This is a genomic window from Microcoleus sp. S13_C5 (assembly GCF_036700845.1).
Lineage (GTDB): Bacteria > Cyanobacteriota > Cyanobacteriia > Cyanobacteriales > Microcoleaceae > Microcoleus.
Genome location: NZ_JAUBPR010000013.1, coordinates 1 through 90,561, shown reverse-complemented (window position 1 = coordinate 90,561; position 90,561 = coordinate 1). Strand labels below are relative to the sequence as shown.

78 protein-coding genes are annotated in these 90,561 nt (G+C 44.9%); 41 read left to right on the top strand and 37 right to left on the bottom strand.

Annotated elements, in window-relative coordinates:
• Positions 1 to 371 precede the first annotated feature (371 nt).
• A complete protein-coding gene (locus QUA04_RS06085; protein WP_333254782.1) occupies positions 372 to 494 on the bottom strand; it encodes a hypothetical protein in 123 nt (40 codons plus the stop codon).
• Here QUA04_RS06085 and QUA04_RS06080 point away from each other — a divergent pair.
• From QUA04_RS06080 to QUA04_RS06045, 8 genes are all read left to right on the top strand, one after another.
• On the top strand, positions 478 to 1,218 hold the full coding sequence (locus tag QUA04_RS06080; protein WP_333254780.1) for a glutathione S-transferase family protein: 741 nt from the start codon (positions 478 to 480) through the stop codon (positions 1,216 to 1,218). The genes QUA04_RS06085 and QUA04_RS06080 overlap by 17 nt on opposite strands.
• A 141-nt stretch (positions 1,219 to 1,359) precedes the next feature.
• The gene (locus tag QUA04_RS06075) at positions 1,360 to 2,259 is read left to right on the top strand and encodes an AraC family transcriptional regulator (protein ID WP_333254778.1); all 900 of its coding nucleotides are present in this window, start codon (positions 1,360 to 1,362) and stop codon (positions 2,257 to 2,259) included.
• Between the two features lie 430 nt (positions 2,260 to 2,689).
• Positions 2,690 to 4,249 carry a GMC family oxidoreductase N-terminal domain-containing protein gene (locus QUA04_RS06070; protein ID WP_333254776.1) on the top strand — a complete coding sequence of 520 codons (1,560 nt, stop codon included), beginning with the start codon at positions 2,690 to 2,692 and terminating at the stop codon, positions 4,247 to 4,249.
• Positions 4,250 to 4,260: 11 nt separating this feature from the next.
• On the top strand, positions 4,261 to 5,820 hold the full coding sequence (locus QUA04_RS06065) for a GMC family oxidoreductase N-terminal domain-containing protein (RefSeq protein WP_333254773.1): 1,560 nt from the start codon (positions 4,261 to 4,263) through the stop codon (positions 5,818 to 5,820).
• A gap of 66 nt (positions 5,821 to 5,886) precedes the next feature.
• Positions 5,887 to 6,381 (top strand): hypothetical protein, encoded by a 495-nt coding sequence (locus tag QUA04_RS06060; RefSeq protein WP_333254771.1) that lies wholly within the window; start codon positions 5,887 to 5,889, stop codon positions 6,379 to 6,381.
• 48 nt (positions 6,382 to 6,429) lie between these two features.
• On the top strand, positions 6,430 to 6,705 hold the full coding sequence (locus QUA04_RS06055; RefSeq protein WP_333254786.1) for a DUF433 domain-containing protein: 276 nt from the start codon (positions 6,430 to 6,432) through the stop codon (positions 6,703 to 6,705).
• On the top strand, positions 6,692 to 6,841 hold the full coding sequence (locus tag QUA04_RS06050) for a hypothetical protein (RefSeq protein ID WP_333254769.1): 150 nt from the start codon (positions 6,692 to 6,694) through the stop codon (positions 6,839 to 6,841). The genes QUA04_RS06055 and QUA04_RS06050 overlap by 14 nt, the downstream gene beginning before the upstream one ends.
• Positions 6,835 to 7,011: a DUF5615 family PIN-like protein gene (locus QUA04_RS06045; protein ID WP_333254767.1), complete on the top strand. Its 177-nt coding sequence runs from the start codon at positions 6,835 to 6,837 to the stop codon at positions 7,009 to 7,011. Before QUA04_RS06050 ends, QUA04_RS06045 begins: the two co-directional genes overlap by 7 nt.
• A 154-nt stretch (positions 7,012 to 7,165) precedes the next feature.
• Here the strand turns inward: QUA04_RS06045 and QUA04_RS06040 are convergent, their stop codons facing one another.
• Positions 7,166 to 7,414, bottom strand: a complete 249-nt coding sequence (locus QUA04_RS06040) for a hypothetical protein (RefSeq protein ID WP_333254765.1) — start codon at positions 7,412 to 7,414, stop codon at positions 7,166 to 7,168.
• A gap of 542 nt (positions 7,415 to 7,956) precedes the next feature.
• Between QUA04_RS06040 and QUA04_RS06035 the strand changes: the two genes are divergently transcribed.
• Entirely contained in the window at positions 7,957 to 8,328 is a 372-nt protein-coding gene (locus QUA04_RS06035; RefSeq protein ID WP_333254763.1) for a hypothetical protein, read from the top strand.
• Between the two features lie 183 nt (positions 8,329 to 8,511).
• A complete protein-coding gene (locus QUA04_RS06030; protein ID WP_333254761.1) occupies positions 8,512 to 9,060 on the top strand; it encodes a hypothetical protein in 549 nt (182 codons plus the stop codon).
• A 357-nt stretch (positions 9,061 to 9,417) separates the two neighbouring features.
• Here QUA04_RS06030 and QUA04_RS06025 read toward each other — a convergent pair whose 3' ends face one another.
• On the bottom strand, positions 9,418 to 11,259 hold the full coding sequence (locus tag QUA04_RS06025) for an AAA family ATPase (RefSeq protein WP_333254759.1): 1,842 nt from the start codon (positions 11,257 to 11,259) through the stop codon (positions 9,418 to 9,420).
• 277 nt (positions 11,260 to 11,536) lie between these two features.
• Positions 11,537 to 14,263 carry a type I DNA topoisomerase gene (gene topA, locus QUA04_RS06020; RefSeq protein ID WP_333254757.1) on the bottom strand — a complete coding sequence of 909 codons (2,727 nt, stop codon included), beginning with the start codon at positions 14,261 to 14,263 and terminating at the stop codon, positions 11,537 to 11,539.
• Between the two features lie 571 nt (positions 14,264 to 14,834).
• Here topA and QUA04_RS06015 point away from each other — a divergent pair.
• The 4 genes from QUA04_RS06015 (at position 14,835) to QUA04_RS06000 (ending at position 25,069) form a co-directional block, all read left to right on the top strand.
• Positions 14,835 to 15,506, top strand: coding sequence for a VOC family protein (locus QUA04_RS06015; RefSeq protein ID WP_333254755.1), 672 nt, complete (start codon positions 14,835 to 14,837; stop codon positions 15,504 to 15,506).
• A gap of 170 nt (positions 15,507 to 15,676) precedes the next feature.
• Entirely contained in the window at positions 15,677 to 22,462 is a 6,786-nt protein-coding gene (locus QUA04_RS06010) for an AAA family ATPase (RefSeq protein WP_333254753.1), read from the top strand.
• Positions 22,459 to 23,844, top strand: a complete 1,386-nt coding sequence (locus QUA04_RS06005) for a response regulator (protein ID WP_333254751.1) — start codon at positions 22,459 to 22,461, stop codon at positions 23,842 to 23,844. Before QUA04_RS06010 ends, QUA04_RS06005 begins: the two co-directional genes overlap by 4 nt.
• 211 nt (positions 23,845 to 24,055) lie before the next feature.
• Positions 24,056 to 25,069 carry a poly(ethylene terephthalate) hydrolase family protein gene (locus tag QUA04_RS06000; RefSeq protein ID WP_333254749.1) on the top strand — a complete coding sequence of 338 codons (1,014 nt, stop codon included), beginning with the start codon at positions 24,056 to 24,058 and terminating at the stop codon, positions 25,067 to 25,069.
• A gap of 381 nt (positions 25,070 to 25,450) precedes the next feature.
• Here QUA04_RS06000 and QUA04_RS05995 read toward each other — a convergent pair whose 3' ends face one another.
• Genes QUA04_RS05995 through QUA04_RS05970 form a run of 6 tightly spaced genes read right to left on the bottom strand, consistent with a single transcriptional unit; the run spans position 25,451 to position 30,513 of the window.
• On the bottom strand, positions 25,451 to 25,942 hold the full coding sequence (locus tag QUA04_RS05995; protein WP_333254747.1) for a helix-turn-helix domain-containing protein: 492 nt from the start codon (positions 25,940 to 25,942) through the stop codon (positions 25,451 to 25,453).
• A 24-nt stretch (positions 25,943 to 25,966) separates the two neighbouring features.
• Entirely contained in the window at positions 25,967 to 28,063 is a 2,097-nt protein-coding gene (locus QUA04_RS05990) for a SpoIIE family protein phosphatase (protein WP_333254745.1), read from the bottom strand.
• Positions 28,060 to 29,049, bottom strand: coding sequence for an ABC transporter substrate-binding protein (locus tag QUA04_RS05985; protein WP_333254743.1), 990 nt, complete (start codon positions 29,047 to 29,049; stop codon positions 28,060 to 28,062). Before QUA04_RS05985 ends, QUA04_RS05990 begins: the two co-directional genes overlap by 4 nt.
• Positions 29,046 to 30,038, bottom strand: a complete 993-nt coding sequence (locus QUA04_RS05980) for an ABC transporter substrate-binding protein (protein ID WP_333254740.1) — start codon at positions 30,036 to 30,038, stop codon at positions 29,046 to 29,048. The genes QUA04_RS05985 and QUA04_RS05980 overlap by 4 nt, the downstream gene beginning before the upstream one ends.
• Before the next feature lie 35 nt (positions 30,039 to 30,073).
• Complete coding sequence (locus QUA04_RS05975) at positions 30,074 to 30,289, bottom strand: hypothetical protein (RefSeq protein WP_333254739.1); 216 nt, start codon at positions 30,287 to 30,289, stop codon at positions 30,074 to 30,076.
• Between the two features lie 14 nt (positions 30,290 to 30,303).
• The gene (locus tag QUA04_RS05970) at positions 30,304 to 30,513 is read right to left on the bottom strand and encodes a hypothetical protein (RefSeq protein WP_333254736.1); all 210 of its coding nucleotides are present in this window, start codon (positions 30,511 to 30,513) and stop codon (positions 30,304 to 30,306) included.
• Between the two features lie 41 nt (positions 30,514 to 30,554).
• Between QUA04_RS05970 and QUA04_RS05965 the strand changes: the two genes are divergently transcribed.
• From QUA04_RS05965 to QUA04_RS05950, 4 genes are all read left to right on the top strand, one after another.
• A complete protein-coding gene (locus tag QUA04_RS05965; RefSeq protein ID WP_333254734.1) occupies positions 30,555 to 32,126 on the top strand; it encodes an NAD(P)H-quinone oxidoreductase subunit N in 1,572 nt (523 codons plus the stop codon).
• 256 nt (positions 32,127 to 32,382) lie between these two features.
• Positions 32,383 to 33,435 carry a Uma2 family endonuclease gene (locus QUA04_RS05960; protein WP_333254731.1) on the top strand — a complete coding sequence of 351 codons (1,053 nt, stop codon included), beginning with the start codon at positions 32,383 to 32,385 and terminating at the stop codon, positions 33,433 to 33,435.
• 136 nt (positions 33,436 to 33,571) lie between these two features.
• The gene (locus QUA04_RS05955; RefSeq protein WP_333254728.1) at positions 33,572 to 35,191 is read left to right on the top strand and encodes a cyclic peptide export ABC transporter; all 1,620 of its coding nucleotides are present in this window, start codon (positions 33,572 to 33,574) and stop codon (positions 35,189 to 35,191) included.
• Positions 35,172 to 35,600, top strand: coding sequence for a GNAT family N-acetyltransferase (locus QUA04_RS05950; protein WP_333254726.1), 429 nt, complete (start codon positions 35,172 to 35,174; stop codon positions 35,598 to 35,600). The genes QUA04_RS05955 and QUA04_RS05950 overlap by 20 nt, the downstream gene beginning before the upstream one ends.
• 2 nt (positions 35,601 to 35,602) lie before the next feature.
• Here QUA04_RS05950 and QUA04_RS05945 read toward each other — a convergent pair whose 3' ends face one another.
• Positions 35,603 to 35,962, bottom strand: coding sequence for a Spx/MgsR family RNA polymerase-binding regulatory protein (locus QUA04_RS05945; protein WP_333254724.1), 360 nt, complete (start codon positions 35,960 to 35,962; stop codon positions 35,603 to 35,605).
• A gap of 92 nt (positions 35,963 to 36,054) precedes the next feature.
• Positions 36,055 to 36,498, bottom strand: a complete 444-nt coding sequence (locus tag QUA04_RS05940) for a DUF4332 domain-containing protein (protein ID WP_333254722.1) — start codon at positions 36,496 to 36,498, stop codon at positions 36,055 to 36,057.
• Between the two features lie 395 nt (positions 36,499 to 36,893).
• Between QUA04_RS05940 and QUA04_RS05935 the strand changes: the two genes are divergently transcribed.
• The 6 genes from QUA04_RS05935 (at position 36,894) to QUA04_RS05910 (ending at position 44,188) form a co-directional block, all read left to right on the top strand.
• Positions 36,894 to 38,282: an aminopeptidase P family protein gene (locus QUA04_RS05935; RefSeq protein ID WP_333254720.1), complete on the top strand. Its 1,389-nt coding sequence runs from the start codon at positions 36,894 to 36,896 to the stop codon at positions 38,280 to 38,282.
• Between the two features lie 180 nt (positions 38,283 to 38,462).
• Positions 38,463 to 40,025 (top strand): adenylate/guanylate cyclase domain-containing protein, encoded by a 1,563-nt coding sequence (locus QUA04_RS05930; RefSeq protein ID WP_333254718.1) that lies wholly within the window; start codon positions 38,463 to 38,465, stop codon positions 40,023 to 40,025.
• Positions 40,026 to 40,234: 209 nt separating this feature from the next.
• Complete coding sequence (locus tag QUA04_RS05925; protein ID WP_333254716.1) at positions 40,235 to 41,218, top strand: GntR family transcriptional regulator; 984 nt, start codon at positions 40,235 to 40,237, stop codon at positions 41,216 to 41,218.
• Positions 41,215 to 41,475 carry a hypothetical protein gene (locus tag QUA04_RS05920; RefSeq protein ID WP_333254713.1) on the top strand — a complete coding sequence of 87 codons (261 nt, stop codon included), beginning with the start codon at positions 41,215 to 41,217 and terminating at the stop codon, positions 41,473 to 41,475. The genes QUA04_RS05925 and QUA04_RS05920 overlap by 4 nt, the downstream gene beginning before the upstream one ends.
• Entirely contained in the window at positions 41,465 to 42,139 is a 675-nt protein-coding gene (locus QUA04_RS05915; RefSeq protein ID WP_333254709.1) for a nitroreductase family protein, read from the top strand. Before QUA04_RS05920 ends, QUA04_RS05915 begins: the two co-directional genes overlap by 11 nt.
• A 159-nt stretch (positions 42,140 to 42,298) precedes the next feature.
• A complete protein-coding gene (locus QUA04_RS05910) occupies positions 42,299 to 44,188 on the top strand; it encodes a hypothetical protein (protein WP_333254707.1) in 1,890 nt (629 codons plus the stop codon).
• Between the two features lie 53 nt (positions 44,189 to 44,241).
• On the opposite strand, the gene QUA04_RS05905 is transcribed toward QUA04_RS05910, so the two are convergent.
• Positions 44,242 to 44,880: a Uma2 family endonuclease gene (locus QUA04_RS05905; RefSeq protein ID WP_333254704.1), complete on the bottom strand. Its 639-nt coding sequence runs from the start codon at positions 44,878 to 44,880 to the stop codon at positions 44,242 to 44,244.
• A gap of 159 nt (positions 44,881 to 45,039) precedes the next feature.
• Positions 45,040 to 45,819: an ABC transporter permease gene (locus QUA04_RS05900; protein ID WP_333104365.1), complete on the bottom strand. Its 780-nt coding sequence runs from the start codon at positions 45,817 to 45,819 to the stop codon at positions 45,040 to 45,042.
• A gap of 127 nt (positions 45,820 to 45,946) precedes the next feature.
• Here QUA04_RS05900 and QUA04_RS05895 point away from each other — a divergent pair, with 127 nt between their 5' ends.
• The 4 genes from QUA04_RS05895 (at position 45,947) to QUA04_RS05880 (ending at position 50,892) form a co-directional block, all read left to right on the top strand.
• Positions 45,947 to 47,104, top strand: coding sequence for a DegT/DnrJ/EryC1/StrS family aminotransferase (locus QUA04_RS05895; protein WP_333254702.1), 1,158 nt, complete (start codon positions 45,947 to 45,949; stop codon positions 47,102 to 47,104).
• Between the two features lie 424 nt (positions 47,105 to 47,528).
• Positions 47,529 to 49,205 carry an AarF/ABC1/UbiB kinase family protein gene (locus QUA04_RS05890; RefSeq protein ID WP_333254700.1) on the top strand — a complete coding sequence of 559 codons (1,677 nt, stop codon included), beginning with the start codon at positions 47,529 to 47,531 and terminating at the stop codon, positions 49,203 to 49,205.
• Positions 49,206 to 49,389: 184 nt separating this feature from the next.
• On the top strand, positions 49,390 to 49,764 hold the full coding sequence (locus QUA04_RS05885; RefSeq protein WP_333047934.1) for a hypothetical protein: 375 nt from the start codon (positions 49,390 to 49,392) through the stop codon (positions 49,762 to 49,764).
• Between the two features lie 177 nt (positions 49,765 to 49,941).
• Positions 49,942 to 50,892, top strand: coding sequence for an NAD-dependent epimerase/dehydratase family protein (locus tag QUA04_RS05880; protein WP_333254697.1), 951 nt, complete (start codon positions 49,942 to 49,944; stop codon positions 50,890 to 50,892).
• 113 nt (positions 50,893 to 51,005) lie between these two features.
• Here the strand turns inward: QUA04_RS05880 and QUA04_RS05875 are convergent, their stop codons facing one another.
• From QUA04_RS05875 to QUA04_RS05815, 13 genes are all read right to left on the bottom strand, one after another.
• A complete protein-coding gene (locus QUA04_RS05875; RefSeq protein WP_333254695.1) occupies positions 51,006 to 52,904 on the bottom strand; it encodes a glycosyltransferase family A protein in 1,899 nt (632 codons plus the stop codon).
• 226 nt (positions 52,905 to 53,130) lie between these two features.
• Positions 53,131 to 54,003 carry an Npun_R2821/Npun_R2822 family protein gene (locus QUA04_RS05870; protein ID WP_333254692.1) on the bottom strand — a complete coding sequence of 291 codons (873 nt, stop codon included), beginning with the start codon at positions 54,001 to 54,003 and terminating at the stop codon, positions 53,131 to 53,133.
• The gene (locus tag QUA04_RS05865) at positions 54,000 to 54,974 is read right to left on the bottom strand and encodes an Npun_R2821/Npun_R2822 family protein (RefSeq protein WP_333254690.1); all 975 of its coding nucleotides are present in this window, start codon (positions 54,972 to 54,974) and stop codon (positions 54,000 to 54,002) included. Before QUA04_RS05865 ends, QUA04_RS05870 begins: the two co-directional genes overlap by 4 nt.
• Positions 54,975 to 55,190: 216 nt before the next feature.
• Positions 55,191 to 56,225, bottom strand: a complete 1,035-nt coding sequence (locus tag QUA04_RS05860) for a DUF2278 family protein (protein ID WP_333254686.1) — start codon at positions 56,223 to 56,225, stop codon at positions 55,191 to 55,193.
• Between the two features lie 130 nt (positions 56,226 to 56,355).
• Complete coding sequence (locus QUA04_RS05855) at positions 56,356 to 57,330, bottom strand: glycosyltransferase family 10 domain-containing protein (RefSeq protein ID WP_333254683.1); 975 nt, start codon at positions 57,328 to 57,330, stop codon at positions 56,356 to 56,358.
• Positions 57,331 to 57,446: 116 nt separating this feature from the next.
• Entirely contained in the window at positions 57,447 to 58,646 is a 1,200-nt protein-coding gene (locus QUA04_RS05850; protein WP_333254680.1) for a glycosyltransferase family 4 protein, read from the bottom strand.
• 63 nt (positions 58,647 to 58,709) lie between these two features.
• Positions 58,710 to 60,713: an ABC transporter ATP-binding protein gene (locus tag QUA04_RS05845; RefSeq protein WP_333254678.1), complete on the bottom strand. Its 2,004-nt coding sequence runs from the start codon at positions 60,711 to 60,713 to the stop codon at positions 58,710 to 58,712.
• Positions 60,714 to 60,805: 92 nt separating this feature from the next.
• The gene (locus QUA04_RS05840; RefSeq protein ID WP_333254676.1) at positions 60,806 to 61,957 is read right to left on the bottom strand and encodes a glycosyltransferase family 4 protein; all 1,152 of its coding nucleotides are present in this window, start codon (positions 61,955 to 61,957) and stop codon (positions 60,806 to 60,808) included.
• Positions 61,954 to 62,769 carry a class I SAM-dependent methyltransferase gene (locus tag QUA04_RS05835; protein ID WP_333254674.1) on the bottom strand — a complete coding sequence of 272 codons (816 nt, stop codon included), beginning with the start codon at positions 62,767 to 62,769 and terminating at the stop codon, positions 61,954 to 61,956. Before QUA04_RS05835 ends, QUA04_RS05840 begins: the two co-directional genes overlap by 4 nt.
• A 38-nt stretch (positions 62,770 to 62,807) precedes the next feature.
• The gene (locus QUA04_RS05830; protein WP_333254672.1) at positions 62,808 to 63,644 is read right to left on the bottom strand and encodes a hypothetical protein; all 837 of its coding nucleotides are present in this window, start codon (positions 63,642 to 63,644) and stop codon (positions 62,808 to 62,810) included.
• Between the two features lie 17 nt (positions 63,645 to 63,661).
• On the bottom strand, positions 63,662 to 64,585 hold the full coding sequence (locus QUA04_RS05825) for a hypothetical protein (protein ID WP_333254670.1): 924 nt from the start codon (positions 64,583 to 64,585) through the stop codon (positions 63,662 to 63,664).
• A gap of 101 nt (positions 64,586 to 64,686) precedes the next feature.
• The gene (galE, locus tag QUA04_RS05820; RefSeq protein ID WP_333254668.1) at positions 64,687 to 65,688 is read right to left on the bottom strand and encodes a UDP-glucose 4-epimerase GalE; all 1,002 of its coding nucleotides are present in this window, start codon (positions 65,686 to 65,688) and stop codon (positions 64,687 to 64,689) included.
• 200 nt (positions 65,689 to 65,888) lie between these two features.
• Entirely contained in the window at positions 65,889 to 66,092 is a 204-nt protein-coding gene (locus QUA04_RS05815; protein ID WP_333254666.1) for a hypothetical protein, read from the bottom strand.
• Positions 66,093 to 66,316: 224 nt separating this feature from the next.
• Between QUA04_RS05815 and gloB the strand changes: the two genes are divergently transcribed.
• A complete protein-coding gene (gene gloB, locus QUA04_RS05810) occupies positions 66,317 to 67,090 on the top strand; it encodes a hydroxyacylglutathione hydrolase (RefSeq protein ID WP_333254664.1) in 774 nt (257 codons plus the stop codon).
• 93 nt (positions 67,091 to 67,183) lie between these two features.
• Here the strand turns inward: gloB and QUA04_RS05805 are convergent, their stop codons facing one another.
• Entirely contained in the window at positions 67,184 to 68,023 is an 840-nt protein-coding gene (locus tag QUA04_RS05805) for a glycosyltransferase (RefSeq protein WP_333254661.1), read from the bottom strand.
• Positions 68,024 to 68,642: 619 nt separating this feature from the next.
• Here QUA04_RS05805 and QUA04_RS05800 point away from each other — a divergent pair.
• The 3 genes from QUA04_RS05800 (at position 68,643) to QUA04_RS05790 (ending at position 76,136) form a co-directional block, all read left to right on the top strand.
• Positions 68,643 to 72,626: a PAS domain-containing protein gene (locus tag QUA04_RS05800; protein WP_333254659.1), complete on the top strand. Its 3,984-nt coding sequence runs from the start codon at positions 68,643 to 68,645 to the stop codon at positions 72,624 to 72,626.
• A 272-nt stretch (positions 72,627 to 72,898) separates the two neighbouring features.
• Positions 72,899 to 73,357 (top strand): 50S ribosomal protein L9, encoded by a 459-nt coding sequence (gene rplI / locus QUA04_RS05795; RefSeq protein WP_333254656.1) that lies wholly within the window; start codon positions 72,899 to 72,901, stop codon positions 73,355 to 73,357.
• 166 nt (positions 73,358 to 73,523) lie between these two features.
• A complete protein-coding gene (locus tag QUA04_RS05790) occupies positions 73,524 to 76,136 on the top strand; it encodes a replicative DNA helicase (protein ID WP_333254653.1) in 2,613 nt (870 codons plus the stop codon).
• A 92-nt stretch (positions 76,137 to 76,228) separates the two neighbouring features.
• On the opposite strand, the gene QUA04_RS05785 is transcribed toward QUA04_RS05790, so the two are convergent.
• Both QUA04_RS05785 and QUA04_RS05780 read right to left on the bottom strand, forming a co-directional pair.
• Complete coding sequence (locus tag QUA04_RS05785; protein WP_333254650.1) at positions 76,229 to 76,816, bottom strand: FKBP-type peptidyl-prolyl cis-trans isomerase; 588 nt, start codon at positions 76,814 to 76,816, stop codon at positions 76,229 to 76,231.
• A gap of 278 nt (positions 76,817 to 77,094) precedes the next feature.
• The gene (locus tag QUA04_RS05780; RefSeq protein WP_006634797.1) at positions 77,095 to 77,421 is read right to left on the bottom strand and encodes a phasin family protein; all 327 of its coding nucleotides are present in this window, start codon (positions 77,419 to 77,421) and stop codon (positions 77,095 to 77,097) included.
• Positions 77,422 to 77,636: 215 nt separating this feature from the next.
• Here QUA04_RS05780 and QUA04_RS05775 point away from each other — a divergent pair, with 215 nt between their 5' ends.
• The 4 genes from QUA04_RS05775 (at position 77,637) to QUA04_RS05760 (ending at position 80,474) form a co-directional block, all read left to right on the top strand.
• On the top strand, positions 77,637 to 77,993 hold the full coding sequence (locus tag QUA04_RS05775) for a zinc ribbon domain-containing protein (protein ID WP_333254648.1): 357 nt from the start codon (positions 77,637 to 77,639) through the stop codon (positions 77,991 to 77,993).
• Between the two features lie 72 nt (positions 77,994 to 78,065).
• Positions 78,066 to 79,031, top strand: a complete 966-nt coding sequence (locus tag QUA04_RS05770; protein WP_333254646.1) for a BadF/BadG/BcrA/BcrD ATPase family protein — start codon at positions 78,066 to 78,068, stop codon at positions 79,029 to 79,031.
• 281 nt (positions 79,032 to 79,312) lie between these two features.
• Positions 79,313 to 79,969 (top strand): hypothetical protein, encoded by a 657-nt coding sequence (locus QUA04_RS05765; RefSeq protein ID WP_333254644.1) that lies wholly within the window; start codon positions 79,313 to 79,315, stop codon positions 79,967 to 79,969.
• Between the two features lie 103 nt (positions 79,970 to 80,072).
• Positions 80,073 to 80,474, top strand: a complete 402-nt coding sequence (locus QUA04_RS05760; RefSeq protein WP_333254642.1) for an MgtC/SapB family protein — start codon at positions 80,073 to 80,075, stop codon at positions 80,472 to 80,474.
• 851 nt (positions 80,475 to 81,325) lie between these two features.
• On the opposite strand, the gene QUA04_RS05755 is transcribed toward QUA04_RS05760, so the two are convergent.
• Both QUA04_RS05755 and QUA04_RS05750 read right to left on the bottom strand, forming a co-directional pair.
• Positions 81,326 to 81,538, bottom strand: coding sequence for a hypothetical protein (locus QUA04_RS05755; RefSeq protein ID WP_333254640.1), 213 nt, complete (start codon positions 81,536 to 81,538; stop codon positions 81,326 to 81,328).
• 50 nt (positions 81,539 to 81,588) lie between these two features.
• Positions 81,589 to 81,819, bottom strand: coding sequence for a hypothetical protein (locus tag QUA04_RS05750; RefSeq protein WP_333254638.1), 231 nt, complete (start codon positions 81,817 to 81,819; stop codon positions 81,589 to 81,591).
• Between the two features lie 126 nt (positions 81,820 to 81,945).
• Here QUA04_RS05750 and QUA04_RS05745 point away from each other — a divergent pair, with 126 nt between their 5' ends.
• The gene (locus tag QUA04_RS05745) at positions 81,946 to 82,113 is read left to right on the top strand and encodes a hypothetical protein (protein ID WP_333254636.1); all 168 of its coding nucleotides are present in this window, start codon (positions 81,946 to 81,948) and stop codon (positions 82,111 to 82,113) included.
• An 80-nt stretch (positions 82,114 to 82,193) separates the two neighbouring features.
• A complete protein-coding gene (locus QUA04_RS05740; protein ID WP_333254634.1) occupies positions 82,194 to 83,945 on the top strand; it encodes a hypothetical protein in 1,752 nt (583 codons plus the stop codon).
• Between the two features lie 334 nt (positions 83,946 to 84,279).
• On the opposite strand, the gene QUA04_RS05735 is transcribed toward QUA04_RS05740, so the two are convergent.
• A complete protein-coding gene (locus QUA04_RS05735; protein ID WP_333254631.1) occupies positions 84,280 to 84,579 on the bottom strand; it encodes a hypothetical protein in 300 nt (99 codons plus the stop codon).
• A 169-nt stretch (positions 84,580 to 84,748) separates the two neighbouring features.
• On the bottom strand, positions 84,749 to 85,546 hold the full coding sequence (cobS, locus tag QUA04_RS05730) for an adenosylcobinamide-GDP ribazoletransferase (protein WP_333254628.1): 798 nt from the start codon (positions 85,544 to 85,546) through the stop codon (positions 84,749 to 84,751).
• Positions 85,547 to 85,805: 259 nt separating this feature from the next.
• On the opposite strand from cobS, the gene QUA04_RS05725 reads away from it, so the two are divergent.
• The 3 genes from QUA04_RS05725 (at position 85,806) to QUA04_RS05715 (ending at position 87,810) form a co-directional block, all read left to right on the top strand.
• Entirely contained in the window at positions 85,806 to 86,255 is a 450-nt protein-coding gene (locus QUA04_RS05725) for a hypothetical protein (RefSeq protein WP_333254626.1), read from the top strand.
• Positions 86,256 to 86,481: 226 nt separating this feature from the next.
• On the top strand, positions 86,482 to 87,612 hold the full coding sequence (gene tgt, locus QUA04_RS05720; RefSeq protein WP_333254624.1) for a tRNA guanosine(34) transglycosylase Tgt: 1,131 nt from the start codon (positions 86,482 to 86,484) through the stop codon (positions 87,610 to 87,612).
• Between the two features lie 60 nt (positions 87,613 to 87,672).
• On the top strand, positions 87,673 to 87,810 hold the full coding sequence (locus QUA04_RS05715) for a photosystem II reaction center protein K (protein ID WP_006634808.1): 138 nt from the start codon (positions 87,673 to 87,675) through the stop codon (positions 87,808 to 87,810).
• An 84-nt stretch (positions 87,811 to 87,894) separates the two neighbouring features.
• On the opposite strand, the gene QUA04_RS05710 is transcribed toward QUA04_RS05715, so the two are convergent.
• From QUA04_RS05710 to QUA04_RS05700, 3 genes are all read right to left on the bottom strand, one after another.
• Entirely contained in the window at positions 87,895 to 88,449 is a 555-nt protein-coding gene (locus tag QUA04_RS05710; protein ID WP_333254622.1) for a glutathione S-transferase family protein, read from the bottom strand.
• Positions 88,450 to 88,583: 134 nt separating this feature from the next.
• The gene (locus tag QUA04_RS05705; protein WP_333254620.1) at positions 88,584 to 89,165 is read right to left on the bottom strand and encodes a manganese efflux pump MntP family protein; all 582 of its coding nucleotides are present in this window, start codon (positions 89,163 to 89,165) and stop codon (positions 88,584 to 88,586) included.
• A gap of 238 nt (positions 89,166 to 89,403) precedes the next feature.
• Positions 89,404 to 90,456 carry an ATP-binding protein gene (locus QUA04_RS05700; RefSeq protein WP_333254784.1) on the bottom strand — a complete coding sequence of 351 codons (1,053 nt, stop codon included), beginning with the start codon at positions 90,454 to 90,456 and terminating at the stop codon, positions 89,404 to 89,406.
• Positions 90,457 to 90,561: the final 105 nt, after the last annotated feature.

Below are 90,561 nucleotides of genomic sequence, written 5' to 3'. Positions count from 1 at the left end.
TTTAGTATTGTCGAGCGCGATCGGACGATCTTCCCAGCGCGCTCGACTATTATAATTTACTTGGGGACAATTAATCCACCCTGAGAAAAGCTGGGTTGTGGGGGGTGAAAGCCTTGGGGGTGTAGAAAAGATACTTCTCACGGTAGAGGTAAGAATTATTTATATGTGAAATTATTTTTTCGGGCTGCTTGCTGATGAGCTGTTAACTCCTTTCCTGCTAAAGTTTTGTATATTCGCTTAAGCTCTAAAACTGAGAATCATCCGTCAGTTGTTGAGCACAGATATATTTTGATTAAAGGCAGAAGGTTGTATTCCAGAGCGACAGGGCAAAGCGATTAGCGCCGATCGCAACTCCCCAGGAACCACATTGATTAGGGCGATCGATCATCATTAATTGAAGCAGCACCGCGACTAGCAAAAGCATCTTTATTGGGTTGAAGCGACAAATCATCTAACAGCACCAGCGAGGTCTTGACAATGATTACCTTATACACTGCACCATCTTTTGAGGAACTACCTAGCATCAGCCCACCCTGTCTAGAGCTTGAAACTTGGCTACGTATGGCAAAGCTGCCCTACAACAAAGTCATAGTGATAGCACAAAGTTTTGAGCTTGCCCCCAAGGGTAAAATTCCCTTTATCGACTATCAAGGTAAAATTGTCGGTGATGCTTTCTTAATCATGGAAATGTTCAAGCAAACAGAAGGGATTGATCTTGATGCTGGTTTGACCCCTGTTGAGCGATCGATCTCTCTAGCGTTCCGCCGCATGATCAAAGAGAACACTTACTGGGGCGCAGCCGAGACTCGCTTCGGTATAGAAGAAAACTGGCAACGCTTTCGAGCAGTGGTAGCCCGTGCGCTCTTCCCTGAGACGCCATTAGAGGTATCAGAACCTTTTGCCCAAGAGTTTGGTAAAACAATGCGATCGCAGATGCAGGCTCATGGAATCGGTCGTCACAGTCATGAGGAAATTGCCCAGATCATCTGTGCTGATTTCCAAGCCCTCTCAGACTTTCTGGCAGAAAAACCGTTTTTTATGGGAGACAAACCCACCACATTAGATGCGACTGCCTATGGCTACATTGGTAACTTCCTGCAGCCGCGCTTTGAAACCCCAATCGTTGATTATCTACTTGGGCGATCGAATTTATGCCAGCATTATGAGCGAATGACTCAGCATTTTTTTGCCGATAGCGAAGCCCAAATAGTTCATTAAAACAATCACTCACTGTTTAGTTTCTGTCCAACTTCATGAGCTAATCTCGTTTTTTTACAGATCGACCAATTAATAACGTTACTCTAATGATTCATCACCTTTCTATTTCGGTCCAAAATCCCCAGAGTTAGAGGAAGGACTATGCCAGAAGTGCAACCTATAAGCGTTGACGTTACTCAACAAGACTTGCTCTTGCAGACACAGATTTTTCCTCGCCCGTCCCTCCTCTCAAGTGAAACATTAGGGTGGGAAAGTATTCACGTCCAACATCACCGACAACCGAGTTGGGAAGTCCCTAAGCATTACAATCAGCAGCATGTGATCTGTATAAAACATATTCAGAACGCATACAGAACCGAGCATACGCTTGATGGACGTAGGGAGAGTCACCGGGTTGGAGATGGAAGTATTTTGCTGATCCCAGCGCAGATAGAGCATGGAGGAAACTGGGACAAGGAAATTAACTTTACCTTGCTGATGCTGGAACCGACGCATATTGTTCAGATAGCCCACGAGTTTGTCGATACTGATCGTGTCAATTTGGTACCGCTGTTTAACGAACCCGATGCGTTGATTCACCAGATTGGACTAGCATTATTATCAGAACTAAAGTCAGAGGGAGTAGGAACTCGTCTTTACGCTGATTCGATGGCAACTGCACTCTGGGTACATCTACTCAAAAAGTATTCTACACAGCCGCTGCGCGAGTCCACTCATAGTGTTGGCAACAATCAACTAAGACCTGCGATCGAATTTATTAACGAAAATTTAGATAAAGATTTAAAGCTGGCTGAGATTGCCGCCGTTGTGAACATGAGTCAATTCTACTTTGCGCGAATGTTCAAGCAATTTATGGGCATTTCTCCGCATCAGTATGTGGTGCAGCGGCGGATAGAGCGATCGCAGCAGTTGCTCGCAAAAACCCAACTTTCCGTTGCCCAAATTGCTTGTCAAGTGGGCTTTTCCAACCAAAGTCACTTCACGGCTCAGTTCCGCAAAGCGACGGGGATCACGCCTAAAGGCTATCGCAACAGTCTTTGATCCTGGGTGGCCAGTTAAGGTTGTAAGCCTGTTGTCAAGGCGCCCGATTCAACTTAAGGCTCAGTTATGCAAAGCGACACCCAAAGACGATCGCGATACAGCGTATAGCGCTTTGAAGCTCCCATAAGTTGGCTCATGGCACAAGTATGAGAACCCTTTATTGTGTTGCAGCACCGTTACTGTGAGCTGACCATGCTACGACGAGAGCAAGATTTCGACAAAACTGAGCAAGAATCGGTCGTGACTCCAGCTTTTATGTTTCTTAAGCTTTAGATTGTTGATTATGTTCTCCAGCGACCAAATCTCTGGCAGCAGTATGAACGATGACTGAATAGTTTTTTGGCGATCGCTCTTTAAACCAATCAATTTTCGTTCATTCGTAACTCAGAGTAATCAACGACACACCGCAGAAGTACAGAAGAAGAACGTCATGACTCAATACGATTATGTGGTAATTGGTGCAGGCTCGGCAGGCTGTGTCGTCGCCAATCGCCTTACCGAAGACAGTAAAACCACCGTGTTATTGCTGGAAGCCGGCGAGCCAGCAACTAAACCAGAAATCCAAAATCCTGTGGATTGGACAAAACTCCTGGGCACCGAAATAGACTGGGCATATTTTACGGAAGAAGAACCCCAACTCAACGGGCGTAAAGTTTTTTGTGCACGGGGAAAAGGCTTGGGTGGCACCAGTTCGATCAATGCCATGATCTACATTCGAGGCAACCGTCACGATTTCGATCGCTGGCAAGCATTGGGCAATCCAGGTTGGAGTTATCAAGACGTTTTGCCCTACTTCAAGAAATCGGAACATCAGCAGCGAGGAGCATCCGGATTCCACGGTGTTGAGGGATTGCTGAATGTAAGCGATCCGATTGCTCCTGCTGTAACTTCGCAGCGATTTATAGAAGCTGCTGTTGCCCTAGGATACGATCGCAATCCCGATTTCAATGGTGCACAACAAGAAGGTGCGGGACTGTATCAGTTGACGATTAAAGATGGGAAGCGGCACAGTGTAGCGGCTGCATTTCTGGTGCCAATTCTCGATCGCTCTAATCTAACAACTCAAACCGGCGCATTAGTGACGCGGTTATTGTTTGAGGGAACCCGCGCCGTTGGGGTGGAGTATCTGCACAAGGGTGCTATCCACCAAGTTCGGGTACATCGGGAAGTGATTCTCTCTGCTGGTGCGTTCGATTCGCCTAAACTGCTGATGTTGTCTGGAATTGGCAATGCAGAAGAATTGCGATCGCTAAATATTCCTGTAGTTGTTGATTTACCAGGAGTCGGTCAAAATCTCCAAGATCACCTGAATGTTCCCGTGGCACACCAGTCAACTCACGATCTGCAACCTGCCCCGACTAGCAATATCGCAGAAGCTGGATTGTTCTTACATACTGAAGGTCGTTTAGATACGGCACCAGATTTGCAGTTTTTCTGTGGCCCTATTTTGTGGGTTCCTCCTGCCTATGCCCGCGAAGGCCCAGGCTTCGCTGTTACAGCCTGTGTGACTAATCCTGAGAGTCGCGGCAGTCTCAACCTGCGTTCTGCTTCTCCTCTAGACCCACCCTTAATTCGGATGAACTATCTCCACAGTGCATCCGATCTGCAAAAACTGGTTGCCGGGATTAAAATTAGTCGCCAGTTGTTCCACTCAGATGCTTTTGATGAGTTCCGAGGCGAAGAAGTTGCTCCCGGTGCTGATGTTTCTAGCGATCAAGCACTCCAAGCTTACATCCGGGAAGCGTGCGACACTGTATGGCATCCTGTCGGCACCTGCAAGATGGGCACCGATCCAATGGCAGTGGTAGACCCCGAACTGCGGGTATATGGGGTTGATGGATTGCGCGTTGTTGATGCCTCAATTATGCCAACTCTCACGACGGGAAATACGAATGCGCCTACAATTATGATTGGCGAAAAGGCAGCCGATTTGATTAAAGCCACAGGGCGTGTTTTAGAGCAAGCAATCTTAACAACTGCGATCGCTTGAAGGAGAATGTAATGACTCATTACGATTATGTGGTAATTGGTGCAGGCTCGGCAGGTTGTGTGGTAGCGAATCGTCTCACGGAAGACCCTGAAACCACCGTGTTGTTGCTCGAAGCTGGTGGACCCGATACCAAACCGGAAATCCACGTCCCTGTAGAGTTCCCAAACCTATTTGGCAGTGAAGTGGACTGGGCATATTTCACCGAAGAAGAACCGCACCTCAATGGTCGCAAAATCTTTTGTCCGCGAGGTAAAGTCCTGGGTGGCAGTAGTTCGATCAATGTCATGATCTATATCAGAGGTAACCACCACGATTACGATCGCTGGCAAGAGTTCGGTAATCGGGGTTGGAGTTACCAAGATGTGTTACCATTCTTCCAGAAATCTGAAAACCAACAGCGGGGAGCATCTCAATTCCACGGAGTCGGTGGTCTTCTGAGTGTAACCGACCCAATTGCTCCTAGCCCAGTATCACAATCTTTTATTGAAGCAGCCGTAGCAATGGGCTATGAGCGCAATCCTGACTTCAATGGCGCACAACAGGAAGGTGCGGGACTTTATCAGTTGACGGTTAAAGATGGTAAGCGGCACAGTGCGGCGGCAGCTTTCCTGTTGCCAATTCTAAATCGCCCCAATTTGACGATCGCTACAGAGGCGTTGGTCACCCAGTTGCTGTTTGAGGGGACACGCACGGTTGGGGTGGAGTATCTGCACAATGGTACGATGCACCAATCGTTTGTCAACCAAGAAGTAATTCTCTCTGCTGGCGCGTTCGATTCCCCCAAAGTGCTGATGCTCTCGGGGATTGGCCCAGCAGAACATCTGCGGGAATTAGGCATTCCTGCGATAGTTGATTTACCCGGTGTAGGACAAAACCTCCAAGATCACCAGTATGTCCAAGTGGGTTATCAAGCTACTCAGGATCTGCAACCTGCCGCAACCAGTAACGTTGCAGAAGCTGGCTTGTTCGTGCATACCGAAGCTAGTCGAGATGTTACACCTGATTTACAGCTTTCTTGCGGGCCGGTCTTGTGGATGCAACTTGAGTCTCTTCGCGCTAATTGGGGATTCACCTTTGCACCAGTAGCGACACATTGTTACAGCCGTGGCAGTATCAGCTTGCGATTGCCTTCCCCCAAAGATCGACCGTTGATCCGAATGAACTATCTCCAGAATGAAAAAGATATGCAAGTGCTGGTGGAAGGAATTAAAATTTCCCGTCAGATCGCATATTCTGGTGCGTTTGATAAATTACTAGGGGAGGAAGTGGCTCCTGGTGGCAGCGTAACAAGCGACGAAGCAATTCGAGCTTACATCCGCAAAGCGTGCGAGACTGCACATCATCCTGTGGGGACGTGCAAAATGGGCGTTGATGAAAGCGCAGTTGTAGACCCGGAACTGCGAGTACATGGGGTTGATGGGTTGCGTGTCGTTGATGCATCAATTATGCCAACTCTCACAACGGGAAACACGAACGCGCCCACAATTATGATTGGCGAAAAGGCAGCCGATTTGATTAAAGCCGCAGGGCGTACTCCACAGCAAGAATTAGAGTTCACGAAACTGTCATGATGTGTAAGCTCATTTTTGAAATCTTTTGATCTCCTGTCAATTTTAGTTTTTCAAAGGAGTTATTTAATGATTCATCACCTTTCTATTTCTGCTCAAAACCCCCAGCACGTTGCACAAGTTCTGGCTGAAATTTTGGATGGGCAACCAACACCTCATCCTTTTAGCCCAGACGGCTATATCGTTTTCCCTTTTGATGAATATGGTACAGAAATTGAAGTTTATCCCTTGGGGACTGAGATAACATCCGGTAACAATGAGGAACTACGAGCTTATCTACAAAATCCCACGGCTTCTAAGTTCACAGCAACTCATGCCATGCTATCTGTCCCTGCCAGCCTCGAACAAATTGAGCAAATTGCAGCCCGTGAAGATTGGCTTTTGCAACGCGCTAGCTTTGGCTTTGATTTCATGATGCTTTGGGTGGAAAATAGATTGTTGCTAGAGTTCCTAACGCCAGAGATGAAGGCTCAATACCTAGCATTTACACAACGAGAAAATCTGAGAAAATATTTTGTTTTCCCTGATAGCGATCCAACCTCTGCCAGCACTACGAACGAATGACGTAGGAGTTTTTTTTGCGATTGATAGTTAAGAAATCAACTCTCGTTCATTCCTGACTACATCAATTTATTAACCCAAAACTTAGCTAAGATATGGCAAGAAATTAATAAAACTCCCGGTGTCTGTGGCGGTGATGCTTGTATCAGAAATACTCGTTTTCCTGTTTGGGTGCTGGAGAGTTTTCGTCGCTTGGGTATGAACGAGTCTCGACTATTAGATAACTATCCCACACTAACGGCTACTGATTTAGCAAATGCCTGGGCTTATGGGGCAGCTTTTTCAAATGAAATTGAAATAGCTATCGGCGAGAATGACGATGATTAAGATGATGGCACGTGTTTATACTGACGAACAATTTCCCCGAGTGGTTGTAGAATTGCTGCGCCCTATGATTCACAATATTATGACAGTGCAAGAAGCCGGAAAGGATAACCAAAAATTCCTGACCAAGAAGTGTTAGCTTTTGCAGTAAGTGAAAATCGAGATATTTTAACTCTAAATCGCCGTTATTTTATCAGACTGCACAGGTTCCAGCCTGACGATGCTGGAATTATTGTCTGTAGGGGAGAGGATGATGTAACAAGAAGGGCTGGTAACATTAATCAGGCTATTTCCTCACTTGAAACATGAACAAGTCAAATGATTCGAGTCGATCGCACTCTCGGCGCAATCTATATCTTAAGCGATCGCCACAAAGTAAACTCAAGCAATCTCAATCCGAAAATCACTGCATCGGTTTGATTGCTGGCTAGATGCCATCGCCGAGATTTCCCGCTGAAAAAACCTAGGAGGCGACTAAAACAGGGCACTCTGAAATCCGGCAAACATTGGACACAGTTGGCTGCTGGGAAACGACTCGCAGTTCGTGAGGATAGCGGGGACGCGGGTCATTTTCTAACCAGATGGGCGGTACCATCATCACTTCATAGTAAGCGATCGTATGCAAAACCCCTGGCTGCGACTTCAACTCCACTGTTAAGCCCGCTCGGTACTCAAATGCTTCTTCCCAGTCTAAGTTTTCATTGATACCCATAGCGATCGCGCCTCTTATATCTTGTTTCTTTTGTCCATTGTAGAGCGGTACATAAAAGATTGGGTACTTTCTGTCGCTTATGATACAATTTTTAACCTTATATGTTCGAGCCCTGACAATTGAGCAGAGAGGAGCAATTGTCAATAAGTAAATAGGATGATTTTGCTGACGGGTGAAAAGCAAGCTGCAAAGGTAGGCTTGACAAGAGTTTGAGTTGATATGTCTCAAAAAAAATAAGGGCGATCGAACCGCGCAGACGTTTATGACACAAAGGAAGAGAACAGAAGAGAATTTTAAGGACGGAAGTACAAACCTATTTTTGCCAGCTTGTCTAGTATTTTATAAATAAAGAAACTCGTTTTTTTTAATAAACCGGGTTTTTGGATGAGTGAAAACTCAACTAATTTCACTGGGTTTTCTTCTTTGTCGCTGTCGCCGTATTTTTAGCAAGGGAGATCCTTCTTCATTTCTTTTGGGCAGATGTCTAATACTCAAAGTAAAATATGGCATAATATAAATATTAGTTTCATAGCTTTGCACCTATGACCGCCCAAATCACCCTAAATCTGCCAGATGAAGTCTATCACCAAGCAGAATTACTAGCGCTGCAACGCCACCGCACCGTGAGTGAGATTCTAGTAGAAACTCTGGAAAATTTTCTCTTACCAACCGCTAAACCAGTATCAGCACTGTCTGATTCAGAAGTAATCACTCAGACTCAACTCCGGCTGCAACCAGTCCAAGAACAACGATTGAGTGAATTGCTAGACCGCCAACAATCCGGTACGATCGCATCTGTAGAACAGGCTGAATTGCAGGCCTTAATCCACATATATGAAACTCGACTATTGCGACAAGCTCAAGCCTTAAATGAAGCTGTGCGGCGCGGCTTGCTCGAACCATTAAAAGGATAAGCAAAATGGCGATTTCCGAACAAGTGCGAGCCAGAGTTAGCGCACAAGCTCAAAATCGATTTTTTGTGTCGAGTCAAGTTCTACTCAAGAAAATCATCAAAATTTCACACATCGCTCGTTGGCACTACTATAATAGCAAATATATACCTAATTCATAAATCGCATAAATTCTATTTTATAAGCATGAAGTTCAAGACTGTAAAAGAAGTTATATCCTGGAAAATTTTTATACTAGATGGTGAAATATATGATTTATCACATCTTAATGCTGGCTGGGTTGAATATCTCGACAAAAGAGACGAAAAAAATATAATCACGTACAACTTTATAGTAACTTATGGTTTACATTGTTTTACTAAAGATTCTGATGATCTTTCTAGCGAAGAATCACAGTTATTAATGTACAAGGGGCCGAGAGAGTCCAGACCATTTAATTTTGAGAGATACCAACTCTCAAAGCAATTACCGAGTATTGTCAAGTCATTGGGAGAGAAGGAAACGTTAGTTTGTCACGCTGGGTATGGAAAATTTGCCATCGTTAAAGTTTTGGATTCAAACGGTATAGAGGTTGAGTATTGCGTTGCTTTTGCCGCATTTAGAGAAAGTAAAAGGCTGAGATTACACATACACAGTGCTTATCCTATATACGAAGGCATAGGTAAAGTAAAGAAAGTGGGCTTTTTCGTCATAGCCAAAAATTTATTGCAGAATAAGGAATTACCGAAGCCCTAAAATAACAAAGGCTCCTTAAGGAGCCTTCGCCAAAATATAAATTTTGGTATTCAGAACGTCTTTACCGGAATTCCTCGACCCTCGTGGGTAACGGGATGTCATGATTAGATCATGTCTGCTGCATCCATAGGTCTAATATAATTCATGGTTTGGATTTGTGTCAAGTTTTACTTAAGAAAAGTATTAAAATTTTCCAGTGTGGGCGATTTGCGGTATAGTACGCTTTCTAGTTCTGGATTGCCACAGTTTTGTCGTGAAAGTCGATCGCACATATGGCCTTTCTGGCGGCCCAAGAGATTTTAGACCAGCGCGAGGTGAGGGAGATGGGGTTTGGGCGATCCGTCACGCAAACGCGCATCAAGTCGTTTCATCCGCGCACTCAACGGAAAGAAACTCCCGAATGATTGGTACTAGCAGTTTTTCAAACTGAATAAAATCTTCTTTTTCTGTTCGTTGACATACCCATTCACAGAAGATTTTCTTCTTCAACGTCTTCGTAATACTTTCCCCACCATCTCCTGTGTCTTTAGTGTTTACGTTGTAAAAATCGTCTTTAAACAATTCAACTGGCAAAAGATTTTCAATACCTTTTTTGGCTTTGGTATTTGTGGTATTCTGAGGTATGCAACGAATTGAGAGAGAGCCAACATTGTCAGCCTGTTTATTTGTATCACAGTCGTAAAGCAATAATACTCGTCGGGGAAAGCGGTTTTGGTTATTCTCTAGAAATTTTCGTGCAGTGTCCAAGTTAGTAGACCCGCTACCTTCTGCACCTTTTTTTCCGGTCTTGCCAACCTCATCGATTTCTAATTGCTCTAGAATATCTGTATGCCCTAACAATTCCAAGGCTTTTTTGATGTAAGCAACATCTGTCTGTCCCTCGGTTAATACTAAAGGTTTAGATGTTGCTAAAACTTGTTCTTCAACTGCATTCTCGAAGATTTGCGTCTGACGGTAGAACTCGAATGATTTTAAAAACTCCTCAAATCTTTCCGTACTAATTTGCTTACCTGTAGGCATTTCCAAAATCTGAATACCTTCAGCACCAAACTCATGCTCCATGCCAAGCAGAAAAAGTGGTGCGTGTGAGGTAATAATAAATTGTACTTTTGGAAATAACTTAACTAGCTTAGGAAGAACCTTGTACTGCAAATCTGTATGTAGATGAGCATCTATTTCATCAATTAAGACAATTCCATTAATTTCAGTTAGGTTAATACTCTTTTCAGCGTCTGCCCTATCTGCATAGCGGATGATTGTAGCAAAAAGATTAAAGAGTATAGCCTGTCCTGCTGAGAGGTGCCTAAATGACGGAACTATAACCCCATTTCCACAATGGATTTCAACTCGTCCATGTATTGCGTTTCGGTATTTCAGAATCATTTGAGCGTTTTCGTCTTCAAGAACTGCACGAAGCAATTGCTCAACGTTCTTTCGCCCAGCTTGAAGCCAATACTTGTCTGAAAGAGATGACAGATCTGGTTGAAAGTAGATTGGTGCATTCTGCCCAAAAGTAGGTATTCCTACGACAAACTCTCCATCTACAAGTGAGTCGAGTAAAACATCCATTAACCATTGCTGATTGTCTTCGGCAGCCCGTTCAACAATCAATGGTTTCCCAAGCACTCCTGACATCCTTTGATTATTGCTAAACAGAGGTTTATCCTCTACTGCACTAACATTCAACCAATGGGGACGCTCATTGCGAGAGGATGGAAAAAAACAGACTGATCCTGTTTGGAAAAAAGTTTCAATCTGTTTATCATCTCCTGTAGCTACCTTATAAAATAATTCATTTTCTGGCCATGATTGTACTGTTTCAAATCGGTCTTTTAGCTTTATGGCGTAGCTCTGTGGATCGATTTTACCAACTTTTTCTACATAACAGAATTTACTGCCTGTATCTGAAAATTCTAGTAGACAAAGGCTGCTTCCAGATAAAGAGCGGGTATCTCCACCGCTAGTTAGCTTGAAAAACGGACTATGGCCAATCTGTTGTCCTATCGCTATATCACTAAACTTCTTCTTCGCTAATTCTGCTAGCGCATCAAGAACATAGGCTAAAAAAATGGTTTTTCCTGTTCCATTCTTACCTACCAGAATCACCGGTTTGGGATTTCCAAAAGTATTTAAATCCAACTCAACATCGAACTCAGGAATCGGTCCAACATTTTCAATAAAACATTTGCGGAGATACATCTTAGATATTTAAGTTTTAAGCAATTTGGGACGAATTAATATTATATCTGTCTTTGCATAAACTTGTACTTGTATTTAAGCAATTATTCTGATACCTTGTAACTGTATGAGATGTAGATTCGATCGCTCTACTACATTCAAACCCACTTTGAAGGACTGAAGTCTTTACTACAAACCTCAGCTTGTCAAATAGTTTACCAACAAAGAAACCCGATCGCACTTGGAGCCCTCTCCCCGTGCACACCGGGTTTCTCGATCAGTGAAAACTAAACTAAACTCACGTTGTCTTCTTCTTAGTCGCAGTCGCAGTCGCAGCCTTCTTAGTCGTGGTTTTCTTCGCCGCAGTCGCTGTCTTCTTAGCAGTAGTTTTCTTCGCCGCAGTCTTCTCAGTTGGAGTCTCCGATTTCGCCGCCGCAGTCTTGCTTGACTTCTTCGACTTGCTGCTAGATTTTCCGCCGCCCGCTGCTTCCTTGGTTGCTAACAATTCCAGTGCTCTTTGTAAGGTGAAATTCTCCACAGATTCATCCTTAGACAAAGAAGCATTGATATCGCCATGTTTCACATAGGGGCCGTAGCGGCCATCGTAAACATTGATCAATTCTCCCGACTCTGGATGCGCGCCCAATTCCTTCAAAGGTGTGGCTGATTTGCTGCGGCCGCGGGCGGCTTTCGGCTGCGATAATAACTCTAATGCCCGATCGAGCTCGATCGTCAAAACATCATCCGGCGGTTTGATCGATCGATAATCTTTCCCCACCTTACCCTGGTCATGCACCACATAAGGCCCATACATCCCCAAATTAGCTTGCACCTTCGCCCCCGTCTCCGGGTGAGTGCCCAACAACCGGGGTAAAGTCAACAAACTCACCGCCATATCCAGCGTCACGCTATCCTTATCCGTCCCCTTCGGTAAAGAAGCCCGCTTCGGTTTCTTGTTCGTTTCCGAAATATCCCCTAACTGAACGTATGGCCCATAACTGCCAATCAGCACATAAATCGGTTCCCCAGTTTCCGGGTGAAGACCCAATTTTTCGGGGCCTTCCGTTTTTTGCTTTAACAGAAACTCGACTTGTTCCGGGTCCAAATCTGCCGGCGTCAAATCTTGGGGAATCGATGCTTTTACCAAGCCTTCTTCGCTTTCAGATTCTAGGTATGCGCCGAATTTGCCGATGCAGACTTTAGCAGAAATATTCTCCAGTACCACAGTTCGGGCAACTTTCGCGTCAATCTGACTTTCCTGTTCTTTAACTTGGGTTGCGAGTCCGGTTTCCCCTGTATAAAACTTTTGCAAATACGGCAGCCATTTAGCTTCGCCGGTGGCAATTTCATCGAGGGTTTGTTCCATGCGGGAAGTAAAACCGGTGTCTACTAAATCAGGAAAATGTGTTTCCAATAAAGTCGTGACGGCGAAAGCGGTGAATGTGGGAATTAGGGCGTTAGCTATTAATTTCGCATATCCCCGATCGACAATTGTACCGATAATACTCGCGTAGGTACTCGGACGGCCCACACCTTCGCTTTCAAGCATTTTGACCAGAGAAGCTTCCGTGTAGCGGGCGGGAGGTTGAGTTTCATGCCCGATCGCCCCTAAATCCTTACAATTAGGTTTATCCCCCACCTTCAGCGCCGGCAAAATTACCTCTTGGTCTTCCAACGCCGCATCTGGATCGTCGGAACCTTCCACGTAGGCCCGCAAAAAGCCTGGAAAATCAATGCGTTTGCCGCTGGAACGGAAACCCGCATCTTCTACCTGAGTTTGTACCGTAACGTGAGTTTGGCGGGAATCGGCCATTTGAGAAGCCACTGTCCGCTTCCAAATCAAATCATAGAGGCGGAAATCAATGCCATCCAATCCAGTTTGCTGCGGAGTCCGAAAAGTGCTGCCAGCGGGACGGATAGCTTCGTGGGCTTCCTGGGCGCCTTTGCTTTTCGTAGTGTATTTGCGCGGTTCGGGGCTGAGGTATTCGCTGCCGTAAAGTTCTTGCACACAACTGCGCGCCGCTGCGATCGCCTGTTCGGACAAATGCACCGAATCCGTCCGCATATAGGTGATAAAACCGCGTTCGTAGAGACTTTGGGCAATTCGCATGGTTTCCCGCGCACCCAGCCGCAGCTTGCGGTTAGCTTCCTGCTGCAAAGTCGAGGTCGTAAACGGCGGCGAAGGTTTGCGGGTGACTGGCCGTTCTTCGAGATTGGTGACAGTCCAAGGTTTGTTTTGAATGCGTGAGAGTAAAGCCCGCGCCTGTTCTTCGTTCAGCAAAAGTACGCGGCGGCCGGAGATAATTTGCCCGGTATTTTCATCAAAATCGCTGCCGTTTGCAACTTTGACATTGCCGACTGTCACGAGTTTGGCATCAAAAGAAATCTTGCCCTTTTCCAAAAGGGCTTTTAAATCCCAGTAGCTACCTTGGCGGAAAGCGCGGCGTTCCCGTTCCCGGCGCACCAAGAGGCGTACAGCGACTGACTGCACTCTACCGGCGGACAAACCCCAAGCGATTTTTTTCCACAGTAGCGGAGAGAGTGTGTAACCGACGAGTCGATCGAGAATCCGGCGAGTTTCTTGGGCTTGTACGACTCGATTGTCGATATCCCGGCAGTGAGTTAAGGCGTCGCGGATAGCTTCGCGGGTGATTTCGTGAAACACCATCCGCTTGATGGGCACTTTGGGTTTGAGGATTTGCAGCAAATGCCAGGAAATGCTTTCGCCTTCCCGGTCTTCGTCAGTGGCTAGAATCAGTTCTGTGGCGTCTTTGAGGGCGTCTTTGAGTTCTTTAACAATTTTCTTTTTATCTTTCGGGATGACGTAGAGGGGTTCAAAGTCTGCTTCCACGTTTACGCCCAGTTGCGCCCATTTTTCTCCTTTAACGGCTTCTGGTATTTCTTCGGCGGAGGATGGTAGGTCGCGGACATGGCCCATCGATGCCTCTACACGGTAGGTGGAGGGCAGGAAGTTGCGGATGGTGCGGGCTTTGGTCGGAGATTCGACGATGACTAAGGTTGACATGGCATCTTTTAAATATGGATGGCAGCGCAGCTAGAGGGTCTAAGTTAGAGAGTGTAGGTTAGATGTCAAGACTTCTTTCAATTTTGGGCGATTATTTTCAAACTACCTTAATTTTTAAGTTATTGCCGATCGGGTGGCAGGTGACAATGTGATGGGATTTTACTGCTTTGGGGGCAGAGGCTGCGAATCGCCTCTCTACAAGATGCACTGGATGATGACCTGACTCTAGCAGAATTGTCGGTAACTGGATGTTGAGACTGCTGGATGCGGGCGGATGGTTCCTCAATCTAGTTGTAACTTGAAGCTTGGGGAAGGTTGGGGCGATCGATTGCGCGATTTTAGATTTTAGATTTTAGATTTTAGATTGGGAAAGATTGACTGAGTAGAGGTTTGGGACTATCGATTGCGCGATTTTAGATTTTAGATTTTAGATTTTAGATTGGGAAAGATTGACTGAGTAGAGGTTTGAGACTTTGGTACAGTACGCAGTGCAGCATAAGCGTGGCGATCGCAAAAAAAGCAATCACAGAGGATTAAAATTAATTGAGCGATTGATTCTCTGAACAATGCTATGACATTTGAATTCGACCATCTTTTCATACTTACTGATATTGGTGCTTCCGAAGCTAATCGTTTATCCTCCTTCGGTTTAGTGGAGGGTGGATCTCGCATTCATCACGGACAAGGTACAGCCAATCGCTGTTTCTTTTTCCATAACGCAATGTTGGAATTGTTATGGATTCACGATCCAGAAGAGGCGAAGTCTGAGCCAATTCATCAGACTCGTCTTTGGGAGCGATCGACAAATCGGAATAATGGTGCGTGTCCGTTTGGCATCTGTTTGCGTCCAGCCAAAGGTTCTGAGGACACAGTTGCATTTTCTAGTTGGGCATATCGTGCGCCTTACTTACCTGAAACGATGAGTATCGCGGTAGGAACAAATAGTGATGTGTTGACAGAACCGATGCTTTTCCAAATTCCCTTTGGTAAACGTCCAGATCAATACTCTACTGATAAGTCACAGCCTTTGGAGCATGGTGTTGGTTTACGCGAAATTACTCGTGTAGAATTAGTCAGTCCTGCTGCCAATAATCCGTCACCTGAACTTCAAGCAGTGCTTGAGACAAATCAGGTCAACTTACGGATAGGAACCGAGTATTTTGTGGAGCTTGGTTTTGATGGAGAAGTGCAGGGAGAACAGGTAGATTTCCGACCTGGCTTGCCGCTTATTATCAGTTGGTAATCTAAAGCCGTAAAACAATTAATAATATGGCTTCAGTATCGAACGAGCTGCGATCGTTCGTACAGAACGCGGACTGACAAGTTCAGGAACATTAGAGGCCATTGAGAATTTTCCAAGTTTGCTGAGTAAACTAGATATATAGTAACCCCCAATTTATTGAGGACTGAAAAATGGAGACAATTACTGACCTGCCTGGGTATCGCATAACAGAACAACTCTATGCAGGCTCTCGCACTCTAGTCTATCGGGGTGTTCGGGAGAGCGATCGGACTCCAGTCGTCATCAAACTGCTGCGAAACGAATATCCCAGCTTCAGCGAACTGCTGCAATTCCGCAACCAATATACCATTGCCAAAAATCTGAACCTCCCCAGTATTGTTAAGCCACTCGATTTAGCGCCTTACAAAAACGCCTATGCTTTGATAATGGAGGACTGTGGAGGAGTTTCCCTCTGTAGTTATCTCAAGGCAGCAAATGATCAAAACCAACCCTGTAAATCTTTATCTTTAGAAAACTGTCTAGACATAGCCTTGCAGCTAGCAGATATTCTCCACTCTCTCTACCAAAACCAAGTTATTCATAAAGATATCAAACCCCCCAATATCCTGATTAACCCCGATAGCAAACAAATTAAACTCATTGACTTCAGTATTGCTTCCCTGCTGCCGAGAGAAACCCAAGAAATCCATAATCCCAACGTTTTAGAAGGAACCTTAGCTTATCTCTCCCCAGAACAGACAGGAAGAATGAATCGAGGTATTGACTATCGGAGTGACTTTTATTCCCTCGGTGTGACCTTCTATGAATTGTTGACAAGACAGTTACCCTTCGAGTCAGACGACCCTATGGAGTTAGTACATTGTCATCTAGCCAAAGAGCCGATTCCGGTGTACGAAATGGCTCCAGCCGTTCCCCTAATTTTATCCCAAATAGTCAGTAAATTGATGGCGAAGAATGCAGAAAATCGCTATCAGACTGCATTAGGACTCAAGCACGATTTAGAGATTTGTCTTGCTCAATTACAAAAAACAGGTAACATTGAGACCTTTGCATTGGGAACGCGGGATGTTACAGACCGTTTCCTCATCCCCGAAAAGCTCTACGGCAGAGAAATTGAAGTGGATAATTTATTAGCTGCTTTTGAAAGAGTCAGTAGGGGCAGCACGGAAATGATGCTGGTGGCAGGTTTTTCGGGCATTGGTAAAACGGCAGTCGTGAATGAAGTTCATAAACCGATAGTTCGTCAGCGCGGTTATTTTATTAAAGGCAAATACGACCAATTTCAGCGCAACATTCCTTTCAGTGCTTTTGTGCAATCATTTCGAGATTTGATGGGGCAATTATTGAGCGAGTCCGATGCTAAAATTGAACACTGGAAGACTAAAATCCTGGTAGCATTGGGCGACAACGGACAAGTTATTATTGAAGTCATTCCCGAATTAGAACGGATTATCGGACAACAACCCCCTGCCCCCGAATTATCAGGGATAGCTGCTCAAAATCTGTTCAATTTACTATTGCAAAAATTTATATCTGTCTTTACCACAAAAGAGCATCCCTTAGTGATGTTTCTGGATGACTTACAATGGGCAGATTCGGCATCTTTAAAGTTGATGAAGTTCCTCATAGGTGAATCCCAGTCCAGTCACCTGCTACTAATTGGAGCCTATCGAGACAATGAAGTTTCCGCTGCCCATCCCTTGATGTTGACCCTAGATGAAGTCACTAAAACAGGGGCAACGGTCAATACCATCACACTTGCACCTCTGGCTCGCACCAGTTTGAATCAATTAGTAGCAGATACGCTGACTTGTTCTCCTAAATTAGCAGAACCGCTGACGGAATTGGTGTATCAGAAGACAAAAGGCAACCCATTTTTTGCGACGCAGTTTCTCAAGGCCTTGCATCAAGATGAATTGATTATTTTCGATATCAAAGCAGGCTATTGGCAGTGCGATATCAGCAAAATTACAGAAGCAGCCCTCACGGATGATGTGGTTGAATTCATGGCGCAGCAGTTACAGAAATTACCCGTGGAAACTCAGGAGGTTTTAAAATTAGCCGCTTGCATTGGCAATCAGTTCGATCTGACAACATTAGCAATTGTTTGCCAAATATCGGAGACTGAAACGGCAACGGCTTTATGGAAAACTTTACAGGAAGGTTTGGTTTTACCTCAGAGTGAGATTTATAAATTTTATGTAGGGGAAGAAGACAATATCGATCGAGCTACTACTCAAACGGTTGCCTATCGTTTTTTGCACGATCGCGTCCAGCAAGCTGCTTATTCTTTAATTGCCACAGACCAAAAACAGGCAACTCACCTGAAAATCGGGCAATTGTTGCTCCAAAATACTCCGATTCAAGAACGGGAAGAGCAGATTTTTGCCATTGTCAACCAATTAAATATAGGATTGGAGTTAATTTCTCAACCAGCGGAACTCGAAGAACTGGCGCAGTTGAACTTAACAGCAGGACGGAAAGCCAAAGCATCCACAGCCTATGCAGCAGCCGTGAAATACCTGAGTACGGCGATGGATTTGCTCTCAGGCGAGAGCTGGCAAACTCAGTACGATTTGACTTTAGAAATCGTTGTCGAAGCGGCAGAGGCAGAATATCTCAACACCAATTTTGCTACCGCCAATAGTTTAGTTGAAATGGTGTTACAGCACGGGAAAACACTGCTCGATCGCATCCCCGCTTATGAAATTAAGATCCTACTTCACATGGCGCAACACCAATTGAACGATGCCATTGATACGGGTTTGCACGCATTGGAACTACTGGGCTACCCAGTTAACCTGACCGAGCAGGAATTTTTAGTGGAATTGCCCGCTGTAGAATGCCTGGAAGACTATCCCATTATGACTGACCCCGCCCAACTAGCAGCCATGCGAATTATTAAAGTCTGTCTGCCTCCTGTTCTAACAGGTAGAGCGCAAATTGTGCTGTCAGTAGTCCTCAGACAAGTGAAGCTTTGTCTTGAAGGCGGTCACTCTCCTTTGGCATCAGAAACCTATGCTTGGTATGGAATGCTCTTATGTGGCGCGCTCAACAACATTAATGCCGGATATCAAGCAGGGCTGCTAGGAATGCAACTGCTCAAACAGTTTGAAATCAAGGCACATAAAGTTGTTACTTATAATATGTTTTATGCTTTCACTCACCATTGGAAGGAGTCTTTAAGAGAAAGCATAGCCCCTCTGGCCGAAGGCGTGCAGATCGGGCTAGAAAGTGGAAATTACGAATATACAGGTTACTGCATTACCAACTATTGTTACTACCTATTTCTGGCGGGGGAAAATCTGAAAAATGTTGAAAGCGAACTGGATAAGTATCACAATTTGTTGTTAACTTTGAAATTGAAACATTCCATTTTCCTTTCCCAGGCTTTGTATCAGTTAGTGTTGAATTTGTTGGGAAAAGCCGTCAATCCGCTCCAGTTAATTGGTGAGAAATTTGACGAATCTACTATGTTGTCTGAACTCCAAGAGCAGAACGATAACTTTGCTCTGTTCAATGCCTTTTTAGCCAAGACAATTCTGTTCTATCTGCTCGAAGAGTTCGAGCCCGCAGTGGAGAGTGCAGCTAAGGCAGCTAGTTATCTTATGGTTGGGTTGGAAAACGTAGTCACTTTGCACTTCTACCAATCCCTAGCATTGCTGGCGAACTACCCCAACGTCAGTTTGGAAGAGCGCTCGTATTACCTAAGTCAGGTTGCTGCCAATCAGGAAAAAATGCAGCGTTGGATGCAGCACGCTCCGATGAATTACGAGCATAAATACCATCTGGTAAAAGCCCAAAAACATCGCGTTTTCAATCAAAAAACAGAAGCCATAGAATTCTATGATATGGCAATTAAAGGAGCCAAAGAAAACGGTTATATCCAAGAAGAAGCGATCGCCAACGAACTAGCTGCCAAGTTCTACCTTGACTGGGGCAAAGAAAAAGTTGCCGCCAGCTATATGCAGGAAGCATATTACTGTTATGCCCGTTGGGGATCTAAAGCCAAGGTTCGACACTTAGAAGAAAGATACCCGCAGTTACTTCAAAGCATTGCGAAGCGAGAGACCGTATCAATAAATAGCACCCAGCCGATCACTTCAACCACAATGACCGATACAAATATACTAGATTTGGCGACAGTGATGAAAGCCTCGCAAGTGCTGGCTGGGGAAATTGTTCTCGACAAATTACTAGCAAAATTACTAAAAATAGTCTTAGAAAATGCAGGCGCAAGTTCGGGCTTTCTCATCTTAGATAGAGGAAGTGATCTGTGGATAGAAGCAGCGGGGACACTTGAGTCAGACCAAGTATTTGTGCCTCAACCTGTGTTCGTTCAAAATAGCTTATTAGTCCCACTTTCCCTCATTAATTATGTCGCCAGAACTCAACAAGATGTCGTTCTGGATGACGCGCGTATATCTGAAAATTTTCTCAAGGATTCTTACATTAAATTGCATCAACCTCAGTCCGTTTTGTGTGCTACTATTCAAGGGCAAGGTCAACTCATCGGTCTTGTTTACTTAGAAAATAATTTAACTACAAGCGCGTTTACTCCCAACCGCTTGTCAGTCGTCAGAATGTTGTGTTCCCTAGCGGCAATTTCTATTAAAAATGCCCAACTCTATGACCAATTAGGGGAATACTCGCGAACGCTGGAACGTAAGGTTATAGAAAGAACCCAAGAATTGCAACAGGAAATCACTGTTAGAATGCAGACCGAAGTAGCCTTGGGCCAGTCTGAGGAAAAGTTTTCTAAAGCCTTTCGTTCCAGTCCTAACCCGATCGCGATCGCGCGGTTCGCAGATGGACGCTACATCGAAGTGAACGACAGTTTCCTCAGCACTTTTAGTTACTCTCGCGAAGAGGTAATTGGTTTTACAGCGATTGAGTTGAATCTTTGGGTTAATTTAGAAGAATGTGACAGATACAGACAGCTATTGCAAGAATCAGGAGTGTTTCGCAATCAGGAATTCGATTGTCGTACTTCCGCCGGCGAGGTGAGGAAGATGCTGGTATCAGCAGATATTATTGAGTTGGGTGGAGAAGCCTGTATTCTCTTAGTCACGAACGACATTACCGATCGTCAAAGGGTAGAAGAAGCGCTCAAAGAAAGCGAGGGTAAATATCGCGACTTAGTTGAAACATCGCAGGATATGATTTGGTCACTTGATACCGAAGGGCATTATACCTTCGTCAACGCTGCCGTCAAACAGATTTTTGGCTACTCGCCTGAAGAAATGATAGGGCGAAAATTCAGTGATTTCAAGACACCTGAACAACTTCTCAAAGATAACGAGATATTCCAATCTCTCCTGAACGGAGAGTCCGTTTTTCATTATGAAACTATACAATTAGCTACAGACAGCAGACCTATCAATCTCCGGGCAAATGCAATTGTAGTGCGGGATTCCGAGGGAAATATTCTAGGAATAACTGGCACAACAAGCGATATTACCGAAAGCAAAAAAGCAGAGGCAGCCTTACAACAAGCCAAAGAAGTAGCAGATGCGGCTAACAAGGCTAAAAGCGAATTTTTATCAAAAATGAGTCACGAATTGCGAACTCCCCTCAATGCAATTCTCGGCTTTACGCAAGTGCTGGGCCGCGACTCATCTCTTTCTCACATACAGCAAGAACATATCGGCATCATTAGTCGCTCTGGCGAGCATTTGCTGACCCTGATTAATGACGTGCTGGAAATGTCCAAAATCGAGGCTGGTCAGATTACCTTAAATCCTACTAGCTTTGACCTGTATTATTTGCTCACTTCTCTCGAAGAAATGCTCAAACTAAAAGCAGATTCAAAAGGTTTAGCACTTAGTTTACACATCAATCCTAATATTCCTCAGTATGTAAAAACTGACGAAAGTAAATTGCGTCAAGTCTTGATTAATCTGCTAGGAAATGCGATAAAATTTACGACGAAGGGAAGTGTGACACTTCGGGTTGCAGCAATTAGTGCGACACAAAAGTCGGCAACAGACAACGAACTGCGGACTATTACATTTGAAGTGGAAGACACGGGCCACGGCATTGCTCCTACTGAGGTAGATTCTCTATTTGAGGCTTTTGTACAAACTGACGCGGGTCGGAAATCTCAAGAAGGAACCGGCTTGGGTTTACCCATCAGCCGACAATTCGTACAACTGATGGGAGGAGACATTACCGTCAGCAGTACCTTGAATCGAGGAACGATTTTTAGTTTTAATATCCAAATTAGCTCGCCTGACATGGCTGAAATTCAACCTCGACAATCAACAAAACGGGTAATTGGTTTAGAACCCAACCAAACCCCATATCGCATCTTGGTAGTTGATGATAAATGGGAAAGTCGTTTGCTATTGGTTAATCTTCTCGAACCGCTTGGCTTGGAGGTGCGCGAAGCAGTAAATGGTGAAGAAGCTATTAGAATCTGGGAAACTTGGAAGCCTCACCTAATTTGGATGGATATGCAAATGCCTGTGATAGACGGGTATGAAGCTACCAGACAAATTAAAGCCAAGATTCAAGAGGAGGCTACCCCGATTGTTGCGTTGACCGCTAGCGCTTTTGAGGAAGAGCGAGCCATTGTTTTAGCATCAGGCTGTGACGATTTTGTGAGCAAGCCTTTCCGAGAAGAAGTTATTTTTGCGAAAATGGCTGAACATTTAGGGGTACAGTATATTTATGAAGATTTACCGAACTTTACATTATCTCAGCTTGAGGGTCAAGACTTGAGTGTAAAAGCAGGGGAAACAACTGAAAATTTAAGGACAACTTTGGCGACACTGCCTGCGGAGTGGGTGACACAGTTACATCAAGCAGCTATCGATGCTGATGCAGAGCTAATTTTAAATTTGGTTGCCGCAATTCCTGAATCTAATACTTCTTTTGCGGAGGCTATCGCCGATTGGGCTAACAACTTTCGTTTTGATAAAATTACTAACTTAACTGAAGAAAATATTCCATGAACAGCCAGCAATTAGAATCTCATGTTGCCAATCTTTTAGTAGTTGACGATACCCCAGACAACCTGCGTCTTTTATCCACTATGTTGAGCAACAAAGGGTATAAAGTTCGGGGCGTAATAAACGGCGAGATGGCCTTAAAAGCAGCACGTTCTACCCCACCGGATTTGATTTTGCTCGACATTACGATGCCCCAGATGAACGGCTACGAAGTTTGCCAACACCTAAAAGCGGATGGCCGAACTTCGGGTATTCCAGTTATTTTCTTGAGCGCTCTAGATCAAGTGTTAGATAAAGTCACAGCCTTTGCTGTTGGAGGAGTAGATTACATCACCAAGCCATTTCATTTAGAAGAAGTTTTAGCTCGTGTCGAAAATCAACTAACTCTTCAGCGTTTGCAAAAAAAATTGCACGAGCAAAATGCGCGATTGCAGGAGTCCGAGGCTAAGGAGCGAGAGAAATCCCAACAACTAGAGCAGGCTCTACAACAGTTACAAAATGCACAAACTCAACTCATCCAAAGTGAGAAAATGTCAAGTTTGGGGAATGTCGTAGCGGGGGTAGCTCATGAAATTAACAATCCGATTAGCTTCATTAAAGGGAACCTCTCTCCGGTAACGGAGTACACTCAAGATTTGCTGAAGCTGGTGCAACTCTACGCAGAAGATTTCCCCAATCCCACAGCAGCTATCCAGGAACAACTGGAGGCGATGGATCTCACTTTTCTCAGGAATGACTTGCCGAAGTTAATTGCTTCTATGAGAATAGGAGCTGACCGAATCGGAGAAATAGTGCAATCGCTGCGGAATTTTTCCCGACTTGATGAATCTGACTTGAAAGCGGTGGATATCCATGAAGGACTTGAGAGTACGCTGATGATTTTGCAGCATCGGCTGCAAGATGAAGCAGATCAAACGATAATTAAAGTGGTAAAAGAGTATGAGGATCTGCCAAAGATAGAATGCTTCGCTGGGCGAATGAATCAGGTTTTTATGAACATCCTGACTAATGCGATTGAGGCGTTGCAATCCCCAAAAAGTTGGGCAAATGATTTAGATAATAGCAGCCCAATCCCTACTATTAGTATTTGCACGAAGTTACTCTCCGACTTTCAAGTAGGTATTTATATTACTGATAATGGGCCGGGCATAACCGAAGAGGTTAAATCACGCATATTTGAGCCCTTTTTTACAACGAAGGAAGTGGGCAAAGGAAAGGGTTTGGGCTTATCGATTAGCTATACTATTGTAGTAGGCGAGCATGGCGGGCAACTCCGTTGTTTTTCGGTACCGACTCAAGGGGCGACTTTAGCCATCGAAATTCCGATTCACCCTCTAAAAAACGTTTTTCTAAAGAAGATTGGGTCGGGTTATAAGCCACACTAAAATAAAAGTAGTCAAAAAGGGTTTAAAATTACGAATCGTGTTTATTTATGAGTCAGTTTATTTGCAATTGTTACACAAGTTTCTATTAATCAAAATTTAATACTCTTAGTCACAGAGTCGGCAAGCTATTCCGGCAACGCTCCTTAAATTACCAACCGTCGCAGACTGGTTTTTTTCCGTACCTTATGCACGCACTCTCAAACCCCAAATAATGATAAATTTCAACCCTCATTTTTTGTCGCCAAAAACCCTAGTAATTATTTGTGCAATTGCTACGCTTGTTGTCCTTGCTAGGAAAGTCTTTGCCACAACAATCGATTATGCACGGCCATTTAAAGAAACTAGCTTTTACAGTACGATGATATCTGCTAATAACGATTTAGCTGACATTTATTATCCTAAACCATCCGATCTTAATTCCGGTAATTACTCTTTCCCCATTGTACTTTTATTGCAAGGTGCGCTTGTAGATAAATCATTTTATTCAGATTACGCTAGCCACGTGGCGCGGTACGGTTTTGTGGTAGTCGTTCCGAACCATTTGCGCCCTTCGCCCTTCAATCCCAGTTCACCCCCTAATTTGGCGCCGGAAACTTCGCAAATGGCGGCGGTTTTGTCGCAAATGGCGATCGAAAACACCAACCCCACATCTCCGATCGCGTCTGTTATCGATACGCAGCGCCTTGGTTTATTGGGTCATTCTTTTGGTGGTGCAGTGGGGTTATCAGTGATTGCTAACAAATGTCTCCCAGAATTGTATTTGTGTCAAGAGCCATTTACGCGCCCGAAAGAACTATTAGCAGGTGCATTTTTTGGAGCTAACTTGCGGAATCCCATTGCTAATGAATTTGTGCCCATCGCTAATGATGGCATTGCAGTGGCGTTGATTCAAGGCGATATCGATGGTGTCGCCCTGCCCGATCGAGCTCAAAGCACCTTTGACCAAATTCAAACACCACCCAAAGCTTTGATTACTGTTATGGGTGCCAATCACTTCGGCATTACCAATGTTAATAACCCCGCTGGTGCGATGCCCGATCGCAATACTGCTACCTTAGAGCGAGCCGTGGGTATTGAAACGATCGCCCGTTGGAGCGCGCTATTTTTGCGGGCAAATATGCTTAAAGATCGATCGGCATTTGATTATATTTACTCTCAAGGTGACGCCCTCGATCCGAATGTCCGTGTTACCACCGTTGCAGTTTCCCAACCATCTTCTAAGTAGCTCCACATCAAAAAACGTAAGATAGATTAAGGCTAATAGATAGTGTGCCTACATTTTTATTATTGGGCATCACTTCACTGGGGAACGGAGACAACGATTGGCTAACCAACATTTAACCACATTTACGCTCTGCCTTATCAGCTTGGAGAACAGCTATATCTTATATATTTGGGTACTGGCTGCCAGCCAACAGTGACGTATTTGCTGCAAATAAAGCCGAAACAGGCTTTATTTGGGCTTAAAACTTGTGTAAGCCCCATTAATAGTTTTGAACTCACCCTGGTTAATTCGACTGTCAAGGTTAATCTTTTTGGATTTACTTAGAAGTTTTACTCGAAAAGCTGTAATTTTATTCCTTTGAATCGTTTTTGAGCAAGTCTTTTAATGTTTTTTGAACTCAATGGCTGCCTCCTGAGCTTTTTCGTTACTCACAGGCTTTGCTTCCTTTAAGTTGGCTTTCATGCGATAGTGTACTTGCTTGTGTAATGTTTGATATTTGACTGAGACTTGATAGTTCTCTTCTACCCATTGACCAATTTCTTTATAAGTCTTAAAATCACAGGACTCTTCACTTAACTTTTCGGATATTCCGGCTATTACCGCTGAAGGAATTACTCGGGGTCTACCAGTTGCTTGCCGTATTTCTAACAGTTCTGACAGACCGCCAGCACTATATTGTTTTAACCATCTATGTACAGTAATTCTATGTACACCTAAACGTTCAGCTACATCTGTAAGGCTTAGACTCGCTCCTGTTTTTAACCAATAAAGTGCCTGAATTTTTTGTTTATTAGGTAGAGTTCGCTGCTCCGACAGAATTTTTTTTAACTCGTCTGCTGTTAAATCAATTCTTTCTTGGTAGTTTACTTTCATAAAGTATTTCTCAAAGTTTATTCTTCATTGTAGCAGTTCTTTTTCGGAAATGATATTATTAACTAAAGTTCCCTTGGCAATAACGTCAGCCTGCCGCTTAAAGACTAGCAACGTAATATCATCAAACACTTTCTGCTTACCGATATGTTGCCGTACATCTACAATCACCGCATCCTTAACTTCTGCCGCAGACTTGTGCCAATTTTGACTAATTACTTCACACAGTTGCTTAAGTCCATACTGCTTTTTGCGGATGTTATAGGCTTCTGGAATGCCATCAGTATATAGCACCACGCCATCTCCAGGTTCTAGCTCAATCAGGATGTGACTGATGAAGTCTGCGATATCATCATCTAAAGCGATCGGGAAGCCTAACTCCATCGTGTCGATGCGCTCAACATCTCCATTTTTTCGCACAACAAGCGTTTCTTCATGCTGACCGCTGATGCTAATCAGTCCTTCGGAGTAGCTCAAAATCGCCAGCGTCAGACTTTTCTCGGAATTCATGCGCTGTACGTTTTTGTAGAGGGTACGGTTGAGTACATCGAGGAATCGAACGGGGTCTAGTTCACGAATCTCTTGCAGGGTGCGAACAGAGGTTTGCGCCATCAGCATCAGAATGCCGCTTTCCAGGCCATGTCCGGTGACATCGCCGATCGCCAGTGTGACAACACCATCGATCTGTAGCACGTCGTAGTAGTCACCTCCTACTTCATCAGCGGGTTCCATGTATCCGGCGATATCTAGTCCGTCAATTTCCAGTTCTTCAGGGTTAGGCAAAATCATTTGCTGGATGTGACGCGCCACATTTAATTCTGCACCTAAGCGGAGGTTGTCTACTTTGAGTTTTTCGTTGAGGGTAATGATTTCCTGATTAGCATTAGCAAGTTCTGCTGTTCGTTCTTTAACTTTGTCTTCGAGGGTTTCAAAGGATTCTTGGATTTGCCTCGCCATGCTGTTGAAGGATCGTGCCAGCAGACCGATTTCGTCTCGCGATCGCATCTTCACACGCATATCTAAGTTACCCGCCGTAAACTGGGCAACCGCTTGGGTGAGGTAAATCACAGGCTTTGTTAATAGTTGTGCGATCGCAAAAGCGATGATAGTTACAATTGTGGCGATGATTGCTAATAAAAGAAGTGCATCACGTATTTGTTTTTCTACAGGTGCTAGGGCAACGGCAATGGGCTGTGCAAAAAGGACTGACCAAGGTTTATATTTCAGGTGGGCGATCGCTAAGAGGCTCAACTCATTATTATCCGTAGCTGCCAATCGTGTGGTTAGATAAGGCTGTTTAGTGTCTAATGCTTGCTTGAGGTCGGGCAAATTGATTGCAAGTTCTTTCGTTAGAGTCTTAGGCAAACGCCCTTCGCGTTGCAGTTGTGCTACAACATTGGGTGACAAAGGCACAATAGATTTGAAAAGGAGTTCAGGTCTAGTGCTATGTGCCAGATGAATATAGTGCTCATCTAAAAGAACTGCTAACGATTTCGCACGTGCGTGTTCAGTTTCCCGAGTCACCAATTGCTGGACAGATGTGGCATTGTATGTCACCCGCAATACACCCAATATATTTCCCTTCGCATCGCGAACAGGACTGCTAAAGAAGAGCGTAACGAGGTTGGGAATTGTCGGGGATTGCCTAATACTAGAAACAAAAGATAGTTGAGTTTTGAGCGGTTCTTGGAAGTAATCTTGACCGGATTCATCTCGTCCGACATCCGGTGTATTCGTATCGAGTACATTCCGTCCCTTTAAGTTGAGCAAGGCATAGGAGATAATATTAAGCATATCTTTGCGACTGAGCCTGGTTAAGGTTTCAGTCGCTAACATCTCTTGGGGACTACCATTTCGCCGTTCTGGAGGTAGGCCCAGATAGGCAGCCAAACCTGGTAAAATCGCTTCTACCCGCACCGCATTGAGATTCGCATCGATAAACCCATCTATTCTGTTAGCGGTTTCGTTAGCCTCTGCAGCTAGGGCTTGTCGTGCGTTGTCGGTCAAGGCATTTTCAGTTGTATTTTTGTCGATAAAGGCTAACAGCAGCAATGGAATTAGAGCAACGACAAGAAACGAGACGATTAACTTTGTACGAATGCTGTTGAAAAACGAGCGCTTCATGGTTTCAAGCTAGGAGGGGGGCTTAAGAAAGAAGAATTGAACAAGGTTTTTACATTTGGAAGGCGCGTCACATTACCAGCGCGAATAAAAAATTCCGCATATTTATTGGCGGTTTTGTAGATATAATTAGGACTGTCTGATTGAAAGAACTTTTGATTTTCTGCAAAGTCAGTGAGGTCTATTCCCTCGAAAGAGATTGTATTGCTGGGAATATTCAACGCTTTGCTCACAATCTCGTTTCCTTCGGGAATATTTGCTTCCCAATAGGACACGCCTTGAAGCCAGCCTCGCACAAAGGCGCGAATATCTTCGGGGCGATCGCGTATCGCCTCACCCCGAAACGCGATCAAATCCACAATTAAGCCTGGGGTTTGCTTGCTTGTAAACAAAATTTTTGCCCCTAATTTTAATGCTTCAGAAAGATGCGGTTCCCAAGTGTGCCCTGCTTGGATAGCATTGTTTTGTAAGCGCTGGGGAACTTCTAAACCATCAACTTTAACCAGCCTAACATCATCGCTCGTCAGCTTAGAGCTTTTCAACATCTCAGTAACGAAGACTTCGCTAAAGCCGCCTAGATTTGCACCAACCTTTTTTCCTTTCAAGTTAAGAATTGTTTTAATGTTTGATTGCGCGACTACCACATCTGCACCTGTCGATTCATCCACAACCATCACAGCTTGGATATCAGGATTTGTGGCACTCAATATCATAAAATCTCCCAAGGTTAATCCGATCCCATCATACTTCCCTGCACTGAAATCTGCTTGTTGCAATTGTAAGTAGTCTACATAGCTCAGTTCCACGTCTATCCCTTGCGCTTTGAAGAATCCTTTCTCTTGAGCAATGATGGCAGGTCTATGGCCAACAAAAGAGATAAAACTTACTTTCAGGGGAGGACGTTTTACTTTTAGAGGTTCCGGAGAATGACAAGCAAACAGCAGCCAGCAGGTAATAATAAAGATGCTGTTGAAAAACAAGCGCTTCATGGTTTCAAACTAGGAGGGGGGGTTAAGAAAGAAGAGTTGAACAAGGTTTCTAGATTGGGAAGGCGCGTCACATTGCCAGCGCGAATAAAAAAGTCCGCATATTTCTTGGCGGTTTTGAAGATATAATTAGGACTGTCTGATTGAAAGAACTTTTGATTTTCTGCAAGGTCAGTAAGGTCTATTCCCTCGAAAGAGATTGTCTTGATGGGAATATTCAACGCTTTGCTCAGGAGCTCGTTTCCTTCGGGAATATTTGCTTCCCAATATGACAACCCTTGAAGCCAGCCTCGCACAAAGGCGCGAATATCTTCCGGGCGCTCGCGTATCACCTCACCCCGAAACGTGACCAAATCCACAATTAAGCCTGGGGTTTGTTTGCTTGTAAACAGGATATGCGCCCCTATTTTTAATGCTTCAGAAAGATACGGTTCCCAAGTGTGTCCTGCTTGGATAGCATTGTTTTGTAAGCGCTCGGGAACTTCTAAAGCCTCGACTTTAACCAGCCTAACATCATCGCTCGTCAGTTGAGAGGTTTTCAACATCTCAGTAACGAAAACTTCGCTAAAGCTGCCTAGATGTGTACCAAGCTTTTTTCCTTTCAAGCTAGGGATTGTTTTAATATCCGATTGCGCGACTACGACATCTGCACCTGTCGATTCATCCACAACCATTACAGCTTGGATATCAGGATTTGTGGCACTCAAGATTATAAAATCGCCCAAAGTCAATCCGATCCCATCATACTTCCCTGCACTGAAATCCGCGTCTTGGAATTGTGAGTAGTCTACATAGCTGAGTTCCACGTCTACCCCTTGCGCTTTGAAGAATCCTTTCTCTTGAGCAATGATGAGAGGTGTATAGCCAACAAAAGGTACACAAGATACTTTCAGGGGAGGGCGTTTTACTTTTAGGGATTCCGGGGAATGACAAGCAAACAGTAGGCAGCCGATAATAATAAATATACAGATGTAATTGAGTAGTTTAGACATACTATGTAAAGCATTCCTGGTGTAGAAAAGGCGACTCATATTTTCTTGAGTCCGATCGACCTAAGTGCATCCTCCGCAATCACCGCTAAAACTGTTCCGGTGGCGATATCTAGAACAAGCTTGCCCGATCGCACTTTTGCCAACTCTACTAACCGAGTTGCAGCCTGTTTGTGAAATTCATTCTCGTAGTCGGGGCGGTTGTTGAAGTCATTGAGAATCTGCCGTTTGTAGGCACTTAGCGAGTCAGTCATGCCGAATTACTGGTTTAACTTTCTACATTGTGGCAGTTATGGTCGATCGCGACGAGAGTCGCAGGTGACATCAGTCGGCCATCTCTAAAATGCCCGCAAATGTATGCAAAACCGCTACCGAGTATCAACTCTCCGGCAACAAACATCGGTCCAACTGGGATCGCGAAGCTGTAATCCGCTACAATCTGTGTTTGGTAAAGAATTTTTACAAGTTCACAGCCCATTACAGCCTTTGCGGCTTGTACTACCCAACCTGCCTGAAAATATGGATTTTGCTACTCTTGCTGCCCAGCTAAATGCTGGAACTATCTTGCCAGAGGGAATTGTCATCATCACCCTCTTGGTGGTTCTCGTCGGCGATTTAATCGTAGGCCGCAGTTCCTCGGGTTGGACTCCCTACGTTGCCGTTGCGGGTTTGCTGGCCGCCGTCGCTGCTTTGTGTTTGCAGTGGGATAACACGGATACCATCTCGTTTCTGGGCGGTTTTAACAGCGATGCCTTGAGTTTAGTGTTTCGCGGAATTATCGCTTTGAGTACGGCTGTCACTATTTTGATATCCGTCCGCTATGTACTGCAAACGGGTACTGCTTTAGCGGAATTTATCGGCATTTTGCTGACCGCTACTTTGGGGGGAATGTTCCTCAGCGGCGCTGATGAATTGGTGATGATTTTTATTTCGTTGGAAACTCTGAGTATCTCGTCTTATTTGCTGACTGGTTACACAAAACGCGACCCGCGTTCCAATGAAGCTGCTTTGAAATATTTGTTAATTGGGTCGTCTTCTTCGGCGGTGTTTCTCTACGGGCTTTCCCTGCTGTACGGGTTGTCTGGCGGCGAAACTAAGCTGAGTGCGATCGCGGCTAACCTTTCTACTGTGAATGAAGGTCAATCTCTCGGTTTGGTGATTGCTTTGGTTTTTGCGATCGCCGGAATCGCCTTCAAAATCTCTGCGGTTCCCTTCCACCAATGGACTCCTGACGTTTACGAAGGTTCTCCTACACCCGTTGTTGCCTTCCTTTCTGTCGGTTCCAAAGCAGCCGGTTTTGCCCTAGCAATCCGCTTGTTAACAACTGCTTTCCCCGCACTTATCGAACAGTGGCAGTTCGTGTTCACGGCCTTAGCCATTCTCAGCATGGTGTTGGGAAATGTGGTTGCCCTCGCCCAGACTAGCATGAAGCGGCTTTTGGCTTATTCGTCGATCGCCCAAGCTGGTTTTGTGATGCTGGGTTTGATTGCAGGAACAGAAGCCGGTTACTCCAGCATGATATTTTATCTGTTGGTTTACCTGTTTATGAACTTGGGTGCTTTCGCCTGCATCATCCTGTTCTCGCTGCGGACTGGAACCGACCAAATTAGCGAATACTCAGGTTTGTACCAAAAAGACCCGCTGTTAACTTTAGCCTTAAGTATTTGCCTGCTTTCTCTCGGTGGAATTCCGCCCCTGGCTGGATTTTTCGGCAAAATCTATCTGTTCTGGGCTGGCTGGCAAGCAGGACTTTACGGCTTAGTTATTCTGGGATTAATTACCAGCGTAGTTTCGATTTACTACTACATCCGCGTTGTGAAGATGATGGTAGTAAAAGAACCTCAAGAAATGTCAGACGCGGTAAAAAATTATCCCGAAATTCGCTGGAACCTTCAGGGAATGCGGCCTTTGCAAGTCAGCGTTGTACTCACTTTGGTGGCGACAACATTGGCGGGAATTTTGTCGAACCCTTTGTTTAATTTGGCTAATGATGCTATTACCAAAACTCCCATGTTGCAGTCGGCATTGAGTCATGTGCAACCTGTTGTGGGTGCGAAAATTGACTCGAATTTGGTGTCTCGCCGCGATTAATTTTTCCTGGTTCTGAAATAGTGCAAAACGCCTGACTCTTTGAAGTTGGGCGTTTCTTTTTTGTTGTGATATACTTAGGACTAATGCCAACTGGGGACTATCGAGTTGTAGGGTGCGTCAAACTTTCATTATCAACGGGTAATCAAGAGTTTACGCTCTGACGCACCTTACTAATTATGACACTTGCGTAACTCCTGATACTGTTAATTATGATTTTTAAGCGCAGATTAACGCAGATAAAAGTGGGTAATTGAGAATGACTAAAGAACACGTATACCGCATCAACACTGTTTGGACGGGTGCCAGTCAAGGTTCTACTTCATCTTACGACGCTTATTCTCGTGAGTATGCCATAAATATTGAGGGTAAGCCGCCATTTGTGGGTTCGGCAGACCCGACTTTTCGGGGCGATGCTTCTCTGTACAATCCCGAAGATTTGTTGTTGATGGCACTGTCAGCTTGTCATATGTTGAGCTATCTTGCTTTGTGCGCTCGTGCTGGGATTCGGGTAGTCTCTTACTCGGATGCAGCGATGGGCAAGATGGCACAAAAGAATGGAAAGATTAGGTTTACCGAGGTAATTTTGCATCCGCTGGTAACAATCGAAGCTGGTGACGATTTGGAAAAAGCCCGCAGTTTGCACGACAACGCACATCATGTTTGTTTTATTGCTAATTCGGTGAATTTTTCGGTGCTGCATGAAGCAAAAATGCTAGTAAAAAATCAGCCCAACAAGTTTTATACTCCAGATGAGTATCGAAAGTTAGAGGAAACTGCCGAGTTTATAAATGAATACCGCGATGGAGAAATTGTACCAATTGCAGGCAGCACGATTAATCGCAGCCAGATTAAAGGCAATATCTGTGCTGGTTTGCATACTGCTTTGCGGGGGAAGAATGCAAAAGTATTTATCAGCGGTTTGCGGTTGTGGATTTCTCGGTACCGACGAGGAACTTACCCGGATCTGATGGTGATTGAAGGGGAGCCAGTTTTTACCGAAGGACGCAGTGATGAGATCCTCAATCCGATGCTCATCGTGGAAGTGCTTTCTAAGTCTACCAATGATTTTGATCGGGAGGATAAGTTTCGGTGTTATCGCTCTATCCCTGAATTCCGTGAATATGTGTTAGTCAATCAATCTGAGTTTTTAGTCGCACAATATATTAAAACAGAATCAAATGAATGGTTGTTTCGGGAATATGAGGGAGAATCAGCAATAGTTTCTTTTGCTTCCTTGGGAGTGCAAATGTCGATGAGCGAGATCTATGCAAAAGTGGTATTTGAAACCTCAGAAACAGAAGTACAATAATCAAATTAATTGGTTGGTTTCGGCAAATCCCCGACTTCTGAATCAAATTCAGTGGCGAGCGAGATTGTTACCAAGAAGTCTGGGATTTGGTTGGTTGGCACCAGAATTTCAAAAGTTAAATTAAGAGTAAAATTAGATGAATGTAATTTGGTTACTGTTAAAGGCTTCTTGGTTAAATGTTTCCATTGCCATACTCACAGGCTTAATTAGCGGCGGTTGCAGCGCTATGTTAATTGCTCTAATCAACCGCGCCATCAGCGACAATTCAAACCAGAATTTAGTCTGGTATTTTGCGGGATTAGCAGTTTTGGCTCTCGTCGCCGGAGTCATATCGCAATTTTTGTTAATCTACCTTTCTCAAGAAGCGGTTTATAATTTGCGTCTGAGTTTGAGTCGCGGGATTTTGTCTACTCCTTTGCGGAATTTGGAAGAGTTGGGTGCTAACCGCTTACTGGCAACTCTGACTGATGATGTGGGAACGCTTTCTAATACTATATTTTTGATTCCTTTTCTCTGTGTCGATATCGCCGTTGTCGTCGGCTGCTTAACTTATTTAAGCACTATTTCGGGTACAGTTTTTGTTGTTGTATTTGGTTTTATGGTGCTGACGATTGGCACGGTGCAGTTGTTGCTAAATAAAATGCGGAAATTCTTCGATTTAGCCAGAGAAGAACAAGATACATTGTTTAAGCATTTTCGCAGTATTACTGAGGGAATTAAGGAACTAAAACTGCATTCCTTGCGCCGCCAAGAGTTTTTTACGGAAGAATTGCAGGGGAGTGCTGATGCTTCCCGCAATTATAACGTGACTGCTTTGAATACTGGTGCAGTTGCGATGGGAGTTGGGCAGTTGCTGTTTTTTATGCTGATGGGTTTGTTGTTATTTGTTGTACCCAAATTTGTGCCAGTTTCAACTCCGGTTTTGTCAGCTTACATTCTGACAAGTACCTATTTGATGTCTCCGTTTAACAATATTTTGCAAAGGTTGCCGGCGCTTTTTCGTGCTAATACTTCTGTGGAAAAGATAGAGAGAATGGGATTGGCTTTGGCAAGTCAAGCTGAGATAAATTCAACGGTTAAACTGCCTGACACGGCTCAGTGGGAGACGCTGGAGTTAAATCGAGTAATTCACAGCTATCCGGGAGAAAAAGAAGACATCAATTTTAGTTTGGGCGAGCTTAATTTGAAGTTTCATCCGGGTCAATTGGTGTTTATAATTGGCGGAAATGGCAGCGGGAAGTCTACTTTAGCTAAGTTAATCACTGGTTTGTATATTCCTGAATCGGGAGAAATTCTCCTAGATGGCCAGCCAATTACTGACGAAAATCGAGAGTGGTACAGGCAGCATTTTTCTGCGATTTATTCGGATTTCTATCTGTTTGAAAGGCTTTTGGGGATGACTAATCACGATTTGGACAAGCAGGCGGCTGAATATTTGCGAGAGTTTCATTTGGAAAATAAAGTTCAGGTGAAAGATGGAGTTTTGTCAACTACGGCTTTGTCTCAGGGACAGCGAAAGCGGCTGGCTTTGTTGACGGCGTATTTGGAAGATAGACCGATTTATTTGTTTGATGAATGGGCTTCGGATCAAGACCCGTTTTTCCGGGATATTTTTTACAAGCAGTTGCTACCGGAGTTGAAGCGGCGGGGGAAAACGGTGTTTGTGATTAGTCACGACGATCGCTATTTTGATTTAGCCGATCGCGCAATTAAACTAGATTACGGTAAAGTAGAGTATGACCGAGCAAATGGATAAGTACCGAATTGTCGAAACTTTGACCGAAAGCCAGGTTTCCGACTTGATGGATTTGTACAAAAACGAGTTTTGGAGCGACAAGCGGACGCGGGAAGATGTGGTGAAAATGCTGGCAGCAACTGATGTTATCATTGGTTTTGTCGATGAGAGCGATCGGCTAATTGCTTTTACTCGCGTTATCACCGATTTCGTATACAGAGCGATGATTTTTGATGTCATTGTCAAGCCGACGCACAGAAAGATGGGACTGGGTGCGAAGTTGATGGATGCAGTTTTAAATCATCCAGAATTGCAAGCTGTCGAGAACTTTGCTCTTAACTGTTTGCCGAACGTGATGCCGTTTTACGAGCGTTGGGGTTTCACAGATGATGTGGGCGAGATTAAGCTTATGCGGCGAACAAGAGGCTGAAATCAGCTTGTTAAAAAGCCCAGTTTTTCTCTAATTTCCTCTGTTTTGAAACCTACTAAAACAGCCGTTCCATCTTTAACGAACAGAGGACGTTTTAGCAGCATCGCATCCTTTGCAAAAGCCTCTATCCACTCTTCGCTATTCCAATTTTTCTTGTCATCGCCCAAAGCGCGGTAAGATTGACCGGAAGTATTTCGCATGGGTTGAAAACCCAAAGCAGCTACCCAGCTTTGAATTGTTTCGCGTGTCGGCGGCTGTTCTTTGGTGTTAATGAACTCGTAATTAACATCGCTATCTTTGAGCCACTGGAAAGCTTTTTTGCAGGTTCCGCAGTTTGGGATTCCGTAAACTTGAATTGACATAATAATGCGTGTTGACTGTTGACTGTTGACTGTTGACTGTTGACTGCTGACTGTTGGCTAATAAGAACTAACAACTAACAACTGACAACTAACTAATGACTACTGACTAATCTAGCTTGTTGAACCCATTGTTGCACGCGATCGACTGAAGGAGTCAAGTCATTGCGCTGCATTGTCGCTACGTGCAGCCTTAAAACTTGTTGGTGCAATCTCTCCACGGGCATTTGAGCCAATTGAGCCGGAGAAGCAACGCCGGCGTGCAGTAACAGCCCGCAATACTGACACCCTACACTCGGAATTCGAGCCAAATTTGCCATCGCTACCCATTTATTAACATATTGAATGTTAATCTGTAATTGATTGGCTAGCAACACTTTCGCCGCCTGGGTTTTCGTCAGGCGAATTAGTTGTCCGGTTGTGGTGATGCTGCACTCTTCCAGTTGAGATTGGTTTTCCTTGCTCAATCCCGGTAAGTGTGCGATCGGCCAGTCGCGTACTTGCACAGAAGTTTGAGGAGCTTTATGAGAAATTTTCATGTTTTTTCAGGGAATTTTACTTATACTTTAAAGTCTAAAATATAAAACAGTCAATAGAGGCGATCGCTCACGTCACCCAATCAACAAAAACCCAACCAAGGAATTTGACTAATTGCGGGTGTTGTGACCTTTCTGCTAATTGCCTTCACCGTAGCACTTTCAGCCTGTTTTCCTGCGTGTGAATCAGGCTTACTGCTTAACCAAATCATCCCGGCGATGACGACAAAGACTCTAAAAAAGACAGGCTATAAATGCTAGCAAAAAAGAAGTTATAGATGAGAAGTTTCTCAAAAATGGCTGCCAAGTTTGCAGTCAGAATTTTAGTGTTTTAATGCTGAGAATGCAAAAACTTGTGGCTGACTGCAAACCCAACTCAAAATTATAGGTCTTTACCCATGAAAATTACAGCAGGTTATGATTTGTTAACTAATACTCTACACCAACGGCGGCAAAAACTGGCTACTTTAATTAATTTTCCGGTAATTTTTTGGTCGGGGCGCAGCATCCCTCGCAATTATCCGGCACTTACTTATCCCTTTCGTGCCAGCAGTCACTTTTTATATTTTGCTGGTTTGCCCTTAGAAAATGCTGCCATTCGCTTAGAATCGGGCAAATTAGAATTGTTTTTAGATGACGCACCTGCTAGCAGCACTCTTTGGCACGGAGAAATGCCGAAAAGAGCAAAAATTGCCGAACTAATTGGGGCTGATGCTGCTTTTCCAATGGCCGAATTGAAATCGCGATCTACAAATGCAGCAACGATCGCCGTTCAGGATTCTTGGACTCAGTTGCAACAGTCTCAAATTCTCGATCGCCCTCTGGCACCACCCAACTCGCCAACCGGAATCGACCTAGAATTAACCAAGGCAATTATATCTCTGCGCCTGAACCACGATGCAGGCAGTTTGGACGAATTGCGTCAAGCTGCTGCTGTCACTGTAGAAGTTCACAAAGCGGGAATGGCGGCAACTCAAAATGCTCAAATTGAAGCAGGGGTGCGCGCTGCAATGGAAAGTGTCATCATCTCCAAAAAAATGACCTATGCCTATCCCAGTATCGTGACTGTGCATGGAGAAGTGCTGCACAGCGAACATTATCACAATTCCCTACAAGCAGGAGATTTGCTGCTAGCAGATCTCGGTGCGGAAACATCAACGGGATGGGCGGCTGATGTAACTCGCACTTGGCCGGTTTCTGGCAAGTTTTCTCCGACTCAAAGAGCGATTTATGATGTAGTTTTGGCAGCACACGATGCTTGTATTGATAAAATTAGTCCGGGAGTGGAATATCAAGACATTCATCTGTTAGCTGCTCGGATTATGGCGGAAGGATTGGTTGATTTAGGTATCTTGCGGGGAAATGTTGAAGATTTGGTAGAAATGGATGCTCACGCGCTATTTTTTGTTCACGGTATCGGACATCTAATTGGTTTGGATGTTCACGATATGGAAGATTTAGGAGATTTGGCTGGCTATGAAGCCGGAAGAACCAGAAGCAGTCGGTTTGGGTTGGGATTTTTGCGGCTGAATCGAGTTTTGCGTGCGGGAATGCTGGTATCGATCGAACCGGGATTTTATCAAGTTCCGGCAATCTTAAATAGCCCAGAAAACCGCGCCCAATATGAAGATTTCGTAAACTGGGAGGAGTTGGAAAAATTTGCCGATGTGCGCGGAATACGCATAGAAGATGATATACTTGTCAGCGAAGACGGTAGAGAAGTATTGACAGGGAAATTGCCCACAAAAGCTCCGGAGATTGAGGAGTTAGTTGCGGTAAATACGTAAGTAGAGCCGAGTTCGATCGCACATACGCAGTTCCATCAGGTGTGAAAAAAGATAAAAATGAATAAAGGTTGGCCAAGAAATCTTTCGATATTAGTTAAAAAAGTGGTCTCGCAAGTCAGAAAATTCGCTGCACTAATACTTCCACGCATTGTTCGCAAACCTGTATCCTCGCCGCCGCGTATGCAAGCTGCACCTTTGCCCAGCAACGAAGAAGAGAGGCTAGAAGCACTTCATCGGTACGATATTCTAGATACAGAGGCAGAAGCAGCTTTTGACGATCTAACAGCTTTAGCCTCCTATATTTGCGGCACTCCTATTGCTTTAGTAAGCTTAATAGATTCTAACAGACAATGGTTTAAATCAAAAGTCGGTCTGGAAGCGCCCGAAACTCCGAGAGAGTCAGCTTTTTGCGCCCACGCTATTTTAAATCCCAACGAATTGCTAGTTGTACCCAATGCTCTAGATGACGATCGCTTTGCCGCCAATCCGCTAGTAACTTCCAATCCAAATATTCGGTTTTATGCTGGCGCGCCGCTAGTAACTCCTGATGGTTATCCGATCGGCACTTTGTGCGCGATAGATACAATCCCTCGTAATCTCAGCCCACAACAACTAGAAGCGCTGCGGACTTTAGGACGGCAAATTATCAACCACATGGAGTTGCGAATCAATCTGACTAAATTAAAGCGGGCACAGCTCAGGAACAAACAAGTAGAAGAAAAACTCCGTTCTACCGACGAGCAAATTGTCAATTTTTTAGAAGGAATGAGCGATGCTTTTTTTGCTTTCGACACCCAGTGGCGATTTACTTACGTCAATTACAAAGGATCGCAATTTTTGAAGCGCTCGCAGGAAGAACTTTATGGTAAAAATTTTTGGGAAGAGTTTCCCGAATTCAGGAATTCTGATTTTTATAAAGAGTATCATGAAGCTGTAGCCAAACAAATTGGAGTAGCTTTTGAAAAATATTATTCTCCCTTAAGAGTGTGGCTGGAAGTTAGGGTTTTTCCTTCTCACGACGGCATTTCTGTGTTTTTTCATGATATAACTAAACGCAGGCAGATGGAATCTGCACTCAGGAAAGAACAGAAAAAAACTGAACGTTTACTGCTAAATATTTTGCCCGAACCGATCGTCGATCGGTTGAAGCACCAACCGGGGGTAATTGCAGACAAGTTTGAAAAAGCAACAATTCTTTTTGCTGACTTGGTGAATTTTACCCAAATTTCTACTACCATGTCCGCCACTAAATTAGTATACTTATTGAATGAAATTTTCTCAGTTTTTGACCAACTGAGTGAGAAGCACGGCTTAGAAAAAATCAAGACGATCGGGGATGCTTACATGGTAGCAGCCGGTATTCCCATTGAACGTCGAGACCACGCAGAGGCGATCGCCGAAATGGCGCTGGATATGCTAGCAGCAATTAAGGAATTAAATGTGAAGCTAGACGCCAACTTTGACCTCCGCATCGGGATTAATAGCGGCCCGGTGGTAGCGGGGGTAATCGGCACTAAAAAATTCATTTACGATTTGTGGGGAAATGCCGTGAATACAGCTAGCCGCATGGAATCTCACGGCATAACAGGTCGCATTCAAGTCAGCCACTATACTTATGACTTGCTGCAGGATAAATATGAATTTGAAGATCGCGGCGAGATCGAGATTAAAGGTAAAGGGAAAATGCAGACTTATTTGCTGACGGGTATAAAAATAGCAAGCGAGCTCAAAATCTCAGAGTAAATAAAACTAATACTTGAAAGTACCTGATTGTTGAGGGAAACTCCCGAGGCGGCGATCGATCGCCTCGAAGGCGCGATCGTCCTGTGGCAGAACGGCTGCTGCAGATCAACCAAATAAGATTATGCTATAGACAGAGATATCCGAGCAATCCTAGGCGCGGTACTCGACGTTATAAAAATACTAAGTTGAAGTCGTCGGAGCCTTTAATAATGGTTCAATTTCATATTCAAACCGATAGCGATATTCCAGCATCCACCCAACTATTCAATCAAATCAGGTTTGCGATCGCCTCGCGACAATTTCCGCCCGGACACCGCTTGCCCAGCACCAGACAGCTAGCCATGCAGACGGGTTTGCACCGCAACACCATCAGCAAAGTATACCGCCAGCTCGAAAATACCGGACTCGTAGAAGCCCAAGCAGGATCGGGCATTTACGTCCGTGCTCAAGGCAACGAACACGGCAACAAACTCAAATCTCCGATCCTCGAAGAATATCCCCTTGCCAACAAAATAGTGCAAGGAAGTATCGATCAACTGCTGGGACAGGGCTGTACGCTCAACCAAGCGAGGGAATTATTTTTGGCCGAAATTGACTGGCGGCTCAGGTGCAGCGCCCGCGTGGTCGTCACAGCCCCCACAGAAGACATCGGCGTGGGTGAACTGATGGCGAAAGAACTCGAACAAGCTCTTCGCATTCCCATACAGTTAGTGCCGATGGAACAGCTAGGTACTTTTTTGGATCAAATTTCTTCGGGAACTGTGATCACGAGTCGATATTTTATCGGAGAAGCAGAATCGATTTCGGCACCGCGTTCGGTGCGAGTTATTCCCGTAGACATCTACGACTACAGCGAGGAAATCCAGTTAGTGGGGGGTTTGCCGAAAGATAGTTATTTAGGCCTCGTCAGCCTGAGTCCGGGAATGCTGCGATCGACCGAAGTCATCATCCACAGCCTCCGGGGAGAGGATTTGCTGGTGATGACGGCCTTGGTGTCAGATGAGTACAAGATTAACTCGATCGTGCGATCGGCCAGAACAATTTTTTGCGACCAACCGAGTTTTGCTACAGTAAAAGCTGCCATCAATGCGGCTAGAGAAGATATTATTCGTCCCCCGCAACTGATATGCTCCGAAAATTACATCGGCTCTAAGTCGATTAATTTGCTCAAGCGCGAGTTGGGCTTGGGATGACGAAGGAAGAAGGAAGAAGGCAGAAGGAAGAGGGAAGAAGGAAGAAGGAAGAAGGAAGAGGGAAGAAGGAAGAAGGAAGAAGGAAGAGGGAAGAAGGAAGAAGGAAGAACAACAATTCAACTTTTTTAAGTTACCAATCCCAATGCCCGAATCCCAATGCCCAATGCCCCATGCCCGAATCCCAAGGCCCAATGCCCAATGCCCAATGCCCAATTACCGATTACCAATTACCCATGAGGATTATTCATGACAATTGAAATCCAACCTTCAATTAATGTTAAAACCGCGATCGAAAGCCGCCGGGCCGCCCGCAGCTTCAAACCCGATCCGATTCCCCCAGCAATATTGGCAGAGATTTTGCGATTGGGAGTGCGATCGCCCTCCGGTTACAACTTGCAGCCTTGGCGGTTTATTGTACTTCAAGACCAAGCCAGCAAGGAAAAATTAAAAGCTTGCGCCTTCGATCAGCGCCAAGTGGTAGAAGCCCCAACAGTATTAATCTGTTGTGGCGATCGGCGCGCCGCCGGGCCCGAAAACACCGAAGCCGTCATCGAATTGGGCAAAGCCACAGGGGCAATGAATGACAATTTAGCCGGTTATATGCGACAAGCAATCCCGCAATTGTTCGAGCACCGTCCTTGCTTCGAGTCCCTAGAAACTTGGACAAACAGACATACAATGCTCGCAGTAGCTCACTTAATGATTGCAGCTAAAAGCTTTGGGGTAGACAGTTGTCCGATGGAAGGTTTTGTCAGCGCTAAGGTGAAAGAAGCCTTTCAAATTCCCGAAGAAGTAGATGTTTGCTGTTTGCTGCCCCTTGGTTATGCAGCAGCACCTTTAAAACTATATGGCGGGCGTTTTGACGTGAGTCAAGTTTATTACAGCGAAAGTTATGGACACGCCTTGCAAGTTGAGATTTGAGAGTTAAGATTTTGTTGCAACTTGAATTTTAAGATTTAAGATTTGGAAGGAACTGGTGCCCAAGTTCAAACCAATCAAAAATCCCGACAGTTCTGCAATCTAAAATCCAAAATCCAAAATCTAAAATCGAAAGTGGTGATATCAGAGAGAGGAAAAAATATGACAGCAGCAACGCGACAAAGCAACGCCCAAATTCTAGAAGTAAAATTGCAGCAACACTTGCAAGCAGCCGGATTTAAAAACTTACCGCTTTATATTAGTTGTGATTTTCGAGATGAATCTTTAACGGTTGTGGGAGAACACCCCCGCAGTTTAGTTCTCAAAGCCAAACCGACTTTTGCGGTGCTAGAAGCAGCAATTCTTGAAATAGAACCAGAATCTATTCAACAGATTGGACTTTGCCTGAAAATTACCGGGCAAAAACAGCCTTATGCTTTCCATTCTTTTACTATGCACAACCCTGTTTTGTCAAGACCCAAAACAGTGCAGTTGTTCAAAAAAACAGAGAATATCCCGCCAGCAGAAACCGGGATAGTCTTAACAGAAAATGCGACCCCGGCGGGGGATGTAGAGGAGGAGATACCGTTAGAAACGGATGAGAAAGATGCGTGGGATGAAGAATATTTCCCCAATGTGTCTGAGAGTTCCAGCAATTCCGAGCCGATCGCCTTTAGGGTAGCTGCAATCCCGGCAGATATTGGAGACAATCCCTTCAATCCGCTGGATATGGAAGCGGTAACAATTCCCCAACAACCCAAGCATTCACCGTTTGCGATGCTGGCTGCTGCAGGAATCATCAGCATGGCGGCGCTAGTTTTGGCAGGGGGTTATTACCTGCTGAGCCGCCCCTGCGTCATCGGAGGATGTCCTGCTTTAGCTAATGCCAAACAGTTGAGCGAGAATTCGACGAAGACGCTGAAAACGTCAAAAGTTGCCAACACCCCCCAAGAAGCGCAGCGACAGTTAAAACAGGCGATCGCCCTTTTAGAACCGATTCCCTCCTGGTCAATTCATCGCGGTGAAGCTCAAAGCGCTCTGGAAAGCTACCGTTCGCAAAATCAGAATTTAAACTCTGTGATCGATGCAGCGCGCCTCGCAAAGTCAGCAGCCCAGAAAACCCAAAATCCCCCTTATTCTGCCGATAATGGGCAGGAAGCGCAAGCTCTGTGGCAAAGTGCGATCGCCGAACTCGGAGAAATCCCCCCAGACAGCCCAGCTTATCCATTTGCTCAGAAAAAGTCAAAAGAATACCGGAAAAATTTAGCAACTGGAAATCGGCAGTTAAGCACAGAGAAACAAGCCGAAAAAACGCTGCTCGCCGCCAAAAGTACAGCCCAAATAGCCGAAGCTCGCGAAGCAGTAGCTCACACAGCCGAGACTTGGACTCAAGTGCAATCAGGTTGGGAAGAAGCCCTCGAAACCCTATCAGCAATTCCCACGAGCACGACATCTTACCAACAAGCTAAACTGCTTGTTCCCAAATACGAAACCAAACTTTCAGACGCTCGCGAGCGCAAAAATGTCGAAGGAATTTCGGAAAATGCGTATACTCAAGCTGTGACTTTAGCAGCGGAAGCTCAAATTTTCGAGGGCAAAAACGCCTGGTTTAAAGCATCTGAATACTGGCGAAGAGCTTTGAGTTACGCGGAGCAAGTGCCGGCAGCAACTGCATATTCTCAGAAAGCCCAACCCTTGCTCGCTTCTTACAAAACTTCCTTGCAGCAAGCAGAAGTAAGGTTGCAGGAAGAAAGAAACCTGCAAAAAGCCCGCACCGATTTAGATAGAACTTGCAAAGGCAACCCCAAGATTTGCGACTATACTGTTAGCAAAGGTTTGATTGCCGTGCAGATGACTCCAGGTTACGTGCAGAAACTGCAACAAACTTTCATCCAAGCAAACAACAACAATGCTGTGAAGACTCGCCAAGCTGTAGAAAAGCACGTTGAAACGTTGCAAAAAGCCTTGGAGGCGATCGCCGAAAACGCCCAAATCCCGATGCAGGTGTACGATGGCGAAGGCAAGCGGATTGCGAGCCACGAACCGAAGTAGTTGTAGGGTGGGTGAGGGCGAACAATCTGTCAGAGCGATCGCAATGTGTACACTCACGCACCGCCAGCAATTTCATCCCCAGTCAATCCCGCTTGAAAAACTTGTTGCGCCGTCAAATTCAACTCTGGGAAAGTTGCGGACTCGATGTTGTCATCTCCCCGAAACAGGCTGACTTGATACTCGCCGTCTACTAACTGATAAACTGATATAGTAGGTTGTTTGGGATTGCCAATAAATCGGCGGCCACCCAAACCGAGATAATCCACAATCCAATATTCGGGAATGCCGATTAGTTCGTATTCCCCTACTTTCCTTAGATAATCATCTTGCCAATTAGTGCTAACTACTTCAAGAACCAACGGAATTGAGGCTCCTTTAGTGACAGTCGAGAACTTTTGCCACAGAGGTTCTGATGCTAAATTGGCTTCATTTAAGATCAGAACATCGGGGGAATAAGCTGATTCGTTTTCTGGTGGCTTAACTAATGCTTGTTTGGGGATGAAGTACGGCAGGTTTAGCCGATCGAATTCCACGGTCAATTTTCTTGCTGAAAAACCGATAACTTTCTCATGTCTTCCTAATGGCTGTGACATTTCAACAATCCCTCCATTGTGCAGTTCATAACGTGCATTTTCGGGCTTCCATTCCGCAAATTCTTCAAAAGTTAGCGGTTTAGTTGCTATTTGAATCATGGCTATTCTCCTTAGTGATGAGTGGGGCGGGCTATTCGGCTCACTCCACAAGATAACTCACTCTGTGTGGAACAGGCCGGAAAGCCTGTTCAATAAAATAAGGCTAAATGCAAGTTCCTACCTACCTTATATTACCAATTACCAATTACCAATTAACAATTACCATTTTATCAACTGTGCATCTTGATTGAAAAACTTCCGGGACAACCCCTCAGTCAACAGCAGAGTTGCGATTACAGTTGCCAGCGCTAATACAAACATAATTAAAATCTGGTAAGATGCTGCATCGAGAGGACTGACACCGCTCAGCATTTGACCTGTCATCATTCCCGGTAAAGTTACGATTCCTACCACCGTCATTGTATTTAAGAGCGGGATTAATCCAGCTTTGATCGCATCTTTGCGGTACTGTTTTACTGCTTGCTGCGGCGTCGAACCTAAACTTAAATGGGTTTCTATTTCTAACTGGCTGCTATTAACTGTACTCACAAGTCTTTCGCCGGCGATCGCCCCCGAGTTCATGGCATTGCCTAAAATCATACCCGCTAAAGGAATCAGGTATTGCGGTTCGTACCAAGGGTCAGGTTGCAAAATTAGCAAGTTTGTATAGGCGAGAGTCAAGGCCGTACTGATCAAAATTGAACCCCAAACTAAGGGCAGTAAGTTCTTGATTTTTTTGCTGATGCGGTTGCTGGCAACCATGCTAGCTGTTGTCAGCATGATTGCTAAAACTGCTAAAACCAGCCAAGGATTTTTCCCCTCCGGGTCAAAGATGACTGCGAGCACGTACCCGACTAAGATTAGCTGGATCAGGGTGCGCCCCGCCGCGATCGCGATCGCCCCCTCCAACCCCAATCCCTGCCACGCCGAAAGCCCGATCGCGATCGCCACCATCCCCAAAGCCCAACCCAAATCTGTAAAATCTAGCAGAATTAACACCGGCCCACCCTTTCGATAATGTGATTGTTTGCCTGTCCAAATATAAGATATTGCAATAAAGGTTTCTGAGAAACAGTTTTGCTGCAAGAATTTGCTTTGATAATGCTTGAAATTTATGGTGTGAAGAGTGAATAATGTTCCCCCCCTCGACTTAACCCGCCAATACGCGCAGATTGGCGACGAGATAACCGCTGCGGTGCAAAAAGTGCTTGCCTCTGGCGGCTACGTAGGCGGCCCGGCCGTGAAGAGTTTTGAACGAGAGTTCGCCGACTACATCGGCGTTTCCGAGTGCGTTGGCTGCAACTCCGGCACCGATGCCCTGATTTTGGCTTTGCGAGCTCTCAAAATTGGCCCTGGCGATGAAGTGATTACCACTCCTTTTACCTTTTTTGCTTCGGCTGAGACAATTAGCGCCGTCGGCGCCACTCCAGTATTTGTCGATATTGACAGCGAGACTTTTAATCTGGATGTCGAACTCCTCGAAGCGGCAATTACCGAAAAAACCAGGGCAATTATGCCAGTACACATCTTCGGCCAACCGGTAGACATGACTCGGCTGATGGAAATTGCGACTCGGCACAATTTAGCCGTAATTGAAGATTGCGCCCAGTCTGTCGGGGCCGAGTGGCAATCTCGAAAAGTCGGCAGCATTGGTCATGTCGGATGCTTCAGTTTTTATCCGACCAAGAATTTAGGCGCTTGCGGTGACGGTGGCGCGGTGACGACAAATGATCCTGCCCTCGCAGCTTCGATGAGAATGCTCAAAGAACATGGACAGTCTTCTAGATATTTCTACGAAGAAATCGGGTACAACAGCCGTTTAGATGCCCTGCAAGCGGTGATTCTCAGCATTAAATTGCGGTATCTCGACAGTTGGAACGCCCAGCGGCGGGAGAAAGCCGAACTTTACACCGAATTTCTCTCCCGCGTGCCCGGAGTTGCCGTCCCCAAAGCATTGCCCGAAGCAAAAGGAGTTTGGAATCAATACACGATCCGGCTGACAAGTCCAGAAGACGCGCAAAATCCCTCTGGCAATTTCCGGGACTCGGTGCGGGTTCAGTTGCAGGAAGCTGGCATCGGTTCGATGGTTTACTATCCGTTACCTTTGCACCTGCAACCTGTTTACAAATCTTTGGGCTATCAAGCAGGTCAGTTGCCACAGGCCGAGCAAGTTTGTCGCGAAGTCTTGTCTTTGCCGATGTTCCCGGAACTGTCGAGGGATCAACAAGAGCGGACGATTTATGGGCTGAAAGATTGCTTGGCAAAGGCCGATCGCATCCGGTAGCTTTGACGCGATGGCATCAGCGAGGGAAATGCAGGAGGAGAAAAGAATTGCAGGGTTGCAGTGGTGTGAGAATGTGCAGCGGTCAGGGAGAGCTGTTAAGTATTTTGACCGATCACTTGTACTTTTATGTACTATATTTAATGAAAAGAAACAAATTTAGGCTAGCAATCCGCCTCGAACGGGTGCATTTTCCGCTCGCCTAAACCTTGCAATGCGATCGGTCAATGATGAAGAAGGAAGAAGGAAGAGGGAAGAGGGAAGAACGAAGAAGGAAGAACGAAGAACGAAGAATAAATAATATTTGAACTTTCGACTTCCAATCCCCGATGCCCGATGCCTGATGCCTAATGCCCGATGCCCGATGGCCGATGCCCAATTCTCAATTTAACCTGTAATTTTCAGAAGATAAGAGGAAAATAAACGAGTGCCTCAGTATCAATTCACTCAGGCTAGACGCTACGATCCACAAGCGATCGCTCAGTATTACGGCAAACGTCCTTGGAAAGCAATTTGGCGCGCAATTACCGTTATTTGGTCTTTTGCGGGCTTTGTGCTAGGGATGCTGTGGGACAGTTGGCAGCACGAAGTCGCAGCACACCAGCCGGAACGAGCCACCCACCTGCGACAAATACTCACTCGCTTGGGCCCCACTTTCATTAAAGTCGGCCAAGCACTTTCTACCAGACCGGATTTGATCCGCAAAGACTTTCTCGAAGAATTGATCAAACTTCAGGATCAATTGCCGCCGTTTGACTCGGTGCGCGCTTTCGAGATTATTGAAGCGCAACTCGATCGCAAAATTAGCGAAACCTACAGCGAAATCTCCCCCGAACCTGTCGCCGCGGCAAGTCTTGGTCAAGTCTACCGCGCTCGCCTCCTCACCGGGGAAGCAGTAGCAGTCAAGGTTCAGCGACCGAATTTGCTGCCAGTCTTGAGCCTTGACCTTTACTTAATGCGCTGGGCGGCTGGATGGTTGGGCCCCTTGTTGCCGCTGAATCTCGGTCACGACCTTTGTTTAATAGTCGATGAATTCGGTATCAAATTATTCGAGGAAATTGATTATATCAATGAAGGCCGCAACGCCGAGAAATTTGCTACAAATTTTGCCGACGACCCGACAGTAAAAGTTCCGAGCATTTACTGGCGCTATACTTCAAACTGCGTTCTGACTCTCGAATGGATTGACGGCATCAAGCTGACAGATATGGCAAGTGTTAAAGCCGCAGGTTTGGATACCGATAGTTTAATTGAAGTCGGAGTCCGCAGCGGTTTGCGACAGTTGCTGGAACACGGATTTTTTCACGCTGACCCCCATCCGGGAAATCTGTTTGCCTTAGCGGACGGCCGTATGGCTTACATTGATTTTGGGATGATGGATCAGATGGAAGAAACAACTAAAGAAACTTTGGTTGATTCTGTCGTTCATTTGATCAACAAAGATTACTTACAATTAGCCAAAGATTTTGTCAAACTTGGCTTTTTGACACCAGATACAGATATTATGCCGATCGTCCCGGCGTTGGAATCTGTATTAGGTGATATCGTCGGCGAAAAGGTGTCAGATTTTAACTTCAAGACGATTACAGACCAGTTTTCGGAGTTGATGTACGATTATCCTTTCCGAGTGCCGGCGAAATTTGCCTTAATTATTCGCTCTCTGGTGACAGAAGAAGGTTTGGCCCTGACGCTGAATCCGAATTTCAAGATAGTCGAGGTGGCGTATCCTTATGTAGCGCGGCGTTTGTTGAACGGAGAATCTCCGGCTCTGCGGCGGCGTCTGATTGAGGTATTATTCAAAGATGGCAAATTCCAGTGGAACAGGTTAGAGGACATGATCGCGATCGCCCGATCGGATCGCAGTTTCGACTTGCTCCCCACAGCACAACTAGGCTTGCAATTTTTGCTGTCCGAGGAAGGATCGTTTTTGAGACGCCAGCTAATGTTAGCTTTGATTGAGGACGATCGAATCCACACCGAAGAAGTTCGCAGCCTGTGGAACTTAGTCAAGGAAGATTTGCAGCCCGGTCGCCTGTTCAACGTTGCTCTAGGCGCTTTGACGGAGTTTTCCACAGCAGGAGCAGCCGCGCTAACTCGATTTTAATTAGAAGGAAGTTCGGCAACGGATTCTGTAACGGATGTAACGGATGTCATGAAGAAGGAAGAGGGAAGAAGGAAGAAGGAAGAAAAATAATTCTACTCTTGCCCATTCCCAATTCCCCATTCCCAATTCCCCATTCCCAATTCCCCATTCCCAATTTCCAATTACCCAAATTAAGGAATTATTCGTGTATTATTTTCCAGAACCTCCCTATTTTTTAATGTCGGCTGGATTACTAGCAGGTATGGCCTCCGGCGTAGCATTTGAAGCAACTCTCAAACAATCCGTACAACAATGGTCTAAAAATCGTTCTACTCGCACTTTGGCTAACCTGCCAAGGCTGCAATTGGTCATACCTTTTCTGGGAATGGCGGGCGGAATTTGCGTATTTTTAGCTTCCGGGATGGAGATTTTTGGCTTCCCAAAACTACTTTGTTATGCCCTAGCTTTGCCACTGACGGTACTCACGGGCTGGCTAGTTTGGACTCAGCTAGGTAAGCTTTTGATCGAGTTAGAACGCGGAGGTTCCCAAGCGCTGGATTTAGATTCTTTTGAACAATGAAAGTTAACTATCAACCTCTTTTGTGAAAAGCAAAGGGGTTGATAGTTATCTAGGATTATCCTAATTTGAGACTTTTTGAACCGCCGATAACCCAGAGGAAGAGAAAGAAGAAAATGACAAGTTAGGCAATAATTTGTGTAAAACTTTAAAAATTTAAAATCTAAAATCTAAAATCGAATGAGTATTTTAATTGTTACGGGTGCGGCGGGGTTTATTGGCTCTAACTTAGTAGAAACTCTTTTAAATCGAGGGGAGACGGTGATCGGTGTTGATGAGTTCAACGATTATTACGATCCGGAACTCAAGCGCAAGAATATTGCACGATTTGAAAAGTATCCGGGTTTTGAATTGGTGGAAGGCGATATTTTGTCTGTAAATTGGCGATCGCTTTTATCCGATGCTAAGGTAATATTTCATCAGGCGGCGCAAGCAGGAGTTCGTGCTAGCTGGGGCGACGGTTTTCGTAGCTATACCGAACGCAACATTAACAGCACTCAAGTATTGTTAGAAGCGGCAAAAGATGCACCAAGATTGCAAAAGTTTGTCTATGCTTCTTCTTCTTCAATTTACGGCAATGCTGAATCTTTTCCCACGAATGAAAACGCTTGCCCGCAGCCGGTTTCTCCCTACGGAATTACGAAATTAGCCGGTGAACGTTTGTGCGGGCTTTATTACAAAAATTTTGGTCTTCCGACTACTTCGCTGCGCTATTTTACCGTTTACGGGCCGAGACAGCGCCCCGATATGGCTTTTCACAAGTTTTTTAAATCGATTTTGTTTGACGAGGCGATTTCAATTTTCGGCGACGGATTGCAAACGCGGGATTTTACGTTTATCAGCGATTGCGTTGCGGCGAATTTAGCGGCGGCTGAGGTTGCGGAAGCTGCGGGAGAAGTTTTTAATATTGGTGGGGGAAGTCGGGTAGTTTTAAAGGAAGTTATTGATACAATAGAGAGAATTGTCGATCGACCTATTCGGATAGATTTTACCGAAGCTGCGAGGGGAGATGCGCGGCACACTAGCGCGGATGTGTCTAAAGCCCAGAAAATATTAGGTTATCAGCCGCAGGTTGCTTTAGAAGAAGGTTTAAGGCGCGAATGGGAATGGATTCAGTCTTTGTACAGTTAGATACTATTTATCCCAGAAATTCTGCAACTTAAATTGAACATTGTTAATGTTGTGAATTCCCCTACTTTTGAGATTTCTCTGCCAGCGAAATGCTGCGATTATACTATTATTTTTTAGAAAAAATCGCACTCTGTGTGATTAGTAATGGCTTCGATAATTTTATTCAAAACTTTTTTAGAATCCGTCATTGTACTTAGCCAATAACTACCTGAATGTTGCCGGTGATAATAACTTAAATTACTCACAGCATACAAGCTGCCGCCACTTTTCAACCACAAATAATTGAAAGCGGCGACATCGGAAGCTTGCACGCAAATATCTTGATTATCCTCGGCACAATCCAGGTATTTCTGTACATTGACGAAGTAGTTGCCATCATTAATAAAATTGCGAAATAATTTAGGATTGGGATTATTTAGAATTAATTCTCGTGCTTTTTCAAGATGGATTTCTGTATCAGAAAATAATTTAAAATTAAAGTAGGGATTGGCGGATGTCGGACAGTAAATTAGCTTAGGATTCCATGCAGTTATGTGGTAGAGTCTATCGACATAAGTTTCGCTCAAGGCATTGTCAGAGTCAAGAATAATTGCCCACTCATTTTTGCAGTGGGAAATCGCCATAATTTTGCTTTTATACGCACCAAAATTTTGCTCACCTCTGCGGATAGAAATCTTAGGTGACAAGTTTGCTATATTTGCTTGCATCCTAGAAAACTCTTCGCGGCAGGAAGCATCATCGTAAATAATAATATCATCAATCCGATCGTCATACAAAGCATTGCACAATGCACCTACAACCAAACTAGAACGGTTAAAATGGGTAATAGCTAGAGATATTTTACTTCTGTTAGCCACAGACGGACGCCGAATTGAAATTAAGCGAACGCCTAGAGGGCTTGTCCGCAAGTCCATCATAATTTTGTAATACTGTTGGTAAACTTTATTTTCGAGTTGTAAACTGCGAATTTTTCGGCCAGCTTTTCGCAAAATATTCATTTCTGTATTTGCCAATCTATACCTAAAGTTGATATTTTTTTGCCTGACAAAGGTTTTGGCATTTCTGTATCCGCGCACTAGCAAACTTGGGGATTTGAGTGGGGGGCATTTTTCCGGTGACTTCAAATAACGGTAATGCAGAAATACATCTCGGTAGGGAATCTCCACATCTTCGCCAGCACACAATAGATTAATTTTGGTAGCCGAAATACTCATGTAATGCAAATAAGTAAGCCGCCGTCCTTTATCATATAAAACATCATTTATCACCTGAAATTGAGACGACCAATGATTTCCCGTTACCTGTTCGGGTTGAGCATATGCAAAGTTGTAAAAAGATATTTTGCTGCGGGCGACTAAATAGTTAAGTAAAGATTGGTCAGCGCCCCGTAAAGACATGATTTCCGCTTCTCCTGATGTTAATTTTTCTAAAAATTGAGAGCAATTATTTCGATTAAAAACCCCCGCTTTTGACGCAAACCAACCTGCACAAAAAGTATGAGATTGCAGTTCGTCCAAATTTAAAGTTTGAGGTAATTTTGGGGAGGATAAATCAAATATATAATTGAGGTCTGATTTGTATTGAAAATCGTTTGCTACCCAGTCAAATTCATCTAGTTTTTGATAAATGTAATCTAGAGTCCCCATTAACAGAGTGTCGGCGTCAAAATAAATAAATTTATCAAAATGGCCGTCAAAACAACATAATTTTCGGTGCATTTCCAAACATTGAACAGGTTTTAAACCTTTAGATTGCCAAACTTTTTGAGCTTTTGCATGAGTTTTCCAAACTTGAGTCGCAAAGTCTTCCCAGAAAATGATTGAATCGGTATTTTCAAACAGGGTGACATGAGGACGAGTTGCAATTTCTACTTGCACTTTTTTCATTCGATTATCATAGGGAATGATACAAACAGGAATATTTTTTGCCCCGTTGACTTCGAGACTGTTTAATAAAGCGACTAAGTGGTCGAACACAACATCGTTTGCTAAAATATAAATACCATTGGTCATCGTTTTTTAGTTAATAAATAACCCAGCGCATATAGATTTCTTTTTAGGTGCAGGCAAGATGCCCACACCACAAGAAATAAAATTTATTGATTGTGGAACAGGCATCTTGCCTGTTCTTCCAAGCTTGTTTGGTGTCAAAAACACAACCAAATTTATGAATTGTGGAACAGGCATCTTGCCTGTTCTTCCAAGCTTGTTGATAATAATACAACATATTATTTTATCCTCACCTACTGAAAGCCCGAAATATTTTTTGCACTAAATTTGGTTGTTCCTCATTGAGATAACGATAATGTTTCCAAAGTTTCCAATAAGGACTACCCGATTTAATGGGTATTCCAGCCCAGTGAATATATTTTAACCTTTTGCCTTTGTCATAAAGAACATAATCTATTTCTTGAAAATGCTGGGACCCAGCCCAGCTTCCAGGTTCGGTTGCTGAATCTTTAACAAGATTGCAGCGTTTAGGAATCAACTTAAGAATGATATAATTTAGTATAGGTTGGTCGGTGACATTTTGAGTAAAGTCAAAATATTCTCGATGCTGCGAACATTCTCGCAAAATTTCATACATTTGCGATTCTGTAATAGTTCCTTTTCTGGAGGCCCAAAAACCGCTGTTGAATACATCTTGAAGCTGTGAGTCTGTAAAGATATTTTGTTCTTTTACAGCGGGGGAAAATACATTTCGCAGTTTTTCGCTGAGGTGGTGGTAGTCGCAGCAAAAAAAGTCTACTTCTGATAGTTTGTTTAAGTTGTCTGCGATGTCTTCAAAGACGATGATATCGGTATCGATGTAGAGAAATTCGTCAAGCGGGCCAAACCAGGCGGCGAGTTTTCGCATTTTGTTAGGCAGGGCTAAAAAGTTGCGATCGAACGTTTGGCCAATTTCTCTGGTAAACTGTTCCACAAACTCCAGATTTGGGAACAATCGCACCCCGTGGAGACTGCTGAGTGCCGCTGCCACTTGCTGATAATTGTCGTCGAAGGGAATCAGAAAAACAGGTACTTGACAATTGTACAGACGTATGCTGTTTAAAAGGGCGATCGCACTTTCGAGCACCTTATCATTCGCAACAATATAAATACCGCGACTCATACATTTATCCTCAACCTTCTCAATACCCTTTTTAACAAATTCGGCGCAGAAACCTCAGTATAAGACTTTGGCGCTTGGGCAAAAATCGGACGCTTGGACGGTTCGCGGAGATAGCGGTAATGCAGGAACAAATCGCGATAGGGAAACTCAATATTTTCGCCCGCACAAACTCTCCGAATTAAATCCGGCGGCACACCAATATAATGAATGTAAGTAAGTCGGTTTCCCTTGTCGTACAAAATCTGATCTTGCTCTTGAAAATGTTGGGAAGTGACGCTGCACCCAGTTTTTTCGCCATCCGGGAGGCTATAAGCAAAATTATAGCTATTCATCCCCGTTTTCATCACCATATAATTGAGCAACGGCTGTTCTCCCGCACCTTCATAGAGAATTTCCGCCTCGCCCGATTGCAGTTGAGCTAACAGCCATTCCCTAGTATTTTGCTCAAACAATCCTTGCTTGCTGGCGTAAAATCCAGAACAAAATATTTCCGAGTCTATCCGATTTTGCTCAAAAACTTCGATTAGTTTTGGTGACTGAATATTGTATACTTTAGTTGGGGATAGAAATTGAAAATCATAAACCACAAAATCCGATTCCTCTAACTTCTGAAAAACCGCATCAAGGGAATTCATTACCAAAGTATCGGCATCCATATAGATAAACTTTTCAAACGGGCCGTCGAAAGCGCAAAAGCGCCGATGTGCGCCGTAAAGCCGAAATTTTTTGCGGTTCAAGCGCTCTGGTGCGGCTGCTTGCATGAAGTTGTCCCATCGCTGAATAGAGGCGCTATCTTCATAAATAAAGACGTTGGGACGGTGGACAATTTCAGCTTTGATTTGCTGTATTTGGTCGTCGAAAGGATAAATACAGACAGGAGTATTTGAGCCTAAGATAACTTCTATACTGTTGAGTAGGGCAATTAGTTGGTCGTAAACTGTATCGTTGGCAAGCGTGCAAATTCCATTCATATTTAGTGAATAAATTGTGGTAGGGTGCGTCGCGTGTCGCATATTTGTAAGTAGCGAGAATTGTTTGTAGCGACGCACCCTACACTCTACAAGGGCTGACCGCCTGTACGTCTACAACTATCAAAGAAACCGGGTTTTTTGCTGTTGCTGTCGGCTGTAACCAAGTATCCTCGCAAAAAAACCCGGTTTCTGACCACCCGTGCGATCGCGAACTAATTAAAACACGATCGTCCAACCTTCGCGCTGTGCTTGTTGTTGAGTGTACGACACGCCGTCAACTTTCAGACCTTCTTTATTCAGCAGCGTGATCAAGCCACCTTTTTTACTCAGTTGCACGTTTGGTGGCAAGGTAACGACCAGAGAAGCACCAGCAGCAACCGTACCGGAAAGGCTATGCTTGTTTTTTAACTTATCTGCGATCGACCATCCAGTCAAATCGATTGCATCCGGTGAAGCATTCAGCAGCGTTACGGTTTCCTTTCCAGCATCTTCACCCACAGGACTTACTAACGCCGCCACAATTCTGACAATATACTCAGGTTGTGGAACTTTACCTGGCTCGACTTTGACAGGAGGTTGGCCGGGAATGGGTGCGGGTATAGTATGGATGGGCTGTCCCAAATCGTCGTCAGAATGCCAAGTTTGCGATTGAAACTTCAGGAAAATGCCTATCCAGCGGTTCTCTGACGGGAAGTGTACCAGCATTGCGCCGTCTTGCCAAACGCCGTTATCTTTGGCAAAGTTGCCGGCATTCCCCTGATTCATGTGGATGTCGTGAATGCCGTTACCGGGCAAAAAGCCGAAGATTTTGTCTTTGATGGTTTCCGGCCCCCATTTCTCGCCGAAAGCATAGATATGAGCTGATTCATCCGACATTGCCCGCTGCACGTATTTGTCAATTTTCTCGTTTAAGTCATTATCCGCACCCGGTACATTGAAGGGTAGAGGTATCATTTTAGTGCGATCGAACAAATTACCGCGAATAAAATCAAGTGCCAAACCACCGGGCTTTCTCTCCAGTTCCTTGAAGCCCAAAGGCAAATCTGCCAAATCTGCCAAAATGGGATAAGAGAAATTTTCATCAACCAAATACTCTAATTCCGACGGTTCTACCTGCGATTTTACGTTGATAGCAATTCGGTAGTCTGTATCTTCCGAAACTAAGTGAACTTGGTAATGAGCATTAGACGTAATCGCCAAACGCCGTCCCACAGGACGACCTTTTAAAACACCGTAATTCTTTAAAGCCACAAGCTTCTCCTTGGTACTTCAAAATATACAACATACTCTACAGGAGCGATCGTACTGGCCAGTCAAGCCGCCCCTTCATCCTGTCACCCCTCCCCCCAATAACTTATGATAGAAATCCGGGTTCTTGCTTTTACGAATCATTAAATTTTATTTCCTGAGATACAAACTTAGACAGCCAATTGAGCAAGTTCAATTCGTGGAGAATGATTTGTCTGGCTTCGGCAATTTTATCCCTGGCTTCGTGCCAATAATCCGCAGTAGCTACAACCTCTTTAATAAATTCTACTCCTTTCTCATCCAAACTTGGCAGCCGCAGAAAACTCCCTGCGGGCAACAACTTATCCGCCGCCGAACCGCCGTAATAAATCGGCAAACACCAAGCTAACAAAGCATCCCAAAGCTTCTCGCTGACATACCAATCGTTTTCTGCATAATTTTCAATAGCTAAGTTGTAATAGTATGGTGCGACGGCGTGCCATTTATTGTTTACAGTGCCGTTCCCGCGCGCCCAAGTTGGCAAGTTTCGCCCGTACAGGTCAAAATCCAATTCTTGCGATCGCAGCAATTTGATAAAATCTAATCGGTGTCGGTGATTGGCGGTGCGGCTAACACCTGAAGTAATCCAAGAACAGGATTTAGTTTTTGGCGGCGCAGGCATTTCATCGAGTTCTCGAAACGAGTTAGAGTGATACCAAATCGCGGGCATATAATTGGGGTTTGGTGCGAAATCGTCGGGCCCGGAAACGTAACCGCAATAAAGTTTTGCTTGTTCGTAGTTGGCTTTGGTAATTTCAATAACTTCTGCTAACGGTGGTTCGCGGATCAGGTAAATTATGCGTTCCTTGGGGACACCGCGCAATTTTTCTCGAATGTCGTTTTCTTGGTTTTGATGCCTGTAGCGACGTATTTTATCGACCCACGATTGCTTTTTGGGCGGTTGTGGAAAGTCGAATTGATACATGAGTAAAAAGTCTGGTTCTGGGTGGTTTGCAACCATTTGAATGTTGCCCCATTTGCCGAAGTTTTGGGGGGTTTGTTGCCACAGCCAGTCGCTTTGGTTCATGCCTGGATAGGTGGTGATTGTGCCGATGATTTTTGGGTTCATTTTTAATAATAAATCTGGTTTTCGCGTGGACGGGGCGGGTTTATGAGATTATTTATTTGAGGCGATGATTGTTGGTAAAACTCGCCCCGGAGGATTTTAAAATTATCGGATGAGGATTAATAAATGATTTGCGATCGCACGCCTTCATCTACATAACCCATAATTTTCTGTATCCTATTTTCCCAGGAAAATTGCTTGACAAAATTCAATGTTTTTGCATAACCTTCGCTTTTCCTCGGATATTTGGTTAAACTATCTCGAATGCTTTGCGCGAACTGGTGCGGGTGATCCGGTTCGCACCAAATTGCTGCTATGTTTCCCGATTTAAATTCCATTAAAGATGCAATCTCCGTTGCTACAATCGGAGTTCCCGATGCCATGTAATCAAAAAATTTTAAAGGAGATGTGAACGTCGCGGCTTCTGTCAAACAGTGCGGGTGAGTCAAAACATCGGCTGCTTGCAGCAAGCTAGCCAGTTGATTTTGAGGGAGGTAGCCGAGAAATTTAATGTTGTTAACTTGCTTGGATTTGGCTAACTGCTGGTAGGCTGTTACTTGGGATGAATCACCGCCCGCGATCGCAAATTGAACCAGCGGCAATTCCTTAGCCACATCCACCAACATATCAACACCTTTAAACGAGTAAAGTCCGCCTGCATAAACTGCTAAATGCTGTCTGTCATCTTCTAATAATTGCTGTCGCCAATTCTGGGCAGCTTCTGCTTGTCTCGCGAGAAACAAATGGTTAAAACCGTTGTGCAGCGTAATTACTTTTTCCGGCGGCATCCCATTCAAAATCATGCTGTCTCGCACTGTATCGGCAACAGTTACGGAAATCTGAAACAGAGGATTGCGGACAATTTCTGATTCAAATTGCTTGTTTTCATGGTGATGCTGTTCGTAGATAGCGGGAATCCCGTTTTTAACTGCTGCTTTGACAAAGTTCCAGTCGCGGGTGTGGACAAGTTTAGTGGATTTAAGCAGGTGAATCGGTAAATAGTATTTTGATACTATTGTACTGGAACTCGTCCATTTGCTGTCCAAAAGGTCGATCGGCCAAGGCATGGGCAAATCTGCTACTTTTAATTTATCTTGAATATTGTAAATTTTGGCAAGTTTGTCATCTGGTTTCCTGGGTTGAAAAGGAAAAAGGAAATCAACCCGATTCAAAGCACTCCAGCCTTTGCGGAGGTATACCAAAACTGCTGGATAACCGAGGTTTGCTGCAGCATTGGCAGAGTGTGCAACTTGAACTAAGCTCGCTACATTGGGTTGTGGCAAGATATTTCTGGTAAAAAATACATAATATTTGGACATGGTAATTGGTAATTGGTAATTGTTGACTGTGCAGACAGTTGACTAATGACTACTGCCAACAGACTACTTTTTAACAGCCTGACGCTTAATAGTGTTTTCTATAAATTCTAAAGTAGTGAAAATATTAGCAGCAGAGTGAAATGATTCTCTGATTAACTCGTCTCTTTCTTCGGGAGAGTCTACCATTTCATCTACTAGCAATTTGAGGTAAGCTATCATGGGAGTCAGGCGAGTGCGAATTTCGTAAGAACCTCTAATTAGAGCTTCATCGCGAGCGGTTTCTTCGGCAAATTGCACTGAATACAAGCGAGTGTAGTAACCTCCTTTTGCTAGCAATTCTTCGTGGGAACCCATTTCTACTACTTGTCCGCGATCGATCACGGCGATTTTGTTGGCTTTTTGGACTGTGGAGAGGCGGTGGGCGATTACCAACGTTGTGCGATCGTAGCTCAATTTCTCGATCGCCGCTTGCACGTACCTTTCCGAAACCGTATCCAGCGAACTCGTTGCCTCATCTAAAATTAAGATTTCCGGGTTTTGCAGCAGGGCTCTAGCAATTGAAATTCTCTGACGCTGCCCTCCCGATAAGATCACGCCCCGATCGCCAATTTGAGTATCCAACCCCTCCGGCAATAGTTGGATAAACTCGTAAGCATTCGCTCCCTTCGCCGCTTCCACAATTTCTTCCTCAGTCGCTTGGGGTCTAGCATAAGAAATATTTTCCCGCACTGAAGCATTAAACAAAAACGTATCTTGGCTAACAATACCCATCGCTTGTCTGAGACTTTTTAGCTCAAATTCGCGCAAATCCCTGCCATCGATCGAGATATGACCTTCCGTAGGATCGTAAAATCTCGGCAGTAAATCTGCCAAAGTTGACTTGCCCGAACCCGAAGTTCCTACCAAAGCCAAAGTAGTGCCGTGAGGTATAAATAAATCAATTCCTTGCAAAACTAAATTTTTGTGGTTAGGATAACTAAAAGATATTTTATTAAAATGAATTCCAGAGCGCAAATGAGTGTACGGCACAGAACCGTTAAGCATAAATGGCTTGTCCTCGCCGTTCAAAAAATCATTAACCACCTCTACACTAGCCGACGTATTAGCAAATTGACTACGCCCGCTATTCAACTGTGAAATTAAAGGTATCAATCGAAACAGTACCAATAAATAGGTTAATAAAATTGTAGCAATAGACTCTATCTCATGTGCAAATATTGTGCGGCCTATAAATACAATCAAAATTATAACTATCAAATTAACAACTTCGTTAATTGGGGCGATCGCCGCATAATTTACCTGAGCCTGAAAATCCGCTTGTTCTCGCCTTTGAATTAAATGCTTGATGCGCTGATACTCCCTTTCCTCGTTCCCCGTTGACTTGACCAGCCGAATCCCAGTAATGGTTTCCAGCACCCTAACCGAATAATCTTTCGACATTTCAGAAAGCAGGTAGCCAAAATGCTTGGAACGGTTAATAATATATTGATTTGCCCAAGCAACTAACGCCAGCAAAACTGTAGCTGTCAGCGTCAGTTTCCACGATATAGAAAGTAGCAGACCCACAAAAACCAAAACCGTGATTGAGGTAGTAAACATTCCGATCGCCGTGCCAACTGCACTAGCAGTCCGACCAATCTCTCCGCCCAATCTATTAATTAAATCCCCGACTTTAGTTTTAGAGTAAAAATCTAAATCTACTTTTAACAACAACTGCAAACCTGCTTCTCGCAAATCAAAAGTCAGAGAGCGCGTTAGAGAAGTAGCTACTAAAGTATTGATATAACTCGCAACATTTTTTAAAAAAATTGCCAGCACAACCGCCCCCGTCATCAACATTAAACGCTGATTTTCGGGCATTCCCTCAAAGGGATACATCAAAGTTTTAATGAGAGGTGGAGCGCCCCGCAGCTCGATCGCATGATCTAAAAAACTTAAAAGAAGTGGTACAATCAGAGTAGTGCTGATACCGTTGAATAAAGCGCCAGAAAAGCCCAGCATCACGGTTAAGAGAATCCTGCCGGGATATCGTCTGGCAAATTTTAGGAGTAGCTTATTGGCAGACATGAAGCATTCCCAGCTAAATAGTACGGCATCTCAAAATATTCTTTAATAACAGCCAGCTTTTCCTCCTCCATTGAGTAGTTTTAAAATAACCTTTACATACCTGCAATTATATCTGAAAGTATCGGTTTCATGGCTTGAATACTATATTCTTTTACACATCTTTCCCGAGCTTTCATTCCTTGCAAATTAGCCGCTGTAAAATTTTGAAATATCCATTGAATTTTTTGTGAAATTTGAGCGGGAGAACTAGGATCGACTAAATAACCCGTTCCCCCTAAAATTGCTGGAATATCCCCCACTCGCGTAGACAAAACAGGCTTAGCCATTGCCATGCCATCTGTCAGCTTGAGCGGAAACTGAGCCACGGCTGTGAGAGTTTCTCGCTGAGGAACAACGACAACATGAGCCGCCGCTACAACCGACGGCATCGTCTCCACTGGAAACCTTGGCAGTTTAACAATCCAACGCCCCCATTGTTTCACAAGTTTATCATCATAATCATCATAAGGACTCCCGCCGACGATCGCTAATTTTAAATCGGGTTCATTTAACTGTTCGAGGGCCCTCAAAACATCCTCAACACCTTTGTGAGGTCGCGGGGCACCGGGAAACATTAAGATTCTATAGCCGGACAAGCCGTAACGCTGTCTGCTCAATTCAGGATTGTATTTAGCAGGGTCGAACATTGCAGTATCCTTGCCATTAGGCAAATATACACCACCAAAACGCTGTTTTAAAAACTCAGTATCAACGGTGACTGCATCAGCACGGTGGATTAGACTTTCCATCCACTTGAGATAGAGGGGATGATCGGGTTCTCTCAATTGACCGTTGTGTTTAAAAATATCTCGATAAAGTTGTTTGAAAGAGGGACGGTATTGCCATTCATCTCCACCGTACCAGCTCAGTTCCCAGTCGTCTATATCTAAAATTATAGAGTGGCGACTCGCCAGTTTTTTTAGCAGCGATAAACCCAAGCTTGTAGGTTTAGGTTTGACTGCATAAATAATATCCCCATCTATTTTTTTCCAAAGTTTTTGAGCATCCATCAAAAACCCCGGATAATTTTGAGCTGGTATCGCACATACCGGGATGTCTCTGGGAGGAATAGCATACAAGTCTGTGCCAAACTGAAATCCCACTACTTCTACATCACATTTAAGCTCGATCAGGACTTGAGCTAAAAGAAAAGCACGAATTGCACCTCCTCCTGACAAATCGCTCACCACTAATGAAACTTTCACTTGATAATTTTTTTCAAAAAAAGTTGCTTTATTTTCCTACTTAACCGGGCTTTTGTCAAGGGTAGCAAAGCAAAAAATACTTTTTTTAGGGAAATTCTCGGATCTTTTAAGGCTAAAGCATCTTTGATTTCTTGTCTTAAATTGCTGGCTGCTGATGCCGTTCGCAAATAAAGCTGCGGATGAATTAAGGAAAGCTGAAAAATGTTAGTCCCAGCGGCCTCTTTTTGCAAGACAGGATTCGTGGTTAAATATTCGGCCTGGGCAAATATAAGTATATTCTGGGCGTAGTACCATTTAACTCGATCGTTTTGCCATATTTTATTTCTCACGCAGTCAATCGCCACATATCCTTGCTCTTGAAATAGTTTCGCCCAATAGTCGGGCCACTGTTCATTTACGTGATTTGTTCCCCCTTGAAATGGTACTGCTGCAGAGAATAAAATAACTGGGCCCAACTTAACTAAAGACTCTACAAATATGGGGGCGCACTCAGAGGGCAAGTGTTCTGCCACTTCTAAGGAAACAACTAAATCAAATTGTTTTTTAATGGGCAAAGGCTGGTTTAAATCTAATGCTAAAAAGTTAGCATCGGGGATTTCTAGCATTTTGGTATCTACCCAATCACCATCGATTCCCAAAATATCTTCAACGCCGAATTCTTTGAATGCTGACAGCCAAGTTCCCGTGCCACAACCGACATCAATTACTCGCTTGGGTTGCACGAATTCCCAAAGGATAGGGATAATTTCTTTGGCTGATTCTTGGGATGTTTTTTGCAAGTATTGATAGAGTTCTTCAGTATAATGTGGCACAACAGGTAGGATTGAAATATTGAATAAATTAGTAAGACTTATTTTAAACGCCAGGGGTTGTTAAGTTGATTTTGTAAAAATATTTGGGTACTGCGATCGACTATTCTAGTAAAGAGCGATCGCGTCACGTTCTTGGCGTACTGAGGGCGGTAAGGATAAGTGCAGTGCATTACTTTAATCGGTTTGTCGATCGCATAAATTTCCTTCCACTTATCCAAGTAGTTGTAAACAGGGGACAAAGTGGTCATTTTCGGTTTCACAGATTCAACAGCCGCCGCAAAAGCACCCTGATCTTTTAAGAGTAGCACATTTTGATGTGCAACCACCATCTCGAAATATTTCTTAAAGTTTATAAACAATTCCTGAGTTTTACTGCTTTTCGTAAAAGCGATAAATCCGCCATTGTATTGAATGCTACTTTCATTTAGCGGCAACCCGACAGACTGCAAAGTTGACAGAATATCCTGCTTGACTCTTAATAAATTTGCAGCTTTAGCAATCGCAGGCTGCACATCTTGCGTCACCAACAAATCCACCCCGTCAAGAAAATCAAAAACCTCATCTATTGGCGACAGTAAACAAATATCACAATCCATATAAATAGTTTTCTCAAACAGAGATTCTCGGTACAAAGCCAGCTTAGCTAACCGCGACGCTAAAACAGGATTTTCGTGAGAAGGTGCAGGTTTCAATATGACATTTCCGAACACCTGAAGTAAAGGATATAAAATTAGAGGTACTCTATCTATTAAAATAATAATTGGTTCGCGGTGAAACTTCCTGACAGACGCCAGAAAATGAACGCAATCCTGGAAAGAGTAAAGACCGGTTAAAATAGTGATAAATCCCTTAACTGCTAATTTATTTGAATTCATTAATTTACTTATTTACCTCAGTGTGTCCACTCCCAAAAGCTCTCACTCCAGTCATCTCGTTCGTGAAAAATTCCTTGCCATTCATAAAAATGTACAAAATCTTTCAGGTTAATTGTTTTATTGACATTGCGGATCATATAAAGAGGTTTATCTGCATAAAAAGAAGCCCACATAGTATAACTGCTAGGCGGCCCGACAACATAGTCGCACTCAGCCAAAGCATACATATCTTCAATTAAATGACCGCTGCCAAATCCACAGTTAAAATCATCAAATAAACTCGGATTTGGCGAAATATTAGAACAAATCAAAAACTTGATTGTTTTTCCGTCAAATAGCCTTACCACAGAATTCATGACTTCTAAATATTGCTCAGTTGTGTAAAAGTATCTCCCCTTTTGATGCTGAGCATAATCCCCTTGGCGGATGTGAATTCCGAAGAGGATATCAGAGTTATTTTTTAAATTCAATATCAAACGAGCTACATTAATTCTATATCGCTCTAATGGTGCAAAGTATGCTCTAATCGGGTCGGCGTACTTGTGTAAATAGGGGAGATCTTCTACAAACCAGCCATCTCGAAATAGCCAGCCTTGAAAAGAAACAATTGAACCGTGCTTGATTTGTTCGATGTCCTGATATTTGACCCAACTAAAAGGTTCTTTTCGGGTTATTTCTTGAGTTTTTAATAGTTTTTTCTTGCTGAGATACTTAATAAAATTATAATATTTACTTCTGACAAACTTGTTGCCGGCGGCGGTAAAATATGGAGGAGGATAACAACACAAAAAATCCCCAGCAGTTCTCCCAAAGAATTCTGCATATTCCTCAAAAGCCGGATTGAGAACAGTCAAATTATGCTCGATCGCCCAAGCAATGAAATTAGCAAAAAGCAGCAGTCGGTTGCCGAGTTGTCCCGATTTAGCAGATATTATTAGCATATTGTATTTTTGGGGCGGGCGGGACGCCCAACCCCTAGTCCCCACAAGAATTTCATCAAACTTGGCTGTAATGGTGAGGTGCGCCCAGCGCACCTTACAGACTAAGAGTTGTGGCGTTTTTGGTGCCACTGCCAAGCATGGGAGATAATGTTCTTAATGTCGGGATATTCTGGAGACCAACCCAAGGTTTTGATGGCTTTCTCGCTGCTGCCAACTAAAGCAGGCGGGTCTCCCGGACGCCGATCGCACTCAACAGCCTTAATCTCTTTTCCCGTCACTTGGCGAGCCGTTTCTATCACCTCTTTCACCGAAAACCCGCCGCCGTTGCCCAAATTAAAGAAATCAGATTTGCCACCATTTAACAAATATTCTAATCCCAAAATGTGAGCAGATGCCAAATCGTTAACGTGAATGTAATCCCGAATGCAAGTACCGTCAGGAGTATCGTAATCCGTGCCAAAAATCGCGATCGAATCTCGTTTCCCCAAAGCAGCGAACAACACCAGCGGGATGAGGTGAGTTTCTGGATTGTGATCCTCTCCTAACAACCCGTTCGGATCGGCCCCAGCCGCGTTAAAATAGCGGAAACAAACAGACTTGAAATCATACGCAGCGTCAAAATCCGACAAAATCCGTTCTACCATTAACTTAGTAGCACCGTAGGGATTGATCGGGTTTTGTGGGTGGTCTTCTGTGAGCGGGATTTTCTGCGGTACGCCGTAAGTCGCGCAAGTAGAAGAAAACACAAATTTCTTCACCCCAGCAGCGATCATTGCTTCCAAAAGCGTAATAGTGCCGATGACGTTGTTGCGATAATATTTAGCTGGGTCGGTAACAGATTCGCCCACGTAAGCGTAAGCAGAAAAGTGCATTACTGCATCAATTTTGTGCGTTGCAAACAAGTTGTCGAGAAGAGTGCGATCATTCGTATCGCCAACTACCAACTCGACCTGCAAAGCCTGATCTACTATATCTCTGTGACCGTAAACTAAATTATCCAAGATCACCACACCGTAACCGGCGTTTTTCAGCGCTAATACCGCGTGAGAGCCAATATATCCAGCTCCGCCAGTCACCAAAATAGTTTGTTTTTCTGCACTCATTTTCTTCTGCCTGTTTTTGTAGCTGGGATTGCCAAGAGCCTTGTTAATTTGAGACTTCCACATCAGACGCTTTCACACTGCGCGTGAGCCGGAGAATTAAAGCGAAATATATAGGCTTTGCTGTGCGGGACGGGAGGCTCGCACTCCTAAAAAACGCTTTTTACACTCCAGATAGATGCTGACTGTGCAAGTCTTTCTGTTCAATCGATAAACTTGAGGCGACCAATTTGGATATAATCAAATATCCGATTAATTTGATGTCGATCCTCTTCTGAAATTTTATCATCTGACAGGATAGCCGAAGTCAAAACTAAGTGTTCCCGACGAGTGATATTACCAGACGCTACAATCCGATCGACTTTTTGAGAAATTGTTAAGTTCGATTTGTTGTGAGATGTTCGCATTTATTCGATCGCTTTTATGCCAAAATAGTTAAAGCTGATTGCAGTTCTTGACTCAAAAATGGTGCGTACCCGACCGCAAATCAATTTGCTCAACAGCAGAAATAACTTATCAGAGTTTTACTTCCCAAGATAGATATGTGGACTTACTAAATCTGCAATCAGCCTTCGGATAGCGTTCAGACTAACTTAATTATATAATATTTTTCCGAGAGAGGCACTTTTCTATGCAGGTTTATCGGCTTCCGGTACTGTCCGACAATTACATTTTCTTGCTGCACGACCCCGATCGCCACACAGCAGCCGTCGTCGATCCAGCGCAAGCAGAGCCGGTCTTGCAGCAACTGATCTCGCTCGGAGCAGAATTAACAGCAATTTTCAATACGCACCACCACAGCGACCACGTAGGCGGCAACCAGCAACTGATCGATCGCTTTCCCCAAATTAAAGTTTACGGTGGGGCAGAAGATAGAGGCAGAATTCCCGGACAGCAAGTGTTTTTACAAGCGGGCGATCACGTTGAATTTGCTGGCAGAAGCGCCGAAATCTTCTTCGTACCCGGCCACACAAAAGCTCACATCGCCTACTATTTCCCCCCCAGCAACCCAGGGGAAATCGGCGAATTGTTCTGCGGCGACACTTTATTTGCTGGAGGCTGTGGCAGACTATTTGAAGGCACTCCAACTCAAATGTTAGCCTCCCTCGGGCAACTGCGAAACTTGCCCGATAGTACGAGAGTCTGGTGCGCCCACGAATACACGCTGAACAACCTGCAATTTGCCTTGAGTGTGGATGGCGACAATCCCGATTTACAGCAGCGCTTCGCCGAAGTCAAGGAAGCCCGCAGTCGATCGCAACCTACAATACCATCATCGATCGGCCTCGAAAAAAGCACCAACCCATTTTTGCGCTGGGATTTTCCCAACATCCAATCAGTCGCCAAAACCCGTGATCCAGTGCAAACCTTCGCTCGATTGCGCGGCATGAAAGACCAATTTTGACCGAAAGCATCCAGCATACAAGCCCCCGGATTCATCCGTGGGGTCAATTCTTCAATCTAAAATCTAAAATCTAAAATCTAAAATTGATTGACCTTAACGTTTTTGTTGTTTCAGGTAACTCTTAAACTTGAGTATCGGTTCGCTCAACCACCTGTCAAGTCTTTTATATTTTAGGTGAAAGCTCGACAGCGCCTTAAACTTATTTGGAATTTTTTCCAGTTCATCCTTAAACGGTGTCTGAGACAACATATCGAGCCATAATTGATTGGGGGCGGAGCTTTCCCACGGTTTCGGTCTTGACATAAAGTGCATCACTTTACTTGACATATCATCAGTCTTGTGGTTGTTCCATATTTGGTCTAATTGCTTCCACCTTCCCACTAAAACTGAATTTAATGCACCTTGATCGCGATCGCCCCAAACGTGGGTTCTAGCATTTTGGAGCAACTTTTCCGACAGTTGCTCTTCCTCCCAAAGCTTCATGTTGTAAACTAAAACACCACTATTGAAATAAGGGTTTCGAGCTTGATAATTGTTGGGATTCCCCCAGAAGTTGGCTGCGGCTGCTATCGGCAGAGTTTGAAAATCTAGGTTCCACAGCGGCTTTAAGCTGCCCAGAACGATCGTATCGCTGTCGAGCCAAATCAGCCTTTCTGTTTCTTTGGTATATTTTCGTGGCTCCAATTTAACGTAAGGAAGTTTAGAACCTGATACAGAAAGAAGTTGGTCGTAATTAGATTGCAATTCTTGCCATTCAATCTGGTACTTGCAGCAATTCTGTAACTGTTCCTTTTGCGGTGAATATATCCTGGTAGATACAACGGTAATTTTCACCTGCTCCTCACCAGATTGGCTAACATTCAGATCTACAGACTTGAGAAGTGCTGCTAACCCCAGAATATAGGTGCGATCGGCGGCTGTGAATATGTGCATAGGATTAAGTTTGTGAGATGAATGGCAAAAGTGACACAAACGTTGGGACTGGAGGAAGTAGGCGACACTGTATTGAGGTAAATGCGATCGCCCATTTACAATTGAGACGAATAAAATCTTACCTAAATTTCCGGTTAGATTTACACAAAGAAACGGGGTTTCTAAGTAGATAGGCGCGAATAAAGTTTATCATGTAACAGAATGTAACGCGGGCGTAACAAGAGCGATTGCTTCGTTTTACTCGCTGCGAGAGAGGGGTTATGTATTTTCAAGCTTCATCTACTTATTTATCTGTGTGCAAGTGCCATCTGTTCGCGCCCAAAAACGAGCAACAGCCATTGGTAATATGCAGCAACGCCAAAAATAATGAGACGGACTAACCTGGCATTTGAAACAGCCAGAAAATTCCCCGTCGCCTGTGCTGAATCCCGCAACTGGTTCAGACGTGGGACTCTACGATAAAATAAATTGTCTAGATCTCGATATTACCGCATAACGATCGACATCCATCTTAGGTTTGAAGTATCACCCTACTCAAATCAAAAGTTCCTCTGGTTATTTCCCTATTATTGATCGCAATTTGCTTTGCCTAAAGTAAAATGAGCGTTGTTAGAAACCGATGCAAAACCCACGCAATACTGAACCCCAAGCAAACATCGACTCCTCTGTTCCAACGGATTCTAACAAAGCGTTCTACCCAGCCGCGCCCTTGCCAACCGATGTAGGGATGGTTCTGCAATTGGCAGATGGTAGCATTCAGGGGTGCAATTCTCACGCCCAGGCTCTGTTGGGGATGACAGCACAACAGATGCTCTTATGCACTTCAATCAACAGTCGGTGGCAGACTGTGGGTGAAGGTGGCTCGGATTTTCCCGGCGAGACGCATCCGGCGATGGTGGCGCTGCAAACCGGGCAACCATGCTCAAATGTCATCATGGGCTTTGATCGGCCACAGGGAGAATTGATTTGGTTGACGCTCAATTGTCAACCTTTATTTCAGGGAGATCGATCGACTCCCTATGCGGTAGTAACAACCTTCACGGAACTCGCTCAACCTCAGCCTGAACCAGTCTGTAACGCGCCCGCGCAACAACTGTCAGACACCCTCGAAAGTATTTCGGACGGGTTCTTTGCTTTGGATCGAGACTGGCGATTTACCTATGTCAATTTGCAAGCGGCGCGGTGGCTGAATCGACCCTCGAAAGATTTGATTGGCAACAGCATTTGGGAAGAGTTTCCCGAATCTGTGGGCAGTTTGTTTGAGCAGGAATATCGCCACGCCGCCACCTTCCAAGTTACAGTTAGTTTTGAATCTTTTTATCCGCCGCTCAATGCTTGGTATGCGGTACGAGCCTATCCGATCCCATCGGGACTTGCCGTTTATTTTCAAGATGTCACCGAACAGAAGGCGGATCGGGCTGTTTTTATTCAACAAGCACAAACGGCACACCAACAACTAGCAGAAATCGAGGCAATTTATGCTAGTGCGCCGATCGGACTTTGCTTCCTCGATACTGAGTTGCGGTTTGTCCGCCTCAACGATCGGCTAGCAGAAATTAACGGAGTTCCAGCCGCCGCCCACATCGGCAAAACATTGCGCGAAATCTTGCCAGAAATGGCAGATGATTTAGAGCAGCTTTACCGAGAAGTTATTGAAACTAAAGTTCCCCTCAAACAGCTCGAAGTTCGCAGGACGAACTCGGCACAGCCGGGAGTCGAACAGGATTGGCTGTTGAGTGTCTATCCACTGAGGGCCGAGGACGATCGCGTGTTGGGCGTGAATGTGACGGTGCAGGAAATTACCGATCGCAAAGCTACCCAGAAAGAAATTCGACGGCTCAACCAGGAACTAGAGCGACGAGTTAATGAACTGCAATCGATACTTGATGCTGTACCCGTTGGCATTACGATCGCGGACGACCCACAGTGTAAGGTAATTCGCGCTAACCGGTTTGCCCAGTCGATGTTGATAGTGCCGCCCGATACCAATGTTTCTGGAACCGGAGAGCAAGCCGCAGCCCTTCCGTTTAGACGATTCCGCAACGGAGAAGAAATTCCGGGAGAACAACTCCCCATGCAACTGGCCGTGGCTTCCGGCGTCCAAGTGCGAGATATGGAAATTCAAATGGTACGCGAGGACGGGGTGGCCTTTGATTGGTTGGTGAATGCGGTGCCGTTATTTGACGAACAGGGCGCAGTTCGTGGCTGTGTGGCGGCGTTTATGGATATTAGCGATCGCAAACGCACTGAAGAAGAACTGCGACAAAAGAATGCGATTTTGAATCTGATTAACGAGTCAGCGCCCACGCCAATTTTTGTCAAAGATCGAGAAGGACGCATTATTTATGCAAATCCAGCTACGCTGGACGTACTGGGCAAACCTGCTGCTGAAGTAATTGGCAGGTGCGATCGCGATTTATACCCAGTAGCAGAACTTGGAGCCACAGTCACGGAAAACGATCGCCGCATTATGGAATCTGGACAAACAGAAGTAGTCGAAGAATCTCCCGATGGTATTCGGACATTTCTGGCAATGAAAGCTCCCTACCGCAATGAGGCGGGAGAAGTCATCGGCTTGATTGGCATCTCCAACGACATCACAAATCGCAAACGATCAGAAGTCGCCCTGCAAGAACAAACTAAGTTACTGCAAGTAATCATTGACAGCATTGGTGATGGTTTGATTTTGGCTAACCAACAAGGGGAGCTTGTGCTGTTTAACCGAGCCGCCGTGGGGATATTCGGTCAGCTATCGAATGAAAAATCTTGGGAGGAATGGTCGAGCACCTACGGACTATTTTTGGCAGACAAAAAAACCCTCTTCCCCGACGCTGAACTACCTCTAGCCAGAGCAATCAAAGGTGAATATGTCAATGATGTAGAGGTATTTGTCCGCCGCGAAGATTCCGAAGGTCGCTGGATCAGTATCAGCGGTTATCCGGTAGTTGATACTAGCAGCGAAATCAACGGCGGAGTGGTTGTCTGTCGGGATATCACAGAACGCAAACAAGCAGAAGCGGCGCTGCAAGAAAGCGAAGAACGATTCCGCAATATGGCTAACAACGCTCCTTTTAAGGTATGGGTCACAGACTCCACAGGCTATTGCACTTTCTTGAGCGAAAGCTGGTATGAATTCACAGGTCAAAGTGAGGAAACAGGTTTGGGATTGGGTTGGGTAAACGCGCTGCATCCAGAAGACAGAGAACACGCTAAGAACGCATTTTTGACCGCCAACGAACGCCAGGAACCGTACAGCGTGGAATATCGCGTCGGGCGCAAGGATGGCGGATATTGTTGGGCGATGGATGCGGCTGCTCCCAGATTTTCCGAAAGCGGACAATTTGAGGGTTATATCGGCTCTGTTATCGACATTACAGAGCGCAAACAAGTGGAAACTGAGCGCGATATGGTTCTGCAATTAGAACAAACTGCCCGCGCGGAAGCCGAGCGAGCTAACCGCATTAAAGACGAGTTTCTGGCGGTGCTTTCTCATGAGTTGCGATCGCCCCTGAATCCGATTTTAGGCTGGTCGCAACTGCTCGTCGGTGGCAAGCTGAACGCGAGTCAAAGTGCCAAGGCTTTTGAGACGATTGAGCGCAACGCCAGACTGCAATCTCAATTAATCGAAGACTTGCTTGACGTGTCTCGGATTCTGCAAGGAAAACTCAGATTGAATGTTGTTCCGGTGAATCTGGCAATCATTATTCCGTCTGCCGTGGAAACCGTGCAATTAGCAGCCGAAGCTAAAAAAATTCAAATTCAAACAATCTTAAATCCAGATGTCGGGCAAGTTCTCGGCGATACAAGTCGCTTGCAACAAATTGTGTGGAATTTGTTATCAAATGCGGTGAAATTCACGCCCGAAGGCGGTCGAGTTGAAGTTCGATTAGGGCAAATCGAACAGCAAGCTCAAATTCAAGTCATAGACACTGGTAAAGGTATTATTCCCGATTTCTTGCCTTATGTTTTTGACCATTTCCGACAAGAAGATGGCGCTACAACGCGCAAATTTGGTGGCTTGGGACTGGGATTGGCGATCGTCCGCCAACTGATCGAACTTCACGGCGGAACCGTGTTTGCAGAAAGCGCAGGAGTTGGTCAAGGAGCGAGGTTTACGGTGAGATTACCGCTATTAAATGATGATTCTAGAAGCCAGGAGGAGGAAGAACGTCATGGGGCTGCTAGTCCCGATATCTCATCCTTGCCGCTAGCTGGATTGAGAATTTTGGTGGTAGATGATGAACTCGACTCGCGAGATTTTGTCGCTTTCGTGCTTGAGGAAGCGGGTGCAGAGGTGATTTCCGTGTCATCTGCTGCTGAGGCGCTAGAATTGATCGAACAAACTGCACCGGATGTGATCGTCAGCGACATCGGAATGCCCCAGATGAACGGGTATATGCTGATACATCGCATCCGCACTCAGCTTGCGCCTGAGTATCGGCAGTTGTTGGCGATCGCCTTAACGGCCTATGCTGGAGAAGCGAACGAGCGCCAAGTTTTGCAAGCCGGATTTGACAAACACTTAGCCAAGCCAATCAATCCGACCCAGTTAGTTGCTACAGTAGCGCGATCGATCGCCCTGCACCTTGAAAATAAAGCCTGAGTGCTCGGTAAGACATTGCACTGTAGTTGATTTTGCTCATTACAGCACCCCCGTGTTGCGTAATTTCATAACTGAATTTGCCCCTTAAAAATATTATCCCTGTTTCTTCCCTCGAACCTCGAATCTCAACATCCATCCGTTAAATCCGTTACATCCGTTACATCCGTTACATCCGCTACATAATCCGTTGCCGAACTTCCTTCTCCCTTGCGATCGCCCCTCAAACTTCGCTATTATAAAAAGTTGCAGTTAAAACCCCACAACCCACGATCATGGCCAAGCGCGTCCAATTAGTTTTAAATAAAGATGTCAGCAAACTCGGCAAAGCTGGCGACGTAGTGGAAGTAGCCCCAGGCTACGCCCGCAACTACCTAGTACCCCAAGGAATGGGATTTAAAGCCACTCCGGGCATTCTCAAGCAAGCAGAGCGCCGCCGTGAAGAAGAAAGAGTGCGCCAGCTAGAACTCAAGCAGCAAGCTGAAGTCCGCAAAACTGCCCTCGAATCGGCTGGGCCTTTCATCATCTCCAAGCAAGTTGGCGAAGCTGACGCGATTTTTGGTACTGTCACCAACCAAGAAGTAGCAGAACTGATTTTCAACTCTACCAGTCAAGAAGTCGATCGGCGCGGCATCACTCTGCCCGAAATTCGCCAAACTGGTACATACAAAGCTGAAATCAAACTACACGCAGAAGTTACCGCCGAAGTTGATATTCAAGTTGTTCCGATGTAATTAAGAGTTATCAGTCATCAGTCATCAGTTATTAGTTGTTAGTCATTAGTAATTAGCTAACAACTAAGCACTGCTAAGTTGCGAAGTGAGTAACGCTAACTTACAAATTGAGAACTGACGACTAATAACTGGCAACTAATAACTAATGACTGAGAACTATTGACTAATGAGCGATTTGATGCCGACCAATATAGAGGCAGAAGAAGCAATTTTAGGGGGGATTTTAATTGACCCCGAAGCTATTTCCCGAATTGCCGAACTGCTGCGACCGGAGTTTTTTGCCATCACCGCTCATCAAGTCATTTATCGATCGGCATTAGGGCTATTTTTACAGGGTCAACCTACCGATTTAATGACGGTAACAACTTCGCTAACCGACCGCAACCAGTTAGAGCAAGTAGGAGGACTAACTAAATTAGCACAATTAGTCGATCGCACAGTTTCCGCAGTCAACATCGACCAATATGCAGTTTTAGTTGAAGACAAATATCAGCGCCGCAAATTAATCGAAGCTGGTAACAACATAGTACAATTGGGTTACGAGACGGCAACACCACTAGAAACAGTCTTAGACCGCGCCGAACAAGAAATTTTCAGCATAACTCAAGAACGCCCGCAACAAGATTTAGTATCGATCGGCGAAACATTAAACCAAACATTTCAAGACCTAGAAAATCGCAATGAAGGCCTCACACTTCCCGGTATTCCCTGCGGTTTTTACGACTTAGATGCCATGACAGGAGGCTTTCAGCGATCGGATTTAATCATCGTTGCAGCCAGGCCGGCGATGGGCAAAACGGCCTTTTGTACCAATATCGCCCACCACATCGCCGCCGGACAGCAGAAATTACCGGTTGCCGTTTTCAGCTTAGAAATGTCGAAAGAACAGCTAGTGCAGCGTATCCTGTCCAGCGAAGCGAAAATAGAAAGTAACCGATTGCGATCGGGTAGAATCAGTCAAAACGAATGGGAACCAATCAGTACAGCCATTGGCAATTTATCAGAACTGCCACTATTTATTGACGATACTCCCAATATTACCGTCACAGAAATACGATCGAAAGTCCGCCGCCTCCAAGCAGAACAAGGCGGCACCCTAGGATTAGTCTTGCTAGATTACCTGCAATTAATGGAAGGTACCAGCGACAACCGCGTGCAAGAACTATCTCGAATTACCAGAAGTCTTAAAGGTTTAGCCCGCGAACTCAATGTGCCGATTATTGCCTTATCTCAGTTGAGTCGGGGTGTGGAAGCGAGGACAAACAAGCGGCCGATGATGTCGGATTTACGCGAAAGCGGCTGCTTAACAGGCGATAGTTTGGTAATGCTAGCAGATACTGATGTCCGCGTACCCATTCGTGAATTAGTAGGAAAATCTGGCTTCACAGTTTGGGCGCTCAATGAAGCCACCATGCAGTTAGAAAAAGCCGTTGTTAGCAATGCCTTTGCTACAGGTGTTAAGCCTGTACTACGACTGCAAACTCGTTTGGGACGGGCAATTAGAGCCACTGGCAATCATAAGTTATTAACCATTCACGGCTGGCGGCGATTGGACGAGTTAAAAATAGGCGATCGCATTGCCCTACCTAGATACGTATCAAGTTCCTTCATCCAATCGATGGACAATGCCGAAATAGCCTTGCTAGGACACATGATTGGAGACGGATGTACTCTACCTCGACACGTTATTCAATACACTACTAGAGAGGAAGATTTAGGCAATACTGTTGCAAATCTTGCAATAGAAGTCTTTGGAGAGCGAGTTATACCTCGTATTTGTAAAGAACGTGATTGGTATCAAGTTTATCTTCCTGCCGCCTATCATCTCACACATAGTGTGAGGAATCCTGTAACTGAATGGCTAGATGCTTTAGGTGTTTTTGGTCTGCGTTCTCACCAGAAGTTTGTCCCCAATCAAATATTTGAGCAGCCTCAAGAAGCAATAGCTTTATTTTTACGCCATCTCTGGTGTACTGATGGTTGCATAAAAACAGGTAGGGGTAAATGTCATTACCCTAGTGTTTACTACGCTTCCAGTAGCGAAAAATTGGCAAGAGATGTTCAGTCACTCTTACTCAGACTTGGTATCAATGCCCGCTTATTTTTAAGCCCCCAGCCAGGGAAAGGGCGAGATCAACATCAAGTTTGGGTTACTGGAAGACCTGATTTAGATAAGTTTATTCATTTGATTGGTGCAGTAGGTAACTACAAACAGCAAGCTCTGACAGAAATTGAAGAATACCTTGAAATTCGTTCTAGCAATACTAATAGAGATGTCATACCGCGTGATGTATGGAAAATGTATGCTGTTCCTGCTATGCAGCAATTTGGTTTAACTACACGCCAGATGCAAGCACAGCTTGGCAACTTATATTGTGGTACAACCCTTTACAAACATAACCTTGGTCGGGAACGAGCATTGAGAGTAGCTACAATTGTTAAGTCTGATGAACTTTCCCTATTATCGAAGAGCGATATTTACTGGGATGAAATCGCTTCAATAGAAGCTGATGGCGAAGCTGAGGTTTACGATTTAACAGTGCCTGCACTTCATAATTTTGTCGCTAATGACATCATAGTTCACAACTCGATCGAGCAAGACGCAGATTTAGTAATTATGCTCTATCGCGATGAATATTACAACCCTGATTCGCCCGATCGCGGAATTGCAGAAGTAATTATTACCAAACACAGAAACGGCCCCACAGGAATCATCAAACTATTATTTGACGCCCAATATACCTGCTTTCGCAATCTGGCATCTCCGAAGCGATCGTAAATCAACCAGAACATACACAAAAACCCGGTTTCTTAAAAAAAACCGGGTTTCTAAACACCGTAAAAGTTTTACGTTGAATTAGATTGAGCTACCTAGCCAGCGATTTTCAACAATTCCACATCAAAAATCAGCGTAGCATTAGGAGGAATTACCCCGCCCGCACCGCGAGCACCGTAACCGAGTTCAGGGGGAATAATCAACTGGCGGCGGTCTCCAACTTTCATCGTACCGACACCTTCATCCCAACCCTTAATTACTTGACCTACGCCAATTTTGAACTGAAAAGGAGAATTGCGATCGCGCGAACTGTCAAACTTCGTGCCGTCCTCCAAAGTTCCAGTGTAGTGTACCACAACTGTCTGGCCGGTTTTTGGAGTCGCCCCATCACCCTGTTTCAATTCAACATATTTCAGACCGGAATCGGTGGTGACAGTTTTCTCAGTATTATCAGTCATGTTATTGCCAGCGATAGTAGCTGGTACCTTCGGTAAAGTAGCATCAGCTACTAGCAAGCTATTTTCATTCAAAGACTGTGCTGACAACTTCTCAATAGCAGTCTCTGGTAAAAGATTGTTCAATTCGGCTGCAACTGCTTGGGATTCAGAACCGCCCATTTGAGCGACTATCAAAAACAAAAAGCAAACCAGCATTACCCCCAAGCTGACTAGAACTCCTCGCAAAATTAATCCTCCTGATACTTTTAACCGCGATATCTTAGATATCTAAGACATCTACAACAACAAGAAATAGCAAATTTTATCTGAACTTTTCTACCAAAAAACGGCAGATACCAGATAATTTTTAAGGCAAAAGTATGAAGTCAGAATGTTTGTAATTCTACATAAATGGCTTCTACATGAGTGCCTTTTTTAGCCTTCTGGCTTCGGGTGACAATCTTATCACAAGATAACAGCGAACTCCTCGCGGGCGTTAGCGAAGCCCTCGAAGAGGATCGAACTCAGCGCCAGTTACGGTTTTCTAAATCCCGCATCTGACGTTCCAAACGATCGAGCCTTCCGCGCAACTCATCCATTTCGGACTGTCGAGGAACTCCCATATCTTGGAGAATATTCCGCAATTGCCGCTGCAACTGCGTATCCCAATTGCCCTGCTCAGACTTGAGGTGCTCCGTCATGTCATCGACAAAGGTTTTGGCTTGCTCGGGATTGATTTTGCCATCTTTGACCCATTGCTCGCTAGCTTCCTGCAATTTCTCGGCTACCAGGGAGGTAGTACCAATGCCCAGCATTACCAGTTGTTTGAGTAAGTTGCTATTGTTATCCATAGATTTTTCCTAATGTTTGTCCTTTCATACCCGATAGGCTCAGGTAGCCTGTTGTCACTGCGAAACCCTCTGTAAACTTAAAGTTACATCAGCGCACACCTACCTTTCTATTTTGGAGCATCAAGCCCCCTGATGGCGAGCCGATCGCGCTAATCGGCGTTCGGAAAACCCCCTAATGAGCCTACCCACCACCTTACCCCATAACCCTGCTGTCTATGCCTGATTGCCCCCGCTGCCACCAACCTGTAGACGCCCGAGCGCTCGCCTGTTCGCACTGCAAAATCCCTCTCAAAGCTTTCGGTCATCCGGGTATCCCTCTTTATCGATCGAAACCCGAAGAATTTCTGTGCACTAACTGTATTTATCACGAAGACGACACTTGCAACTATCCGCAGCGTCCCTTTGCCAAAGAATGCACGCTTTATCACGATCGAGCTGAGCCACTTGTGCCACAGACGATCCCTTACAGCAGCGGCGACGGGCTGCAATCGATCAAAAATTGGTGTCAGCGCCATCTGGTTTGGTTAGCATTATTAGGTTTAATTATTATTAGCATTGCTCTGTCGATTTAATCGGATTGTACAAAGCGTAGAATAGACATATCTCTGTTAATCTGGGTTGCTCTATTATTCTCTAAATTATTCATGAGCTACGTATTCGGCATCGACGGCGGCGGCACTAAAACTATCTGCCTTTTAATGGATGACAACCACCTTGTTTTAGGCCGGGGGGAAGCAGGGCCGTCAAATTATCAAACCCTGGGAATTGAGACAGCCAAAGAATCCATTCAATTGGCGATCGAACGAGCAGTTCTGTCCGCTCAGATCGAGGCTGTAGGCAATCTCAACATAGAAGCAATTGGTCTGGGACTAGCAGGCGTCGGGCGTCCAAAAGATCGTGAAATAGTGCAATTTGTAGTGCAGAACTTGCAGTTGACGAATACTTTACCAGTAACCCGATCGTTCCTGCCCAGGAATATAGTAATTTCCAGCGACTGTGCGATCGCACTTGCTGGCGGTACAGGCCATCCAGTGGGTATCGCCGTTATTTCAGGAACCGGTTCGATTGTTTTCGGGCAAAACCGTCACGGGAAAACTAAACGAGTCGGCGGTTGGGGATATATTTTAGGCGATGAAGGCAGCGGATATAACATCGCCCTTCAGGGTTTGCAAGCTGCTTTGAAGTTCTATGATGGACGCGAAGATTTTACCATGCTGGCGGAAAAATTTCAAAACCATTTAGACCTCAATAACCTAGAAGAATTGGTAGAAGTCGTTTACGGGCGCGGTTGGGGAGTCAAAGAAATTGCAGCTTTAGCGCCGATTGTCGAGGGAGCTGCAGCAGAGGGCGATCGCGTCGCTGACTGCATTATCAATAATGCTGTGGCAGAATTAACCTATTCAACAAAAATAGCCATTTCAGCGCTATTTAACCAAACAGAAGAATTTGAAATTGTGATCGTAGGAGGTGTGTGGGGCGGCGAGGCAAATTGCCGAGGTCGGTTTGAAGAGGCCATAAGTGCGATCGCCCCAAAGGCTAAGGTTATTTCGCCCCGATACGAACCAGCTTTCGGTGCTGGATTGCTAGCCTTAAACGCTCTCAACAATTAATCTCGTCTCCCGAGGCTTCGTGGTGGGATTTCACCTTAACTAATTAGAGGCTAAGGGGGACGATGAACCGAAATCTCTCCTTTATCCTCCTTATCTTCCCACTCTTGCCGATTTTATCTATTTTTCCAAATTTTAAAATTTTCGATTATCTACCTTATCTTCCCAACTTCTAAAATTCCAGCCTGCCATAATCAAAACATCAGATGAATGCGAAACAAGAAACAAATTTAGCAGTAGTGCGTTCCTAAGTAAACCAAAACCGAAGCAAGGAGACAATTTATATGATTACTTCTCAAAAATGGCGTTCAGCAACAGCAGCAATCCTCGCACTGGGCATTACAGTGGGAACCAGCGCGCCGCTAGTGGTAGCTACTCCCGCAGAAGCCCAACAACGAATTTCACAATTTGATAGCATCCGAATTCCGTCAGGCAGTGTAATTCCAGTTAGCTATGAAAAAGACAAAATAGTTGTTACCCGCGAAGAAACTGCACCTTTAACTTTAACAGTAGCGCGAGACATCCGCACAGATCAAGGAAGAGTATTAATCCCTGCAGGCAGCCAGATTGTCGGGGAACTACGACCTGTCAGAAGAGGCAATCAAAGTGGTACTCAATTTGTTGCCAGAGAGTTAATTATCAGCCGCCGCCAACGCTATCGGATTGACGGAAATTCAGGAATTATTACCAGAACCGAAAGAGTCCAAAAAGGTGCTGGCACAGGTTCAGTAGCGCAAGGTGCAGCCTTGGGTGCAGCAGCAGCAGCAGCACTCGCAGGCATTACCGGCGACAAAGCGATCGCGACTGAAGAAGTATTAGGAGGCGCTGGAATCGGCGCTTTAGCTGGAGTATTGTTAGGGCGGCGCAGCGTTGACGTGCTCGTGATTCGCCCGGAACAAGATTTGGCAGTGAGATTGCGATCGGACATCGTACTCCGCTAATATTGGAATCTTCCGATTAATTATTTGCAGTAAAACATTGTCGATCGCTAACTTGTGGTCTCCCGATAATTGGCTAGGCATACTATTAAGGTTGTGCCTAGCCATGTTTGTTGGCGGAATTATTGGATGGGAGCGCCAACTCCGGCACAAACCAGCGGGGTTGAGAACTCATATGCTAGTAAGTATGGGTTGTGCACTGTTTGTTTTAATGCCGCTGGCAATGGGTAAAAATGAAAGCGGAGGAGATGCTGTAGCGCGCGTAATTCAAGGCATTGCTGCCGGGATTGGGTTTTTGGGAGGCGGAGAAATCCTGCGGGAATCTCAGCAGGAAAGAGGCAAATCGGAAGTTCACGGGCTTACCTCGGCCGCCGCTATTTGGGTATCAGCAGCTTTAGGAACTGCTGCAGGATGCGGGTTGTGGAAACTGGCATTAATTGGCGCTTTAATGTCGCTGTTTGTTCTGAGAGTAATTAAAGAGTTAGAGCGTCGGAGTCGTAGGAAATAGTCTCATATCATTTCCGGTTACACTCCTTATGATGTTGACGGTTGACGGTTGACAGTGAACAGTCAACGCCGTGAACAGTGAACTCGAATTTACTATTCCGATGCTAACGGATTTGATATCAGTGATTATATAAAAGTGGGTATAATAACCATTATAACGTTCGTAGTGACGGCGGAAGTAAGAGCGAGTTTTATGAGGGTTAAAGTCCTTACTACCAACTAATTTTATTGCCGTCGATGGAGGGTAAATAATATTAGCTGTTTCATACCAAGTCCAGTTAATCACTGATCATAAATTGTTGGCCCTCATCCCAGTCATACCTGCCCAGATGGTAAAAAAGAAAAGGGGTGTTGCACAATTTTAGGATGATTATTTGGGTATGTTCCGCCTGGTGTGAAAATACACGCCTTCGGGCTACGAGATCCCATTCCACAAAAAAACAATCAAAATCACCCCGCAATTATGCAACGCCTACAAAGTGGCTAAAATGCTTGAAATCTCTGCTTGGGGCGATCGATAAATCTTCTCCCTTTGATAGAGAATTAACTATACATAACATTTCAAGAATAATGCTCAAGTTTTACGAAGCAAACACTTTAACTACGCCTTGACAGGTCGGGTCATCCAAGCCTGACCTTGGACGAGTGGAGTCATCACTATCCACTTACATATTCATTTTAATATTTATTTCAATTTTAGTTTATTTGCTCAAACCAGTGAACCAAAATACCAATATTTTTAAAATTAATTTGTATATAAATTAGGAAAAAAATATATTTTACGACTATTTAGTAACTATAATTTTTTTTAAGGATTATATCGCCCGAGGGCTGAATAAAAAATTAATTTCTCTAATTTCTATCCGAAAAACTTGGCATCTTCCTCACTTCCAAAGACTCTTGCCTCACGCGACCCGCCATCGCAGCTAACTGCAAGCTCATAAAAGCATTCAAATCTTCCAAATCACACTTGGCTGAGGAAAAAAACTTCTGCATTTCATTTTCCGCTTCCAAACTCAGATATCCAGCGGCAATAGCTTGTTTTACAACTTCACGAATCTGCATGGTAGAAATGTCCTTTACTAAAATTGAACTACTCAAACGCCAACTAATTACTAACAGGAAGTTTCGGAAACAGTCTCGCCAAAGATTTCAAATTTTTTCAGCTCGCGAGACTCTTGTTTCACTCCTCCCGACATAGCTGCTAGTTGCAAAGCCATAAAAGCATTTAAGTCTTCCAAGTCATACTTGGTGGTAGTTAACATCCGCCGCAGTTGATTTTCGGCTTCAATGGTTAGATAGCCTAGAGCCAGAGCTTGCTGGGCGAGATCGCGAATTAGTACCATAACACTTCGGAATTTTATTGGTTCAAGCCTAAGTATCAACTGTTTTCACAGAATCAGCAGTGACGGCTATTGCTCGATAGGTGTGACATTGTTACGGGCCACTCGTGACAGCCCGAGTCGCAGAGTGTGACTAAGTATTTGCACGGTTGTGACGGCGATCACGCGGGGGATGCCACAGGAGGATTGGGAGATTGGGGAGTCGGAGAGTGTCCGGGTGTCTGGGTGGGGGAGTCGGAGAGTGTCCGAGTGGAGGAGTCGGAGAGGGGGAGCATTTTTCTTCTTCCCTGGGACTAATGACTAATGACTACTGCCTTCTACCTTCAGAAGACGCTCAACGTCTATAATCAGCAAGTTAAATATTTACTGCAAGACATATGGAACTAGCTCATAAAGATTTGCTACAACAAATAGCCCGACTATCGGAAACTTATGCTAATTTGGCCGATCGCCTATCCCAAGCAGCAAAACAACTGCAAGACTCGGGCCTTCCTCCCTCTGACAGCTTGCTGCAGGAAGTAGCCGCCTACAGCCGCAACTTTGCTGCAGTCCAAAAACAAGCTCTCGAACTCAACAAATCCACGATCGCGCCGGGGGAAATTGCTTCCCTCAAAGACATTCAAAACTTAGTCGAGACTGCCGCAGCTTCTGAAGGTAAAGCAGAAATTCGCGATGCAGCATTGAAAGTGATTGATCGAGTATTGGCGATCGCCCACCGCGAACAAAGCGACTTCGCGCCCTTACAATCAGTTCATGCCAGAGCCCGCGAACTGCAACGCGCGATTTCCGAATCAACCCCAACTCAACTGCATTCTGACGCAGAATCCTTAGTCAGCGGCAAACACCCAGTTTCAGCAGTGCTCGCCCTGGTGGAACAGCAAGACAAATTAGATGACGAACAGTGGGTCATCCTCGAAGAAACAGTCAGCGCCGCTTTTGGCAAACAAATAGCCGTAGCCATTTCCAGAGGCAAATTAACCATTGCTGAGATGGTAAAAGCAGCACCTGCAAAAGTCGAACCCGCATTTAAAGCAGCGCCAGAACAAAAAATTAGCGCCGAACCTTTGCCAGAAGTGATTGTCATCCCGTCAGGAAATGTGGCACCGAAACAAGTTACAGTTGCGCCACAGATCCAGATTTTGGAATCCCCCGCACCTTCTGCCCCCATGCACGAAGTAATTATTGTTCCCAGCGTGGAAGTACCTAAGTCTCTTCAGACAACCGGTTCCGGGAACATTGTTTTTGGGGCACCTCGGGACATTCAACCAGCGGTGGCAGTAGAGGGCGCTTTGGGAATCAAAGTTTTGGTGCACATTCAAGGAATTGGCGATCGAACTTTCGGTTCTCAAGAATACGCGGGTTCTAAGGGTCAAGGGCGGCGCGTCGAAGGATTTCAAATTAATATCGATCCCCCAATTCCCGGCTTAAATGTCGAGTACATGGCTCACGTCGAAGGTGTTGGCGACACTCCTTGGCTCAGCGAGGGAGAATTGGCGGGTTTTCGGGGTCAAGCGAAACGAATTGAAGGATTTGCAGTGCGATTGAGCGGGCCGCAAGCTGATAAGTACGACGTATTTTATAGCGCTCACATTCAGAATATCGGCGACACCGACGTGTCCTCCAACGGCGAATATTGCGGCACTCGCGGCAAAGCTTTGAGAATAGAGGGTATCAAAGTTTGGATCGCGCCGTCTGCGAGTTCCCAAACAGCGGCGCCTGTGGGTTTAAAAGTGTTGGCGCACATTCAAGGAATTGGCGATCGAACTTTTAGCGATCGAGAATACGCGGGTACTAAAGCTCAAGGCCGCCGCGTGGAAGGATTTCAAATTAAAATAGAGCCTCCCGTTGCCGGTTTAAATTTGCAGTACATGGCTCACGTTGAAGGAGTTGGCGATACTGCTTGGATCTCGGAAGGGGAGCTAGCCGGTTTCCGGGGCAAAGCCAAGCGCATTGAGGGATTTGCAGCGCGGCTGACTGGGCCGCAAGCTGATAAGTATGACGTATTTTATACGGCTCACATTCAGAATGTAGGCGATACTCCTGTTACTGCTAACGGTCAATATTGCGGCACTCGCGGCAAAGGTTTGAGGGTTGAGGGGATGACTGTTTGGGTTGAGCCGAAAGCGTAAAAATTGAGAATGAATGGAAAATTTTAAATGGATTTTTCCATTCATTTTGTGTTGTTATATCATTTGGAATTGGTTGGTTTTTGTATGATTTGCGCGATGGTAGAGGGTAGGTTTTACCAACCATCTACGCCAAAAACTAATAATCTCATAAACCCGCCGCTCAACGGTAAACCTGAATGTACATTTTTTCCCTTTGATAAAAGTCAAGGTTGATATAGGTTATTAGTTGTGGGGGGCGGGTTTATGAGATTGTTTGTGTGGGTAAATATTATTGGTAAAACCCGCCGCTACAGCATCAAAAACACTTGCACAACTTACGCTAGCAAACACGATATTAATGGTGTAGCACGTGCAACAAGCCTTCTACCACATGACCGATCGCACTTGGAGCAGATTCGCAAGTCGCAGCTTCGGCGGCGCAGTGGCCGGCGTGGAGCGCGTTTCCGACAGCCTGACTCCCTCCCTCCAGCGCATCGGCACCAAATTGACCGCGATATGTTTCTTTGACCATTTCAGCTTGAATTTTGCTGGTAGTTTCTTCGGGATTTGTTTCCCAATTGCGGATTGTTTGGACAATCTCGAACCCAGCCCAAATTAACATTCCGAGGACGATCGCAGCAATAAAGTATCCCATAGCTTTCTTTATAGTTTGAGGTTTGCTGTATCTAATCTAGGGTGGCATTTGAAGGCAGACAGGATGAAAACCATTGCTATTGAGTGCGGATTTCCACCTGCTAGAACCGTCGTTATTTGCTAAATTGAGGACTAAAGTCTTCACTCAAACAATGGCAACATGACATAACTTACCCTTCTAAAGCCGCCAAAAGACACAGCAATAAAGCCTCCGTCCACTCGACTACAGCACCGTAAGTATCGCCCGTGTGGCCGCCCAAACGGTGGTTAAACCAGGCTCCGGCAAAAATTCCGATCGCACTTCCCCCCAAAGCCATCCCCACCGCCAACAGCCACCGATCGCCCTCCAAGACAACTTGCACCACGCTCAAACTAAGCAGCAACAGCACTCCTGGGATAAAATCAAAAGGAGAATAAATCGATTCCTTGTGAAAAGCTCCCTTACCCTCTGCCCGCAGATAGGGATAGCGGGCGATCGCCACCAGTTGGGCCCATCTCCCCCAACCCGCGACACCCATCAAAGCCAGCCACCGATAGTTATTCAAGTCCGACAGAGCGGCAGTTTTCAGCAAGACGATCGCGACCGCAGCCATCGCCCCAAAGGCTCCTGTAACGCTGTCCCGCATGACTTCCAGCCTGCGTACCGGGTCGGGTACAGCCAGCCCGTCCGCCGCGTCCATTGCGCCGTCTAGGTGCAGCCCGCCAGTCACGGCGATGCCCAAGACTACCACCAAGGCCGATCGAGTCAGAGCAGGCATTCCCAACAACTGCAACCCAACATCCGCCAGTCCCACCATCCCACCAATCAAAACCCCGATCGCCGGTGCCAAGCGGGCAATGCCCCGAAACTCCAAAGTCCAAGACACTGGTACCGGCAAACAAGTATAAAAAGCGACTGCGGCTGCGATGGCAGCACCTTGATTCCGGAAAAAGTCGATCGTAGAGCGAACCCATTTATCATGCACCATAAGATAGAAAATTTTTCATCTGGTATGCAGTTGTCAATCGATTAGCGTGTGCCAGAATTGGAACTGTAACACCCTAGTTTTTTGGATCGAGCATTCCTCCTGTCGGAGCTCTTTTCCCCGGAAAACCTCTGTCGGCAGCGATCCCAAAGCTCCCTATCTAAAATGACTAAACTCAAGATCCGCGTTTCCATTCCCAAAAATTCTAGCTAACTCCCTGATTTTCAAGACGGGAAAATACTACAACAGAGGCTTTTACTTCATGAGTCACGATCAATTGAATAACAGGGTAGTTGCTCCTTGTATCATCGATACAGGCATTGTCGTCAACAAAAGCGATATCAAAAGATTGCTGTTTGATTTAGGACGTGTCCGCTACCTTCACATACAAGATGGCCAGATTTACAGCGAAGGGGAAGGTTATGTACTCGAAGTCTTCGCCAACCCCCACCGTTCTACCCTGATTGCCAACCATGCCCTTTATTTGAACGTGTATAGTTTTGATTACCTGGAACTGAAACAGTCTCCTGAAGATGGTCCTTATTTTGACTTGGTTCAAGACGGACGGCTGTTGCGGTTAATTCCCCTCTCCAATCCTTTGCAAGAGCAATTCGCCCGGAATTTAAATGCTGCGGCTTTGGATGCGGTTGTCGATCAGGTACTCTCAGGCAACTGGGATCTGCAATTGGACGACGATGATTCCCCGTTTTAATCGACAGTCAGTCGATTTTAGATTTTAGATTTTAGATTTTAGATTTACTTGCAGCATTGAATCTGGGAGTTAGAACTAAGGTCTAAAATTTTTTGCCCTCCACGACGATTGTCGGAAACTTGTCTCCGTTTTTGGGCGGGGTCATGGTTTTTTTTGTCGCGATGTCATCAACAATAGATTAAATAACACGGACGACCGAGTAGCGGTTAACGAGCATCGGGGGCTAATGACTGAGGACAAGGCGAAATTTTCTTTTAAATGTCAGGCTAATTGCAGCCATACCCAAGCGCGTGCAGGGGTTTTTGCCACTCCCCACGGTGTGGTGGAAACGCCTAAATTTATGCCCGTGGGGACGCTAGCTAATGTCAAAACTTTGACCCCGGCACATCTTGAGGCGGCGGGTTCTCAAATGGTTTTGGCAAATACTTATCACTTGCACTTGCAGCCGGGGGAAGCAATTGTCGCAGGCGCGGGCGGATTGCATAAATTTATGGCTTGGCCGGGCCCGATGCTGACCGATTCGGGTGGCTTTCAGGTGTTTAGCTTGAGCCAAATGCGGAAGATTACTGATGATGGGGTGACTTTTCGCTCTCCCCGCGATGGCCGCATGATTAATTTGACGCCGGAACGATCGATCGAAATTCAGAATCAGTTGGGCGCCGATGTGATTATGGCCTTTGACGAGTGTCCCCCTTACCCAGCTACACGGGAGGAGGTGGAGGCTGCCACAAATCGCACTTACCGCTGGCTGCAACGCTGCATTCAAGCTCACTCGCGCCCGGATCAAGCTTTGTTTGGAATTGTCCAGGGGGGCGTTTTCCCCGATTTGCGATCGCGCGCGGCGAACCAGTTGGTAGATTTGGATTTACCAGGCTACGCCATCGGCGGCGTTAGTGTGGGGGAATCGGGGGATTTGATCGCAGAGATTGTCAAGGTGACTGCGCCTCTGTTGCCGGCAAATAAACCGCGTTATTTGATGGGGATTGGGACTTATCGGGAAATGGCGCTGGCGGTGGCGAGTGGCGTAGATATGTTTGACTGCGTGATTCCGACTCGGCTGGCCCGCCACGGGACGGCTTTTGTTGGTGGGGAACGCTGGAGTTTGAAAAATGCTCGGTTCCGGGAGGATTTTGCTCCGCTGGATGAGTCTTGTCCTTGTTATACGTGCCAAAAATTCAGTCGGGCTTATTTGGCTCATTTGGCGCGGGCTAACGAAGTGCTGGGGTATACTTTGCTGGCGCTTCACAATGTGACAGAGTTGATTCGCTTTACGGGGAGGATGCGGGAGGCGATTTTGGCTGATCGATTTACTGAAGAGTTTGCCTACTGGCTTGCACCGAGAGTCGATCAATCATGATTGCCTTGGGTAAAGATATGCGACAATTATGAAAATTCTGTTGGATAGGTAGGTTGATTCATGGAAGCTGCATTACTCTTAGCAAAACTGCCCGAAGCTTATTCGATTTTTGAGCCTTTGGTTAATGTTTTGCCGGTCATTCCCGTATTTTTCTTGCTGCTGGCTTTTGTTTGGCAGGCGGCTGTCGGATTTAGATAAGTTTGATTTCCTCAAAAGCAGGGGCAATTTTTGAATTGCCCCTGCTTTTAGCTATTAAGTTTTGTTTCGTTGTTCTTTCTGCCTTCAGCTACCGCCGATCGCACTTTTGAATGCCGGTCTTTCTGTGATCCGCTTGATGTAATCTACAACGGCCGGATAAGCACTGAGGTCTAGTTTTAGCAACATGGGAATGTAGGCTAACAATGACCCGACTGCTGCGTCGGCGACGCCAAATTCATCACCCATTAAAAATGGCTGTTTCTCGAAGATTTCATTTAACGGTTTTAACAACTTGGGAGTTTCGCGATCGCGACTTGCTTCTGTAAATATTCCTGGCCCCAAGGTGGCGTTAGCAAACATGACCCACTGCACGATTTGAGCTTGCTGCTCCAAAGTGTCTGGAATTTTACCATATTTTTGAGCTAAATACAGCACAATTGCGCCGGATTCCCAAAGTTTGAAATCTCCGTCAACAATTGCCGGTACTTTGCCGATCGGGTTAATTTCGAGATACTCTGGCTGCAAGTGTGCCCCTGCTTGCATATCCAGCAAGACGAATTCGTAGGGAACTCCTATTTCTTCTAGATACCACTTGACAATTGAGGCCCTGCTGCGGGCTCCGCCGTAAAGTTTCAGCACGAAATTTTTATCCTTTAACGCAATATTGCTGTTATAGCATTTTTTTGGAATTGGGAATTGGGAATTGCAGCCACCAGAGACTTTGATGTCAATGTTCGACTAATGACTAATGACTGATGACTACTGACTAATAACTAATGACCGATAACTAATGGCACCTCTGTCAAGTGCAAAAACAAGATTCTGCTGCCAATGAAAATCAAAATTGCTCCCCCCAATATCTCAATTTTATTTGCAAACAAGTTGCCGCACTTGTGCCCTATCCACACGCCTGCAAAGGCTAAAAAGAAAGTAATAAATCCGATCGCCGTCACCGCAAGAGCAATAGAATCTTTCAGGACAGCAAATCCGAGGCCAACTGCGAGGGCATCGATACTCGTAGCCACCGACAGCGTTATCAAAGTCCCCGTATCTAAGGGATTAAACTTTTTCTCGCCTTCTTCGCCTTGCAGCGATTCGTAAATCATTCTACCGCCAATGAAACTCAAAAGCCCAAAAGCGATCCAATGGTCGATCGGTGTTATCAAAGAACTAAAACTAAGACCGATGAGCCATCCTATGACGGGCATTAAAGCTTGAAAAACTCCGAAAAATAAGGCAATTTTTAAAGCTTTATTGACCTTCATGTGTTTGATTGCTAAACCGCTCGAAACAGCAACAGCAAAAGCATCTGCTGCTAGTCCCAAGGAAAGTAATATGGTAGTGGCTGCATCCATTTTTGTGAAAGTGTTAGATGTTATAGGTAAAGTGTTCCTCTTGACAGTTTTACTTTACACTAAAATTTGATGAAATTACGTTTTTATAATAATCTATTCATTTTTTCCTCACATTTGTTTCACAATTGACAAAGGTTGAAAAAATCAGCGGTTAGCTATATTACGAAGCCAAATTAAGCTTCTCGCACAGCTTGCTAGCCAGATTTGCGATGGGTTTCCCTGGCGGCAAGATGCGATATTAAACGATCGGCAATTTTACCCTAAACTCAGCACCGCCCCCTGTTTTAGATTTAATTTGAGGTTGAACCGGAGATTCAACTGTAAGGCGGCCGCCGTGCAATTCTACAATAATTTTATAGCAAACCGACAGATCCAACCCGGTAAAATTTTTAAATGATTTAGTAGGGCAAGAATGGTCAAATATTTTCTGTTGAATTTCCGGCGGAATTATTGAGCCATTGTGGGCTATGGATACAACAATAAATCTGCCTGTATATCCCTCGACTATATCGGTTTTAATTGTAATAATTTGAGCGGAATTTTCAATACTTTTAACTGCATCTATAGCATTGATGATGAGACTCGCGAATACCTGGCTCAGTTGACCGGGATAACAAAAAATTGGCGGCAGGTTGTGGTACTCCTTGACTACTAATATTTTTTGCTCCAGTCTCTGAGCCAGCAACAGCAAAATATTGTCTATGCTCTCATTAACGTTGGCGTGTTCTTTGTTGGCTTCGTCAGGAAGTGAAAATTTCCTCAAAGCCAGGACGATCTGGCGAATGCCATCGGCTCCTATTTTCAAAAAATTGAGGATTTGCGGCAACTCTTGGCTGATAAAATCTAGGTCGCAAGTCTCTATTTTTTTTGCAATTCGTGGCACAGGTTCGGGATATTGTTCGCGATAGAGGCGAATTATACTAAGCAAATCTTTGATATAATCGTTGAGGTGAATCAGGCGGCCGTAAATAAAGTTAATTGGGTTATTAATTTTCTGGGCAACTTCGGCGGTTAGTTGACCGATAATTGTCATTTTTTCGCTTTGTACTAAATGCTCTTCGGTGATTCTGAGTTTGGCTAATACTTCTTCCAAAAGTTTGAGTTCTTCTTGAATTTGCCCGTGGAGTTGGGATTGGGAAATTGCGATCGCCAGCGAGTCTGCAATTGCTTCCAAAACTTCCACCTCGTCGGGAGTCCCAAACCGCCGATTTGCAAAGGCGAAGAGATATCCAAGCCGATGATTCTGAGTTAGTACGGGTACTGCTGCATAGTGACTATTTGTGAGTTCGATATAGGCGTGTTCCTCAGACGATGTGGCATCATACCAATTTTATGTGAAGTTGCATATAATAGAGAGATAGCTTGTATGGTGCGTTTATGAGTCGTAGTTTAAAAA

Coding starts and splice junctions, on each gene's coding strand:
- QUA04_RS05705 (WP_333254620.1), bottom strand. CDS start 89,165: ATGGATGCAGCCACTACCATATTACTTTCCTTGGGACTAGCAGCAGAT.
- QUA04_RS06025 (WP_333254759.1), bottom strand. CDS start 11,259: ATGTATCTCCGCAAATGTTTTATTGAAAATGTTGGACCGATTCCTGAG.
- tgt (WP_333254624.1), top strand. CDS start 86,482: ATGACTGAGGACAAGGCGAAATTTTCTTTTAAATGTCAGGCTAATTGC.
- QUA04_RS05940 (WP_333254722.1), bottom strand. CDS start 36,498: ATGAAAATTTCTCATAAAGCTCCTCAAACTTCTGTGCAAGTACGCGAC.
- QUA04_RS05995 (WP_333254747.1), bottom strand. CDS start 25,942: ATGAAAGTAAACTACCAAGAAAGAATTGATTTAACAGCAGACGAGTTA.
- QUA04_RS06015 (WP_333254755.1), top strand. CDS start 14,835: ATGACATTTGAATTCGACCATCTTTTCATACTTACTGATATTGGTGCT.
- QUA04_RS06010 (WP_333254753.1), top strand. CDS start 15,677: ATGGAGACAATTACTGACCTGCCTGGGTATCGCATAACAGAACAACTC.
- QUA04_RS05915 (WP_333254709.1), top strand. CDS start 41,465: ATGACAATTGAAATCCAACCTTCAATTAATGTTAAAACCGCGATCGAA.
- QUA04_RS06000 (WP_333254749.1), top strand. CDS start 24,056: ATGATAAATTTCAACCCTCATTTTTTGTCGCCAAAAACCCTAGTAATT.
- QUA04_RS05870 (WP_333254692.1), bottom strand. CDS start 54,003: ATGAGTCGCGGTATTTATATTGTTGCGAATGATAAGGTGCTCGAAAGT.
- QUA04_RS06070 (WP_333254776.1), top strand. CDS start 2,690: ATGACTCAATACGATTATGTGGTAATTGGTGCAGGCTCGGCAGGCTGT.
- galE (WP_333254668.1), bottom strand. CDS start 65,688: ATGAGTGCAGAAAAACAAACTATTTTGGTGACTGGCGGAGCTGGATAT.
- QUA04_RS05955 (WP_333254728.1), top strand. CDS start 33,572: ATGAATGTAATTTGGTTACTGTTAAAGGCTTCTTGGTTAAATGTTTCC.
- QUA04_RS05930 (WP_333254718.1), top strand. CDS start 38,463: ATGCAAGCTGCACCTTTGCCCAGCAACGAAGAAGAGAGGCTAGAAGCA.
- QUA04_RS06065 (WP_333254773.1), top strand. CDS start 4,261: ATGACTCATTACGATTATGTGGTAATTGGTGCAGGCTCGGCAGGTTGT.
- QUA04_RS05770 (WP_333254646.1), top strand. CDS start 78,066: ATGAGCTACGTATTCGGCATCGACGGCGGCGGCACTAAAACTATCTGC.
- QUA04_RS05740 (WP_333254634.1), top strand. CDS start 82,194: ATGGAACTAGCTCATAAAGATTTGCTACAACAAATAGCCCGACTATCG.
- QUA04_RS05975 (WP_333254739.1), bottom strand. CDS start 30,289: ATGACTGACTCGCTAAGTGCCTACAAACGGCAGATTCTCAATGACTTC.
- cobS (WP_333254628.1), bottom strand. CDS start 85,546: ATGGTGCATGATAAATGGGTTCGCTCTACGATCGACTTTTTCCGGAAT.
- QUA04_RS05875 (WP_333254695.1), bottom strand. CDS start 52,904: ATGACCAATGGTATTTATATTTTAGCAAACGATGTTGTGTTCGACCAC.
- QUA04_RS05905 (WP_333254704.1), bottom strand. CDS start 44,880: ATGATTCAAATAGCAACTAAACCGCTAACTTTTGAAGAATTTGCGGAA.
- QUA04_RS05950 (WP_333254726.1), top strand. CDS start 35,172: ATGACCGAGCAAATGGATAAGTACCGAATTGTCGAAACTTTGACCGAA.
- QUA04_RS05790 (WP_333254653.1), top strand. CDS start 73,524: ATGAGCGATTTGATGCCGACCAATATAGAGGCAGAAGAAGCAATTTTA.
- QUA04_RS05800 (WP_333254659.1), top strand. CDS start 68,643: ATGCAAAACCCACGCAATACTGAACCCCAAGCAAACATCGACTCCTCT.
- QUA04_RS05925 (WP_333254716.1), top strand. CDS start 40,235: ATGGTTCAATTTCATATTCAAACCGATAGCGATATTCCAGCATCCACC.
- gloB (WP_333254664.1), top strand. CDS start 66,317: ATGCAGGTTTATCGGCTTCCGGTACTGTCCGACAATTACATTTTCTTG.
- QUA04_RS05880 (WP_333254697.1), top strand. CDS start 49,942: ATGAGTATTTTAATTGTTACGGGTGCGGCGGGGTTTATTGGCTCTAAC.
- QUA04_RS05970 (WP_333254736.1), bottom strand. CDS start 30,513: ATGGGCTGTGAACTTGTAAAAATTCTTTACCAAACACAGATTGTAGCG.
- QUA04_RS06005 (WP_333254751.1), top strand. CDS start 22,459: ATGAACAGCCAGCAATTAGAATCTCATGTTGCCAATCTTTTAGTAGTT.
- rplI (WP_333254656.1), top strand. CDS start 72,899: ATGGCCAAGCGCGTCCAATTAGTTTTAAATAAAGATGTCAGCAAACTC.
- QUA04_RS05985 (WP_333254743.1), bottom strand. CDS start 29,049: ATGAAGCGCTTGTTTTTCAACAGCATCTTTATTATTACCTGCTGGCTG.
- topA (WP_333254757.1), bottom strand. CDS start 14,263: ATGTCAACCTTAGTCATCGTCGAATCTCCGACCAAAGCCCGCACCATC.
- QUA04_RS05755 (WP_333254640.1), bottom strand. CDS start 81,538: ATGCAGATTCGTGAAGTTGTAAAACAAGCTATTGCCGCTGGATATCTG.
- QUA04_RS05825 (WP_333254670.1), bottom strand. CDS start 64,585: ATGCTAATAATATCTGCTAAATCGGGACAACTCGGCAACCGACTGCTG.
- QUA04_RS06030 (WP_333254761.1), top strand. CDS start 8,512: ATGAAGTTCAAGACTGTAAAAGAAGTTATATCCTGGAAAATTTTTATA.
- QUA04_RS06075 (WP_333254778.1), top strand. CDS start 1,360: ATGCCAGAAGTGCAACCTATAAGCGTTGACGTTACTCAACAAGACTTG.
- QUA04_RS05850 (WP_333254680.1), bottom strand. CDS start 58,646: ATGTCCAAATATTATGTATTTTTTACCAGAAATATCTTGCCACAACCC.
- QUA04_RS05910 (WP_333254707.1), top strand. CDS start 42,299: ATGACAGCAGCAACGCGACAAAGCAACGCCCAAATTCTAGAAGTAAAA.
- QUA04_RS06040 (WP_333254765.1), bottom strand. CDS start 7,414: ATGGGTATCAATGAAAACTTAGACTGGGAAGAAGCATTTGAGTACCGA.
- QUA04_RS05980 (WP_333254740.1), bottom strand. CDS start 30,038: ATGTCTAAACTACTCAATTACATCTGTATATTTATTATTATCGGCTGC.
- QUA04_RS05760 (WP_333254642.1), top strand. CDS start 80,073: ATGTTTGTTGGCGGAATTATTGGATGGGAGCGCCAACTCCGGCACAAA.
- QUA04_RS05935 (WP_333254720.1), top strand. CDS start 36,894: ATGAAAATTACAGCAGGTTATGATTTGTTAACTAATACTCTACACCAA.
- QUA04_RS05960 (WP_333254731.1), top strand. CDS start 32,383: ATGACTAAAGAACACGTATACCGCATCAACACTGTTTGGACGGGTGCC.
- QUA04_RS05865 (WP_333254690.1), bottom strand. CDS start 54,974: ATGAATGGAATTTGCACGCTTGCCAACGATACAGTTTACGACCAACTA.
- QUA04_RS05765 (WP_333254644.1), top strand. CDS start 79,313: ATGATTACTTCTCAAAAATGGCGTTCAGCAACAGCAGCAATCCTCGCA.
- QUA04_RS05780 (WP_006634797.1), bottom strand. CDS start 77,421: ATGGATAACAATAGCAACTTACTCAAACAACTGGTAATGCTGGGCATT.
- QUA04_RS05815 (WP_333254666.1), bottom strand. CDS start 66,092: ATGCGAACATCTCACAACAAATCGAACTTAACAATTTCTCAAAAAGTC.
- QUA04_RS06035 (WP_333254763.1), top strand. CDS start 7,957: ATGACCGCCCAAATCACCCTAAATCTGCCAGATGAAGTCTATCACCAA.
- QUA04_RS06060 (WP_333254771.1), top strand. CDS start 5,887: ATGATTCATCACCTTTCTATTTCTGCTCAAAACCCCCAGCACGTTGCA.
- QUA04_RS05990 (WP_333254745.1), bottom strand. CDS start 28,063: ATGAAGCGCTCGTTTTTCAACAGCATTCGTACAAAGTTAATCGTCTCG.
- QUA04_RS06050 (WP_333254769.1), top strand. CDS start 6,692: ATGACGATGATTAAGATGATGGCACGTGTTTATACTGACGAACAATTT.
- QUA04_RS05845 (WP_333254678.1), bottom strand. CDS start 60,713: ATGTCTGCCAATAAGCTACTCCTAAAATTTGCCAGACGATATCCCGGC.
- QUA04_RS05750 (WP_333254638.1), bottom strand. CDS start 81,819: ATGGTACTAATTCGCGATCTCGCCCAGCAAGCTCTGGCTCTAGGCTAT.
- QUA04_RS05735 (WP_333254631.1), bottom strand. CDS start 84,579: ATGGGATACTTTATTGCTGCGATCGTCCTCGGAATGTTAATTTGGGCT.
- QUA04_RS05805 (WP_333254661.1), bottom strand. CDS start 68,023: ATGCACATATTCACAGCCGCCGATCGCACCTATATTCTGGGGTTAGCA.
- QUA04_RS06080 (WP_333254780.1), top strand. CDS start 478: ATGATTACCTTATACACTGCACCATCTTTTGAGGAACTACCTAGCATC.
- QUA04_RS05920 (WP_333254713.1), top strand. CDS start 41,215: ATGACGAAGGAAGAAGGAAGAAGGCAGAAGGAAGAGGGAAGAAGGAAG.
- QUA04_RS05725 (WP_333254626.1), top strand. CDS start 85,806: ATGAGTCACGATCAATTGAATAACAGGGTAGTTGCTCCTTGTATCATC.
- QUA04_RS05855 (WP_333254683.1), bottom strand. CDS start 57,330: ATGAACCCAAAAATCATCGGCACAATCACCACCTATCCAGGCATGAAC.
- QUA04_RS05715 (WP_006634808.1), top strand. CDS start 87,673: ATGGAAGCTGCATTACTCTTAGCAAAACTGCCCGAAGCTTATTCGATT.
- QUA04_RS05830 (WP_333254672.1), bottom strand. CDS start 63,644: ATGAATTCAAATAAATTAGCAGTTAAGGGATTTATCACTATTTTAACC.
- QUA04_RS05945 (WP_333254724.1), bottom strand. CDS start 35,962: ATGTCAATTCAAGTTTACGGAATCCCAAACTGCGGAACCTGCAAAAAA.
- QUA04_RS05965 (WP_333254734.1), top strand. CDS start 30,555: ATGGATTTTGCTACTCTTGCTGCCCAGCTAAATGCTGGAACTATCTTG.
- QUA04_RS05775 (WP_333254648.1), top strand. CDS start 77,637: ATGCCTGATTGCCCCCGCTGCCACCAACCTGTAGACGCCCGAGCGCTC.